The sequence below is a fragment of the Fictibacillus iocasae genome (genome assembly GCF_042665465.1).
Classification (GTDB): domain Bacteria; phylum Bacillota; class Bacilli; order Bacillales; family Fictibacillaceae; genus Fictibacillus; species Fictibacillus iocasae.
Map to the genome: position 1 here is coordinate 230,385 of NZ_JBHTCP010000013.1, position 94,563 is coordinate 324,947.

The following is a 94,563-nucleotide window of genomic DNA, read 5'->3' on the forward strand; positions in this document are numbered from 1 at the left end:
AAAAGTGCGCGGCTTCAAGCGGATCACAGGCGGGACGATCTTGATGTAAAGCCCGGGGTCCGGTACGCCCACCATGAAAGAGCCAGCATAGCAGGCTTCTAATGGAGGGAGTACCGGACCCCGGTTTTGCGATTTTGGTTTACGGCTTCAGCACGACCTTGATGCACTCGTCTTCGTGGTCGTTGAAGGTTTTGTACATATCCGCGGCCTGATCGAGCGGCACGCGGTGCGTGATGATCTCGGTAGGGTCGAACTCGCGGTTCATGATCTTATCAAACAGCATCGGCATGTAATGGATGACCGGCGCCTGCCCCATCTTCAGCGTCACGTTGCGCTCGAAGATATTGCCGAGCGGGAACATGTTGTACATCGACCCGTACACACCCGTCAGCTGCATCGTTCCAAACTTCCGGACTGCGTTCAGCCCGATCTGAATCGCACTGATCGTGCCACCCTGCAGCTTCAGTTTCTGCTCGACCTTCTCCATGACCGATTTCTTCCCGTCCATCCCGACACAGTCGATCACGACATCTACCCCGCCGCTCGTGATTTCTTTAATGTGCATGCCCATGTCATCGTATTCATCAAAGTTGTACACTTCTGCATTGTTTTTCGTTTTCGCATGGTTCAGGCGGTACGCGAGGTTATCGATCGCAATCACTCGTTTTGCGCCTCGCATCCATGCGAATTTCTGCGCCATCAGCCCGACCGGCCCGCAGCCGAGCACGGCCACCGTGTCGCCTTCCTTCATGCCGGAGTTCTCAACGCTCCAATAAGCGGTCGGCAGGACATCAGACATGAAAAGCAGCGCCTCATCCTCAAGGTCACATGATTCTGGAATCACGAACGGCATAAAATTTCCATACGGCACGCGCAAGTACTCCGCCTGCCCGCCAGGATAGTTGCCATAGCGCTCCGTAAAGCCAAAATAGCCGCCCGTGTCATACTCTGGGTTTCCATTTGAGTTATCACACTGGCTTTCCATCTCATGGCTGCAATAGTGGCAGTGGCCGCACGCGATGTTAAACGGCAGCACCACGCGGTCTCCTTTTTTCACTTTTGTCACGTCTGGTCCGACTTCCTCCACGATTCCCATCGGCTCATGCCCAATCACATAGCCTTTTGATGTCGGCAGTGCGCCCTGGTAGATGTGCAGATCTGATCCGCATATGGCTGTTGACGTGATTTTGACGATGATATCATCCTTTTTCTGAAGCTGGGGATCCTCCACCTGCTTGACCTGAATGTCCTTTGTGCCTTGAAAAGTGACAGCTTTCATAACGGCCTCCTTATACTGGAATAATGTTCTATTCCCCTTGACGATGGGATTACTCGTTAACTAGACACTTTTAAGAAAAAACATTCAAGAACCCTATGATCACTTACATGGAGGATGTACCGCTACCTATCTGAAATCAAACATTTGCCGGCTTATATCCTATAAAACAGATCTATCAATCCCCATCATCCGTGCCAGCTAAAACACGTAAGGCTGCCCCGAACATACGGGACAGCCTCATTTTTTAATTTGCGCTTTTCATGCGTTCTTCTAGAAATGTAAATTTTCCAGCTGAAGGTCTCTCCTCCAGCACGGTCTCGTCCGATTTTCCTCTCAGCTGTTTTGCCGTCTGATACGCTTTTTCAACCCCGGCCAATATGAAATTTCCTGAAATGATGGTAAGTGAAAAAAAGATCATAGGAATGAGCGGTACCCAAGGATGAGCCATGAACGACTGATAATACATACCAAGCAGTCCTGTCCATTCATGAGAAATGGAATCTACTTCTCCTCCAAAAAAGACGATTGTCCCACCAAAAAACAGCTGCAGCACCCCAAGATGCACGAGGATGATCAAGGTCTGGACGAACTGCTGCATGAACAAGATCATCAATACTGGAAACAGCTGCCGAAAGACATGTTTCTTCAAAATATGGAGACCAGTTCCGCCGAGAATGCGGGACACCGAGACATATTCATCCCTCAGCAGCTGCTTCGTTTCGTTCGCGATAAAAAAGGCTACCGTGGGGACAGCGAGCAGAAAAAGGATAAAGAGTTCAAATCCAACTCGCTGATAAAACGGAGGCGGGATGGTCCCGTTTTCAAATGTGAGAACAGAAGATAAAAGAAAGTAGGCAATCATAGTCATCGGAACAACGGTGAAACTGTCAAACCAAGACTCCAAGTATGCATACCTTTTTTTAATAAACGTTCCAATCGCTAAGCCATCATTAATTTCAGCATGCTGTTCAACAGTTTCAGCCTAAGGTGCATGTTCTATTTATCCTCCTATCAAGCCCGTTATTCATGTGAACGATCACCAATAAAATAGATCGTATATAAAAATTTCACATAAAGCAGTGTCGGTTACTTCACTCTTAATCTGTATTCTGGATGTATGTAAAGAACGTCTTAATCGGTAGAGGGATTCAGGGGAGTGAGAAAAGGCAGACTGTGTCCCGGGACGTATCGGTTCAACCTCGATCTTCTTAACGTCACCAAAACCCCTTATAAATATGGTAACATATGTTAATTTTTTTAAAAAGCAAATTAACTCAACGGAACTAAAAAAATCAGGAGGAACATTCAAGTCCTCCTGATTTTTAAGCTTTCTTAACATGCAAAAAAACCTTTCTAACTATCGCTTTAGAAAGGTTTTGAGAACTATTTTAAGAAGGTGGCTGCCACCCAGCCGTACAGCTGGAAGCCGAGGTAAATGCCGACGATTCCGATAATGCCCGGCAAAGCAGGCGGTGCGGGAATAGGAAGCTTAAAAAGGGCGAACACGAACCCGACGATCAGACCCGTCAGCAAAGACAGCACATATATTTTCATCGTTATCACTCCTGCTTTGAGCTTTTTCTTCATACTATATCTCACTGTTAGACGGAATATCCCTGTTACGGCAATTATCGTAGAGCAGGCGGTTTGCAGTTGTTTATTTTAATGGAAAGGTACGGAAAAATTTCTGCCGCTCCTCTTGATTCAGCACCGTTTCCTTCACAATTTCTTCCTCCCACAGCTTTTCGTGTTCTGCATAGTGCTGGAGTGGATAGTTAAAATAGCCGTCGAGTTCTTCTCGTGTGATATGGAATGTCTGAGGTGTCTCCCCTTCCATTTCAATAGCCACTTCATCAGCGTTTGGTACGAGTATGAGAATGGCCGTACTGTTATAGAGAAGATTCTTTTTTATCGTATCGTTATTCAACCAATAATCCGAGAACTCTTCTTCCGTATAGTTGGAGCCATCCTTCCTGCCATAAACAACGCTGACAGAAGAATCCCCCAGTTTGATTTCTTTATACGTTTCGCCTCCAGGCAGTTCACTTACCAAAGAAATGATTTTCGAATGATCACCGACTTTTGTATCGCTGAACTTTGCTAAGTTCTCTGATTTTGCGGTTTGAACCGAAGAAATGTCTTCCTTTTCATTGCTTTCCTGACACCCTGTCAGCAGAACGGCTGCTATTATGAAAATACTTGCTATTCCTCTCATGATTGACCCATCCCTCTACAGTTTTTCTACTAATGGGAATTAATGTAATGATATCATACCACACCCTTTTCCAATCGTTATGAGACAATGGTCATTCTTTTGCACGAGACATGTCTCTCCTGCTTTCGAGCATACAAAAAAAAACGAATTCCGATGTGTATGGAATCCGTTTTTGAATAGGACTATTACATTCTCTCAGGCGCTTCAACACCAACTATTTTCAACGCGTTGGCAATCGTGATCTGTGTGGCTTTCATCAAAGCGAAGCGTGCTGTTGATTTTTCTTTGTTTTCTGCGTCTAGTACGCGCTCTGCGTTATAGAAGCTGTGCAGTGCAGATGCGAGCTCGAACACATAATTCGTTACACGGTGTGTGAGCAGCTTTTCTGCCGCTTCGTTAATCACGGCTGGGTACTCACCAAGCTTTTTCAGCAGCTCATACTCTTTTTCTGAATCCATGAGGCTCAAATTAATATCACCTTCATAGGATAAGCCCATCTCTTCGCCTTGGCGGAGCATGCTGCAAACGCGCGCGTGTGCGTATTGCACGTAGAATACTGGGTTCTCGTTCGACTTGGAAACAGCCAGATCCATATCGAAGTCAAGATGCGTGTCGTTGGAACGCATCGCGAAGAAATAGCGAGTCGCGTCTGTGCCGACTTCCTCCATCAGGTCGCGCATCGTCACGGCTTTTCCTGTACGCTTGCTCATCTTCACCTTTTCGCCGTTCTGGAAAAGAGACACAAGTTGAATGATCATGACATCGAGCTGGTCCTTGCTGTACCCAAGCGCCTCGACAGCCGCTTTCATACGCGGAATATAGCCGTGGTGGTCGGCTCCCCAGATGTTGATCAGTCGGTCGAACCCGCGTTCGAACTTGTCTTTGTGATACGCAAGATCTGGCGTCAAGTACGTATATGATCCGTCGTTCTTGATCAAAACACGGTCCTTGTCGTCGCCAAGGTCTGTCGAACGGAACCATGTGGCGCCGTCTTCTTCGTACACGTATCCTTTTTCACGAAGCTTATCAAGTGCCGGTCCGATCTTTCCATTTTGATAAAGTGATGTTTCCGAGTACCACACATCAAACGGAACACGGAACGCCGCTAAGTCCGTTTTAATCTTCTCCATTTCGCGCTCGAGACCGTACTCACGGAAAAATGCGAGGCGTTCTTCCTCTGGCATCGCCGCGAACTTGTCGCCGTGCTCTTTTGCGAGCTCTTGACCGAATCCGATAATATCTGCGCCATGGTAGCCGTCTGCCGGCATATCCTTTTCCTGGCCCAGCGCCTGGAAATAGCGCGCTTCGATCGACGCTGCCAGGTTATTGATCTGGTTGCCGGCATCGTTAATGTAGTATTCACGGGAAACGTCGTAGCCTGCCGCGTCGAGGATGTTGCAGATCGAGTCGCCGACTGCCGCGCCGCGCGCGTGTCCGAGGTGAAGCGTTCCTGTCGGGTTCGCGGAAACGAACTCGACCTGCACACGGCTTCCCTTTCCAAGATCCGTACGGCCGTAATCTGCGCCTGCCTTCAAGATGGTCGGCACGAGCTCGGTTAAGTACGAGTTATCCATGTAAAAGTTAATGAAGCCCGGACCCGCAATCTCCACTTTACCGATGGAAGCCTTTGACTTGTCGAAGTTTGCGACAATTTCGTCTGCGATCGCGCGCGGCGCTTTTTTCGCAATACGCGCCAGCTGCATCGCCATGTTCGTCGCGAAGTCGCCGTTCGCTTTGTCTTTCGGCGTCTCCAAAACGACAACCGGAAGCTCTTCTTTAGCAGCGAGTCCTGTTTTGACTACCGCCGCTTCGATCTCTTCCTTCAGCTGAAGTTTCACCTGATCTACTACATTCATGCTTTCGCCCCCTGAAATGCAATTTTTATCGTATGCTTGCCTGTATCTTCACCCTGCAGAACCAGACCGTAAGAAAGCAGCAAATCGCCTTCTTTCTTTTGCTGGTTATACCGGAAGTTCATCTTATCTGTCGTCGTTTCCATCCAAAGCTGGCCATACGGGCTGTCGTACATCCCTTTCGTCGTCTGGCCGATCAAAAATTTCTGTTTCATCGACACACTGCCTGAACGGAGGATCAGAATGCCGTCATTTGTGATCTTGATGACATTATTGACCGAACCGGCGCCTTCTATCACTTCTTTATATTGAAGATAAGTAGCCGATCCCTTATGAATCAGCGTCCCGTCTGTGTGGGTGTGATGCCTTTCAGCGTCATCGCCCATTTGAATCTCAGATTCGACGGTGACGGAGACCGGTATATTCGTATCTTGTTCCATGGCTGTCGACACTTCCTTTAATTCTTGCTTTAACATGCTACTCTATAACCTACATATTATAAAAGAATTCCCCTCACGTTTACAACCTACCGGAGAGGAATTTTGCATCTTTATCATGATTACGAGCTTTTGAGCGTCTTTTTTTCATTCTGGTCCTGCAATAAAAGCTCAACGGTGCTCCTATCGCTGTCGGCTGGCATGAAAAACGGGGTCCGGTACGTTTCCGGCCCTTTGCCGGTAATGAAAATCCAGTCGCCTTCCTGAGCGATATCATAGGCATGCTTGATCGCCATCGTTCGGTCCGTGATCACAACGCCTTTTCCTTGACCGTGTTCTTCATTAAGCGCGCGCAGCTCCGCCTCCATCTCACCCGGTTCAATCCCGTTCAGATCATCAAACGTTAAAATAAATATGTCACTGTACTTTGCTGATGCTGCGACCATCATCTCACGCTTTCCTGTGTCCCGGTTGCCGCGGAACCCGAATACATGGACAATCCGCTTGGCACCAATCCTTTTTGCCGTATGCAAACAGTACTGTACCGCATCGGTCGTGTGCGCATAATCGATGATAAAGCGCGCGCCGCACGCATGCCGCAGCATCTCAAAGCGTCCTGGCACCCCTTTAAAATTCTCCAAGCCACTAGCGATTCTGCTCCCGTCGGAAATGAGCTCGCTTGCCGCAGCAAACGCAAGCGCCGCGTTGTACACGTTATGAAGGCCAGGGATCGGCAGGCTGATCGTATAGCTTTGATCAAGATGCTGCAGCGTGAACACCGGTTCTTCATCCGCTTGTATGCTGTTCAGCCAAAATTCATTATCCTGTACTTGTCCAGCCGTAATAACGGGTACATCCTTTTCTTCCAGATCCGTGACGAGCCGCCTGCCCCAGGGTGTATCGGTGAACACAACGGCTTTCCCTCCTATTTTCAGCTGATCGAACAGCTTTCGCTTCACACCGAAATATTCCTCCATCGTGCCATGGTAATCAAGGTGTTCTTTGCTGAGGTTCGTGAAGAGCGCCATGTCGAAGTTGATCCCTTCCACCCGGTACTGCTCAATCGCATGAGATGACACCTCTAAGATGATCACTTCGTCGTTGCTCTCCGCCATCATCCGGTTCAGCTGAAGGGCGTCAGGTGTCGTGTTCACTGTTTTTCTTTCTTCACCGTTCAAAAAGTTCGCGATCGTCCCGAAAAGAGAACAAGAAATCCCCGCCTGCTCCAACACATCACGCAATAAAAAAGAGGTGGTCGTCTTTCCGTTCGTTCCGGTAATGCCGATCACTGTCCGCTTGCGGTCAGGCTTTTCGTAAAATCGACTCGCCGCCAAAGCGATCGCCTCGCGGGCATTGGAAACCTGAACGTACGGGACATTTTCTGGAAGTCCAGCTATCGCATCCGCCTCCCGCTCCCCAATCACCGCAGCTGCACCTCTTTTCACGGCGTCCTCAATAAAATCGTGGCCATCATGCTTGTATCCTGGTATGGCCACAAATAAAAAGCCGGCTGCCACTTTTCCCGAATTGCTCTCTATTCCTTCTATCTTTATTTTATCTATATTGACCGGCTGCTGCAGTAAAGCCCCGCGCTCAGCCAGTACATGTATGACATTCTGTAATCTCATGGATGATTCTCCTCCGCCAAAGTTGCTATTACATATATCGTGCCCCAATTCTCCTCCTATGGGGTACGGTACGTCAGAAAGACATAATTTTTTTGTTTTTTTTTGACGGACTGATTGAACGAGCTTGGCTAAATCGATAAACAAGAGCAAAAAAAAGAAACCGCGGAGGATGCGGTTTCTTTTCTGTTACACGTTATTACGCTATTCGTTTTGTCCGTTGTTTTTCAATACCACTTTTAAACCGTTGCCCATATCGGACGCGAGCATGTAGTTTCGGTCGATGAAAACACCCCAGAAGTACGCGTTCTCTGGGCGGTAGTGACCCAGCTCGTATGGTGCAGAAGGGTTTGTAATATCGAGCGCCCTGATACCTGCAGCATAATGCGACAGGTACAGCGTATTGCCCCTCACCTTCGGATCATGCACCGTATAAGCGAAGGTCGGCTTGTCTCCAGGCGTCAGCGATTCTTCTGTTTTAAAATAGCTGAGCAGCTTCGGGTTCTTTTTGTCCTTAATATCATAAATTCTTGTGTACCCGTAGCCATACTCGAAGCCGTCACGCTTCGGGTTCGCTACCTCACGCGTTTCGATCAGCACATTACCGCCTTTCGCGAGTGCGGACGAGTGAGCCGCTCCTTGAACATTTTTATCAAACTCGGTGCGGCCGAGGAATTTCGTTGCTTCCGGCTTGCTTATGTCAAAAATCAGAGTTCCCATATCCCAGAAAGAAACATAGGCGGTTGATCCGTTTCCGTCCGTTTTCACGCTGTGCGCAAAGCCAACTCGGTGCTGTCCGTACTCGTCTTTGAAGTTATAGCCGTCATACTCTGGCTCCAGTTGAGCAGCATCGAACGAGTACACTGTTTTTGGAGCAGCTGGATTTGTTGCATCTATCACGTTAAAATCATGAGACGACTTATCGTAGAAATTAGAGTACGGGTTTGCCGTCAATACAAGCACACGGTTCCCCTGCTCTGTTAAATACAATTCATGCGTTCCGCGGACATTTTGCGGAGTCGCCCAGAACCCCAATTTTTTCGGCGCTTCAGGGTTCGTCACATCATAAAGCAGGAACCCGCCTTTCGTATTCGGATCTAAACGGTTCAGCTTCTGAACGCTCACTACCGCAAGATCACCCGTGAATTCTGGTGTGCTCACAGATTTCACGATCACCTTCTCCTGCCAGGTGCCAGGCAGGTCAGCGAACACGGCTACCTCTTTAGGATTAGACGGATCCTTCAAATCAAATACTCGAACACCGCCTCCTCCGCCGTTCGCCGTATGCGTTCCAAGATATGCATATCCTTTATGCGCGTAAACGTCCGCCGTATTGTTCTGCACACCGTTCTTTTTTTGGATCTGAACCGATGCCGCCTCTTTCCAGCCGAGAATATTCTTAGACGATTCCATCGTTGGTCCCATGAACTCATATTGACCAACGTCGTCTCCTTTTTCTATGTAATCCTTGCCTAATTCATCATGTGCCAATGCCGTTGGAGAGAAAACCGAAAATGCCATAACCCCTGCCAGTGCTGCAGAATAAAAGAAACGCTTTTTCATATCCCTAGCCTCCTGTATCATAACTTGTCCTAAACTTTACAGCATTTGTAAAAATACAGATATAGAACGAAATATGCATTTAACTGAAAATTCAGCTTTTTCATGTGTCAATGGTCATAGGTCCATAAGAGCGTTTTTCAGTTGCAGGCAAGGTTGAGTTTTCAAGGGCGGGGTCCGGTACTGCCACCTAACAACCCTTGATTGTAAAGCGGTTTTATAAGGCGGTACCGGACCCCAAACAACTAAAAACCAAAAACTGCACTTTAAAAAAGCGAAAAGGCAGCATATGCCTTTTCGCTTAGGAGCCGGAATGATGCCGGCTAGTTTGTATGCACAGGAAACGACAAGGTAATGATGGTGCCTTTTCCTAGTGTTGATTCAATAGAAATATCGCCGTTGTGCTCTTTCATGATTTTATAGCTGACCATCATGCCAAGCCCTGTTCCCTTTTCTTTTGTCGTGAAAAAAGGTTCCCCAAGCCTGTCGATGCGGTCTTTCGGTATGCCGCAGCCTTGATCGATCACTTGCACCTTAACCTGGTCATCCTCTTTAAATGCTTTGACCAGGACCACGCCGCCATCGCTCATGGCTTCAATTCCATTTTTAATGAGGTTGATCAAAACCTGCTTCAGTTCATTCTCTTCACCAAGCACAAACGGCAGGTCGTCTTCTACATCCGTGATAATGTGGATGTTCTGCACGAGAGCATGTCTCTCCAATAAAGTGGAAACAAACGATACTAAGCTTTTAACCTCCGTGCTTTTATATGACTTCACCTGAGGCTTAGCCAGCAACAGCAGCTCGCTCATGATGTGTTCAATCCGGCTCAGTTCATCATGCATGATTAAATAATAGCGGCCGGCATCTACATCACGATTTTCCAAGAACAGCTGAATGAATCCTTTTAGCGAAGTAAGCGGATTGCGAATTTCGTGGGCGATCGAGGCAGCAAGCTGTCCGACAATGGAGAGCTTGTCCGATTTTCGCAGCATCTCTTCCGTCTTCTTCAGCTCCGTTACATCTCGTGCCACACCATACACACCGATGATCTCTTGTTCGACGACAATTGGTATCCCTGTTACGCGGAGGTTACGGACATCACCGCTCTTGCAGGTAATGAATGTCTCGAACGTTCTTGGATTGCCTTGAAGCACTTCTCGAAAGTCCTCCTTCAGCCTGTCTGCTTCTCCTTCAGAAAGCAGACCTTCAATCGTCATCTGAAGCAGCTCGTTCATGCTGTAGCCGCTGATTTCCCTCGTTTTTCTGTTCACTCTTGTAAACTGTCCTTGCCTGTTCATAGAACAGACGATCGAGGGATTGTGGTCAAACAGTGACTTGTAACGCTGCTTGCTCTCTACCAGCAGCTTTTCCGTATTCTTCCTCTCCGATATATTACGGGTTACTCCTGTTATTTCAGTCACTTCCCCTGTAATCGGATCGATGACGCTTTTGAACGAGGCTTCGAGCCACACATATCCGTCGTCTTCTCGGTTGAGCAGCCTGAACTGGACAGTAAGCGCTCTCACTCCAGCGTTAATATCATCCAGTGCTTGCATCATTTTTTCTATGTCATCGGGATGCATGATCCCAAAGCCGGTTTTCCCTATTAAATCCTCTGGCTTAAGGCCTAAATTCTCTTCACATGAAGGCGATATGTATTTAAATGCTCCATCCGGTGTGTGAGTGGAAATGATGTCATGAACGTTTTCAGCTAAAAGGCGGTAGCGTGCCTCGCTTTCAATCTTCTCCGTCACTTCGCGTCCGAACACGAGCAGATTTTTGCGTGAGCCGTCTTCCTGGAAAACCGGAATTTTATACACATCAAAAACACGCTCACCACCCGTTAGCGAAGGAATGCGCTCTTCCACACGCATAATCCTTCCCTTTTGCCATACATATTCATCCGTTTCCACACAATAGTTGAACACGTCGCGGAACGGAGTGATCATTTCTGCCAGCTCTCGATCATGCTTTCCTGTAAAATCAAAATCCGGAACGCCAAACATCTCTCCGACAAACGCATTGGCAAAAACAAAGCGGCCCTCATCGTCCTTGATTCCTATAAAATCTGGGACGATATTCATGAGCGCCTTAAGCAGATCATCCTGCTTTTGCATACGGACGGGCTTAAGAATCAGATATCGAACCGTCGCACCGCCAAACGGTAGCTCCCCTTCCGAGCAGGTTGACAGAAATTCTCCATCCTTATTGCACACATAAACCTCTTCCGCCCCAGGATGATAGTTTTTTATAAATAGATTTACAGCTTGGCCTTCAAGCTGGCTCGATTGGCTTCCTATTAACAACTCAGCGGCTTCATTCACATTCAGAATTTTTTGGTCGCCGCCTAAAAGAATGACGGCATCAGAAAGGCTTTGAATGAACTGCTGAATGAAAGGAGCGGACATAATATTTGATTGATCCATATCCTTTCTCCCCCTTTCATTCTGATTTCAGAATATTCCCTACCCTTCACTATACCAAAGACCTACGCAAAAAATAACAAGAATCAACATAATTCGCAGAATACATTTCATAAATACCCTATGTAAAAGTTCTGTTTAAGTCATATTAACTGCTATCTTACGCAATATTTGTTGCATTTAGAATTCTAAGGAGATGTCGATCTCCTTTACAGGTGCACCGAAAAGCAGGGATGGCTCGTTCAGCCCCGACAAGCAAATGAGAAAGGGACCAGTAAGTCGCTCTTTGACTTATTGGGCACTTACTCATTTGACCTCGAGGGGCTAGCCATTTCTGCTGGACAAATCGAAAAGCATGGCTGGCTCGTTCAGCCCCGACAACCAAATGAGGGGTTAGCCCTATCTGCTGGAGTCGGCACCTTAGACGAAAATCAACTTAACATTGATGCATTCAAAGCAGCTTTTATGTAATAGCTTTTAATATTTAGCTTTTTTTTGCATGTTCAAGGCTTGAATTTATGCTGAAAAGATAGGAAGGGCTCGATCTGATACCGTGCGGGCGGATTCTTGACGATTGCGGCTGCGAATCAGTAAAGCGCGGACATAATTCCTTTTTTTCCACAACGAGGAGCCCCGTCATCGAGACGGGGCTCCTCACCTTATTGGTATTATTTTTTGTTCACCCAGCCAAGCAGGATTTCACGAAGGAACTTGCTCGCTGCGATCGGTGTCTGTTCAGATGGATCGTAGATTGGCGCGACTTCTACCAAGTCAGCTCCGATCACGTTTACATCGGATTGTGCGATCAGCTGGATCGCTTCTAGAAGCTCTTTAGACGTGATTCCGCCTGCTTCTGCTGTTCCTGTTCCTGGTGCTGCAGAAGGGTCTAGAACGTCGATGTCGATCGTCACGTACACGTTGCGGCCAGCCAATGTTGGCAGGACTTTCTTAAGTGGTTCTGCCACATCGAACTTGTACATGTGCATGCCGCTTTCTTTTGCGAACTGGAACTCCTCGCGCATGCCTGAACGGATACCGAACGAGTACACGTTTTCTGCGCCGATCAGGTTGCACACCTTGCGGATAGGTGTAGAGTGAGACAAAATCTCGCCTTCATATTGCTCGCGAAGGTCAGCGTGCGCATCAATATGGATGACGACGAAATCTTCGTATTTCTTGTGCAGCGCCTTGAACACCGGCCATGTTACCAAGTGCTCACCACCAAGGCCGAGGGGGAACTTGTTGTCATCCAACAGCTTTCCTAAATACTCTTCAATCATATCAAGCGAACGCTGAGGGTTTCCGAACGGAAGCGGAATGTCGCCCGCGTCGAAGTAGTTCACTTCCTCCAAATGCTTGTCCATGTATGGGCTGTACTCTTCTAGTCCAAGTGACGCCTCGCGGATTCTTGCCGGGCCAAAACGGGATCCCGGACGGAAGGAAACGGTCCAGTCCATTGGCATGCCGTAAATGACCGCATCGGCTGTTTGATAATCAGGCTTGCTTAAAATAAACACGTTGCCAGAATAAGCTTCATCAAAACGCATGAATAACACTCCTTTTCTTATGTAACGAGGGAGCTTACGATAAGCTCCCTCCATGTATTATTTCTTAATTAAGTCACCAACAAACTTCGGAAGCGCAAATGCAGCAGTGTGCAATTCAGGCGTCCAATATTTTGTTTCGATATCGTGGAAACGCTCAGCCGGGATTTCAAGCGGATCATGCTTTTTCGAACCGATCGTGAACGTCCAAAGGCCGCTCGGGTAAGTCGGGATGTTCGCTGTGTAAAGGCGCGTGATTGGGAAAATCTCGCTCACATCACGGAACACGTTTGTAATCAATTCAGGCGTGAACCATGGGTTGTCCGTTTGAGCAACAAAGATTCCGTCTTCTTTAAGCGCTTTTGAGATGCCTTCGTAAAAGCCTTTTTCGAAAAGCTTAGCTGCTGGTCCTACAGGCTCAGTCGAGTCAACCATGATGACGTCGTATACGTTTTCGCTTGTTGCGATGTGCATGAATCCGTCGTCAACCTTCACTTCAACGCGCTCGTTTTCAAGCTCGCCTGCGATTTCCGGAAGGTATTGCTTAGAGTACTCGATTACTTTTCCGTCGATTTCAACAAGTGTCGCTTTTTCAACAGACGGGTGCTTTAATACTTCACGGATAACACCGCCGTCTCCGCCGCCGACAACGAGTACGTTTTTCGGGTTAGGGTGTGTGAACAAAGGAACGTGCGCGACCATCTCGTGGTAAACGAACTCGTCCTTTTGTGTAGTCATGACCATGCCGTCAAGGATGAGCATGTTTCCGAACTCTTCTGTTTCTACCATATCAAGCTTTTGAAATTCCGTTTGCTCCGATACGTATGTTTTGTTGATTTTCATTGTGATTCCGAAGTTTTCTGTTTGTTTCTCAGTAAACCAGATTCCCATGATATACCACTCCTTCTATATTGAAATGCCAGGCATCGTTGTCATTGTTTTTTGCAAACATAACGATTATAGCATTTACACATCTGTTATTCCACACGCTTTTTAAGGAAAAACGTCTTTTTTAAAAGCTTCAATTCTTTTAGAATTCTTAGGAGATGTTGATCTCCGTTACAGGTGCACGCTTTCCGCGGGGTGAGCGAAAAGCAGAAAGGGCTAGTTCAGCCCCGACAAGCAAATGAGGAAGGGACCGGTAAGTCGCTTTTTGACTTATTGGGCACTTACTCATTTGACCTCGAGGGGCTAGCCCTTTCTGCTGGACAAAGTGAGCCCATTTGTCGCTGCGCGCCTTTAAATGGTCTCACCTGACCACTCGTCCCGCAGGATAAGGAAGGCGGCGCAGCAAGACATCAAACGCAAGAAAATGTGATTTTTCATTTTCGAGGAGTCGGCGCCCTACACTCCGATCAACTTTTATCAATGATGAATTCAAAGTAGAAAAGAATGTTTTGAAAAGATATCCATCAAGAATAAGGGGTTCAAAGCATCTTGATAAGTTGATTGGAGTGGAAGGGGCCGACTCCAGCGGGATGAGTGAGACAGGTGAGACCTTCCAATGGCGCTTGCGACGGTAGGGCTCACCGCTCACCCCGCGGAAAGCGTGCCCCTGTAACGGAAATCAACCGCTCCTTCGCCTCTATAATAATTTTCATCAATGATCCTTTTGCCTCAGCATAAAAACATACGTTCGTGATATAATGGTAAGTACAGCAGGCGGTTGCTTTTTTGAGACATGAGCGGTCGGCGCATTCCCTTTATGACTGAGGCTGGTCAAACCATTGTGCTTTTTACAGCTTACAGTGGAAGGGGGGTGGTGCCTCTGACAGTTTTCGAAGCGTTAATGTTCGCGGTTGCGTTCAGCTCGCTCGTTGTCACAATCATGTCTAAGCAAAAAAAATAGACCGCTCACCTCTGGCAGGAGTTTTCGCGGCCTATATGTTGCCCTATTGTATTCGCAGCTTATAGCCGGCGCCTGTTTTAGGCACCGTCTGCTAGTCCGTCCGTGTTCGCGCATGGGCGGATTTTTTTGTTCCTTTATACTATGCTCAAGTCTTCATTATTTTACCACGTTTTTCACAGCTTGTCCTATGATAATCTCTGCAAAAGGCCTTCAGCACGGCTTCTCGCGTCAAACTTCAGCTTTTCTTCATCGACCGTTAAAAGCTCGCGGCCGCGCATGACCATCTTGCCGTTGATGATGGACGTGTCGACGTCATGTCCGCTCGCCGCATACACAAGCAAACTCGCCTCTTCATAAGACGGTGTGAGATGCAGCTGGTTCATGTTCAGCAAAATGAGATCCGCCTTCATGCCGGGCTTCAGCTCTCCAGCCACACCACCAAGACCGAGCAGCTCCGCCCCGTTCACCGTCGCCATCGACAGCACCTCATGCGCCGACAGTACCCCTGCATCCTCGTACTTCAGCTTCTGCATCCAGCTTGCCGCCTTCATCTCCATAAACAGATCCAGCGTGCTCGCACTGCCCGCTCCGTCCGTCCCTAAACCGACCGTGATACCGAGCTCCATCAGCTTTTTCACATCGCTTATACCGCAGCCAAGCTTTGCGTTAGACACCGGATTATGGACGATGCCGCCTTTTATGTTCTTTAAGACGTTAAAATCATCCTCGTTAAAATGAACACCATGAGCGAGCAAGACAGGCTGTTCAAACACACCGTTTTCCTGCAAATACTGCACCGGACGCATGCCGTAACGCTCCTGAATCATTCGCTCTTCGTCCTTCGTTTCGGCTAAATGAATATGCAGCGGCACACCTTTTTCAGAAGCAAGTGAGACCGCGCCCTTTAACAGATCAGGCGGACACATATATGGCGAGTGCGGCGCGATCATCGTCGTAATCCGGCCGTCCGCCGCCCCATGATAGCGATCCACCACGTCTGCCGCTTCCTGCAGACGTCCTTCAAAATTGCTGTCCATCGCGATCAACCCGCGTGCGAGCGACGCCCGTATTCCTGAGTGCGTAACCGCATCTGCCACTTGATCCATGCCGATATACATGTCGGCATACGCCGTCGTGCCGCTTTTGATCATTTCCGCCATAGACAGCAGCGCCCCGATATAACGGTCATTCTCGTCCATCTTCATCTCAATCGGCAGCATTTTCTCATTCAGCCACGTCATAAGCGGCACATCATCACTATAGCACCGCAGCAGTGACATCGGCGTATGCTGATGACCGTTAATCAGCCCAGGTGCTGCAAGCATGCCTTTGCCATCGACCACTTCATGACCGGTAATCTCATGATCAAACGTCCCGATTTCCTTAATCTTATCTCCCTCAATAAGCACGTCGCTAGTCGCCGTACTCCATTTCCCATCACCATTCCGCGTCAGCAGCCGGACATTCTTCAGCAGCATCCCGATCACTCCTTTTCTCCCTGCCATTATATCACTCTCGCTTTAAACTCACTTTCAATCACACTCTAAAAGAATCTTTTGGATTAGTATTTTCATCTTCAGTTCAGACTTTAGAGCATTGCTTTATAAAATTTCTTAAAAATAATTGTTTTAGTGAGACATCTATGACCTTCAATGCAGTTGATTGAAGTGAATATGCCGACTTCTCGAAAAAGAAGATCACTTTTTCTTGCGTTTGATGTCTTGCTGCGCCGCCTTTCTTATCCAGCGGGACGAGTGGGAAAGTGAGACCCTTCAATGGCGCTTGGAGAGCGTTGGGGCTCACCTTGTCCAGCTACGGCGGCTAGTCCCTCGAGTCAGAAGGATGAATGGTCCAGTAAGGCAAAAAGCGCCTTCCTTGCCCCTTCACCTTCTGCTGGTCGGGACTGAAAGAGCCGCCTCCGCTTTTCGATTTGTCCAGCAGAAATGGCTAGCCCCTCGAGGTCAAATGAGCCAGTGCCCACTAAGTCACAAACCGACTTACCGGTCCCTTTCTCATTTGCTTGTCGGGGCTGAACGAGCCATTTCTGCTTTTCGATTTGTCCAGCAGAAATGGCTAGTCCCTCGAGGTCAAATGAGCCAGTGCCCACTAAGTCACAAATCGATTCTTTAGGTCCCTTTCTCATTTGCTTGCCCTAGGCTAAACGAGCCCACCCGTGCTTTTCCCCATACCCCCTCTGGATAAGCGTGCACCTGTATCGGAAATCAACAACTCCTGTGATTGCTTAACAGCGATTTAACAATACTACAGATGTTTAAGACCCCTCCAACTCTCCCATACTAACGATAACTACCTAAGCAACGTGCAGCAACGGCCATTATCCAGAACACAAGGGGTGCCATGATGGAAGCTTTGAAGCAATATTGGCTTAAAATAAAGAATTTGCCAAAGCGAGAAAAGCAGCGGCTGATAAAAAAATGGAGTCTGCTCGGGGTTGGCGCGATGTTTGTGAGTTTCGCCGGTTTGCTTTTGCTTGCCAAATTGATGGGTCCTCCCGCTCTTTTGGTGCCGCAAACTACTGTTCTTCACGCGCGAGATGGCTCTGTTATCGGAGAGATTCATAACTCTGGACAAAACCGGTACTGGGTGCCGCTTAAGAAGATTGATAAGGACATTATTAACGCCACGCTCTCTATTGAAGATAAGAGCTTTTACGACCATATTGGATTTGATTTCAAGCGCATTGCCGGGGCGGTCTTAGCCGATATTAAAGCGGGATCAAAGGTTCAAGGCGCCAGCACCATCAGCCAGCAGTACGCTCGGAATCTGTTTTTAACACATGACAAAACATGGCGCCGCAAGCTTCAGGAGGCGTTTTACACACTCCGGCTGGAGATGAATTATTCAAAAAAAGAGATTTTAGAAGGCTATTTGAATACCATTTATTACGGCCACGGTGCTTATGGCATTCAATCGGCCGCTCATTATTATTATGGAAAAAATGCCGAGAATCTGACGCTAGCGGAAGCCAGCATGCTCGCCGGCATACCGAAAGGCCCGTCGTATTACTCACCGGTCGCGCATTATCACCGCGCAAAGGACCGGCAAGCGGTTATTTTGACAGCTATGAAAGAGGACGGACATGTGAACGCAAAGGAAAAAACCATCGCCAAACGCACGCACCTTTCCTTTCAGCGAATAAAAGAAGAACAAAAGCCGAAAATTGCACCTTATTTTCAAGATGCCGTACTCGCTGTGCTGAAAAAAGAGATGAAGGTGAACCCGGAAACCCTCCGTTTCGGCGGACTGCACATTTACACGACGCTTGATGCCGGTATGCAGCAGATAGCTGAGGAAGCGATGAACGGCAAGATTCGAGGAAAAGAAGAGCTGCAGGCCGCGCTGGTCGCGATGGATCCGCGCAACGGAGATGTGCGCGCGATGATTGGGGGACGCGATTACAGCAAAAGTCCGTTCAACCGCGCCGTTCAGGCGAAGCGTGCGCCCGGCTCTACGTTTAAGCCATTTTTGTACTATGCCGCTTTAGAAAACGGCTATACACCTTCCACTTCGCTGAAGAGTGAACCGACCGCGTTCGCGATGGGCGACGGCAACAAGGATTATGAGCCGCAGAACTTCAAAGACAAGTACGCGAACGATTTTATTACGATGTCACAGGCGATCGCCATGTCTGACAACATTTACGCGGTGAAAACCAATTTGTTTCTAGGACCTGACAAGCTCGTTAAAAGTGCAAAGAAGTTCGGGATTCACTCTCCGCTCGATAAGATTCCTTCACTCGCTCTCGGCTCAAAGGGTGTGGGTGTGATGGAAATGACGAACGCGTATAACCTGTTCGCCAATGGCGGAGAACAAGTAAAGCCTGTTTTTATTACAAAAATCACAGACCGTGACGGCGCTGTGCTTTACGAGCATGAATATGAGAAAAAGCAGGTGCTCAACAAAGAGAACACGTTCGTGCTGACGGATATGCTGTCCGGCATGTTCGACGATCGTCTCGGAACGTATACGAACGTTACTGGTTCAAGCATTAATCAGCATATCACAAGGCCGATGGCGGGAAAATCGGGCTCAACACCTGCCGACAGCTGGATGATTGGCTTTACACCGCAGCTGACCACCTCCGTATGGGTCGGCTATGATAAAGGCGAAAAGCTCGGCAAAACCGATACCGGCTACTCGAAGCGTGTGTGGGTGGAGTTCATGGAGAATGCGCTGTACGGGGAGCCTGCCATGTCGTTCAAGCAGCCTGACGGCGTGAAGGCCGTCACCGTCAACCCGTCTAACGGAAAACTGGCGACCGACAGCTGTCCCGTCACGCGCGTATCGTACTATGTGAAAGACACTGAGCCGACCGAATACTGCGACGAACATGGAGAAGGGACGAACCAAGAACCTGAGAAAGAAAAAGAAGGCTGGTTTGACTGGTGGTAATGATGAAAAATCCATAGTCGGGGATAGTCGGGGTACGGTACTCGCATCTTAGATTACAAACAGAACGCGCGCCAACCTAGGTTACGTTCACGCCGCACGATATCCGCAACCGCCGAACACCAAAAAAAAAAAAAAATGCCCGGAGCCGCATGTGCGGTCCGGGCATTTTTTTGTCCTAGCAATGTGTGTACAATGCTAGGTTCAGTGTAATGGAAAGGCTTTCTTGTCACAAGACATTCTTAAAAAAGTTCAAAAAAGGTTCATAACTTTTCCAATATTATTCCACCATTTTCTTCACAGCATCAGAAGAACGCTCGAAAATGGCCTCGTCATGATCACGAAGGAAGTTGCCGAGCAATCGGCGTGATTTTTCGTCCATATCATCAATAATGATATGACCTTTCATTGATTTATCCATCCTGTTCACGTGCTCCGGCAAGCTTTTGTACCCGCGCCGCGCCTCAACGTCAATCTGCATCTCGCACGCGGCCACACCGTGATAATATGGCCCTTGCTCCGTCCGCCCCATCGTTACCCAGACGAGCCAGTACAGCCGTGGATTTGGCGTGTTGCTCCGGTCAGGTGTGAACTTGATCCGCTTCTCTACTTCGCTTCTCGCGTGAAGGGCGCCCATATCAACATATGCCACACTGTCTTCCGTGTCCACAATCACCGGTGTGACGTTATCCAGACTGAGTGCTCCGATTCCGAAGCCGCCGTGCCCGCCAGTCGAATCACCGCTCAAGATGGTGAAGCCCATGCCCTTTTTTGCTCCGTCATTTTTTTTCTCAAAAAAGTCCTTCATCTTAACAAACCCTCCGTCTCCAGCTTTTCTAGCGTTATTGTACCACATCGCGCACACTCTATTACAATGCTGTGATTATCAAAAACCATGTTCTTCTACGCCAATTCTGTCATTACGAATGGATGCCGCTATCACTTTCATTGCTCATCTTCATGAGATTTCTTCACTGCCAATAATGAGCATGGAAATGTTACTTGCGCAAAAGCTTCATCGCTACTTTTATCAAAGATTTACCTACTATAGAGACAACCGATTTAGCTGACACACTTGCACAGTCGCTAAATTCACCTTGAATTCATCTTGTTAGTTGATCGTAGTGAAAGGTGCCGACTCCTCGAAAATGAAAGGCACATTTTCTTGCGTTTGATGTCTTGCTGCGTCGCCTTCCTTATCCTGCGGGATGAGTGAGAAGGTGAGACCTTCCAAAGGCGCTTGCGACGGATAGCTCACTTGTCCAGCAGAAAGGGCTAGCCACTCGAGGTCAAAAGTTCAAAAGTCCAATAAGTCAAAGAGCGACTTACCGGCCTCTTGCCCTTTTGCTTGTCGTGGCTGGACGAGCCCTTTCTGCTTTTCGCTGCACCCCGCGGAAAGCGTGCGCCTGTAACGGAGATCAACCGCTCCTTAGAATTCATAATCAGCAGTAAAAAAGGTTGATATATCCCTTAAAAACGAATAATATATATTTTGTATGTAAATATTGTTCGTATTTTGGAGGTAACACAATATGCTATCATCCTTTTTTAAATTAAAAGAATTAGGCACGAATGTGAAAACAGAAATGCTTGCGGGAATAACAACATTTTTAACGATGGTGTACATTGTCATCGTTAACCCGATCATCCTTCATTCGGCAGGTGTCCCGTTTGATACGGTCTTTATGGCCACGATCATCTCGACTGTCGTCGGCACACTCTGGATGGCGCTTTTCGCCAACCTGCCGATCGCCATCGCGCCAGGAATGGGGCTTAACGCGTACTTTGCGTTCTCGGTTGTCGGAACCAACACCGACATTTCCTATCAAGTGGCGTTCGGCGCTGTTTTCGTCGCTGGTCTTATTTTTATATTATTATCGTTAACACCTTTCCGTTCAAAGCTGATTGAAGCGATTCCGGCGAACTTGAAGCACGGTATCACAGCTGGTATCGGATTATTCATCGCGTTCATCGGAATGCGTCTGACAGGCATCATCACGGCACATAAGGAAAACTTAGTCGCGCTCGGTGACCTTCATTCTCCAGGTGTCATGCTTGCGCTCGCTGGTCTTGCCATCACACTCGTACTCATCGCACTGAACGTGAACGGCGCACTCTTTTTCGGCATGATCGCGACAGGCATTATCGCTTATGCGACAGGACAGCTGAAATTCACAGATAAAATTGTTTCACTGCCAAACATGCCTGACTCATTGTTCATTTTCGGAAGCCCGCTTACGGCCTTTTCTGATGTGTTTCAATACGGTTTATATGCGGTCGTCTTCTCTTTCCTTCTTGTGACGATTTTCGATACGACCGGTACGATGGTCGGCGTTGCGGAACAAGCTGGACTGATGAAGGACAATAAAATGCCCCGTGCACGCGAAGCTCTTTTAGCAGATTCTGTTGCCACAACAGTCGGTGCTGCTCTTGGTACGAGCCCGACAAGCGCGTACATTGAATCGTCATCAGGTGTTGCTGCGGGAGGACGTTCTGGACTAACATCCGTCGTCGTTGCTGTATTGTTCATCGCCTCTGCTTTCTTCGCACCGCTTGTCGGCGCGATTTCAGGAATTGCAGCGATCACGGCACCTACACTCATCATTGTCGGAAGCTTTATGCTGAGCTCGCTCGGCAAGATCAAGTGGGACGAGTTTGACGAAGCGTTCCCGGCGTTCTTGATTATCTTGAGCATGCCGCTCACATCGAGCATCGCCACAGGTATCGCGCTTGGTTTCATCTCTTATCCGCTGTTAAAGGTGGTCCGCGGAAAATGGCGCGAGGTTCCTTTCCTCGTCTACCTGTTTGCCGTACTGTTCTTCTACCAGCTGGCATTCTTGCCGCATTAATACGAAAGCCAGGGTTTACGTGCGCCCTGGCTTTTTTCTATATGCTATTCTCTTAATAGCCAACCGTAATGAAAGGAGCTTGTAAATACGATGAACACGTCTTGTCGAATAGGGATGATTGACGTTTTTCTGCCAGATGCCTCTACTTCCTATTTCCGCATTGATGATGATCTTGCGGAATACTTTCATTTGGAAACGAACGATGAAGCAGTAAAATGGCTAAGGAAAACATTGAGAGAGAAAATTGAACCGAAGCTTTACAAGCGTATTCTTATTGATTATGAATCAAGCGCTGTAATGATCCGAACAACCTCTTCAGATTTGATATTGGAAACTGCGGTCATTATAAACGAAATGGCCCATTCAAACTTATCCGAAGAAGAAGCAGCCATTGCCCGAAAACAACTGCTTTCCCATAAACGGCCAAAGAAACAAAAATGGAAAGTGGGAGATATCTTCCAAGTCCCTCTAGAGAACGGTACGTATACCTTTGGACAGGTTGTATGGAAGAGCTATACACATCCTGTTTGCGGTTTACTTGATCTTCATTTAAGCGATGTCCCACCTCTTGAAGACTTTATACCGCCTTCTTTTATTGCGGTGCTTTCCATCACACCAAATTTCTTGGATAACCATCGCTGGAAGGTACTTGGAAACCTCGCTGTAGCCATTCAAGTGGAGGACGTCCCTGAAGAATTCAGAGGGACTGACGATGCTGGCGCGATGAGCTTCACAAGCGGAATTTTGGAAGACTTGGCGAACGCTTTTTTTGGCGTAACACCATGGAATGTTTCGGCTGATGAAGATTTTTTTGACGAGATTCTTTTGCCCTCAGTGAAACGCCGTTCGACTGCGATTGTTTTATCATCGACTAAAAGAACCCTTTATCGAAGGGAACAAAAATGGGAGTAGACTAACGAATCACTAGCGCTTGGGCAGCCCAAGCGCTAGTCGGCATTTATTCCTGTACCTTACTTTAACGAAAGCACCAGCTTTACCTTCTCCCCTTCTCCTAGGAAAACTTCCTTACTCACCTGATATTCTCCTTCATCCTTTTTCAGTTCGATTTCCTGATCAAACGACTTGCCTGGTTTAATGACGAAGGCCTTTTCCATGAACATCATGTCGCTGTTCACGTGCTCCCATCCTCCGTCTTTCTTCTTTTCAAGCTTGTAGTGCATACCTGCCGTCACCATTTTTTCCGTGTTATTGGTTATGACTAGCTTCGGTTTCCCGCCATCCTCAGCGATTTTCATTTCCACGCCCTGTTCCTCGACAACAGCTGGACTGCCTCCACCGCTATGGCTGCCGTCCTTTTTTTCAGGCGTCCCACATGCGGCTAGTCCAATCAGCATCGCCGCTAAAAATAATCCTGCTTTTTTCATCACAGACACTCCCTTCCATCAATTTATGCTTTTTATCATAGACGAGACGGATTGCAATACTGTTGCAGCAGCATTAAAACGGTTTAAAGATCAGGAGAGATGGAGAAAATGTGAACAAGGAGGGGTGCGCACATGAAGCTGTGGGTCGGCATTTTCATCACGAGCATGATGATGCTCGGTCTTGGAATCGGTTATATCGCGAATAAGTTATACGACCGCAGCGTACGGCTCGGCTTTATCACCACATTGCTGGCGCTCATTATTCCCGTTCTCCTTTTCATGATCATCATATATGTGTATGGCATCTACCAAGGCGGATACTCGATCCGATTTCGCTGGAATGAATAAAGGCTGTCCCATTTCTTTAAATGGAGACAGCCTTTATATTACTTTATTGTTTCATATCTGAAAGTGCTTGAATGTATTGGAACGCATCCTGTATCTCTTCGTCGCTGTATTTCAGCTTCGCCTTCACGATGTGCACTTTCTCGATGACCTGCTCCTTTGAGAGCTTGTCGAAGAACATAATCGTCGAAACGAGCTCCAGAAAACGGGACGGCTGCTCGTTCATGGAACGCACGCATTCGCCGAGGCCCGCAATCTCTTTACCGAACGAAGACGCGAGGCGGTCGCCTTCCTCGTTCAAACTATAACGGTATTGCGAATAGCCGCTCACTTTTTCCTTCTCTTCCTGCAGAAAACCGAGATTGCACAGCTCCTCAATGCGAAGGGTCAGCTCTTCTGAATACGGGCCGTAAAAGTGAAACTGATATTTCTCCTGAAACGGGAAGTTCAGCTTCTTGGCGATGAATACCATCTTTTGCAGCTTCTTGCGCCCGACAACTTCACCCGCTTCTTTCAGCATGGTCATGATCTTTAAATGATCATCAAACATGATCCTTTTCCCCCTAACAAAATGACTCTATTTATATAAAATGTGTTTGATTCGCTGCTTTACGTTCTCATCGCTCAGGCTATCGATCAGCTCAGCCGGAAAATACAGCTTATGATCGGTGCGGCGCTTGCCAGATATCGCTTCAACAACATCCGACTCGCGTGACAGCTCGCGAATTTCCCCGTTCGGCTTCAGCAAATTAATCGGCAGCCGCTCTTCTTTTTCTCCCGGACGGTAAAAGTCGTACGGCAGATCAGACGATGAATCGATGATCAAATAATACCTCGGGTTCAGCCCGGCTTCTTCAAACAGCTTGTAAAGCTCATGCATATCGCTGATCGATACCATGTCCGCATACTTGAACAGCTTGCGGTCCATAAAACGGCGGCACAGGTCGCTTAAGATCTCGTCCGGCTCGTCCTGCCAGAGAAGGAAATAGTACTGCATCACCCCTTCATCCAGGCGGATGTAATCCTCGAGCGAAATGCTGCCTTTAAAAAGAGATTCAAAGTGTGCCAGGCTGTTACGGAACACATACCCGCTCTCATACAGCTCTTTGGCACGGTGCAGGATGCGGCTTAAGATCACCTCTGCACTTCTTGTAACCGGATGAAAATACACTTGCCAATACATCTGATATCGGCTCATTATGTAATCTTCTACAGCGTGCATACCACTCGATTTGATGACGACGCCGTCTTCTGCCGGCCTCATGACGCGCAAGATCCGCTCAATGTCAAAGTTTCCGTAGCTGACCCCTGTAAAATACGCGTCGCGCAGCAAATAATCCATCCGGTCTGCGTCGATCTGGCTTGAAATTAAACTCACGACAAGCTTGTTATGATACGTTTTCGCGATTACATCGGCGACCTTGCCCGGAAAATCTTCTCCCATAAGCCGCAGCACGCTATTCACTTCTGTATCACCTGTAATGATGTCGCGGCTGAATTCCTCATGGTCCACTCCAAACACTTTTTCAAACGAATGCGAGAACGGACCGTGGCCGACGTCATGCAGCAGTGCAGCACTCAGCACGAGCAAACGCTCGCTGTCGTCCCACTGGTCGCGGCCGTGAAAGATTTCCATGATTCTTCTCGTAATCTCGTACACACCTAATGAATGGCTGAACCGGCTATGCTCGGCTCCGTGAAACGTGAGATACGTCGTTCCAAGCTGGCGCACACGGCGCAGCCGCTGAAACTCTCGCGTGCCGATCAGTTTCCAGATCAACTCGTCGCGGACATGAATATAGCGGTGAACCGGATCTTTAAATACCTTCTCTTCGTGTAACTGCCCTAATGGATTTGCCATTGGTTAAGAGATACTCCTTTTTTCATGGGTTAGTAGAAACGTATAGGAGGAAGTTGTGTACTGTTTTAAGGTTGAGTGTAGTAATTCGTCTAAAAAAAGAAAATCCCTTCTCGCCGGCTTGCTGCAGAAGGTCTCTCATCGGTGTTTTTTAGTTGCTTCTAACTGGAGTTATACCCTATTGTATCGCCGCCATAACACCCCGGCAACAACCTTTTTTCGCCAGATTTCCAACAATCCTTTCACAGTGCGGTTCTTCGAGATTGTAAATTTTTTCGGTGTGAAAAATGGTATCATATAGACTGATAACAATCTGTTAATACTGGTCAATAGATAGATACGCTGGAGGAATGAACATGGATACAGAACGCAGGGAGTCAAACGGACAAGCCTGGAACAAAAGCGCCTATAACGCATGGACGAACCGTTTCGGAACGCCTGAAAAAGCAGCGGCGAAAATCGCGGCTGATCCGCTGAAAAAGCTCGATCCGCTGCATCAATATATTGGTGATGTAAAAGGAAAAAAAGTCGTGAACCTGCTCGGCTCGCACGGCAGCAAAGCGGTTGCGCTCGCGCTGCTCGGCGCCGACACGACAGTTATCGATATTTCCGAATCAAACGCCGCCTACGCACGCGAGCTGGCAGCTGCCGCAGACGTGCCGCTGCGCTATGTGGTGGCGGATGTGCTCGCACTGCCTAACGAGGAGCTATGCGGCGATTACGACCTCGTCTTCACGGAACTTGGCATTCTGCACTATTTTACCGACCTGAACCCGTTCTTCGCTGTGGCATCACAGCTTTTGAAAAAAGGCGGCAAGCTTGTGCTGCAGGATTTTCATCCAGTCTCGACCAAGCTCATTTCGTCACAAGGCAAAAGCCAGGCGGTGAGGAAGCATAAGGTCGATGGCGATTATTTTGATGTAACGCTTGAAGTGACGGAGGTCGCGTATTCCAAGTTTCTGCCTGAGCTTCGCTATGCGAACGCGGAAGAGCGCGCACCGTTTCAAGTATCCCTGCGCAAATGGACGCTCGGAGAAATCGTCACGGCCATCGGCAGCCAGGGCCTTTGGATTCAGCAGCTGATCGAGGAGCCTCATGCCGAAGAATTCGACCGCGGCATTCCGAAAACCTTTATCATCACAGCGGAGAAGCTGTAATGAACGAGAGTTTGCTGCGCCAGAGGACATGGCGCTTGATCGACCAGTCGTTTCTCGGACCTGCGTTTGATGCGCGCCAAAGCTTCGCGACTGATGACACACTGTGCGCGTCCGTCGGAAAAGGCGAGTCCCCGTCCACCGCCCGTACGTGGGTGCATCACGATACGATCGTGCTCGGCATACAGGATGCACGGCTGCCGCATCTGCGTGATGGTATCGCGTTTTTGGAGAGTGAAGGCTATCGTGTGATCGTGCGGAATTCCGGCGGACTCGCTGTCGTGTTAGACGAAGGCGTGCTGAACATCTCGCTTATTTTTGCTGAAAAAGATCACAAGATTGATATTGATCTTGGCTACGACACGATGGTGGAGCTTGTGCGGATGATGCTCGAGCCGTACGGTTTGGTTTTTGAAGCGCGCGAGATTGAAGGCTCTTATTGCCCAGGAAGCTATGATTTGAGCATCGGTGGCCGCAAATTCGCCGGCATCTCGCAGCGCCGCATGCGCGGCGGCGTCGCCGTACAGATCTACCTTTGCGCAAGTGGCAGCGGGTCCGAGCGCGCAGCCGTGATTGGCGAGTTTTACAAGCGCGCTTTAAACGACGAGTCTACTAAATTTTCGTATCCGGTGATCCGGCCTGAAGTGATGGCGTCATTAAGTGAGCTTGCCGGGGTGGAGATCACGGTGATGGACATGCTGCAGCGTTTGCTCGTTGTGCTTGGTGAGGTTTCAGATGAATTTGTAAGCGAAGGTCTTTCCGTTGAAGAGTCTGGCATGATGACGGTGAATTTGGAGCGGATATGGGAGCGGAATGAGAAGGTGTTTGCAGGGTTGTAGAAGCCCGCTCTCGCTTTGGGCTAGACTGGGCTGGGCTGCAAATAAGATGGCATTTGTGCAAGTAACGGTGTCGAAAAACAAATAAAAAATGTGCCTGCAAACAAATTTTCGAGATCTGCAAACAAGTGGAGAAAATTTGCAAATAAAGTTCTCTAATTTGCAAATAAACTTCCCAAATTCGCAAATAAATCCGACAGACTTATTTAAAAGGGTGTCCCGCGTGACCGGGACACCCTTCTTTAAACGACTTCTTTCCTCACAATCAGGAATCTAGCCAAATATATGGCGAGTCCCAGCACAATAACCGCAACAACTATGCCTACATAAGGCGCAATAACCGGCATTCCGAAAAGACTCACCGACTTGAATTTCTCGAACAAGCCTTCCACTTTCATGATGTTGGTGAGGCTGTACGTTAACAGGTTGTTCACCCATTCTTGGTCCATTCCGAGCATACTCTCTATAAAGACAGGCAATCCGAACACGACTCCGGCTCCGAACAGGGCGATCATGGATGAGCGGGAAATCATCGAGACGATGACAATGACTCCAGCCAGCGCCAGTGCGCCAAGAACATGAATGCCCATCTGAATACCGTGGTATTCTGCAAGCGTCATGCTGTATGGAGAGAAATAATACTTGAAGGAATACTGCAATGGCAGATTCCAGCCATCAGCACCGTATAAATACGTCCACATACTCACGCTGTATAGTTCCCAAACCGCCACAACAGACAGAGCGTATAGGAAGGAAGCGTACATTTTCGCGCGCATTACCTTTTCTCTTCCATTTTTTGCGCTTAACATGTAATTCTCCACCCCTGAAGAGCGCTCGCTGGAATAAATGCCAGCCAGTCCGACAACCAGCAGTAGCCCAGAGAACACGAGACCGAACGTATTCACTGTATCGACGATTTCCTGCGGTCCGTCATGATAAGCGAACGTGTTCACTTGCACTTGGCTGTACATCTGTTTTTCGAGCTTCAGCTTATTAACGAGCGCATCATCGCCAGCTGATACTGCTTTTATTATGCGCTTTTCAATTTGAGCGATCTGAGCTTTTGCACTGTTCGTACTGTTCTTTCCATATGCAAGCATTTCGGACATGCTGTACTCCACACGTTCTCGGTCGCTTAGGTCTTCGAATCTTCCCTCTTCTACTTCTGGCATTGTTTTTGAAATATCATCGTAAAGCTTTTTCGCTTTATCCATTTTTTCCGTAGTAATCGGTCCTGCCCATTCTCTGTATACTTCGCGGCTCATCGTCCGGTCTTCTCTACCTAGCGCATTTGTTGTGAAAAAGGCAAGCATGACGACAGCGACGATATAGATCGTTTTTTGCTGAAAGATTTTCTTTAATTCCCAACGCAGCAGGTTCATGCGCTCACCTCTTCATCAAAATAGTACAAATACAGATCCTCTAAGTTAACGGGCACGTTGACGGCTTGCGGAGACGGCTTTTTCTCCGAAATAATACGCAGGTCGATGCCTTCCGCTTTTCTCGTAATATTGCCGACCTTATACGTGGCCTGGTAGGACGGTATTTCCGCGTCGCTCACATCGACACTCCACACGTTCGTCGCGATATGCTGCATCAGGTTTTGCGGCGTGTCTTTCTGAATCAGCTTGCCGTCCTTCATGATTAAAATTTCTTTCGCGATATATTCGATATCGGATACGATATGCGTCGATAGCAGCACGATACGGTCGCTCGCGATCTCGGCGAGCAGGTTGCGGAAGCGGATGCGTTCTTTCGGATCGAGTCCTGCTGTCGGTTCATCGACAATCAGCACTTTCGGGTCATTGAGCAGTGCCTGTGCGATGCCCACGCGCTGTTTCATTCCACCTGAGAGCTTGCCCATCTTCGTTTTTCGGCTGTCGGTCATGTTCACCATCAGCAGCAGCTCTTGAATCCGTTGCTTTGCTTCACCTTTTTCCAGCCCTTTTAAACTCGCGATATACATCAAAAATTTCTCGACTGTGAAATTTTTATAATAGCCGATATGCTGCGGCAAATAACCTAGTAAATCGCGGTATTGTGCGCCCATATCGCTTATGTCTTCACCGTTCAGCGTAATGACGCCAGATGTTGGCGTCGATACGGCAGCAAGCATTCTCATCAGCGTCGTCTTGCCCGATCCATTCGCGCCAAGAAACCCGTACACCCCGCTCGTCAGTTCGGTCGTGACACCATCGACCGCCTTTTTGTCACCGAAAACCTTTGAAACGTTCTCTAATTTAAGCTTCATATCCCGCACTCCTCACGTTCATTTTTTTCATGTTTCGTATTCCAATCACCCAAAGTAAGATGCCCGTTAGGAGACCAATCGCGGCTGGCGTACTGTCCATCTCAACCACCATGTTCTGAAATGTCTCAACCTGCAAAGCCCAGTAACAAAATGAAACCCACACCGCTGTGACGATTCCACTCGATATGCTGCTTTTCACGCTCATCGCAAACAAAAACGAGATGCTGGTTACGAGTACATACGGCACCGTCCAGCTAATCAATAGCTTTGAAAATAGCAGATCTGGATATACAATTGAAAACGATATCCACAGCACCGTGTTCATCATAAGGTTGAACACCCCTACCATTAACAGCCTCGACATCATAATCTGCTGGGTGCTGTATTTCAGTGACATTTCCAGCTCCATTAGACCTTCATCCCGACTTTTGAAAATTTCATAAAGTGCCGATATAAAGGGAAGCGGAGCGAGAATGAAAGCCATCATATACGGATCGATGGTCTGCTCGATCAGCGTGACCGCACCAAGTGTGAGGAAAATGGCGTTCAACACCCAGAACGCCGCATCAAAATGAAGAAGCTCGCGCATGCTGTTTTGCAGCAGTGACACCGCACCGTTTTGCACGATGCGCAGCCGGTTTTTCTTTTTTGGAGCATGTGCCATAATCATTGCAATCGAACTCTCCATCTCATCTTCATTAGGAAAATCGACAGAATATAGTTCTAAATAGCGCTGCACTTCTGCGTCAATTGGTTCGTTTTTCATCACATTCACCTCTGTTCAAATAAATTTTCAGCTTGCCGAGTCCTTGCTTCAGCCTCGATTTGACGGTCGGCACGCTCGTGTTCGTCATAGACGCGATGTCTGCTAGTTTCATATCGTTGTAATATTTGAGTAAAATGGCCTCACGCTGAAAGTCCGGCAAGTCGAGCAGTGCCTGCTGGATTTCTTTGCGCTTCTCATTTTTCTCAAAAATCGACGCGACGCTTTTCTCTTTTTTCATATCTGTATCAAGCAGCTCATATGTATGCTGATGCTCTTTATGATGCTTGCTTTTCAAGTGATCTCTCGCGGTATTGCCCGCAACCGTCAGCAGCCAGCTCTTAAATTCAGAGGACGGCTTGTACTTATCCAGCTGACGCAATGTCTTGATAAAGGTCTCTTGCGTCAGGTCCATGGCGAGCTCCTTCTCTCCCGTCATTCGGTAAAGAAAGGTGTACACGAGCTTATAATAGCGCCGCACCAGTATTTCCTGGCTCGCCGCACTGCCGCCCTTCGCCTCAGCAATCAGCTCCCAATCCGTCATAATCACACCTCCACTAAGCTAACGAGAAAATATGGAAAAAGATTTAAGGTTTTACTAAATTATACTAATTTCTTAAAAGAGGCATAAAGAAAACACTGCAAAACCGCAGTGTTTCATCGTTATCGTTTAAACGTTTCATCTATCTCTTTTCGATCGTAATCTAGAATCCACGCATTGTAATCGTGATACATGTGTTCAAGGGATTCTCTTGACGTGCCAAGAACGTCACAGCCTCTATCGTCATAGATGAAGAAAATGGTCCCTTTCGTCCGGTTAATAAAGTAGATTTCGTGTGGGATTGACGGCTTCATTCCCATATCGTGACGGCAAATCGCCTTAATCATAGGATGAAGACGCAAATCCTCCATCCGGCAAGTTAGAGTAAACACATGCGTGGCACATTCATCGTCTTCCTCATCCTCCGCATACATATACGGCAGAGTTTGGTGAGTTAATGTGCGCAGCATGGATCGTTCTTTTATATATTTTGAAAAAAAGTGTAAATGCCCAGGTTGCTTGATGCCATATCCATAATCACTTACGCTTGCAGCGACGATGAGCTGGTCTTCTTTTTCATGCAGCGAGTGGAACAGCGTTAACGCTTTTTTATACACATTTTCTAGGTACAGCTGATCATCATCACCGCTGAGTGACATGACACCAAGCTCAAATCGTATGGCATAGTCCCATTGATAAAACAGTGGCATCCTCAGCTCCAGGCCTGGAAAGATTGTCTTGATAAACTCATTTAGCCTGTTCTGATTTATTGTTTCCAATGGGTGTTTCCTTTCACGATTTCTGTTTTCTTACGGTATGTTTCCACATCCAGATCAGGATAGCGCGCTTCCACAAGGTCGTACACGTCTCGGATCAGATAGTCCATAATACTGACCGCCTCTGGTGCTTCTACTGTAAAGACGCGCTCGAACCTTTCAGCTGCTATTTCAGGCGCAATGGTCATCTGTCCTATCGTTCTGTGAAGCCATTTGAATCCTGGATGCTGCACGTACATCCCGTTTAGGGCATGCAGCATACCGAGCAGGTTGTGCTGAACGTGCGTGATGGTCGAGTAAAGCAGGACATAATCCTTGCGATGGACAAGCCCCGCCCGGTTCATCCAGCGTGCCCCCATCTCCAGGCGCTCTTGAATCATCGCTTTTGCCAGTTCATCCGGGTATACGGCAATCTTCTGTTTCATCGACTCAATATCATCGTGACCATATAGCGCTTCTCCCGCTTCGATCGCCGAGAGCAGCGCCTGTTCGTCGAGGGAGGTAGAGAAATCCTCTGTTACGTGCTCGATCACCTTTTCCACCGTTTCGATACGGAAACTGCTAATTTCAATTTTTATACCGTCGACGATGTAAGACTCTGACCATTCTTCCTCCTCATAGTCAAAGTAAGAAAGAATTTCACCATTCAGCTGCTGGATCGCCGATTTGCGGTCTTCATCACTCGGGTCCGCGCTCCAAAAAATATGGATCTCAATATCAGAGAACGCATCCTGCCAGCCGCGCGATACCGATCCTGCCAGCATGATCGCTTTCACTTTCGGATTTTGACTGTATATCGCTGCCGCTTCTTCGGCTCGTTTATAGAAATTAATCATTTCGCCTTGCTCCTTTTAACACTAATTTTCAGTTCTCTTTATTTTACTTGATATTTTCAAAATATTAAAACGCATTCTTACATTTTATGTTAACGTTAATAAACAAAAGACAAGGCGGGAATACGAATGGAGTTATATGAGATAAAGGTAAGAAAAAACGGGGATAACCTGGTGATTGCCTATCAATTGCTTAATCTTGAAATTCCGTTAACCGAGATCACGGACGTGGTGGAGGATGATACATATGGCGGGGAGGAAAAGGCAGCGATCCGAATCGGAAATCCATATGACAACACAGACCGAGTAGTAATCCAAACAACAAAAGAAACGTATATTTTGTTCACAAACATCGGCGGGATGAAGGAGAGGATTCTTTCTTTTCTTGCGGCATAGTGGGTGAACAGGATGAAACAATTGGAGGGGGACGGTTTGTCCAACCTGGAAAACGAAGAACGACTTGCAGGCGGAAATGTATCAAGCGTCTATCGTGTAGAAAATACCGTTCGCCGCGAGTTAAAACCTAACAGCAAGAATGTTCACACGCTATTGAACCATTTGGAAAACAACGGGTTTCACTATGCACCAAAATTTCTGGGCATAGATGAAAAAGGCAGAGAGATGTTGTCCTTTATAGAAGGTGAAGCCGGCACCTATCCTTTAAAAGAATATATGTGGTCAGATGATGTATTAAAAGACATAGCCGCCGTGCTTCGTCTATACCATGACACGGTAAGTGATTTTCCTTTGAATGAAACGTGGAAGCCGATTGATCACACACCCGAACCGTTTGAAGTACTGTGTCATAATGACTTTGCGATATACAACATGATCTTTAAACATAAAATGATGGCAGGCATCATTGATTTTGATGTGGCGGGTCCTGGACCCAGACTTTGGGACATCGCCTACGCGCTATACACATGCGTACCGTTAAGCAGATTTTATTATACTGAAACAGGCGACACCGTTTTTTATCAATCTTCGCAGCATGCTAATCGTATTAAAAGACGAGTGAAATTGTTTTTTGAATCGTACGGTGAGAAAAGAAATGAACGTTATCTAGAAATGGTGCTGCTGCGTTTAGAAGGGTTATGTAAAACAATTGAAAGAAAAGCAATGGAAGGCGATGCGGCGTTTCAACAAATGATAGCTGAAGGGCATCTTCAACATTATCAGAAAGATATATCATTCATTCTTAAACACGGAAAAGAATGGACGTAAAAAAAAAGCACTTCGACTCGCGCGCAGTGCTTTTTCCGTGTTATTTTATAGTGCCTGCATCGCTGTGATCAATGCGAGCTTGTATACGTCTTCTGCGTTACAGCCGCGTGACAGGTCGTTCACTGGCATGTTCAATCCTTGCAGAATCGGTCCGATCGCCTCATAACCGCCGAGGCGCTGTACCATTTTGTAGCCGATGTTGCCGGCTTCAAGACTTGGGAATAAGAACACGTTCGCTTCCCCTTTGATCGCGGATTGCGGCGCTTTTTTCTCGGCAACCGACGGCACGAATGCAGCATCGAACTGCAGCTCGCCGTCAAATGGGAAGTCCGGGTTCATCTCAGCGAGTAGTTTCGTTGCATCTACCACTTTTTCCGTTTCAGGAGAGTTCGCCGATCCCTTCGTTGAGAACGAAAGGAGCGCTACTTTCGGGTCGATGCCGAATACGCGTGCTGTGTGTGCGCTTACGACAGCGGACTCCGCAAGATCGCTTGCTGAAGGTGAAATGTTGATCGCACAGTCCGCGAACACGTACTTCTCCTCGCCTTTTACCATGATGAACGCGCCGGACGTTTTCTTGACGCCTTCTTTTGTCTTAATGATTTGAAGCGCCGGACGGACTGTGTCAGCCGTTGAATGCGCCGCACCGCTCACTAAACCGTGGGCTTTTCCTGTATATACAAGCATCGTGCCAAAATAGTTGCCGTCAAGCAGTGCTGTGCGCGCCTGCTCTTCGGTCGCCTTGCCTTTGCGGCGCTCGACGAATGCCGCGACAAGCTCGTCAAAGCCGTCGTATTCTCTCGGGTCGATAATTTGCACACCAGTCAAGTCATGACCAAGCGTGTTTGCGATACCTTCTACCTCTGATACGTTGCCGACCAAGATTGGCTGCAATACGTTTTCGCTCGCGAGACGGCTTGCTGCTTCTAAAATACGCTCATCCGTTCCTTCCGGAAACACGATGACCGGATTCGCTTGCTGCACTTTATTTTTCAAATCTACGAATAAATCACTCACAACAAAAACCTCCTATAGTAAGGAACAATGTATCTTCCCTTACAGCTTACTCCTTTTCATCACCTATTTAAACCTATCCCCATTTATGTAAGCGGTTGAAACAAGAAGTCTTTTTTTTCGGAAATTTCAGAGGAAACGGACTTCGTTTATTGAATCTTTTCGTTATAGACTCCGTATAAAGTGGAGAAAACATTTTGCAGGAGGTTATCATTATGTCATTTGTGAACCGCATGCTCGCGAGCGTTGGGATCGGCGCAGCGAAAGTGGATACTGTACTGGACAAAGATACTTACTCACCAGGTGAGAACGTGACCGGCACGGTGAAAATTTATGGAGGCAAGGTCGAGCAGGAGATCGACCATATCACTCTTTTTGTGATGACGGAATATTACCGGGAAGTTGACGATAACAAAGTCCGCGAAACAACGGCTCTCGCAAAGTACACGGCTGCTTCCAAAATAAAAGTAGCGGCTAATGAGAACAAAGACATTCCGTTCTCGTTTGCTCTTCCCGCTGAAACGCCGTATACGATCGGCCAGACGCCTGTCTGGATTAAAACAGGGCTCGATATCCAGATGGCGGTTGACCCGACAGACAACGATTTTATCAAAGTGCTGCCGGATGCGTCCGCTTCTGCCGTGTTCTCAGCTGTTGAACACATCGGGTTCAAGCTTCGCAAAGCGAATTGTGAGCTCGCACCGCGTTTCTTGCGGTCAAGCGTTCCTTTTATCCAAGAGTTCGAGTTCGTGCCGATGAGCGGCGCGTTCTACCGCAAGCTCGATGAGCTTGAAGTGATCATGCTTCGCCAAGGAACGGGCATTGAGCTGCTGCTAGAAATTGATAAAAAAGCAAAAGGCCTATTCGGGATGCTTGAATCTGCGATGGACATGGACGAACGCAAAGTGCGCGTGAGCCTGACTGGGGCGCAGCTGCAGAATCCGCAGGTGCTCGGCCGCGAACTGGAGCAGCTGATTCAGCGGTATATCTAACTGCTTTTTAAGAAGCTGCCTCAAATCCTGGGGCGGCTTTTTCTCATTGTGCGGGTAATGTGATAAAATCTGAAGTGGAACGAAAACTTGGAATCAAGGAGTGGATACATATGAGCGAAGCAGCAGTGACACTAGACGGCTGGTATTGTTTACATGATTTTAGAACGATGGATTGGGCCGCATGGAAGACGCTTACGAGCGACCAGCGCGAGCTTGCCATCCGTGAATTTATGACTTTCCTTGAAAAATGGGAAAATACAGAAGCTGAAAATGCAGGCAGCCACGCGCTGTACAGCATTGTTGGCCAAAAAGCGGATTTCATGATGATGCTACTTCGTCCGACGATGGAAGAGCTGAACGAAATTGAGAACGCGTTCAACAAAACAATGTTCGCGCAATACACGATCCCTGCACACTCGTACGTGTCGGTCGTCGAGCTGAGCACGTACAACCCGGTAAACGAAGCGGGCGAGATGGATCCGATGATCAAGGCGCGCTTGTTCCCTGAGCTGCCAAAATGGAACCACGTGTGCTTCTATCCGATGGACAAGCGCCGCGAAGGCAACGACAATTGGTACATGCTGCCGATGGAAGAGCGCAAGAAAATGATGTACTCGCACGGCATGATCGGCCGCAGCTATGCAGGCAAAGTGAAGCAGATCATTACCGGTTCTGTCGGGTTCGACGACTGGGAGTGGGGCGTCACACTGTTCGCGAACGACGTGCTACAGTTCAAGAAACTCGTGTACGAAATGCGCTTTGACGAAGTATCCGCACGCTACGGCGAGTTCGGCTCCTTCTATGTGGGGAACATCCTGACGAAAGAAAAAGTTCCGGCGTTTTTGAATGTGTAAATAACCATTAAGCCCATTTCCTTTGTTAGGAGTGGGCTTTTTTCTGAGGTGATTGCTATGAACGTTGAGCTTGTTAAGATGAATGAAGTAGATTTCGAGCATTTTCTGGATACCGCCGTCGTGAATTTTGCGGAAGATAAAGTGCGGAACGGGAGCTGGAAACGTGAAACCTCTTTAGAGCAATCGCAGGAAGCGTTCGGAAACCTGCTGCCTGATCGTGAGAAAACAGAGAACCATTACTTGAAGAATATTGTGGTGGAAGGCGAGACTATCGGGTATCTTTGGTATGCGGTACACAAAGAACAGCAGCCAAATTATGCATATTTGTATGAAATATTCGTTTCGGCTGAACATCGCGGGCGCGGTTTTGGTAAACAAGTGATGACCCTTTTCATGCAAGAAGTGAAAGCGCTGGGGATCGATGACGTCTGGCTCCACGTGTTCGGCCACAATAACGGCGCTCTTAAGCTATATCAGCAATTAGGCTTTGAGATCACGGACTATAATATGAGAGCGAGTACATCGCTGTTTTAAAGCTTTGAAGACCGGGGTCCGGTACGTTTCCATTTATACGCTGTTATAGCAGCGATGGGTGTAAACTGTACCGGACCCCTTTTTTGTGAAAGCCCGGACAATGATGATTTTTAACTAGTTTAAGAGCTTTATTGATCAAATGTTGTAACTTTGGGCTGAATTGATGTGAGTTTTTGAGTAGTTGTCGTGACTTTTCCGATAAATGTCACGACTTTTCCGGAAATTGTTGCAAGCGGCGTTTGAGCCAGTCAGCCAGTAAATTTATAAAAATATGGGGGTCCGGTACAACCCCACAAATTCGGCGTTATAGCGCCGTTTGTTGGAAAAAGTACCGGACCCCCTCATTTCTCCTCATTTTAACTTCCTACATCCACGAACATAAAAAATGATTTTAACTAGCTTAGTAAGTATTTCTTTAAAAACTAGCTAAAAAAACGCTCAATCTGATCGTTTCCAGACCAGTTCGGTGCATGATCTGTTTTAGCTTCCATTGGCTGTGGGGTCCGGTACCATTATCACAAAACGCCGATATGGCACTCTTCATCGTAAATGGTACCGGACCCCGACCTTCCCCCGACCTTCCAAGTATCACAACATTGACCCCGCCCATGAAATGGTTGGTCTACCTCCCCCCTGCTCGTCATACATATTAACGGTAAGACTGTCTTTATTTGTTCTTGTACAACCATGATTATGTATGCACCTGGGAGGGGACAACAATGGCGGTCATTAATTATACATCCAAAGATGTGGATCTTCTGGCGCGGCTGATTCGTGCGGAAGCAGAGGGTGAAGGTGATCTTGGCATGCTGCTCGTCGGCAACACTGGCGTTAACCGAATTCGTTCGAACTGCCTTGATTTCAAAAAAATCACGAACATGAGGCAGATGGTGTTTCAGCGCCCGGGCGGATTCGAGGCGACCATTAAGGGCTACTTTTACCAAGGGGCCCGTGCGAACGAGCGGCGGCTGGCGCAGCAGGTCATCAACGGCAGAAGATACCGTCCGGCGACAAACGCGCTTTGGTTTTTCGATCCGAAGGGCGCGTGTCCGCCGAAGTGGTATAACCAGCCACATTCCGGAAGCTACAAAGCTCACTGCTTTTACCAGCCTACACAAAGCGATTGTCCGAATGTCTTTAACACGTTCTAGGGAGGTTTATGAATGAACAACTGGTATTATCCGTATTATCAGCAAGGCTATTATTGGGACGGACGGCCTAACGGCCAGCAGGCAGGATACGGCGTCCCGCAGCAGATGGCTCAGTCACAGCAGGCGCCTGGTGCGGGCTATTCGCAGACACAGGATTTCGCCTCGCCGGGCCAGCTTCCGCTTGAGCAATCATACATCGAGAACATTCTGCGCATGAACAAAGGCCAAGTGGCCACGGTTTACATGACGTTTGAGAACAACGAAAAGTGGAACGCGAAAATTTTCAAAGGCATCATTGAAGCAGCCGGGCGTGATCATATCATTTTAAGCGACCCGCAGACCGGCAAGCGCTACCTGCTTCTCATGGTGTACGTCAACTACATTACGTTCGACAACGAAATCGAATACAGCTATCCATACGGCGGCCAGCAGCAGGGCCAGCAAATGACCACATACAGCCCGCGCTGATAGCCTCGACTCACGTGCCCGTGCGGCTGCAAAAAGAAGAAACGGAGAAAGGAAATCCCTTCTCCGTTTTTTGATGATTACAAATACCTCTCCACCATCGTTTTCCATCTCTCTTTATCATGCGCCAAATATTGCCCTGCTTTGTTGCGAATCGGATCGCCGGCATAATACCGTTCGTATAGTTCATGCCGCGAACCGAGCGGGCTGCTCGTTAAATCCCACGCAAGCTTGAACAGCTTTGTCCGTGTCACAGCATCCGTACCCGCTCCTTTAAAATACTTTTGCAGCAAGTGCGAAACATCTCCGTGCAAGTCACTCACACTGGACGGCGTCTGGATCAGTCCGCCCGCTCCGATCAGCTGAATCACTTCAAGCGCGTGCGGATAATAGACAGCGCCGAGGTTACGCGCCGTTTCAATATACGAAAAATCCGGGATATACGTGCCATATGCGTCAACCTGTCCGCCCGCTTCCGACGCAATCAGGAGGGCTTTAATCGTCTGGCACTGCATGAGCAGCTCGCCCATCTTTTCTTGGACGTGCAAATAGCCCGCAGCACCGATCGTTTCAGCGATTTCGTTCGCGACAGCGGCCGCAAATTCCAGCTTGATCTGCAGTCTCGTAATCGCTTGATGATACGCTAGCCCGCTTGAGACTTTATCATTTTTAATGCTCCACAACGCATCAGGGTTTTCATGCAGCAGCACCCGCTCCCACGGAACGAGCACATCATCAAAAATTAAGAGAGCATCCATCTCGTCAAACCGCGCGCTCAGCGGATGATCACCCGCTGCATTTGATGAAAACGGTTCACGGCAGATCATATGCAAGCCAGGTGAATCAGCCGCAACGAGCAGCATGGAGGACTGCTCCTTCTGCTCCTCTCCCCATTTTGCGAGCGGATAGACGATCAAGTCATTGCTGTACGGAGCAGACGTGCCGATCATTTTGGCTCCGCTCACACGTACGCCTTCACTCGTCTTTTTCGTGATCCGCAGCAAACCGAGTTCCTCTGCCGCAATGCTTCCATCCGCTGAACGGTTGATCTGCGGATCGCGCTGGACCACGGTTAAAAATCGCTGCTCTCTTTTCGCACCCTCATAAAAAGCTTGTATTTTATCAGGAAATTGGCCATCATACTGCCGATAATGTTCGCGGTTGGCGTACCAGCCTGTCAGACGTGACCTCGCGTAATCGGATAAGCGGCTCATCACACCGGACGTCGCCAAACTCCACGCTTCAAACGCGGCTCTTCTTTTTTCAAGGTCAGCAAGCGAGTTGGGCACAAGAAAGGCGGTCTGGACATCATCGTTCCTATCATAAAGAGCGCTGATGGTGGAGAGCGTACCGGTAAAATGCGGGTCATTCGTCACGTCCACCCTTTTTCCAAACAGCCAGACGTTTCGGTTGTCACGCAGACTTTGTATGAAGCGCTCCCCCTTATCACCCATGGGGCTTTACCTGTTGATCCTCTTTAGCAAAAAAAACCCTGCCGCGGCCGAGTGGCGGAGAGTACACATGCAGGGAAATGGCCGGTGTCAGGGCGGGATTGAGCATGGCGTGAGTCGTTTCACCGCTAACCGAAAAAGTCTCTTCTCTTTTGTACAGCTGGCTATCCACAAACAACAGCTCCTCTTCTCGTTCTTCATAGATCATGTTCAGCACGTTTCCTTCTACGATGTAAATCCAGCCGTTTGAATACCCGTGGTCATGCACGAGCGTTTTGGCAAGCGGGGGCAGATAGACGAGAATCACTTCGCTGTTATCATTTTTAAAAATCACGTTCCTCCCGTATTCCAGCCCTTTTGGTGCCAGCAAGTAACGGGAGACATCCTCTGCTGTTGGTTTTAATTCCTCAAATACACGATCGATGTGCGCTTCATCATAGTGCGTCAATTGTGTTAACGCCTGTTCCACCTTGTTCAAAAAATCCACTAACATTCACCCTTTTATGGTTGTTTGACGATAAAGTTGATGAACTTTGTCGCCTTTATGCTTTCACTTTATGACGAGGACCGTACAAGCGTGCCTGAGGCTGTTAAAAATAGACACGAAATACGTATAAATCAGCGCTTGTGCCATAAAGTGTACAAAGGGCATAAAGAAGGAGAAGCCTATGAAAATATCAAGCAAAGGGGAATACGCACTGCGGGCGCTTATTGTACTTGGGGGAAAATACGGATCCGATCTTGTCCAGACGAAAGACATCTCATCTGAAACGCTCGTTCCGCCGCCGTATCTCGAGCAAATCTTGTTAACACTAAAAAATCACGGCTACGTGAAAAGCAAGCGCGGAGCAAAAGGCGGATACTCGTTAAAGCGTCCGCCATCTGAGATCGTAATCGGAGATGTGGTGCGCGACCTCGAAGGACCGCTCGCACCGATGAGCTGCGTGAGCCTTACATCCTACGAGTACTGCCTGCTTGAGGATAGAGGGTGCCTGCTCAAGCCGCTCTGGAGCCTCGTCCGCGACGTCGTAGCCGAACTTCTCGACCATACTACTCTCGAAGACTTGCTCGCAGGAAATCTTCCAAAAAGATAGGGGTCCGGTACACATCCACATGATTTCCTGATGTAAAGAGGAATGTTGCGGATGCGTACCGGACCCTTTTTATCATAGCAGTATAATTTAAAGGATTTAGCGAAGCTCGAACGAATATATAATATCTCATCTTACTAATAGGTGTGTATCAATGAAATGGCAGTTATTCTTGTATCAGACAAAATGTTCATTACGTGTGCACCATAGACTGGAGGATCCGAGCATTGAACCATGAGCATGCACTAACCATTTTAAATAAATATTCTCCCATGCCTGATGATGATCAGCTGACACAAGAAATAGTCGATGAGTATCGAAGTGTCATTGAGTACATAGACGAACAGCCGTCGGACATTCTCTATTTAAAACCTTTGCTGCATTCGTTAGGAGCCTTTGACGGATGGGGAGTGTACGAGGTGACACGGACAATCCTTGTTGCATACGAAAGCTCACAAATCATCCCCTATCTTAAAGAAGGCCTTTTAAGCAGTTTAAACGGAAGAAAGTATTGGTGCACACTACTCGCCACCGATTTTCCCGATGAAAGCCTCATCCCTTTATTGGTACAAACATTACATGATCCCCTCGAGGAAATTAGGGTGCATTCTGCCATGGCTTTAGAATCAATCGGAAATCCCTGCGTAATCGATGAACTAAGAAAAAGGATGGCATTAGAAAGCGATGAGGACGTCATTGACGTGTTTCAAGAAGCTATTGATTCTTTAAAATAGGCGTTTTCGCAGAGATTGTTGCTATCAACTGTCAGAGCTGATCTTCTCTGAAAAAACCCAAGCACTTTTCCCTATCTCTTTACATCAATTAACGCAAAACGCTCACATACCACCATCATATCCTCTGAAAATGCAAGGCCCACTTTACTTAATTCTTCAGTGAACCATTTTTCGTGGGCCTCTTTCCAATATAGATACGTTCGATTTCCTTCGCCTTCTGCAATAGCAAATTCTTCTGGAACTTCATTCATGGGCATGATCTTAACATCTGTTGTTTTAATAATCGCCAAAGGTTCTTCCCTGCTATTTAAAATCACGCTATACTCTTCAACGGAAGGCAAGGGCTCGTTCTCTCTTTCATAAAATACCAGGCCAGAACAGGTGGCTGTCTTCACACCATCTATGACAAGCTGTGCTAAATGGTCTGGATTAGCTCCGAATTGCCATGCACTAACTGTTTTTGGTTTTTCTTGACTTTGAGACTTCCAAAATGCGTCCCAATACATTTGTGCGGCTTCATTCATATAATTTCTCTCCCTATTAAGTAAACTACCTTAAGTAAATACGCCCCTTTCAATAAAAAACCTTCTCAGTCATTCCGAGTCACTGAGCTAGAGTCCGTTTCTTTCCATCCGCAGACTTATGATAAGCACTTATCCCTGAACATTTACATATCTACCAAAATAAAGAGTCCAACTCTTTTACGAATTGGACTCTTGCCTTAATATTGTCATTTACAGTAATTAAGCCTTCACAACCGCCATCACAACAAGCACCCAGCCGATGATGAAGGCGAGTCCGCCGAATGGTGTGATGATGCCGAGCTTGGAGATGCCTGTGTTGCTGAGCACGTACAGACTGCCAGAGAACAGGATGATACCGGCGAACATTGCCCATCCAGCGCCCGTTAGCAGTCCTGAAGCTGGCCACTTTCCGATGAGTATTCCCACAGCCAGCAGTCCAATCGCATGATACATATGATATTGCACGCCTGTTTTAAACACATCGAGCATTTTGGCAGAAAGCTTTCCTTCCAATCCGTGTGCCCCGAACGCGCCGAGTATGACGGCTAGTCCAGCGTTGATCGCGCCTAAAATTAAAAACAATTTCACAATCGTTCCACTCCTATTTTTTCTTTATCATACCATGCTGTACCCCGTAACCGAACATACGCCTATAATTGTCACAAAATCTTGCAATTAGTGGCGGAACACTTGTCCCATGATAGAGAGAACTTGGCTGACGCCAAGCATTTTCGCGTCAGACTTAGTTGCACTTATACTATGGACTTTAACTTTTGGCCACGTCGAGTAATCATTCTTTGCCAAAAAGTTATACTTTCCTATAGTGTAAAAAAATTAATGTCTTCTTTCCAAGAAACCCATGTACTGGTCGATTCGTTTGACCATTTCTTCCTGATCATCGAGCTGTTCGTGCAGCTGCCTGATCGTTTCCTCAAGGCTTTGAATTCTTTTTTCGAACTGCAGCATCAGATAGCCGGCCATCACGATCGGAAATCCGACATTGCTCAATAGATTCAGCCATTCATTCGTACCGTTCATTTTTTCCACCCTCTCTTTTTAGGAACGCATGTTCGTATATTTATTATAAAACGCGAACATACTTTTGGCTATCATACCTTTTGAGGATATGGAAAACATGACCAATGTCCTAGCCGTAATTTTCGTACGATAGGTTTTGAATACTGGGATTCGGGTAAAAAAGAACTAACTAACTTACATAATGGGGGGCAGCAAAATGGAGAACATTCTTATTACAAGCTTTTATTATGTTATCGGGTTGATTGGTCTGGCACTCATCGGCATGGCGGCGGCTGTCTATTTTTCCGGGTTAAAGGTGACCTTGGTCGAGCAAGAAGCCTCTGCCGAAGAACGAATGAAGCAGAATGCCGGTGCGACAAGGCTTATATAAAGAAAGAGCGGTGCAGAAATGACTGCAGTCCGCTCTTTTTTGCGTTAAAAATCAAAAATCGAATCGCCGTTTCCTTCGTCATCCTCGTCTTGCCTCTTTTTCGGTGCAGCGGACGGCTGCGCGCCGAACTGGGGAGGCACCTGGACCGGGTGGGAAGGCACCCATGTTTTGACTTCTGGCTGTGCCGGCTGTTCACCTGAGTCAAGCATCAGATCACACAGCGCCTGGATGGCTGCCGCATGCTGTCGCACTTTTGGCGACGACTCACTATGGCGCTTCATTTCTTCCAAATGCTGTTCTATTTTTGAAGCAAATTGCTGTACTGATATATTCATCACGATCACCTATTGTTTTTTTCCTAGTGTACCATAAAGGCCCTTTATTCTCTAAAAGCACATAAAGAAAACTTGGCTGACGCCAAGCTTTTACGTCAGCCTTAGCTGCCCTTATACTTTGATCGTTAACTTCTTGACTGCGTCGACTTCCTTCTCTGTTAAAAAGTTATCTTTTAATAAAAGTGCAAAAAAGACAGCCTAAATAAAGCTGCCCGAAACGTGCCGCGCCAATTTCGTTTATTCGTAAAAGACCACGTCAAATGTACGGACAACTACCCGATGGCCCCATCCCCTTTCTTCTCATTTCCACAGCTACACGTATGCTGGATTTTTTTATGACGTGTCCAAAAGCCACACTTTACGAAAGACAGAATCAGAGACAATCTTGCGGATGACATATAATTCCACTGCACGCTCACGATCTGGTGCATTCTTATGAGCGACTGGCGATGTTCCCTGTGCGGCAACCACTGCTTGTCCGATCTGCGGGTTAACGTACATTCTCAGAGCTGCCATTGCCACCTGCCCTGCGGCTAGCACGATCCATACGATATACGTGTACATTTCCATCCTTTTCATCCTCCTTTTAAATGGTCGTTCATCTATATTTGATCATGAAAACGAAAAACTCGTGGCTCCCCCTTTCTTCCTGACAAGATGGTAAATCTATCAGTCTATGTGCTGTTACCTGTGATTATACGCACCTCATTCTCAAATGTTTGTCATAATGACGGAGGAGGAAGTGCCTTTTTATCTTCAAAAACTGATGAGAAGATACAAATTGTTATCGTTTTTTTGGCCATGTCATAAAAAGAGGTTGTAAACCCCCTTATTTTTTAGCGATTTACAGGCTAATATGAGGAGAGAAAGCAATCCTTTTTTTTTCTGCGCTTATTTTGATAGAATTTAGAGTATACACATTACAAACTAGGAGGAAATCATGTCCATTCTTACTGAAATTCTGCAGCATAACGAACAGTTTGTAGAAAATAAGGAATATGTGCCCTATCAGACCACGAAGTTTCCGGAAAAGAAGATGGTGATCGTCACGTGCATGGATACACGATTAACGGAATTGCTTCCTGCGGCGATGAATATTAAGAACGGCGACGTCAAAATTATCAAAACAGCCGGAGCCGTCATCTCTCACCCGTTCGGCTCAATTTTGCGAAGCATTCTTGTCGCGATCTATGAGCTGAAAGCGCAGGAAGTGTGCGTGATCGGCCACCATGATTGTGGAATGGCCGGCTTGAACGCGGATGCTTTTATTGAAAAAATGAAAGACAGAAGCATTCCGGAAGAAACGCTGAGCGCGTTAAAATATTCTGGCATTGATCTAAATCAATGGCTGAAAGGCTTCAGCCGAGTGGAAGATGCGGTCGCTAATAGTGTGGAGATGGTGAAGAATCACCCGCTTCTGCCAGAAGGGATCCTTGTTCACGGGCTTGTCATTGACCCGAAGACAGGAAAGCTTGATGTGGTGACACAAGCAGAAGCAGAGTAGAATTTATAGTACATTTTTATCACTTTTGGTTGGAATAAGCGGTTTTAGGTTTCATTCCTTTACAGACGGTGAATGGTATAACCAACTTCGTTTAAAGGGAGAGATGTGAAATGGTACGTCCAACAATTCATGAATTTTTCAGTGAACAGGAACTTATCCAGGCAGCGCACGAGTATAAAAACCGCGGTGTCAGTGACAGCGATCTATACGTCTTGACCCACGAAAAGGATGATACGAAACAGCTCGCTGATGTGTCGGACACGAACACGATCGGGCTGAAAGAGGAAGGTCTCGGAACAGCGCTTAAGAACGTCTTCAATTCGCGCGGTGACGAGCTTCGCAACAAATTGGAAGAAATCGGCCTTACGCAAACAGAAGCGCAGGAATACGAGCGCAAGCTGGACACCGGTGCGATGCTTCTTATCGTGAAAGACACGAGCATGAGCTTATAAACGAAAAGACAGCCGCCGAGCAGCTTCCTGCTCGGCGGTTTTTTTCATTCAAGCAGGGGGTCCGGTACCATTTCACAAATACTTGATTATTCACCCGCATTTGGGCTAATGGTACCGGACCCCGTTTTTGAAATTTCTTCTAGAAACCGCACATTGGCGGGCATCCTGCTGTTTCCTTGTGCTTCCCCGCGGGTACAGTTACCATCAGGAGGCGAATATGATGAGAGATGAACGTAACGGCGTGTACTGGCCGTCCACATATAATCATGAAATGGAATACCCTGCTTTAACGGAAAATGAATCGTGTGATGTGCTCATTGTTGGCGGCGGGATGACAGGAGCGTTATGCGCGCACACGCTCGCCAAGGATACGAATCTGGATGTCGTGTTGATTGACCGGAAAAAAACAGCGTATGGCAGCACCCCAGCCAATAACGGCATCTTGAAGTTTTCAAGTGATAAGATGCTCCATGAACTCATACGCGAGATCGGAACAGATGATGCGGTCTATTTTTATGAAATGTGCCAGGAATCATTGAAAAAGCTGAGCCGGCTGGCGCTCGACCTGAACATGGGCAGCGATTACCGAATCCGTAACAGCCTGTATTACGCGAGCACGGCTGAAGATGCGGTAAAAGTGGCAAAGGAATACGAGGCGCTCCACCATTATGGGTTCCCGGTTCATTTTGTGAAGGAAAAGGATATGTTAAAATACGTTCCCTTCCACAAGCCCGGTGCCATCCTGACAGAGGGTGATGCCGATATGAACCCTTTCCGCTTTGCTCAGGAAATCGTGAAATCAGCGGCTGGAATGGGCGTCCGTGTGTACGAAGAGACCCCTCTGCTTCATAAATCTAAGGGCAGCGATTATTTTATCATTGATACTGGCCGGGCCATCATCCGGGCCAAAACCCTGCTGTTTGCAACAGGCTACGATAACGATTTTCTCGCACAGCAGTTCGGAGCGAACCTGAACCGCTCCTATGCTGTCATTACGGAGCCAGTGCCAGCGATAAAAGGCTGGAACGATAAGTGTATGATATGGGAAACAAACCGTCCGTATTTGTATATGCGAACGACCGCAGACAACCGGATCATTGCTGGAGGGCTGGATGAGGATAAGCTGGAGGAGCCAATTGACGATCAGTTAATCGGACGAAAAGCCGATCGCCTGCTGAAGAAAATCAATGAAATGTTCCCAGATGTGAAGCCCGTCCTCGCACAGGCCTGGTACACGACGAGCGGCGAATCGCATGACGGACTGCCGTATATCGGTGAACACCCGAACAACGAAGGCGAGTACTATTGCCTCGGTTTTGGGGGCAACCGCACGCTGTACAGCATGATTGGCGCCGAGGTGATCAAAGAACTTCTCACAAAAGGCAGCCACACAGCAGAAAAACTCTTTTCTTTATCCCGTGTGCCTGTGCTTCAATAGAAAAAACCACCGATCACAAGCCTTATTTCTGCGGCTTTGATTGGTGGTTTTTCTTTTTATATGCAAGGGCAACCAAGATAAGGGAGGCCAGCACCATAGCATACACAGGCAAAAGCGAGATGGTATAAACGGAGTCCGTCCCGCCGGCTTGGAAGTTTGTATGGATGCGAATGGAAAAGAGGCTCAAAACGACAGGATTATCGGCTTCTACGGAAAATTTGGGCAGGTATAAACCCTTTTCCGTTACTCTCACTGCAAGATAAATGAAGCTGGCAAACATGAGAAGGAAGGCTAGCAGCATTTTCTTCATGCTTATTTACTCCTTTACACTAGGAATTTTCAACCCCTCTTTATTATAAAACATGGGTTCTACACTCCGTTCTTTTGCGGACGGTTTATAAAAAACCCACACTTTTTTCTTATGATTGGCGACGGAAGAAATGTGTGCGGTCCGTTCACCTATCGTTACCGTTTCCGTATCTGAAGGTGCTAGACCAAAAATTAATCTGTTTTTTCCGTCCTCTGATGATATAAATCCTTCCAATGAAGAAAGAACGGTTCTAGTTAATTCCTACCCGACAATGGTTTTTTCAAACTCAGCTAACACAATGGAATCATAAGGCCTTGGATCATCTGTTAAAAATAAAATATATCCATACTTCTCTTCTGCGAACATTTCTTTATGCAGTATCTTCTGAATGCTATACGTATTTTTGTCAGAGTGATATAACGCTTCCTCAATATCCGTGCCAAATGCCGCTTTTTTGTTATACTCGATAACTACTGTCATCACTGCAAAGAGGAAAAATAAACTCATCACAATCATTATCAGCTTTTTCATATCTCACCCCTTGGTAAATGATACCACGAGAATGAATAACAAAAAACAAGGACCTTTTGCATGACATCACATGCGTGGTCCTTGTTTGATTCTTTACACCGCTGCAGGTTTTGCACTTAACAGGTGTTTTTTGATGAAATCGATACTTGTTTCGTTGAACTGCTCTGGCTGGTCGACGTTGCACACATGGCCGCAATCAGAGAACGTAATGAGCTTAGAATGCTTTTTCTTGTCGATGAACGCCTGAATCGGCGGCAAAAACATGTAGTCTTCTTCTCCCATGATATAAAGCGTCGGAATCGAGATCTCCCGGTCGATCAGACCGCGAAGGAACGGGTTGATTTTCAGTGTCAGCTTGAACCAGCGCTTGAATTCATTCTGACAAAGCTTTTTCGCTTCTTTTATAAAAAGCGAACGAGATTCTACGTGGCGCTGGCGCGGCATAATCACCCACGCGAACAGCTTATACAGCCACATGTACGGAATGAATGATTTACACATGTTGCCTGCCGCAATCAGCAGCCGCGAGCGGAAATTAAGCTTCGTTACTGCACCGCCAAGAGTCATGGACGCCACACATTCAGGCTTCATTTCGGCAAGCGTCTGAATCACGATCGTTCCGAGTGAAATGCCGACGAAATGAGCTTTAGGAATGCGCAGGTATTCGAGCACCTCCAGCACATCGCGGCTCACTTCTTCAAACGAATATGTTTTCATTAAGATGCGGTCAGATTTTGATTTCCCATGACCTCTCAGATCGAGTAATAGTATATTAAAATGCTGCTTAAATTCACGGATTTGTTTGTACCAGATTGAAGAACTGCCGCCTGCCCCATGGACAAAAACGACCCAGTCCTCTGCTGACTCATGTTTGTATGTTTTGTAATGAAGCAAGACGAGACCCCCATCTATGGTGAAATTGCCATAAAAATTTAAATTAACAAAAATTTTGTCGAAGCAATCATCATTGTATCATAATTTTTGTCATTCGTAACCGTTTAGTGTGAGTTGGAATGTGACAAACTAGTAAGTATACGTTTGTTTTTATATAATAGTTTCATAATGTAGAGATTTTATTAGGAGGGATTGCTATGAGTAAAGAAGCATCGTTTGACATCGTATCAAAAGTGGACCTTTCAGAAGTGGATAACGCGATCAACATTGCCATGAAGGAAATCACGAACCGCTATGACTTTAAGGGAAGTAAAAGCGACATTAAATTGGATAAGTCGGCAGAGGAGTTGATTCTCGTTTCCGATGACGAGTACAAGCTCGAGCAGCTGAAGGATGTGATGATCACGAAGCTTATTAAACGCGATGTGCCAACGAAAAACTTGGATTACGGCAAGATCGAGCCGGCAACTGGCGGAACGGTCAGACAGCGCGCGAAGCTTGTTACAGGCATCGACAAAGATAACGCGAAAAAAATTAATTTGCTGATCAAGAACTCTGGATTGAAAGTAAAAAGCCAGGTTCAGGATGACCAGGTGCGTGTCACAGGCAAAAGCCGCGACGACCTGCAGGCAGTGATTGCAGCAGTACGCGAGGCGAACCTGCCGATCGACGTTCAGTTTATTAATTACCGATAATGATTGTAAAAACCGCTGCATAGGCATGGTCTTTGCAGCGGTTTTTCGGAGGCGGGTCTGGAAAATTACGTCAGGATGGCCGCGTGGGCTGTAATCTTAGCCGCAAAAGCCTTTAACTTGCCTGATGGTGATCGCATGTCGGCCGCACGTGCTAGAAATTCGCCCGCAGATTGTCGAATTCCGACCGCGCGTTGCTTTTTACAGAACAAGAACCGCAGCAAACCAGCTGCGGTTCTTGTTTTTTAACGGGAAGCAAGCCCAGACTGCACGACTTCCTGTGTTTTCGCCGCCAGTTCCTTCGCATCCATGCCCTCTGGCAGTATCGCCGGATGGACAATCAGTTCCACCTCAGCAGGTTTGATCCAGAACTTTTGCTGCTCCATGATTTTGTATGAGCCGTTGATTGTCACCGGCACGATCGGCACCCCGCTCTTGGTCGCCAGCTTGAAGCTGCCTCCCTTGAACTCGGCCATAGGACCGCCTTTGCTGCGCGTCCCTTCTGGAAAGATGACGAGCGACGTCCCGTTTTCCAAATAACGTGCGCCCTCTTGAATCGCTTTAAGCGACTGCCTGACATTGCTGCGATCCATGAACAAGCAGTTCATCTGCTCCATCCACGTACCGATCAGCGGCATTTTTTTTACTTCTATTTTAGAGATAAAGGCTTTCGGCTTCTGAATAAATCCAAGCATGAGCGGCACATCAAAGTTTCCTTGATGATTGGAAACGAACAGCACGGCCGTGTCTGCCGGAATATGCTCCTCGCCCGTCACCTTCACTTTAACGCCGGCAAGCTTCACAAGCGAACGTGCCCACCATTTTACCGTATGATCGACGACTTTCTCTTTTTCTTCACGGTGCCCTTTGCTGTCGAGTTTCTTCACCTTCAATAGCGATGGCACGGTAAACGGCAGCACAAGCCAAAAATAAATAAACCAAATAATCGTTCTCAAAACCAGCTTCTCTCCATTTCTTCTGTTAAAAAATTAATGTGATGTTTTCATTCAAAAAAGTTTCATTGCTAACAGCCGCAGGAAAGATGAACGTCCACGGCATGCTGTGATGCGCCAGTACAGCTACGGGCAGCGTGAATAACGCTTCCTCAGCTTGTCCGTTATCTGTTCTCATCGCCACGGTACGGTCATTGAACACCGCTTCTTCCTGACTTCGGTTATGCAGCAGAACCGTCAATAACCGCTCGCCTTTATGGTTTACCGCCTTCCGCAGCACAACAGCCGAAAGCGCTGATTCTGGTGCCGCATTCCTCGTCTCTTCAAACACGCTCACGATATGATCACGGTCACCGCCGGAAAGAGCGCGGTCCCACGCTTGTTCAAACAGGAGTTTCTGCATGAGCACTCTCCTCCTTTTCTCCCATATCATAGCATACCAAATTTTTATGAAAAGAGCGGCAACCTTTACAGTGACAGCACCTTATGAATAAATGCTGTTTTCGCCTGAGTATATTGTTCACGGTCATTTCTGAATTTTTGTGCTAATTGACACTTTATTGCCGCGTATTCTGCTGCAAGGTGTGCATTGGCTCTTAATGTATCTCTAAATGTAAGCTGATCACCCCATCGTTTTTCTCCTTCTAACATGAGATGCAAATGGGCTGCGCGCTTGTTGTGCTTCACTTTTACAAAAAATCGTCTATAGTACTGTTTATCCAATTCGGGCGGAATATAGTGCCAATCGTATAAAGACAGCTTTTCCGCTATGTTGTTGATCAGTTCAAACGAAGGTAATGTTGCCATGACGTCAATAATCGGTTTCGCCGGCAGGTTAGGAATAGCTGTACTGCCAACATGCTCAACTTGTTTAACACCAAACGATGTAAGTATGTGATAGAGTTCATCTCTCTCCTGAACACCTTTCTCTATCCACATCGGATCCGGCTTTTTCAGCTCAATCGTTTCATAGGCCCATATTGGGATGTTTTTCTCCATTCAAACGATCCCCTTTCATGTAACAATCTCTCTTCTAGTCGTTCGGCACGGAACTGGCTGCCTTCAACACATCTTTTTTCGCAGACTTCGGCAGGGTGCCGCTTGAAGCCGCGTATTCGAGCAAGTACTCGTATCCATCCTCTTGCCAGCCGACCGAAACATAGCTGTCATTGGAGGTCATATACGCCTCAGTCCCGTCCTCCAGCTCCGTTATGTCATCATACTGCTTGTCTTTTATGCTTTGCGAGACTTTGTTCGGATGGTTAAAGGTGTACATCGCCATATAATATGGCAGTTCTTCTTTCACGGGTAAAATGCCCGTCTCCACCGACAGCTTCTTCTTTTTTCCCCAGTCTGTAATCACAGACTGGGCGGCTTTTCCTTTAAACGGATAGGTTTTCGGCAATGAGACCGGAAAAGGCAGCGCTTTTTCGGCCACTTTTTTCTCCACTGCTGCATAATATTTCGGATAGCCATCCTTCTCTCGGCTTTGAAGCTCTAACAGCTTGTCCTTCAACGGCTTTAACTCCGGTTTATCCTCACTGCAGCCTGCCAACAAAAGCAACACGATCGAAAACAAACCCATCATCCGCTTCAACATTTATCCCCTCCGCCACATACTCTTGTTATGACTTTCGATGTCTGAGAGGAGAAGTCCTGTTTTCAGCATTGTAAAAGATGCGTACCGGACCCCATGAAAAGAGCCGCCTCAAGTTATTGAGACGGCTCTGCTCTAAAGCATTTAATCTTTGGCGGAGGGCTTCACATTCTTCCAGACGTTGACTGCGAAAAGGAGGACGCCTGCTGCCATCGTTGTCGCGCCAATGCCGATAAGCGGCTCTGCTTGTTCATACCCGTAAACGAATGCTGCAAGTGCCCCCATCATGACCGGAAGACCGATGTTATGAAGCCAAAAATGGATCTTCCCGAGCAAGCTGCTTTCTGCCGCAGGAAACAGGTAATACAAAATACCCGCGAGAGTCATCGCTGTCCAGCCGAGCAAGTTCACGTGTGCATGCACAGGCTTAAGGGCAAAATCATGTGAGATCGACATATACATCCCCACGCCAACACCAATCACAAAATAAAGCACAGACCATTTGATCAGTTTAATACCCATCCTCCCGCCTCCCTTCCTTCTAAGACCAGCATATGAACCCACCTCATTAAAAATGATGAGGTCATAAAAAAGAAAAAAATGAAACTCTTGCGCTCTCTAGACCGTCTAAATGAGAAAAGGGGGAATTTGGTAATGAATCTATTGTTGCGTGCTGGGCTTGTGTTTCTTCTGCTCATGTCCATTGCCCTGATCTATCAGACGAACACTGCATTAGCCTGCAGCTGCGTGCCAAACCCTGATCCAGAAGCTGCTCTGAAAAACGCAGATGCGGTTTTCTCAGGCAAGGTGACCGAGATTACACGCACTGGTTTTATCGAGAAATCACGGGCAGTGAAAATAGAGACGCAAACAATCTGGAAAGGAAGCAAAAATAAACACATGCTGATTTATACAGCAGAACAATCGGCCAGCTGCGGCTATGAATTCGCTGTTGGAAAAGAGTACATCATCTATGCCTATGATCACGATGGCGAGCTGCACACAGGGCTATGCTCGCGAACGGCCCTGCTGAAGGATGCAGGAGAAGATTTGCACGCATTAGGAAAAGGGTCTCCTCCTGATGATAATCAATCGTTGAACATGCCGCTCTCTTCCTCTGAACAATGGACATACAGCGGAATCGGCACCGTACTGCTCGCTGGGACGGTCTTGGCTGTTGTGAGAAGAAGAAAGCGATAAGCAGCAGTATCTAGAGAAGGAATGATACGAATCACAGAGAATAGAATAGTAGAATAATGATAAATGGAGGTCGCAAAATGATTGAAATGGTTTTCCTATTACTCTTTATCCTGTTGCCGATCGCTGCCATCATACTATCGAGCGCGGGTGCACTTTTGACAAAAAAAGTGCTTGCTACACCTGTCGCCATCACGGTCGTGCTTGTGATGCTACAGCTTCTCAACCTATTAGAGGTGGGCTACGTTCCCATTCTCATCTATTCGGCCCTTGCATTCGGCGCGTCCTATTTTACTTTATTGATAAAGAAACGAAAAAGCATGGTTCAAACGAAAACACTGTAAAAAAAGACCACGTGCCATTGAACTTGACCTCAATTGTTAAGCACCTTTACCAATTGAGTTGCTGTTCATGCATGTGGTCTTTTTTTCTTACTGTTTTATATGTTTTTCAGCTGCTTATACAACGCCTGTGTGCCGCTGTTTTCTTCGCCGTTCTCGGCAAGCTTTCCGTACAGCTCACGGGCGAGCTTCAAGCCCGGTGTGAGCATCCCCATTTCTTCTGCCGACTGCAGGGCGATGTTCATGTCTTTGATAAAATGCTTGATGTAAAAGCCTGGCGCAAAATCGCCTCGTATCATTCTAGGCGCGAGGTTGGAAAGAGACCAGCTGCCAGCTGCGCCTGATTCGATTGATTTTAGCACGCTTTCAGGATCGAGACCCGCTTTCTCCGCGTATAAAACCGCTTCGCAAACCCCAATCATGCCTGAGGCGATGGCAATCTGATTGCACATTTTCGTATGCTGACCAGAACCCGGACCTCCCTGATGAACGACGTTCGTACCCATCAGCTCGAAAATAGGCTGAGCGAGTGCGAACGCTTCGGCCGATCCTCCTGCCATAATGGACAGCCCTGCTTCTTTCGCGCCGATATCTCCGCCAGAAACCGGCGCGTCCACAGCAAACAGTCCTCTCGCCTCCGCCGCTTCAGCAATGCGCTGCGCCAGTGCGGGACTGGACGTTGTCATATCTGCAAGCAGTGTGCCAGGCTTTGCATTCTCGATGATCCCCTCACTACCGAAATACACTTCCTCAACGTCATACGGCATGCCGACCATCGTGATTACCACATCTGAAGCAGCTGCAGCTTCTTTCGGGCTGGACGCCCATTGTGCGCCTGCTGATACAAGCTCTTCTGCCTTCTCTTTCGTCCGAGTATACACAGTGAGCGGATGCCCTGCTTTCATGAGATGCTTGGCCATGCTTTTCCCCATCACACCGGTTCCGATAAAGCCTACTCTCTTTTTCACCAACATCGTTCCCTTCCACTTTGACCTTATCCTTAAGATAACGATTATTGTGGGATCGAGGCAACTGTGAACCCTTATCGCCTGAAGCGTTTTACTTTTGTGATCGACCGGTATTCCGAGAGCTGTTCAAGCTTCCGCTTCGCTTGTTTGTAATCCATCTTTAAAAGGGAGAGCATGCGAATCGTGTCATCAGGCGAATAATGGCGCATATAGTAGACGATGTTAGGCTTTTCTTCCCGCATGACAGACATGATCTCAAGCGTCGGCAGCGAAAATCCTTTCGTTCGGATTTGAAGCAGTGAACGGACGTAACTCGTAAAAATGGGGAGCGATTCCATGCTGTCATCATACAAAATCAAAATTCTTCGGAACCGTTGAAGCGATTCGGCGAGCTCGGCATTGCATTCCATTGGCATGGGCAGCCTCCTGACACATCTTTTTACCGATTGTACAAGCTAAATCATAATCGGCGCAAATCGCCAAATACGAAAAAAAGGAGCACCCAGCAGGCACTCCTCATGTGTCACACAGCGTCATTTCTCCAAATGCGACGCTTGTATTATTCGTTTTCGGCCATTTCTCTGTTTTTGTAAATTCCAAAATAATAGACCGCATAAGCCAGTACTAGCAGCAAGGTGAAGAACAAGAAGATGTTGCGGAAAACATCGGTCAGCTCCAGTGCTTTCTGCCAATCAACGAGCAAACCGGCCGCCGCTACACCAAACGCGCCGCCAAAGAACTGGACAAGCTGCATGAGCCCCATTCCGGTTCCGACCACATCCTTGTGTAGGATTCTTGATGCTTCATTCGCCAAGCTAGACGTAAGACTGGAGAACCCAACGCTCGTGAACATATAAAAGATGGCCGTCATGACCGGTGCTTTCGTTCCGAAAAGAGTGAAAAGCACAGCAGACAGAAACAGCGATGCCAAACCAAATCGCATGATCGGCAGATTTCCGAAGCGGTCTATGAATCGCCCGATATACGTAGCGGCAAGCGCAGAGAGCATCGCACCCGGGAATATGATGAAGCCGATGGAGGCTGGCGCCTGGCCGAACAGCTTCGCGAGCATCACAGGCATCACGAATAAAAAAGCAAAATGCGTCATGAACGCCATCAGCCCAACGAGCAAAATGGACCGGTACCGTCTATTGGCGAACAGCGAAATTTGGATGAACGGATCGTGTTTGCGTTTAGAGAAGACAACTAACGTGACGAGTGCAGCGGCACTTACCAAGAACAACATCACATTAAACGTCGATAAAAAGAGAAGCAGTGCTGAAACGCCGACTCCTGTGAGCAAGGCACCGATCAAGTCGAACTCCCCTTTTTTCGGCTGTTCAACAGGCAGGTACTTTTTAAATAACGGGATGAGCAGTAGCACAAGGGCGGTTACGAGAAACAGATCGTTCCAGCCCAAATATTGCGTGACCGCCCCTCCAATCACCGGGCCGAGCCCGAAACCGAGCGAAGCGGCTGACGATATGAGGCTCATCGCCTTCCCCCTGCGCTTCACGGGGATATATCGTGTAGCAAGAACCATGGCGAGCCCCGGGACAGCACCTGCGCCCATCGCCTGCAGCACGCGGCTCGCCAGCAAAAAGGCGAAGCTGTCAGAAAAGAATCCGACCGCTGACGACAGCCCCAATATCGCTACACCCGTGAGCAGCAGCCTTCCGATCGGAATGAAATCACTCAAACGGCTGAAGGTGATCGTCGAAAGCGCGAACACAATCGAGTAGCCTGACACGATCCACGATCCGGTCGCAGGTGTCAGCTCAAACTCCTTAATCACGCTTGGCAGCGCGACATTAAACATCGTCGTATTCATCACCACAAGCCAAACGGTCAAACTCCATAACGGAATAATGCGGTTTTCCTGGATAGCAGATCCTGCTCCTTTACTCTCCTCCATCACCCCTCACACCCTTTCCTTCAAATCAATATTCCCATACTACCACTTTGCTAGCCGGATATCTTGAATGTTGCTCACGCGGAAGGAATTAGCTGGTCTCTGTTGAATTATGGCAGTTGTGAAAAAAAGGAGGATACACCGTTGACGATTCATATCAGAAGGCCACAGACAGCCGATACCCCAGCACTTCACGACTTTTTCCGAACCGTATTGACCGATACATACCAAAAAGAAGGACTGGGCGATCGACACGACGATTTAGAGAACGAATTACAAGAAAAGGAACGATATTTGGCAGCAGATTTTGCATCGCTTGGCCGGGATCGCTATTTTTTAGCGGCTTTTTTGAACGGTAACGTGGTCGGCACGATTGAATACGGCCCGGCAAGCCATTTGATCACAAGCCATGCGGACGTATCGTATCGCGATATAAAGGAGATCGGAACGGTATACGTCCACCCCGATTTTCAGGGTCGAGGCATCGGCAGCCAGCTCGTCGAATCCATATCGGCCGCTCTTATAGAGATCGGTGAGGAGGTTTGCTGCCTCGACAGCGGATTTAAAGAAGCTCAGAAAATTTGGACACGAAAATTCGGTGAACCTGATTATTTGCTCCATGACTATTGGGGAAAAGGCGACGACCATATGATCTGGAAGATAGATATGAAGAATGAATAAGCTAGTTTAAAATATGCTTTTGGACTTATTTGCGGATTTTGAGCATTTATTTGCGAATCTGCGAGATTTATTTGCAAATCAGGATCGTTTATTTGCAGATCCAAAAATTTGTTTGCACGGCGAAATTTTATTTATTTTTCGACACGCTTATTTGCACCAAACTCTTTTTATTTGCACGCCCCACCACGAGCCACGACCCACCAGCACGAGTCCTAAACACAGAAAGAAGCTGTCCTTCTCAAAAGGGCAGCTTCTTCATTCACTATTTAACATCTACATCTTCTTTCGCAGACTGGCTGCTTTCTTCCTTCATCTCATCGATAATCGGCAAGAACAGGTCGACGACATCTTTATCGAACTGACTTCCTCTGCCGCGCAGCAGCTCTTGTACCGCCATTTCAATCGTGAGCGGCTTCTTGCGGTATGGACGCTGCGACACCATTGAATGGAACGCATCGGCGACGGCGATGATCCGTGCCCCGAGCGGGATGGCTTCTTCACGAAGCTGCTCTGGATACCCTTTTCCGTCTGGCCGTTCATGGTGATACAGCACGTATGACAGGATGTCTTGGAACTCCTCGACGCTCGATAAAATATTAAAGCCGAGGACGGGATGATCCTTCATGATCGCGTACTCTTCTTCCGTCAGCTTTCCTTCCTTGTTTAGGATGCTGTCCGGGATGCCGACCTTGCCTACATCGTGCAGCAGCCCGGCAACCGCTACCTTTTTCACTTCTTCGTCTGGCAGCCCCATCGTGCTCGCTATAGCTGAGGCGTACCGCGATACCATTTCCGAATGGCTGTGTGTATACGAGTCTTTCACCTCTACCGCGCGGGCTAATGATACGATCGTGTTCAAGTGCCAGTTCGAATTCGTCCGGCGCCTGTTGTATTCTTGTTCTTTATAGTGCGACAGCTCGCTCGCTGAAACGACCAGGTTCTTTCCGTTCGTTTTTGCAGCATACATCGCCCTGTCCGCCATATGAACGAGTGTCCCTTCATCAGCGTCCTTTGGAAAAGCTGCGAGTCCGATACTGATCGTGACCGGCGTCAAAAGGCTGTGGCTTCCGTATATCGCGACCATCTGGCGGATATCTTCGGCAATTTTCAAACCATCTGACTGTGAGCAGTCAGGCAGAATAATAACAAATTCTTCCCCGCCGTATCGGCAGACGACATCACTGCTCCGAACGTTGTTCCGTATCGTTTCTGCGATTGTCTTCAGCACTTGATCTCCGTAGACGTGACCTTCATTATCGTTGAGCATTTTAAAGTTATCTACATCACAAAACAGCAGCACCATCGACCCGCCCTGTTTTTTCGCTTTTGCCATCTCTTCGTTTAGGACACGCTTAAAATAGGCGCTGTTGTACACGCCCGTCAGTGGATCAGTGATGCTTTCGAGATAGCGCAGCTCGAGCTTGTTCACCATCTCGTTAAACGCTTTCCCGACTTGCACGATTTCCTGGCTTCCTTTTAAGGATGTCGGGATGTACGGCTTCCCTTCTTCAACCTGCTTAGCGGCCTGCTGCAGCTGCAGCAGCGGCTCGACAAGCAGCCGCCGGATGAACCACCATAATACGAAAATCAGAAGAAAGGCGGTCGTGATGCCGACGACGATAGATTTTTGCAGCTGCTTCTGCACGATGATCTGCTCTTCACTGGAGTCAAGCAGCAGCTCGATTGCGCCAATCGTCACTCCATCCTCCGTAAGCGGTGCAACGAGACGGACGAGCGGCCTGTCAGTGCTCGTGTTAAGGTAGGCAATCAGTGTTTTGCCATCCTTAAAAGAAGGCTGCAGCTCTTTCGGTGCTGCAGCGCCTACTTTTTCGCGGTTGGTAGAAGCTAATATGCTATAGTCCTTTTCTGAAGGGCCGTGAAGTGCGAGCATAAGCACTTTATCTTCTCGATGCTTAATATAATCGAACGTCTGCTGCACATCTTGTATGGAGTGGGACTCTTCATACCGGCCGTTGATGGTCGTGGTGATGCCTTCCAGCTGGCGGACGTATGTTTCTTTCACCGCTCGCTGCAAACTGTATGTATCGTATGCAATAACAGCAGCAATCGTAAGAAAAATGGCAGCAGAAAACATGAAGACGATTCTGTTGGGCAAACTCAATTGTTGAAGCATATTCTCCACCCTACTTACACAAGAATTTACTTTATGGTAAATGTCAGTTTCTCTGTTACATCAAACGGCGTATGATCATTGTTGTGAAGAGAGATTTTGACGACATGCTCGCCTGGTGAAAGGTTATTCAGCTCTACAGGTGTAGATGTGATGCCTTGCTTCTCACCGTTATCAACATACATGTGAATGTGCCCTTGTCCGTCTTTTTTCTCTCCGCCATATGATTTCTTGGAGATCTCCATATCTGTTTTAATCCTGATCAGCGCTTTAGAGCCTTTGACCTCGACACTCGCATCGAGTGTCGGTTTGTGATTATCATGCTGCTCATGTCCTGATTTGACTTCACTGAAGCCCTCGTCATCACTGCCGCAGCCTGCGATCATCATAGCCGACATCGTAATAAGTATATATTTCAACATCTTCATATTGAGCTCTCCTATGCTATATTTCATATTTTCTCTAGAAATACTGACAATCCTGCCGAAAATTGTTGGAATTTGAAAGAAATGCCGTTCTTATTCATGATAAGATAAATGGCACAACACGTACAACTTTTTTAAAGGAGCTGGACGATGAACTTATGTGTACTAGGAGCAACCGGCCGCACGGGATTGCATATCCTTAAACTAGCAGCAGCTGACGGCCATTCTGTTTCCGCACTTCTCCGCGATAGCAGCAAACTTCCTGTTGAGCTCGCCGGCCACATCCGAACGGTGATCGGTTCCGCTCGATCGAAAGGTGACCTTTTGAGCGCCATGGACGGATGTGATGCCGTAGTGAGCGCATTGTCGACAGATGGCGGCGATCTGTTATCAGAAGCGACGCCGCTCATAATCGAGGCGATGAAGGAAACGAACATCTCTCGCATCATCACGATCGGAACAGCCGGTATTCTAAATAGCCGGACTGAGCCTCATCTGCTGCGCTATGAGTCGTCAGAGAGCAGACGGAAGCTGACGAGAGCAGCGAGTGAGCACCGCACGGCTTATGAGATGCTGCAGCGTTCGGACCTCGATTGGACTATCGTCTGTCCGACCTACTTGCCGGATGGCCCTGTGACTGCAAACTATCGTGTAGAAGCGGATAGGCTGCCAGTCGATGGAACAAGCATCTCAACTGGTGACACGGCGCACTTCGCATACACCTGTCTGAAAGATGAGCTTTTTGTTGGCAGACGTGCTGGTGTCGCTTATTAATGGGAAAAGGTAAATGACGGAAAGTAAGCCGCATGATACTGGATTGCGACCGCTCGTGACTCTTCCTCGGCCGTGGTTAGCCAAAACTTGCCCGCGCTCTCCGTTAAGGCGACAGAGAATGTGTCGAATGCAGCCGCAGTCTCATCAAAAAATAAGAAAAGAGGCGTCATTGACTGAAATGGCAGTCAGCGGCGCCTCTTTTTTATCTAAATAGAACAGATTACGGTCTTATACCTCCAAGAAGGCCAGGTAGGCGAGAACCACGACACCCACTCCGCCAAGAAACAATAACACCTTCACCATCCAATACGGGATAAACTCAAACAAAAAATCGAAAAAGAGCCCGAGAAAAAATTCGACGATGGCTCCAGGTATACTGTCGGCAGTGCTTGACGATGTACCTCCGCCAAAAATGAGACTTTCATGAAGATCCCGGCTGTAGCGCCAGCTGTAAACGACAGCGGCAGCACCGAGCCCGAACAGCACTACACTAATGACGAGCATGAACCAATCCATGGGAGATACTCCTGATTTTTAATAGTAAGGCGAGATCATAAGGTAGACAAGAACACCCGTCAGACTGACATACAGCCAGAGCGGCATCGTCCAGCGCGCGATTTTGCGGTGCTTTTCCACCTGCATGTTAAATCCGCGCGTGACGGTAATGAGTGCGAGCGGCACGATCACAATCGCCAGCACGATATGAGTCAGCAAAATAAAGAAGTACACGTATTTCAGCGGACCGTCTCCACCGTATTTTGTGGATTCGGTTAAGTAATGATACGTCACATAAGACAGTAAGAAAAGTGTCGTTGACGAGAATGCCGCAAGAATAAAGCGTTTGTGCAGCGTGATGTTTTTTTGCTTGATAAAATATAAGGCAGCCAAGAGGAACACGAAGGTAAAGCTGTTGAATATGGCGTTCAAACGCGGCAGGAGTGTCACATCAAACGTAATTTCTCCTTCGTATTCCGGCAAAAAGAACAAAATCGCGACAAGCGCGTTTATGGCAATCGAAAGCCCGATAATGAGCGGTGTATAATTCCGCTGCTTCGTTTCATTCATTTTCATTCTCCTTTAAAACAAGTCTGTTTCTCCCCATTATTTTACCAAACAAGTATCATATTTAAAAATGAACAAACTAGGGCGATTATGTTTTAGAAAAGAACCATACCTTTAGAATTCGAGAAGAGGTTAATTAATCTAAAAGATTTTGTTAAAGCAGGATGTACTATACAGTTTAAAGACAGCTGTTCTTTATTTTTAAAAATCAGACTCCTTTTAAAGCAACAATCTCTAAAAAAAGCCTTCAAAATAAAAAGCTGCCACTAAGCCAGAAATAAGACTTCGAGGCAGCTTTTCAGCTTTTTATTTTACCGCAGGGCGTGCATGCCAAGAAAGCTTCTAACCTCTTGGACCACATCCTCCACACATCCGGCATGAAATGGTGATGTCAGACCTGCTTCTTTTACCAGTTCGGTGAAGGCGAGGCTTCCGCCGAGCTTGCAGAGGCGGTCATAATCTCTCCAAGCAGCTGCCTGGTCTTCTCTCGACCGCTTCCAGAACTGAAGTGCACATATCTGGGCCAGTGTGTAGTCGATGTAATAGAACGGCGATTTGTAAATATGACCTTGGCGGTGCCAAAACCCGCCGTTCTCGAGGTACTCAAGCCCTGCATAGTTACGGTGCGGCAAATAAATTTTCTCCAAACGGCTCCATTCCTGCCTGCGTTCTTGCGGCGTGGCGTCCGGATTTTCGTACACAAAATGCTGGAACTCGTCCACGGCGACGCCATATGGAATAAACTCCACTGCACCCGTCAGGTGGGAGTACAAATATTTCTCCGTGTCACCTTCAAAAAAGTCTTTCATGGAAGGATACGTTAAGAACTCCATGCTCATCGAGTGAATCTCGCATGCTTCAAGCGTAGGGAATTGATATTCTGGTACCTCATACCCGCGGCTAGCATGCATTTGGTACGCGTGTCCGATCTCATGCAGAAGAACACGAATATCGTTATCCGATCCGTTAAAATTGGTGAAGATGAACGGCGACTGGTACGTGCTAAAGTACGTGCAATAGCCACCTGCTGCCTTCCCTTTTTTGCTGTGCAGATCCATAAGTTCATTTTCCGTCATAAAGGCAAAGAAACGGCCCGTCTCATCTGACAGCTCTTGAAACACGCTCTGCGCCCTTTCCACGATCCAATCCACATCTCCCTGAGGCTTCGGGTTGCCGTCAGGAAACTCGAACGTTTCATCATAATAATAAAATTCGGGTGTGCCGATTCGTTCGTGCTGCTTGTTCTTCAATTCTGTGCAAAGCGGCACGATCACGTCCCTCACCTGATCGCGGAAAACCTTCACATCCGCCGCGTTATAATCCGTCCGGCTCATGCGGTCATAACCAAGCTGAACATAGCTCTTATACCCTAATTTATGTGCGATGTTCGTACGCAGCTTCACGAGCTTGTCGTAGATTTCGTCAAACCTCTCTTCATGGCTGCTGAAGAAGGCTCCGCCTGCGAGGTATGCCTGGTGGCGCGTTTCCCTCTTTTCAGACTGCATATATGGTGCAAACTGTGCCAGGGTCAGTTCACGGCCGTCAAATTCAATTTTGGCAGAAGCCACAAGGTTCACATATTCGCTCGTCAGCTTGTTTTCAAGCTTCAGATCCTCGAGCACCTCGTCGCTGTATGTTTTCACACGCAGCTCCGCAAGCTTCAACAGCTGTTTGCCGTGCGTTTCCTCGATCTCTCTTTGAAAAGCTGATGTGGTCAGCGCCTCATAAAAGGTCTTGATCAACCCTTGGTACACAGGAAGATTTTCGTCCATGAACGCCTGCTCTTTTTTATAAAACTCGTCAGCTGTGTTGATGGTATATCGTGTTCTGGCGATTTTCGCCATGCTTTCAAACTCACTGCGAATCATAGAAATGCTGCTCATCGCTACTTCCTGCTCTTCAAACGTTTTCGCTTCTTTAAATTGTACAAGGTGCTTGTTGAATGACACTTTCACTTCATTTAAGTTCGGTCGTTTGTATGCAAACTGACTAAATTTCATCGTCAATATCCTCCTTTTTCTTCCATTATTTCTTTCTCCAAACGCTCCCATATTCCTTTTTAAAATACATATTGTTATGATAACGATAGATAACAGCCCAAGGACGGGGATAACATGAAACAACTGGACTACTTTAAAGGGACTTTCGGAAGCTTAGAAAATTTAGCCGACCGCATCAGTGACGTACTCGGCTGTCCTGTTACGATCGAGGACCGCAACCACCGCCTTCTTGCGTACAGCACACACGAGGACAGCACGGATCCAGCGCGCATCGCGACTATTATCGGCAGACGCGTGCCTGAGAAGGTCATCAACAGCCTATGGAAGGACGGCGTGATTCCGACATTGCAGCAATCGGACGCCCCGCTGCGTATTAAGTCGATCAACCAAGTCGGACTCGGTGACCGTGTCGCCGTTTCCATTCGAAAAAATGAAGAAGTGCTCGGCTACATATGGGTGCTCGAAATCAATAAAAAATTGAGCGAAGAAGACATGGATGTGCTGAAGCAGGCGGCACAGGCCGCACGAAGCCAGCTGCTTCAGCATCAGATTGGTTCAAAGAAAAAGCAGGAAAACCAGCAGGAATTTTTATGGAAGCTATTAACCGGCAACCATCCGTCAGAAGAGCGAATCATTGAAAAGCTGCAGGAGTTCTCAATTTTGCCGGCTATCCCGGTTTCCGTGATGATTCTTCAGTTTAAAGAAGAAGTGAACGAAGCGCGCGAAAAGGATATTTTGTATCTTGCCGTCGTCCATCAGCGGATTCGCGTGCTGCTGGCGGCAGCAGACGGTCAGCAGATGATCCTCCTCGTCAGTCCGAATGATAAAGAAAACAACGATCAGACAATACAGGAATTTATCCAGACCTTTTTCACGCACATGGAAGAACGGTTCTCCATCACCGATGTGAAAGCCTCATATGGCAGCCTGATTAGCCGGTTCGATCAAATCGAAAAAAGCTATAAAGAAGCACTAAATGTGCTCGATATTCAGAACAAACTCGGCGGTGACACGCTGAACCTGCACAGCTATAACGATCTTGGCATTTATCAGTTTCTGGGCATCATCCGTGAAAAACAGGTGCAGGACGGCTACCAAAACGATGTCCTGACAAAGCTTCAGGAATACGACCGCATGCACCGCACAACACTATGCGAAACATTGGCCGCTTATCTGGAAAGCGACGAAAACCAGCACAAAGCCGCTGAAACCCTGCACATCCACATCAACACCCTAATGTACCGCCTAAAACGCATCACCGAAATCACCAACCTCAACCTCAAAAGCCCCGAACAAAAAACGATGCTCATCATCGACCTCAAAATCAGAAAACTCTTCTGATGTTGGGGTTTTTAATTTTTTCAGAATACAAGATGTGGTTGATCTCCGTTACAGGCGCACGCTTTCCGCAGGGTGAGCGGTGAGCCCTTCCCAAGCGCCTTTGGAAGGTCTCACCTGTCTCACTCATCCTGCTGGAGTCGGCACCTTTCACTCTGATTAACCTTGTCAATGAAGAATTCAAAAGATGTAATCAAAAAAACACAAGAGCTATCTTCAAGTCCTTTTTTTGCTTGACTTACAAGTAGCATTCAAATTCAAAATGCTAATTTACTAAAAAAGAAAGATATCATTATTGTCCTATTCTACAAGTGTATAAAGAAGGTATCATGACTATTGTGTACCTGCCTCGAGACAGGTATCGGTTACTTGTCCTAATTTTAGGAATGTGTTTTGTGAAATCCCACAAACAGCATCTCATTCTTTCTTTTTTTCAAACAAAGATTTTCTAATGATGAGCCTTTATACTGATTTCATAGTAATGAAAGCGCTTTTCAAATGCGCATTATTAGGAGGTTATACAAATGATTATCGGGATTCCTAAGGAAATTAAAAATAATGAAAACCGCGTGGCAATCACGCCGTCTGGTGTTGTAGCTCTTACTGCTGCTGGACACGAAGTATTGGTTGAAACGAACGCTGGTCTTGGCAGCGGATTTACAAACGAAGACTATGCAGCAGCTGGCGCGAAGCTGATTGACGCTGCAGCAGACGTTTGGGCAGCAGAAATGGTTATGAAGGTTAAAGAACCGTTGGCTTCTGAGTACACGTACTTCCGCCAAGGTCTTATCCTATTCACTTACCTGCACCTTGCAGCTGAGCCTGCACTAGCAAAAGCACTGACTGAGAACGGTGTAACAGCAATCGCATACGAAACTGTTGAACACAACCGCACACTTCCCCTTCTAACACCAATGAGTGAAGTGGCTGGACGCATGAGTGCTCAAATCGGTGCACAGTTCCTTGAAAAGCCAAAAGGCGGCATGGGCATCCTTCTTGGCGGAGTGCCTGGCGTGAAGCGCGGTAAGGTTACCGTTATCGGTGGCGGTGTGGTTGGAACGAACGCAGCGAAGGTTGCAGCAGGACTTGGGGCTGATGTCACGATCATCGATCTTAGCCCGGACCGTCTTCGCCAGTTAGACGATATTTTCGGAAACAGCATCCAGACATTGATGAGCTCGCCAATGAACATCGCTGAAGCAGTGGCTGAATCTGACCTTGTGATCGGGGCGGTTTTAATTCCAGGAGCAAAAGCGCCTAAGCTTGTAACAGAAGAAATGATCATGAGCATGAAGCCAGGATCTGTTGTGGTTGACGTTGCGATCGACCAAGGCGGAATTTTTGAAACGGTTGACCGCATCACGACTCACGATAATCCTACTTATGAAAAGCATGGCGTTGTTCACTATGCGGTTGCGAACATGCCTGGAGCGGTTCCGCGCACATCCACAATCGCGTTAACAAACGTAACGGTTCCATATGCGCTTCAAATCGCTAACAAAGGAGCAGTAAAAGCTATCGCAGAAAATCCAGCACTTAAGCTTGGACTAAATGTGGCAGGCGGAGCGGTCACATATGAGGCTGTTGCTCGCGACCTAGGCTATGAGTACCTTCCAGCTGAAGAAGCTCTAGCGAAAACATTACAAACCGTATAATACTTTTCCACAAAAAGGGTCTTCCGTTTCAAACGGGAGGCCTTTTGTCATATTCATTTACAGGTTCTTAATATACCGATAACCTCCCCTTAACACTATGCTGATATATTGTTACTCGTGAGACACAGCAACTATAACAAAATTCTTTGGGAGGTAATTTCTTTGCCTAAACATACATTATCTAAAAAGCTTTGGCCTGTAGCGCTAGCTTCTACATTAGCGATCAGCGGCCTCTCGATTAACTCTGGTTCACCTGCACAAGCAGCAGAAACACCAACGAATAAAAATGAAATCCGTAACGTTATTTTCTTAATCGGTGACGGAATGGGTCCAACGTACACGACAGCATACCGTTCTTTTAAAGACAATAAAGCAACACCAATGCAGGAAGACACGTCATTCGACAAAGACTTAGTCGGCATGCAGTCCACATACTCTTGGGACCCGAAAGAATCTGTAACAGACTCAGCTGCAGCAGCAACTTCCATGAGTGCCGGCATTAAAACATACAACGGTGCGATCGCAGTTGATATGGACAAAAAAGATGTAAAAACGGTTCTAGAGCAAGCAAAAGAAAATGGAAAATCAACAGGCCTTGTGGCAACATCACAAATCAACCACGCGACTCCAGCATCATTCGGTGCGCACGATCACTCTCGTGAAAACTATGACGCGATCGCGAACGACTATTATGATGATCTCATCAACGGACAGCACAAGGTTGACGTTCTTCTTGGCGGAGGAACAAAATACTTTGAGCGTGCAGACCGCAACATCGCTGAGCAGTTCAAGAAAGACGGCTACAGCTACGTTAAGACTCGTCAGGACATGCTGAACGACAAAAACAAGCAAGTTCTTGGACTTTTCGGTGAAAAAGAAATGGCAAAAGGAATCGACCGTCCTGAAACACAGCCGACTCTTAAAGAAATGACAAACTCTGCACTTGAGCGTTTGAACACGAACAAAAAAGGTTTCTTCCTTATGGTTGAAGGCTCACAGATCGACTGGGCTGGCCACGATAACGATGTGGTTGCGGCAATGAGCGACATGAAGAGCTTTGAAGAGTCTTACGAAGCAGCGATCGAGTTTGCTAAGAAAGACAAGCACACACTTGTTATCGCAACAGCTGACCATTCTACTGGCGGTATGACAATGGGCCGTGACGGTGAGTACAAATGGGATCCAGCACCATTAAAAGCAGCAAAGAAAACACCTGATTTTATGGCAAAAGAAATTGAAAAAGGTGCACCAGTTGAAGAAACATTAAAGAAGTATATCGACCTTGAACTAACGCCTGAAGAAATTCAGTCTGTACAAGCGGCAAAAGACAAGTCTGGCAAGGCGCTTGATATCGACAACGCCATCGAAAAAATCTTTGACATGCGCTCTGGTACTGGCTGGACAACAGACGGCCACACAGGTGAAGACGTAACGGTTTATGCTTACGGCCCTGGCATGGAGAAGTTTGCAGGCAAGATCGACAACACAGATACAGCAAAAGAAATTTTCGCAGTGCTTGAACAAAGCAAAGCAGCTTTTAATAAATAATTTCCTGAACTCTAGGGAATAGTAAGGTAAACAAAGAGCATCCCGTTGCCCGTATGCGGCGGGATGCTTCTCTTTTTGGAGGGAAAACAAATGAGACATCTGATCATTTTGCTGATGACATCCTTGCTTCTTTTCGGTTGTTCCAAGACAGAAGAACCGAAAAAGGAAGAGCAAACAAAGCAGGAAGCCGAGAAATCAGAAAGTAAGCCTGAAACCGAAAAAGAAGCGTTCGGTGACAGCCCGCAGGCTGCTGATGACAGCAGTTTAACAAAGCCCGGCACGTCACACGAAGACGATGACGGCATCGTCACGCTATTGAAGGAAGCGAAGCTAAACGAAACAAAAGACATCGGACCTGTCGAAATGAAAATTGAGAGTGTCCGTGTGATTGAATACAAGCCTTCTATGGATCTTATCGACTTTTTCCACGGCTATACGCACAAGGATGAAAAGAAGTTTCCATACGTGCGTGTGAATGTAACACTCGAGAACATGAGTGACAAGCCTGTGCAGTTCGCTCCTGTTTCAGAGATTCAAACCGATCAAGGACAGAAAGTAACGTGGGAAAATGACTTTTACATCGAGGAATTAAATGGTCAACTCAAGCCTGGTGAAAAGAAGATGGGAAGCCTCGGATTCATCATTGATGACACCGATCCAGCTAAAATGAAATCGTTAACCGTCAAAACGAGCGAAGTATTTGATAAAGACAAGAAAAAACTCGAAGATGCTGAGACGTTTGACGTTCAGTTCAAGTAACTTCTGCCTCATCCATTTTTTGTGGATGAGGCTTGTTATTTCCCGGTGAATATTTTGTCGACTGGTGTATAATGGTATGGATAACAGGGCTGCTTAAAATGCCCGCTGATGATGGAGGCACTATGTTTAACGTATACTTTGGAATCGGGTTCGCGCTCGTGAATTTTGTTCTTTTCTTATTATGCTACCGTTTTTTTGGGCGCACAGGGCTTTATGCATGGATTGGCGCTGCCACTATTCTCGCCAATATTCAGGTTGTGAAAACAATTGAAATGTTCGGCGTAATCATGACACTCGGTAATGTCATCTACGGCACCATTTATCTGGCAACCGATTTATTGAACGAAAAATATGGCGAAAAGGAAGCAAAAAAGGCCGTATGGTTTGGTTTCTTCACGTTAATCATGATGACGATGATCATGCAGCTCGTCCTCATTTTCGAACCAGCGAAAAGCGACTTCGCCCAGCCCCACATGGAAGCTCTATTCGGCTTACTATGGCGTCTCGCCCTCGGAAGCCTCGCTGCCTACTTGATCAGCCAGTTTGCAGATGTGAAGCTGTATTCCCTTATTCGCCGAAAATTCCCGAAGCCCGAACAGCTATGGATCCGCAATAACGGCAGCACGATGGCGAGTCAGCTGATTGACTCAGTCGTCTTCTGCACAATTGCCTTTGCTGGCGTCTATTCATGGGATGTCTGGTGGCAAATTTTGTTGACGACATATGTAATCAAGTTTATCGTTTCAGCCGCATCCACTCCGTTTATTTACATTGCACGAGGGTATGATTTCTCAGAACGGCAATAAGGAGGAAACACACCGTGAAAAAGATGGATATTCTGCTTCACCCTGTCAGGATGCGCATCATTCAAAGCTTAATGGGGAGCGTCCCTCGATCGCCTCAAGGCTTGTCCGAGCTTTTATCCGATATACCCCGGACGAGCATTTACCGTCACACGAAAATACTGGCTGAAGCTGGCGTGATTGAAGTGGCGAAGGAACAGCCTGTCCGCGGGTCTGTCGAAAAGTTCTACAGAATAGCGGCAGCAGGTGCAGAAGTTTCGCCGGAAGAACTGCAATCCATGAGCAAAGACGATCACCTTCGCTCGTTTTTCACCTTTCTCACAATGATTCATCAGCAGTTTGAGGACTACCTGGATCAAGGCAGCATCGACTTGGCGCGTGATGGCGCAGGTTACCGCCAGGCCGCCCTGCATCTAAATGAAAAAGAAATGATGGCCTTCGCGCAAGAATTAAACAGCGTCGTCTGCAAGTATATCGGCAACACTCCAGGCAGCGACCGGACGGAGCGTCTGTTTACGACGATCGTTGTACCGAAGAAAAAGCAATGAAGAAGAGCAGATAATCAAAACGCACTGTATTTCATAGCGAAATCTACAGTGCGTTTTTTATCATCTCTTTACCCGTTCCGCTCTTCATCCACGGCGATCATTTCCTCGTCTATCCGATCTACTAACTCTTGATGGCTATACATATAAAGAACAGCCTCCTTATTGCCATCTTCTATATGTATTTCAGTCTCTATTCTTATTTTGGATGGTGTTCCTTTGTAATTAACCTCAAAGGTTCCAATCTCTTTGATATCATTGTTTTTGTTCATAGAGATGATTTCAGATGTAATTGTGTGGATTTCATCTTTTGAAAGACTCGATTCCAGCACAGATATGGATAGACGCTGTAAAAAAGGTTCAACTTCCTCAATATCAAAGTTCATCCCCGCCGCAAATGGGGCTTCTGTTTCGTTGTTTTTCTTGTTAAACAAATACAGAGCTCCTCCAATTAAAAGCAAAGCAATACATCCAATCATAAACCCTTTAATAAAAATTCCCCCTTTTCGCTACATGTATTATAGAACAATGTTAACTCTGCACACATTGAACAAATTATTCCACATTAGCTTCTAAAGGGGATATAACGTCATCAATCCACTCGTATTTAACGTATCTATATCTGCTTCGTAAACAGCACATTCCGATCATTGTATTTTGTGATCACCTTAAGCAATCCGAGATTTCCGACCAGCAAAACGGCTCCGATCACGAACAAGGTAACTGGGCTGATGATGAGAAACCCTGTTGCCTGGCCGATGAACAGGGCGACAACCGGGAGGACGACGATTCCTCCGATCTGCTGCGCTTCTTGAAATCCTTTTGCCCGTGCCGACACGAGCAAATTAACGAGAATCGTAAAGATCGTGATGATCGGAATCAGCCAGAAAATGAGGACGAGCCAGTTGCTGTTTGGAAAAATGAGCTCGCCAAACATCGGATACGTCAGAAGACTTGCCACGATTCCGAACAAAACAAAGCTAAGCAGAGATATCCCCATGGCTGGGATAAAGGCAGCCAAAATTTTTCCGACAAATAATTCCTTGAGCGTAACGGGCGAGAAGAGCAGTGTTTCCAGCGTACCCCGCTCTTTTTCCCCTACAAAGCTGTTAAGGGAAATCATCATCGCGTTCAAGCACGGGATCATTAAGAAGATGGAGCCGAGTAAATAGTTAATGACTACGAAAATCATCTTATGCGTCATGCTCGGGAGACTGTTTAACTCCTGCTTCAGGCTTCCGTCGATACCGCCGATAATGGTGTTCACAAGCTTTTCAAGGTCAGGTGATAAAGCCGGCGCATACTTGATCGCTAAAATGAGCCCGAACGGAACGAGCACAGCAAAAAGTACAGGAAGCAGGATCATGCCGAGCCACACCTGACTGTTTTTCCTGATGGCTTTCAAATCCTTTTGCGCGATTACCCAAACCGTCTGCTTATGCATGCTTTCCACCTCTAATCTGAAAATAGATTGACTCAAGATCACGGTTTTGGATTTCCACATGATAGACGGGAAAAGCTGCCGCAATTCGCTGAACGAGCGGTGTAATTTGTTCACGATCAGGTAAAGTGAAAACGTACTCGTTCTCACCCATTGTTGCGGCAGGGTACCCAAACGAAGTTGCCTCCAATGGATGTGCCGTCTCCACTTTCAGTTTGATAGAACCGATCTGCCTTTCTTGCAGGTCTCTTAATGTTCCCGACTCCACGATTTCTCCATTTTGTAAAAATAAATACCGTGAACACACAGTCTCGAGCTGATGAAGGATATGCGAGCAAAGCAAGATTGTCGTACCTTCTTTTTCTTTGAGCATCTTGATATATTTGAGCACCATCTGAATGCCTTCTGGGTCCAGGCCGTTCGTCGGCTCATCCAGAAACAGAAGCTGCGGCTTATGAAGAATTGCTTTGATCATACCGAGCCTGCGCTTCATCCCTGTGCTGTATTTTCCGACTGGCTTATGCTGTGCCTCGAGCATGCCGAACTCTTCAAGCAGCTGCTGAATTCGCTTTGCATCATACGCACGATATAATTTCGCGAAGAACTCCAGATTCTCAAGGCCCGTCAGCTCCTGATAAAGCCCCGCACCGTCTGTTAGAATCCCGCTCATTGCTCGAATGTGATCCCCCTCTTTTACCGGATTGTATGGGCCTACCTTCATCTTTCCTGCTGAAGGGAGGATCACGCCGTTAAGCAGACGAATCATCGTCGTTTTCCCTGACCCATTCGGACCTAGAAGACCGACAACCTCCCCTTCATTGATAGAAAACGTCATGTTTCTTAAAACGTGCTGCCCGTTAAATTCTTTGCTCACTTGTTCACTTTTAATAAAGAGTCTGTTCATTGGCAAAACGCCCCCTATTTTGCACCATTCTGCTCACAGTGTACCACATTGATACCATTTTCGGAATCAATAGTTTTATCCTATTTACGCAATAAACACTCGCTCTTTACAAAGGACCGCCATACAAAAACGTCCCTGAAGATGCTGCTTCGGGGACGTTTTTTGAATGGTTGAGGGATTTGCGGGCAAGATTCTCAATTTGCGGCCGAGCCCGCCAAGCCTAACTCTTCAGCTTCACAATCATCGCATCCATTAGCTTCACTTTTTCCTTCATCTTCACGTTGATTTCCTGCTGAACCTGCAGCCAACTGGCCATCTTCTGCTTAGCCGCCGCATGATCCTGCTCTCTTAATGCGACCTTGAACTCTTTTCTCGTCTGCGCTGATTTCTTTTGCAAATCCATCAAATCCGTGCGCAGCTCCTTCAGCTGCTTACGTTCTTCAGTCAGAGCAGCCGCTTGCTTAGCTGCGGTTCTATGCGCTCTCAGCTGCAGCAGTTCATCCTTTTTTTGCAAAATATCCTGCTTGATTTCCTGACGCTCAAACCGTATCTTGTTCGCTGTATGCAGCTCTTCCTGAAACCAAGGCTGCTGAAGCCCCGCCTTTCCTTCTGCCATACTGAGTCCGGGCTGGCTGCATAGGACAACCGCTCCTACCACCAATGCGATACATTTTTTCAAAACAAACGCATCCTTTCGTCTAACGTACAGCATTAGTGTTAGACAAAAACGATGATCTCACTCATGAAAATTCTTTACCTGCTGAAGTGCGCGATTGACGGTCTCTCTTCTCAGCCCGATAAACTGTCCGATTTCTTCCTGCTTCAGTACATCCTGCACGCGGACACCGGGAAAGTACGTCTGAAACCACTGCTGCAGCTTCACGATCTTTTCGGACGGCGTGAGTGCTGTCAGCTGATCGATCCGCTGCTGCATCATCCTCAGCTTATCCTGCAGCAGTCTCGCCACTTCCTCATACCGCTGTGGTGACTGTTCAAGGTTTCTGTACCATTGATCTGCCTGAATAATTTCTACTTCTGATGCTAACAACGCTTGTGCTGTGCCGTTGTATTCTTTCGGGCTGATCAGCGAATGATGCGGAATGACCTCTCCCGGCAGTATTAAATTGAGCAATACTTGGCTGCCATCTTCATGCAGCTTCACGACCTTTAGGAGGCCGCTTTTCAGCTCATAAAGCGGACCGTGGTCTCCTTGACGAAACAAAATCTCTCCTTTAGCCAGAAACATAACGCCACCCCGCTCTTATTGTTCTGACTATAAGGTAACACAATTAGACTTCGGGGACCTAAACTTCGGGGTCCGGTACACACTCTTCAACAATGGGGGTTTTACTCCATTTGTGTGACGTGTGTACCGGACCCCGGTGTACGTTTAGTAATCCCTTCCTTTGCCGGAATCCGTGATCTCGAGCAGCTTTTCTGGATACGGAGCGAAGAACGTTTGTCGGAGCATGCGATCATCTTCAAAGCGAACCGCCCATGACTTCAGCAGTGTGACAATGCTCGAAAACGGCTCTTTTTTATCACTGTATTTGTCCGCGAGCTCATGAAAGAACGCCATTTCTCCATCACTCACCTTCCCATCAAACTGTGTCGCGATCGCCTGTGCGACGTTCAGGTTGGAATCATAACGCGCGGCCCGGTTGAACAGCTTTAGCAGCGCTTTTTCATACAGTGCCATCACCTCAACCTCTTCTCGTTCACCGCTCGACTTTAGTATCCGGTCGAGCACCTTTAGCGTTGGATTGCTGTATGCCATAAACAAATACAGGTTCCTCTCATGAAACTCATGCAGTTCATCTATTCCACCGCCACCTTCCTTTAACGCTCGGAATGAGGCTAACGTAAAGATCTTCGTATAAAATCGGTCGCGTATCGTGAAATTGTTCAGCCGGCCTTCTTCTTCGACCGCATACACGCCGAACCGCTCCATCACCTTCCCTCCAAAAAGTCCGCTCGCATGGCCGATCGCCGGCCCTTTCTCGACGCCGGCATACACTCGCACTTCTTTTAGTCCGCAAGAAGGCGACCGGCTTTTTAAAATGAAGCCGTCCGTCGCGCTTACACCATTTAAATATCGGTCCGAAAACTGACTCATCGCCTCTGTGACATCGTTCCCTGTAGCCGGCTGCAGCAGTTTATGAACACCATCGCGCCCGACGATCCGAATCGTCTCCCGCGGTGTTCCAAGCCCGATCTCCACCTCTGGACAGACCGGCACAAAATCCACAAAATCCATGAGCCTCTTCACAACAGCATTATGTATCATATCGCCGTTATACCGGCACGCATCAAACTCCAGGCACTGACTCACAACGAGCCTCGGACGGGCATATTCTCTCATCATTTCTCCTGCTCCTTCACAAATAAACGTCTTAAGAGCAGTCTAGCCATTTCAGATGGATATCAAAACAATGTTGTACCTTATCAAAATTCCGCGCCGTTTATGAGACTTTTTGATAAGATGCGCGCCTATTGAGGCAACATGCGAGCAGGTTTCTTTGGCATTCACGACGAGTGAAGTCCCAGATGAATGGCCAACTAGTCCGCGTTCTCCTTAAAACGGCTTGCGCGCCAATTTTTTGATTTGCGCGCCATACTTGAAATTGCGCGCGGTTCCAAAAATCCCCGCGCCGAACGAGGTTTTTTTCGCGCCGTTCAGCTGCTGCGCGCCGTTACAATCACTTTGCGAGCGGCTTTCTATTCCAATCCTAAGATTGCGTGCCACTCTTACCAGCTTGCGCGCCAGCTCAGTCCTGACGCACCATCCAAACATCACCATATAAAAAAACCTCAACAAACCGGGATCATCCCGCTCGTTAAGGCTTTCATGCTCAACCCATTATATCGGATACCCCGAAGTCACCAGCTCTTCAATAACTGGCGGCTCGTTAAGGTGCTCTGTCATCGCGAACACTGCTGCGGCAAATTCGTCATAGTCCACAATTTTAGCCGGGAAAGAAAAGAGCTCGCTGTTGTCCTTTCCTGTTACGACGATATGAACCGCACTCATGAACAGACTGCGCTTTCTCTCGGCTGTGATGCTGCGCACCTCGTGCAGCGGGACGATAAACTCTTTCTTTCCGTCCTGATAGACGAGTTTCGTGCCGATAATCGCCACGATTTTGCTTCCTTTTCCGTCCTCATAATGCACTTCTTTCTCGCTTTCGACTATTCCCTGCTCGCGGTCCTTAAAGAACCGGTCCACATGCTGAGGAATGGCGCGCTTATCGAAAAGCTCGAAATTACTGTATGTGCCTTCCCACATGTACACCGAATCATCGTCATTTTCTGTGCCGAACGCGCCGACCCATGCCGCATACTCGCCATGGTTTTCGCCTGTAAAGCCCATCAGATAATAGCGGACCGGCTGGCCGTAAAGGTTTGTTGTGTTCACTTCTTCCTTTACCGACATGCTGACGGGAAAGTCCTCGTATTCTTCTGTATTCATCAAATATTTAAACAAAGCTGTGCGGGCAAAATAGTGCTGTTTCTTTGTCTTGACCGGGAAAAGATGCTCTTTGCGCTGCTCCATCAGCTCTTCATACACGAGCACGCTCGTTTCGAGGTGCGTCGCACATTGCTCGAGTGCGGCCGGGTCATAGGCAAAGCCTTTTTGCATACAAATCGTAAGCGCGCGCCCTTGCAGAACAGGATCTTTAAACGAGCTTGCCTCGATTAAAAGCGGTTCATATTCGGGCTTGAAATAATAATCCATGAGCCCGAGATAGGTAATCATGTCCGATCTGAGATCTAAATAGTCTTCCTTCCAAAACCGATAAACAAACTTGGTAGTGTAGGATTCTTCATATTCCCTGTACTTTATCTTAGCATCTTCAAAATCCTGAGGCAGGTGTTCATGAACGAGGGCTGGAGACAACCGGTCTACCATATTATGATCGAGCAGGAAAAGCAGGCTGCTGTATATAAAATGCTTCCATTCCGGATGCTGTATCTTCTTGAGATGATTGGTTACGACCTTCTTTAAAAATTGCGGCTGGCCGAATAAGCTCCGCATCGGATAGATCGCGTTGTCACCTTGCAGCAGCTTCTCAAACCATTGATACAAAAACAGCTCAGCCCGCTCATCCGGTGAAGAAGCTGTATATTCGATCACCATTTCCTGCACCATCGGCGGGAATGCATGAAAATGCTCGTTGATCGCTTCGATTACAGGCGGTACATAAAACTGGCACACGAATTCCATCAAGTGCAGCTCAGGTTCATCCCATAGCTCCCCGCTTTTTGGAAACCCTTTTGCTGTTTCCTTGACCACCCATACGAGTTTATCGATGGATGCTTCAATGTTTGCCTCCTTCAGCTCATCTAGCAACACAATCGCATCATATCGTACGTCCACCTCATCCTGGCGGAGCTTTTTTACGATTTTTTCAAGCTTCGACTCTATGCTCATAACCGAATCCCCTTTTACTATATTAGGAAAATACCTTCTTTTTCTATCATACTGTTTTATCCAGCTGTTTTCTAGATGAGGTTTTTACAGCTCGTCTTTTCATCCTATGCATGCGAGCAAACGGTTCAGAACACGTATAGGCCGCTAGCCAAACTTATACTCAATATAATCGCAGACGGGCATGTATCCGATTTTCTGATAGATTTTGTTGGAGGTCGGGTTGGCGAGGTCGGTGAACAATGTGCAAAATTCGAACCCAGAATCGAGCAGATGCTGGCTTAGCGCTGCGACAAGAGCGCTCGCATATCCTTTGCCCCGGTGTTCTTTCGGTGTGTACACAAGGTTCACGGATGCTCCCTTCATGTTCGGCCGGGTTTTCGCTGCCATCGCTACCGGCACACCGCCGTTTTCCCATATGTAAAGCGAGCCTGACTTTATCCGTTCTTCGGCATAATTTTTCGCTTCTTTTCTGCTGATCAGCTGGTTCGTTTCTCCTGTCATGCCCAGAATCCAGTCGGGAAGGTAGGACATATCCTGATCGGCGGCTTTTCGCATCGCACCGGTCTTTCCTTCAGGATGAGCGACTTGCTTTAACGTATACAGCCTAAGGTCCATCGTTACGCGTTTCCTGCTTTTGTTTATGTGTGACCACTGATTCGCGAACGCCATACCCGCTGCTTTGCTCGCCATGATTTTCGGAACGCCATAGCCCAAGCCTTTCAAATAAGAAGCGAGCAGCTCGACAGCCGCACTTGCCTGAGCGCTGTCTTTTTCGAGCAGCAGCATTGAATATGGCGGAATCATCATCGCCAGCAGCAGCGTATCTTTGTCCTCTTTTACCGCTGCCAAAAAAGGCTTCTCCTCTCCCCATTCGGCCGCCGCAAAGCGCAGGCAATTGCCGAGAACGATGCACGCCCGGTCCTCATGCTCCATTAGAAACGCCTCATTATCACCGTAAAACTCCGGAATACTGTCATACACGCGCAGTTCCAAAGAAATAGCCCCCCAGACCTAAGAAATGGATGAATAGGTATTCAAGACTGCGGCCTGATAATCCTTTAAAAAAGTAACGTTACTGCGAGTTTATGCGACGAATAAGGAAAGGAGGGATGAATGAATGAAAATCCTGCTTACCATCCTCTTTGCCGGCGTCTGCCTGCTGCTCGCCTTTTTCGGCCTCGGTCCCGTTATCCTTGCTGATGGATCGTGGTCTGAACGGCTATGGACCCTGCTTGTGGTCATCGTCCTTTTTGCTGTAACAGCTTTTCTTTATTGGTATACACTTAGAAAGCTGCGCTGACATAAGAATTGTGGAGGGATAACGTTTCTCTAGCCCATTAAACTTGATAACAGCGTAATGAACAATGATGCTACTATTAGAATGAAATTGTAGCGTGATTAAAATATGTTCACGTTACAAGCAGCATTGTGAAAGATAGAATGAGAGTGTATGGTTATTCTCTTTAGAAAATCGTCATAAATAAAGGCTCTTTTGGTTAAGAATTTACTTTTGGTATAACAAGGATAAAATTACTTTTTGTGGTATTATGTAGCAGAGACTTATTCAGCAAAAGGGCAGTTTACTTGAATAAGGAATTGAAAGTTTTATAGAAGAACACACTCATTTATGAACGATAATGTATAATTTCAGATATCAAAATTGATGTAGTAATGGGAGTAGTGAAAATTTGAAACCATTAACAGGGAAGATTGCTGTTGTTACAGGTGCATCCCGTGGAGCTGGTAGGGGGATTGCTTTTGAACTAGGCAGTGCAGGTGCTACGGTGTATGTGACTGGTCGGAGTGTAAAGGGAGCAACAACCGATAATCGACCAGAAACCATTGAGGAAACTGCCGATGGTGTCACTTCAAGAGGAGGTAAAGGCCTCGCCATACGATGTGACCATACAAGCGACAACGACGTGAGGAACTTGTTTGAGCAAATTGAAAGGGAACACGGTCGGATTGATATTTTAGTTAATAGTGTATTTGGCGGTTCTGAGAGTTCGCTACCATCAGGAGATGGACGACATTTTTGGGAACGACCACTGGAGCATTGGGATGCTATGATGGTTGCTGGACCTCAAGCTTATTTGCTGACTACCCGTTACGCTGTGCCTCTGATGAAGCAACATCACAAAGGATTAATTGTAAATATCACATTTTTTATCAAGGACAAGATTTCAAGTAATCTATATTACGATTTAGCTATGAATGGTATCAATCGTATGACACTTGGAATGGCAAAGGAATTAAAGGACTCCAACGTTTCAGCCGTTGCTGTTTGCCCAGGTTGGATGAGGACAGAAAGAGTTAGAGATTCAGGTTTTGGACCAGAGGATGGAGCAACAGAAACAACAGCATATGTAGGTCGTGCGGTTGTGGCATTGGCAACAGACACCACGGTATCTAAGTTTTCTGGCGAGGTTAAAATGGTGGCTGAACTAGCAAGAGAATATGGCTTTACCGATGTGGATGGAACCCAACCTCAACCATTTGAAGGGTAGCTTCTTCAATAATAGGGGGCTTTAACGGAATTAGAGATACAGTCGTTCCATAAAGGAATGGCTGTTTTTTTTATCTCACGTAGAGAATTGACGGTAATACACTTTATATTTTGGCAAGCACTTCGTAGCATTTGGCTTATCTGTTCTTTTTCAGCCAGCTTCTTACTTTGCTGAAGGTAGCAGAACTAGTAATGGTAATTGTCCAAATACTTCGTAACCACACCCCAATTTAAAACGGGTATCTTTAATCATGGCCTCTTTGGCCTGCAGAATTTCAGGAGGTCTATTTATGAACCTTGAAAAATCACTCATAGAAACGTTTAAGGAAAACGGAGTCTTTTTAGGCGAATAGTTGTATGTCCAAATATTATACGCGTTTGATTTTATTCACACTTGCTCCGAGTCACAGCTAGCCATAGCTGGGGTAGAATTTTTTTATGTTAAAAATACAGACATTCACCCTCAGTTTCCCATTAAAAGCATAGATTGTTCTCCATTGATGAATAAAAAGAAACATTGGAAAGACATAGTGGAAGAATGCAATGAATTTACAAGGGAGATAATGGCTATTGAACTGACAACAGACGATAGCCAGTATTGCCATTTTACAGTGATTGCAGAGGATGAATAACGAAAGTACAACAAAACGACCAGACAAATCTGGTCGTTTTGTTGTAGTGCTTTATCGTTTTTTATCTCTTTTACTTAACAATCTGCAATTTCTTCGGGTATTTCGTCAACGTCTCATATCCATCGGCTGTTACGACAACATCATCCTCGATACGCACACCGCCGAGGCCGTCGATGTAGATGCCTGGCTCGATCGTGTATACCATTCCGGCTTTCAGGATGCCGTCATTGTTCTCGCTCATCGACGGAAACTCGTGTACATCAATTCCGAGGCCATGCCCGATGCGGTGCGGGAAATGGTCGCCATAGCCAGCGTCCGTGATCACCTGGCGCGCTGCCTTATCAAGGTCTCCGATACGCGTCCCTGGCTTAGACGCTTCTAGCGCCGCCAGCTGTGCCGCAAGCACCGTCTCGTAAATCTCTTTCTTCTTCTCATCAATCTCGCCAAACGCCACCGTACGTGTGATGTCTGAACAATAGCCGTCGAGCACCACACCAAGATCAAACAGCACAAGGTCGCCGTGCTGCAATTTGCGCAGACCTGGATTGCCGTGCGGCGCTCCTGATTTCTCGCCGAAAAGAACCATCGTCGAGAACGACATCGCGCTTACGCCTTTCAGTTTCAGCTCGTACTCGATTTTCGCGATTACGTCCATCTCTGTGACGCCTTCTTTCAGCGCAGAAACGCCGACTTCCACGCCATAATCAGCGAGTGCAGCAGCACGCTTCAAGATTTCAAGCTCGCTTTCTTCTTTTACGAGGCGAAGCTCATTTAAAGCTTCCTCTGCTGCAAAAAGCTTTGCACCAGGGTACATGCCAAGTAATTTTTCTCCGCGAGCAAAAGGAAGTGTCTCGATTTCTGCCGCGATTTTTTCAGCCGAAACCACACCTCGCTCCTGGAGCTTCGCGCTGATCATCGCCCACGGATCTTCTGAATCGCTGTAACCAATAATTTCATGCTTCCAGCCCGCATCACGCGCCTGAGAAATTTCCATGCCCGGACACACTAAAAAAGGATCGCCTTCAGGCAGCACAACTAATCCCAGCACACGCTCATGCGGATGGCAATCAAACCCGCTCAAATAAAGAACATTCGCCGACGTATGCACGTACGAAAACGCATAGCCCTCTTCCTTAACCCATTGTGTAAACTTCTGGAGTCTTTCACTCATTAGAATTCCCCCTCGTAAAATATGTAGAGAAACCTGGCATTTGCCAGGTCTCTTTTGTTTCAGTAATTTATTAGAATTCAGAGAAGGGTTGATTTCCGTTTCAGGCGCACGCTTTCCGCGGGGTGAGCGGTGAGCTATCCGCCGCAAGCGCCTTTGGAAGGTCTCACCTGTCTCACTCATCCCGCTGGAGTCGGCGCCTTACACTCCAATCAACCTATTCAAAGATGCATTCAAGATGTTCAAGTGGAAAAAGTGAGATAGGGCAATTAAGCCTTCCTGATATTCCAGTTCTTCCTCTTTTGACATCCGTCATAAGACAACTTTTATTAAAAGCTCATCTTCTCTTCCAAGAAGTTTTTCAATTCACTAATGCTCACACGTGTCTGCTCCATCGTATCACGGTCACGGACGGTTACCATGCCGTCTTCTTTGGAATCAAAGTCGTATGTGATACAGAACGGTGTACCGATTTCGTCCTGGCGGCGGTATCGCTTGCCGATTGAACCGCTCTCGTCATAGTCGACCATAAAGTCTTTCGCGAGCGTGCCGAACACTTCCTGCGCTTCTTCAGACAATTTCTTCGACAATGGCAGGATCGCCGCTTTGTATGGAGCAAGTGCCGGGTGAAGGTGCATCACCGTGCGGCTCGTGCCGTCCTCAAGCTGCTCTTCTTCATACGCATCGATCAAGAACGCGAGTGTCACACGGTCTGCGCCGAGTGAAGGCTCAATGCAATACGGGATATAGCGCTCGTTTGTTTCTGGATCAATGTAGTTGAAGTCTTCGTTCGAATATTCCATATGCTGCTTCAAATCATAATCCGTACGTGACGCGATGCCCCATAGCTCGCCCCAGCCGAACGGGAATTTGTACTCAAAGTCAGTCGTTGCGTTGGAGTAGTGAGAAAGCTCATCTTCGTTATGGTCACGCAGGCGAAGGTTTTCTTCCGCCATACCGAGTGACTTTAGCCATTTTTCCGCTGTCGCTTTCCAGTGGTCGAACCATGTAAGCTCTTCGCCCGGTTTGCAGAAGAACTCCAGCTCCATCTGCTCGAACTCACGCGTACGGAACGTGAAGTTACCTGGCGTGATTTCGTTACGGAAGCTTTTGCCGATCTGTGCGATACCGAATGGAAGCTTTTTGCGCATCGTGCGCTGAACGTTTTTAAAGTTCACGAAAATACCTTGCGCCGTTTCTGGGCGCATGTAGATTTCGTTCGAGCTCGACTGTGTTACGCCTTGGTGCGTTTTGAACATCAAGTTAAACTGGCGGATATTCGTAAAATCGTGGCTGCCGCACTCTGGGCACGCGATGTTGTATTCTTTCACGAGCTCTTCCATCTTCTCGAACGGAAGGCCGTCGACGATGATTTCTTTGCCTTCTTTATCCGCCGCATCTTCAATCAGCTTGTCGGCACGGTGACGCGCTTTACAGTTTTTGCAGTCCATCATCGGGTCGTTGAAGTTGCCGATATGGCCGGACGCTTCCCACGTACGCGGGTTCATCAGGATCGCTGCATCAAGACCCACGTTGTACGGAGATTCCTGTACGAATTTCTTCCACCATGCTTTTTTTACGTTGTTCTTCAGCTCAACACCAAGCGGGCCGTAATCCCACGTATTTGCAAGACCGCCGTAAATTTCAGAACCTGGGAACACGAAGCCTCTGTGCTTCGCGTGGTTCGTGATGGTTTCCATGTTTTTTGACATCACAATCACTCCTAAAATTTAGTTATAAAATATAAAAACTCCCGTCTCCGGGCTAGTTTTTAGCCCAGGGACGAGAGTTGTATGCTCCCGCGGTTCCACCCTAGTTGATGCACAAAACATACTGTGCATCCTCTTTTCCGTAAACAGGCAACTCCGGATCTCCGTTTCACTGCGCCTTTTCACCAGGCTTCCACCGCCCCCGGCTCGCTTTTGAAAAGTTTCGTCAGCTACTATTATCCTTCATAGTCGCGTATTCTGTTGTATTTAATATAGTAATATTACCAAAAAACAAAAGTGTTAGTCAAAGTATAATGGCATTTTATTGTTTTTACTTTGATGCAATTAGAATTCGAAGATGTGGTTGATCTCCGTTACAGGTGCACGCTTTCCGCGGGGCGGGAGGTAAGCCCTTTCACTCCGATCAACTTTTCCAAAGATGCATTCAACGTTGTTTAAGTTAAAAGAATTACTAGACGCACTTTTAATATTGCGCTTGTGTAATCAAGCAGTATCTTAAAAAGCCAAACCCAATACACAAGGAGGTACAATTATGGTCATGTTCAACCCGAAGAAGCTGAAAACGGTTTTTATGCCGCCTGCCACTGAGACGGAACCGGTTATCGGGCGCCGTTATACGCTGACGCATTCTGATGAGACTGGTGATTTATTTTTAGATATTGGCACTGAGTATGCGTGGAACCAAATCACCGCGATGCGTGATGAAGTGCTCGGCGAATGGAAAACGAACTTTGCTTATCCTGTTTTCGCCGGCCAGGTGCTTGTCGCAGACTCCACGATTTCAAAAGAAACGGCCAAAGTCCGCTTTGATATCTTCACGCGTGAGCTTCCGCTCGCACTGCGAGCCATCCGCTACGGCGACAAAAACTTTTTCCAAGCGCATTCTCAGCTCGATATGGCACCAATTTGGATGTTTTTCGAGTCGTATTATCCGGAATACAACGGTTTCCGCGACTTTGGCATTTTTAAGACTTATGCGTAACGCTCATCCTGCATCGGATACGCCCCAGCGCTTTTATTTAGGTCCCATTTGTTTAAATCGAACGACACATACCCTTTTGATGCAAAGCTGTAGCCTTTGTTTTCAGGATAAGGGAACTGACGCGCGCTGAACACTTCCTGTCCTTCGTTCACAAAAATTTCGAGCGAGGACGTATCCACAAATATACGAAGTGAATCCAGCTTCTCTAAATAACAGTGGCGTGCCTCGGTCTGGCCGTGCGCGAAGCTTGCCCGCTCGAGCGTAGCAAGCTTTTTTTCTTTGTTATAAATGAAACGTGCGTTGCCGCGCAGTGTGATTTCAAGCATCTCATACGTCCCGTGGATATGATCGAGGCTGATCTCCATCACGTCCCCGTCCAGTCCGGCAAAATGCTTTTCTTCATTCACGACTTCTGCCCCGCTATAGCGGACACCGTCGCCGCGAAGAATCTTCATCTCTTCAAGCGGCACTTGGTAAAGCTTGTTGCCGACAAGCTTCAGTTCACGCGGAAGGGTCAGGCTGTGAATCCATTTGAACGGAATGGTCGGATGCTTTTGTTCATACTGATCGGGCATGCCCATCCAAGCAATCATGATGCGGCGGCCTTTTTTATCGACCAACGTTTGCGGCGCGTAAAACTCGAACCCGCGGTCCATCTCGACAAACGCCTCGTGGCGGTATTTCACGTTTTCATAGTCCAAGTCCCCGACAAGGTACCCGCACTGGTGCTCGTTATGATACAGCATCCCGTCTGGCGCGACGCCCTGCGGCGACACGACCATCACCTCGCGCCCGTCCAGCTCAAACAAATCCGGACATTCCCACATATAGCCGAACTCTCCGATATGATCGGTGTTTGTTCCTGTCAGGTCGCCAAGGCGCGTCCAGTTTTTCAGATCATGTGACTGAAACAAAACAGCGCGCCCTTCCAGCTTTTTCGTCTGCGCCCCGATTACCATGTACCAGACATCATCCTTTTTCCACACTTTCGGATCGCGGAAATGCGCCGTATACTCCTCAGGCAGGTGAAGGACCGGACCATGCTTCTTGAACGTTTTGCCGTCTGCCGATTCGGCCAGACACTGATACGTCTCGCGCTCATCATCTTCTTTTACGTTACCGGTATATAATAGGAACAAGTTGCCGTCCTGCTCAACCGCACTGCCAGAATAACAGCCATCCTGCTCGTACCACTCGCTCGGCGCGAGCGCGATCGGCTCATGCTCCCAGTGCACAAGATCGGTTGAAGACACATGGCCCCAGAATTTCGTGCCATGCGCCGTCTTGAACGGCTGCCACTGGTAGAACAGATGGTATTTTCCGTTCCATTCGATAAAGCCGTTCGGGTCGTTGATCAGACCCGTCGGCGGCATAATATGATAGTGCAGGCGATACGGGTCATTTTCCACGATATCGCGGTTTTTCTCTATTTCAGCATATGCTTGTGCCAGCAATTCTCGTTCACGCTCTGTCACAAGGCAATCCCCCTTATTTCTCGAGTAAAACAAGTTCAGTCACTTGCTGTAATGTTGGCAGTGCGGTCATCGCACCCTTTACCGATGCGGCGAGCCCGCCCGATACGCTCGCGAAACGCGCCATCTCGGCCGCTGTTTCAAGCGATATATCGGCAAGTTCTCCCTCGTAGCGGTTCAGCTGATACAGCATGCCGGATACAAACGCGTCCCCAGCCCCTGTCGTATCGACCGCGTCGACCTTCATCGCGGGCACATGAACATGCCCGTTCTTCGTAATGCAATAGCTTCCATTCTCGCCAAACGTGACAAGAAGAAGCGGTATTTCGTATGCTTCCATCTTTTTTAACGCAGCTGGAAACTCTTCTTCTTCCGTTAAAAACGTCAGCTCCTCGTCCGAAATTTTGACGATGTCTGCGTTAGGCAGCATGTCGATGATCGCCTTTTTCGCTTTTTCCGGGCTCTCCCATAGCGACAATCTCAGGTTCGGATCATACGAGACGAGCATCCCGTTTTTCTTTGCGTACTGCACCGCGGTTTCTGTTGCACTTTTTGACGGTTCACTGATCAAGGAAATCGAGCCAAAATGCAGGATTTTGTGCTGCTGAAAAAGCGATTCGTCAATCTCACCCGCTTCTAAAAAGCGGTCCGCACTCGGATCGATGTAAAAGTCAAAGCTTCTCTCGCCGTTCGCCGCCAATGTCACAAAAACAGCGCCTGTCCGTGTTTCCTTCGTTTTATATATATGCGCCGTGTTGACGCCATAGGTATGAAGAGTTTCAATCAAAAAGTTTCCCAGAACATCATCGCCCACTTTGCCTAAAAAGACGGAGCGTAACCCAAGCCTCGCGAGGCCTACCGCTACATTTGCTGGAGCGCCGCCCGGGCTTTTCTGGTACGTAATGTTCTGTTCATCGAGCGGGATAAAATCAATCAGTGCTTCTCCGAGTGAGATCACACCATTTTTCATCTGCAGGCCTCCTATTTATGAAGTGCTGAAGCCGGACATCGTTTTATATCGATGCTCGCCTGCCAGCTAACTTCCTTATATATAGAAAATGAACAGGCAATCATTCGGCTGCCTGTTCATTTCACCTATATCATACTCTTTTCTGTTTGCAATGCAAGGGTATATGGCACTTTTAATTGTAAAGAATTTCAGCTACATACGTAGCTTTGGTTTCGCACCGAAAAATTAAGAAAGCCGTTGATTTCCGTTACAGGCGCACGCTTTCCGCGGGGTGAGCGGTGAGCCCTTCCGTCGCACGCGCCATTGGAAGGTCTCACCTGTCTCACTCATCCCGCTGGAGTCGGCGCCTTTCACTCCAATCAACCTATTCGAAGATGTTTGTATGCAGCTAAACACAATCGTAGTAAAATCTCTAATCAAGAGTTAACTAGATGTGCTTTCAACTTCATAAAAAGTACCTATCCCTGAAGCACTCTGTCACGTTCTTGTTTACGTAGTCTTCAGGCTTAGTGATAGTAGGGCGGTTTCGCCTTTTATGGCTTCGGTTGCGGCGCGTTTGTTTAGGGTTTCGATTTTGTCGCTGTTTGTGATGATGATTGGTGTGATGGTGCTGGCTGCTTTTTCTTTAATTAAGTCGAGGTCGAAGGAGAGCAGTTTGTCTCCAGCAGATACTTTGTCGCCCACTTCAACATGTCCTTCAAACCCTTCACCTTTCATGCCGACTGTTTCAAGGCCGACGTGGATGAGGATTTCCGTTCCCGCTTCTGATTTGATACCGATCGCGTGCTTTGTATGAAAGAACTGCACGATCTCGCCATTTACAGGAGATACGACAACGCCTTCTATCGGCTCGATCGCGATTCCGTCACCCATCATTTTTTGAGCGAAAGTGGGGTCCGGTACGTCTTCAAGTGCTACGACTTTTCCCGTTAAAGGCGCCACGAGCGTGTCCTCTGTCTGCTTTTCTTTAATTCCGAATAGTTTTTTAAACATGTTCATCTTCACCTTTCGTCTTTCAAATATGCTTCTTTAAGTTTTCACCGGCAGGCGCTTCTTAAAACCTTTCGCCTTGCCTGTTCGCTTTTACAGACTAAAGCACGTGTGGGAAAGGAGTCAAATGATTTACTTGTTGCTTTGATTTACGGGGAGGTGCAAATATATGGGGTTTGATGCAAATAAATGGGGTGCTGTGCAAACAAAAAAAGTGGCTTTTCTCGTGATGCAAATAAATTTTTATACCTGCAAATAAACTACTAAGATTCGCAAACAAACTTCCGAAATTCGCAAATAAACTTCCGAAACCTGCAAATAAATTGAAACGAGCGGATTTTCATCCAGCAGATTCTGCTTAACGTCATACGCTCTGCGCCTGCAATGATGCGTCCTAAAGCTAAATTCGAGGTAATGCGTCCACAATCCGCGCAAAATAACAACTAGGAAACCCATTTGACAAGGAAAACGACCAGACTATTCACCTGATCGTTGTCTTATGTTTGATAATTAAGAATAGCTTTCGTAAAATCTTTAAAGTCTATGAGGTGCTTTTCTATAATCTGCTGCAAGATATCCACATTGACGGCCTGATAGTCATGTACCGCGATGTTTCGAAAACCAACCATAGCCTTGAGCCTTTGAGATAATACTGTATCAATGATTCCCTTAGACTCCAGCAGATCAAACGCATCTCTGCTTGACTGAGGAAGGCCAAGTTTCTTTTCCGAAACAAGATGCATCGCTAAATCGATTGAGGCTTCACAAGCGCGCTGAATATTAAGTATCAATGAATCTTGCTTTGTATAATCTTTAAGGTTTAAAGGATTGTTATCATAAACCTCATTTATCCGGGAAAGGCAGCGTTCAATGATACTGATTTTGTTCATGATGACATCATTGTTCATACACAGACCCGCTTTCTTTAATTTTATCTAAAACAATGGCTCGATCTTCATTTAATCGCGCATACATGGAATACGCCGTCATCTGAAGCTGCATCCGTAATGTTTCATCAACACAATAAATCACTTCTCCCGTTGAGTAAATTCGTGCTTGAAACACTGTAGAGGCACTTCTTAAATCAACAAGGTCAACATCCTTCTTTAAAATGTCAGCTAACTGTTGAGCCAGCATGAAAATCTCATACGAGTCCATCGTTTTATCTTTATGATAAAAGGCAATATCAATATCACTGTCAGGACGATTGGTCCCATTAATGACGGATCCGAACACAATAATGAAAGAAGGATTCAATTTTGCAACGAGAAACTCTTTAATACGAAGACGAACTTCTTCCGTCATACAAATCCCTCCCTCTGTTTATTCTCATTATACCCAAATCCAGGTGCACTTGTACTATGTAAAAGCCCATCCCGCTCCTTATCATTCTTGAAACAAGCAAAAGAAAAACGACCAGGCTATTCATCTGATCGTTTTCCAAACATGTACTATTCAAACAACGTATTCGACATCAATCGGAACAGGTAATCCGTGTGGTCGCGGAATCCGGCTTCGAGCCCGATGAGTGTAACGTCGCCTTTTCCTTCTTTTACGATAACCGGCTGGCCGGCTGCGATGCTGTTGTTCTGCCAGTGTCCGGCGACGAAGAAATCTCCGCTTCCGAACGTTGCGAGTGATGTCGCGTCACCGAGGTCGGTGTACCAAACTGGGCGATAGACGAATCCAACATCGGTAGACTTGTAGCCTGACGTAATCTCGCTCGCGCCATAATTCACGTTCACGATGCCATTGCTGTCCGATCCGCCCGTGTTCACCTTCACATCGGTCACGCCGAGCTTAGCCGACGCTCTTGAACCTCCTGCACCGACTGCCAAGTACTTTCCGCCTTTATTGACGAAATCCTGCACGTTCGCCTTAAACTGGTTGTACTGTGCTTCGCTTTCTAAAATAAACTCTTTGTTACCCGCTCGTGTTGAGCTTGTAGCCACAGTGATCATCGTGTCAGTTCCGCTGAACACGAACGCGTCAAAGTCGGACAATCCTTTTGCCGCCACATCACGCGGTGTTACCTCGGTCACATCATAACCGAGACGCGCTAGTGCAAGCTTCGTTCCGGCATGTGACTGCGCTTTGCTGATCCCGCCATCTTTTAAAATCGCAACCTTCAAATCTTTCACGCTCTCTTTTTGCGCAGGAAGAGAAGCTGCCTTCAGCTGGATGCCTGCATCTTTCACAAGCTGTGACGACGCTCCGTTTTTAAACGACGTCACATAAAAGCTGCCGTCGCTGCCTTTATACACCGTTTCGCCGCTGTTTACCAAATCGTTTACCAGTTTTACAGCCGCAACCGATTTGTTCGGAATCACAAACGGTCCTTTTCCGCTTAACGCGCCGTTAAAGTCCGCGTTCTGGACTGGTGCTGATTTTACAGAAAAGTTCTCTGTTACTTCAACCGCATCAAAGCCCCACAGCTCAGGCAGGCTCCATGCCGAGATGTCGTACATGGCTGGTGTATCGTTCGTGATGTCCTCGCCGTTCCAAAGCATCGTGTTCGCGAGGCCTGCTTTCGCTTGGTCCATCGGAACGATAAACGTTCCAGCCGGATAGGTCTTACCGTTTGCACTGAACGCCTTTGTCGCCTTTTCCACCTTCAGATCGTTAAAAATCAAATGATTAACAGCCTTCTCCGTTACCGTCGGATCCTGCTCGTCCACCGGAAGCACGTACGCTTTCGGGAAGAAGCCTTCTTTATGGTAAGGGTGGTCAAAATTGATGCCGCGCTTAAAGATCTCAATCTGATCTCTCAGCATGCCCTGCTTGTTGGCTGTTGCATATTTAACCGCACCGAGTACTGCGTCTTTCGTCCACTGCACACCGTCGAGATCGTTTGTTGGTGCTTCAAGCGTGTAGCCGTAAGCACCGTGATACATCGCATACATTGGCGTGAAGATCGGCGGATAATCATCCCATCCAGACGAATCGTCGCGCTGCGGGATGTACGTGCTCGTCATGCCCTCATATTCCGGTCCCTTGTATGCCGCGCTGTTGCCTATGATCTGGCTTTCCATCGCCTCCGCCTGGTTCAGCGCCCATTTCGAGAACAAATCGTACTCATAGTTCGGGTTGTGCGGCGGTGTGCACGGCTCGATCAAACCGGTCTTGCCATCGCTGCCTTTTACATATCCGTGGAGATCCAGAAACACCATTGGATTCCATTCTTTGATCAACTCAACCGTCGCTTTCGTTTCTGGCTGTGATTGCGTGATAAAGTCACGATTTAGGTCGATGCCCTCGCCGTTAAATCGCGTTCCGTCCACACGGCCGTCCGGGTTCGCAACCACGTTAAAAATGAGGATGTTGCTGCCAAGAATGTCCATCGTCTCTTTGTCGTTTTCATAGGCAAAGCGCTCGATCATCTGCAGCACCGCATCACTGCCCACATATTCCGTACCGTGAATCGATCCGTTGATCATGACCGGCACTTTAAAATCAGGGTTTTGCGCGATCCAGTCCTGTGCTTTTTGCGGATTTTTGAACATTTGCTTGCGCAGCTTTTTATAATGGCCGAACTTCCCTTTATCAGCCGGATTAGATACGGTCACGACGTACATCGGGTACCCATCCGCTGACACGCCGTTCGTTTTCAGCGACACACGGTTGCTTTCCTTTGCATACTGCTGCAGCATAGCACCGATCTTTGAATATTTAACAAAATCATAATGCTCGCTATTAAAAAGACTGCCTTCCGCCTCTTCGTATTGGTTAACATTGCTCCATTTGACCGGTGCTTCTGCACTTGCTGCATAAGGCTGTACCGTTGCTGTCACTATACCCATACTCAATAAACCTGCAACCCACTTATTTTTCACGTTTTTATTCCCCTCTCCCTATAACACTACTGGATTATTATACTTTTATACGAATAATTATTCAATTATTTATCGCACTCAAATTATTCGGTTTAATTATCCAATTATAGAGCGGGTATTTTTACCTATTTTTGTAAATTAATAATTCTTCCACCGGTAAGCTCTGCTAGTTTTGTGAGGTTGATCGCAAGTACGGACTCTGGTATGCCCGCTGCCGTATAGACCGTGTCAAACCGTGACAGCGACTCGTCCAGATAGATTGGCAGCTTTGTTGCGAGTGCATACGGACAGACCGCTCCGGGCTCGAAGCCCGTTTTCTCCAGCACCTCTTCCGCCGATGCCATCTTCACCTTGCCTGCACCAAGCTGCTGTTTGACCTTTTTCTGATCCACGCGAACATCCCCTGCCGCGACGAATAAACCGAACTCGTCGTTGCATTTAAACAAAATGGACTTGGCAATTTGCGCCGTCTCCACACCGAGCAAGCGTGCCGCCGCTTCCGACGTATGCGCTTCTTCTTGTAGCACAATCGGCTCGAGATTTTCATCATATTTCTTCAAAAAAGCGCTCACTCTCTCCAATGACACCAGGACCACACTCCTTTTACGTAACACTTCTTCTTTTCTCACATCTTCCCTTCTAAAAGATGATAAGATGTAAAAATAAGGATGTGATCAACATGGACTATATCACCTATTTGCGCAGTATGGTCGGCCACTCGAAAGTCATCATGGCAGCATGCGGCGTACTCGTTTTTGACAACCAAAACCGTGTGTTGCTGCAGCTTCGTGCCGAGGAAAAAGCATGGGGACATCCCGGCGGCTTTATGGAGCTCGGGGAGACGGTGACCGAGACCGCTCGGCGTGAAGTTTTCGAGGAAACGGGATTGAAGCTGGGGAGACTTGATTTCTTTGGCATCTATTCGGGTGCACAGCACGACCGTAAACTGGCGAACGGAGATGAGGTCGCGCTCATCAAAATCATGTTCACGTGCCGAGATTATGTAGGAAGCCTTCAGGGCGATGAGAATGAAACGTTACAACTGCAGTTCTTTCCGCTCTCTGAACTGCCGCCGATCTGGAAACCGCAGCATCCGGTGTTTCGTGATTTGCTGAATGGCAGTGAGGGGCCTTTTTTTGAATAAACTTACACAGGAGGTAACATGGTCACATTAACCGAAATCAACGCAGACAACTGGTACGAATGCTGCCAATTGCAGCTAACTAAGGAACAAGAAGCGTACATGGAGCCGAACGCGGTTTCCATCGCGCAGTCAAAATTTCAGCCATCACTCAAAGCCTATGCCATTTATCACTATAAGCAGATGGCTGGGTTTCTTATGTTTAACTCGGAACCCGAAGAACTGGGTGGCCATTGGGTGTACCGCATTATGATTGATCAAGCGTTTCAGGGCAAAGGAATCGGCAAGCAGGCGACGTCATTAATGATCGCGGAAATGGAAAAGCTGCCTGGGGTGAAGAACATCGTGGTTGGCTATCATCCGGATAATATGGGGGCACACCGACTGTATAAAAGCCTTGGATTTGTTGATCATGGTGACCGGTTTGGCAAGGAGATGGCGGTTGTTAAACCATTAAAAACGTTACCTCGAGTTAAGTAATGAACACCTATTTAGAGGAATTTCCTAATTTAAAAACCGTTCTTCGCTCCTTCAGCGGACGTGAACAGCACTATAATTGGCTGCTCACTGACGCCGAATTTCATGATTTTGATCGCTGTCTGAAGTATTTTGAGAGTGAAGTAACCTTTGACGACGGCTCCATCGCTTATTGGATAACAGGAGAAAATTTATACAAGCTGGCGTTTGAGCAAGAACCTTATTTTGTTTGGGGAGTTTTCTCCGCGTTCGATAAAAATGAAAACATTGATTTGGAAACGTTGAAGCCCATTCCGTATGCAGATGGTCATTCATCTTACTGGAATGGGGACCCCAGAATTCAACATCCAAAAGCCATCGCTGAACTTGTTTTCTGGGACTCGGAATTCATTCTGCTGCTTAGCCGAAATCAAGAATGGTCAAAGTCGTTTAGAAACTCGTTTGGTGGTTGGAAGGATTTGAATGAACATGAACAGGAAGACATGTAAAAGAGCCCTACGTTGCTCTTTATTCTTTTGGTCCTCATGAATTGCGATCCGTCTAGATCGATAATCAGCCTATTGCGCGCCTTTCCAAACGAAATGCAAGCGCGTTATGCCAATTTTCGCGCCGAGCCGTCTTCACCTCAATCTTTTAACAAGTTAAATTCCCTCTTCTACTAGCTTCCGCGCCAACTTTTTGATTTGCGAGCCATATCTCCTTTTTCGTAAGCGTAAAATTAACCACACCTTATAATCACTAAAGCCCCATAGGATAATGAGCTTATCTTATCTAGAGAGGGGCTTTTTTATTTGGAAGAACAACAACAA

The 94,563-nt window shown here is 47.2% G+C and carries 102 protein-coding genes and 1 pseudogene (1 of these 103 cut by a window edge); 37 read left to right on the top strand and 66 right to left on the bottom strand.

All coding sequences use genetic code 11. The features are described 5' to 3' along the window. A protein-coding gene (gene uvsE, locus ACFQPF_RS07795) for a UV DNA damage repair endonuclease UvsE (RefSeq protein ID WP_379748269.1) crosses the window boundary here: on the top strand, window positions 1-49 show its final stretch. Its footprint begins 902 nt before the window's first position; the window shows 49 of its 951 coding nt (coding positions 903-951); its start codon lies beyond the left edge, outside the window; its stop codon occupies window positions 47-49. Window positions 50-139: 90 nt separating this feature from the next. On the opposite strand, the gene ACFQPF_RS07800 is transcribed toward uvsE, so the two are convergent. The 13 genes from ACFQPF_RS07800 to ACFQPF_RS07860 all read right to left on the bottom strand — a co-directional run bounded on the left by ACFQPF_RS07800 (window position 140) and on the right by ACFQPF_RS07860 (window position 16,931). Next, window positions 140-1,279, bottom strand: a complete 1,140-nt coding sequence (locus ACFQPF_RS07800) for a zinc-dependent alcohol dehydrogenase (protein WP_379748271.1) — start codon at window positions 1,277-1,279, stop codon at window positions 140-142. A gap of 244 nt (window positions 1,280-1,523) precedes the next feature. Next, a complete protein-coding gene (locus ACFQPF_RS07805; protein WP_379748273.1) occupies window positions 1,524-2,183 on the bottom strand; it encodes a hypothetical protein in 660 nt (219 codons plus the stop codon). Window positions 2,184-2,662: 479 nt separating this feature from the next. Next, a complete protein-coding gene (locus ACFQPF_RS07810) occupies window positions 2,663-2,833 on the bottom strand; it encodes a XapX domain-containing protein (RefSeq protein ID WP_379748275.1) in 171 nt (56 codons plus the stop codon). 103 nt (window positions 2,834-2,936) lie between these two features. Then, window positions 2,937-3,494, bottom strand: coding sequence for a DUF4825 domain-containing protein (locus ACFQPF_RS07815; RefSeq protein ID WP_379748277.1), 558 nt, complete (start codon window positions 3,492-3,494; stop codon window positions 2,937-2,939). A 185-nt stretch (window positions 3,495-3,679) separates the two neighbouring features. After that, on the bottom strand, window positions 3,680-5,350 hold the full coding sequence (gene argS / locus ACFQPF_RS07820; protein ID WP_379748279.1) for an arginine--tRNA ligase: 1,671 nt from the start codon (window positions 5,348-5,350) through the stop codon (window positions 3,680-3,682). Next, window positions 5,347-5,823: a YwiB family protein gene (locus tag ACFQPF_RS07825; protein WP_379748281.1), complete on the bottom strand. Its 477-nt coding sequence runs from the start codon at window positions 5,821-5,823 to the stop codon at window positions 5,347-5,349. Before ACFQPF_RS07825 ends, argS begins: the two co-directional genes overlap by 4 nt. 83 nt (window positions 5,824-5,906) lie before the next feature. Beyond that, window positions 5,907-7,412: a UDP-N-acetylmuramoyl-L-alanyl-D-glutamate--2,6-diaminopimelate ligase gene (locus ACFQPF_RS07830; RefSeq protein WP_379748284.1), complete on the bottom strand. Its 1,506-nt coding sequence runs from the start codon at window positions 7,410-7,412 to the stop codon at window positions 5,907-5,909. Window positions 7,413-7,613: 201 nt separating this feature from the next. Next, window positions 7,614-8,972 (bottom strand): LVIVD repeat-containing protein, encoded by a 1,359-nt coding sequence (locus ACFQPF_RS07835; RefSeq protein WP_379748286.1) that lies wholly within the window; start codon window positions 8,970-8,972, stop codon window positions 7,614-7,616. Window positions 8,973-9,292: 320 nt separating this feature from the next. After that, complete coding sequence (locus tag ACFQPF_RS07840; RefSeq protein ID WP_379748288.1) at window positions 9,293-11,398, bottom strand: PAS domain S-box protein; 2,106 nt, start codon at window positions 11,396-11,398, stop codon at window positions 9,293-9,295. Window positions 11,399-12,063: 665 nt separating this feature from the next. Further along, window positions 12,064-12,942, bottom strand: a complete 879-nt coding sequence (gene speB, locus ACFQPF_RS07845) for an agmatinase (RefSeq protein WP_379748290.1) — start codon at window positions 12,940-12,942, stop codon at window positions 12,064-12,066. A gap of 57 nt (window positions 12,943-12,999) precedes the next feature. Continuing rightward, on the bottom strand, window positions 13,000-13,830 hold the full coding sequence (speE, locus tag ACFQPF_RS07850; RefSeq protein WP_379748292.1) for a spermidine synthase: 831 nt from the start codon (window positions 13,828-13,830) through the stop codon (window positions 13,000-13,002). A gap of 1,143 nt (window positions 13,831-14,973) precedes the next feature. After that, window positions 14,974-16,293: an amidohydrolase gene (locus tag ACFQPF_RS07855; RefSeq protein WP_379748294.1), complete on the bottom strand. Its 1,320-nt coding sequence runs from the start codon at window positions 16,291-16,293 to the stop codon at window positions 14,974-14,976. Between the two features lie 329 nt (window positions 16,294-16,622). After that, the gene (locus tag ACFQPF_RS07860; RefSeq protein WP_379748296.1) at window positions 16,623-16,931 is read right to left on the bottom strand and encodes a hypothetical protein; all 309 of its coding nucleotides are present in this window, start codon (window positions 16,929-16,931) and stop codon (window positions 16,623-16,625) included. 218 nt (window positions 16,932-17,149) lie between these two features. On the opposite strand from ACFQPF_RS07860, the gene ACFQPF_RS07865 reads away from it, so the two are divergent. Further along, window positions 17,150-19,201, top strand: coding sequence for a transglycosylase domain-containing protein (locus ACFQPF_RS07865; RefSeq protein WP_379748483.1), 2,052 nt, complete (start codon window positions 17,150-17,152; stop codon window positions 19,199-19,201). 277 nt (window positions 19,202-19,478) lie between these two features. On the opposite strand, the gene ACFQPF_RS07870 is transcribed toward ACFQPF_RS07865, so the two are convergent. Continuing rightward, complete coding sequence (locus tag ACFQPF_RS07870) at window positions 19,479-20,006, bottom strand: YwhD family protein (RefSeq protein WP_379748485.1); 528 nt, start codon at window positions 20,004-20,006, stop codon at window positions 19,479-19,481. A gap of 724 nt (window positions 20,007-20,730) precedes the next feature. Here ACFQPF_RS07870 and ACFQPF_RS07875 point away from each other — a divergent pair. Together ACFQPF_RS07875 and ACFQPF_RS07880 are read left to right on the top strand one after the other, a co-directional pair. Beyond that, the gene (locus ACFQPF_RS07875; protein WP_379748298.1) at window positions 20,731-22,047 is read left to right on the top strand and encodes an NCS2 family permease; all 1,317 of its coding nucleotides are present in this window, start codon (window positions 20,731-20,733) and stop codon (window positions 22,045-22,047) included. 90 nt (window positions 22,048-22,137) lie between these two features. Beyond that, complete coding sequence (locus ACFQPF_RS07880; protein WP_379748300.1) at window positions 22,138-22,959, top strand: Imm26 family immunity protein; 822 nt, start codon at window positions 22,138-22,140, stop codon at window positions 22,957-22,959. 59 nt (window positions 22,960-23,018) lie between these two features. On the opposite strand, the gene ACFQPF_RS07885 is transcribed toward ACFQPF_RS07880, so the two are convergent. Then, entirely contained in the window at window positions 23,019-23,432 is a 414-nt protein-coding gene (locus tag ACFQPF_RS07885; protein WP_379748302.1) for an immunoglobulin-like domain-containing protein, read from the bottom strand. Window positions 23,433-23,564: 132 nt separating this feature from the next. On the opposite strand from ACFQPF_RS07885, the gene ACFQPF_RS07890 reads away from it, so the two are divergent. Continuing rightward, window positions 23,565-23,780 (top strand): hypothetical protein, encoded by a 216-nt coding sequence (locus ACFQPF_RS07890; protein WP_379748305.1) that lies wholly within the window; start codon window positions 23,565-23,567, stop codon window positions 23,778-23,780. Window positions 23,781-23,823: 43 nt separating this feature from the next. Here ACFQPF_RS07890 and ACFQPF_RS07895 read toward each other — a convergent pair whose 3' ends face one another. After that, window positions 23,824-24,327 carry a YwgA family protein gene (locus tag ACFQPF_RS07895; protein WP_379748307.1) on the bottom strand — a complete coding sequence of 168 codons (504 nt, stop codon included), beginning with the start codon at window positions 24,325-24,327 and terminating at the stop codon, window positions 23,824-23,826. A gap of 27 nt (window positions 24,328-24,354) precedes the next feature. Beyond that, a complete protein-coding gene (locus tag ACFQPF_RS07900) occupies window positions 24,355-25,638 on the bottom strand; it encodes an HD domain-containing protein (protein WP_379748309.1) in 1,284 nt (427 codons plus the stop codon). A gap of 353 nt (window positions 25,639-25,991) precedes the next feature. Here ACFQPF_RS07900 and ACFQPF_RS07905 point away from each other — a divergent pair, with 353 nt between their 5' ends. Together ACFQPF_RS07905 and lipL are read left to right on the top strand one after the other, a co-directional pair. Then, the gene (locus ACFQPF_RS07905; RefSeq protein ID WP_379748312.1) at window positions 25,992-26,792 is read left to right on the top strand and encodes a class I SAM-dependent methyltransferase; all 801 of its coding nucleotides are present in this window, start codon (window positions 25,992-25,994) and stop codon (window positions 26,790-26,792) included. Next, a complete protein-coding gene (lipL, locus tag ACFQPF_RS07910) occupies window positions 26,792-27,628 on the top strand; it encodes an octanoyl-[GcvH]:protein N-octanoyltransferase (protein WP_379748314.1) in 837 nt (278 codons plus the stop codon). Before ACFQPF_RS07905 ends, lipL begins: the two co-directional genes overlap by 1 nt. Before the next feature lie 239 nt (window positions 27,629-27,867). On the opposite strand, the gene ACFQPF_RS07915 is transcribed toward lipL, so the two are convergent. The 6 genes from ACFQPF_RS07915 to ACFQPF_RS07940 all read right to left on the bottom strand — a co-directional run bounded on the left by ACFQPF_RS07915 (window position 27,868) and on the right by ACFQPF_RS07940 (window position 32,792). Then, window positions 27,868-29,007 carry a hypothetical protein gene (locus ACFQPF_RS07915; RefSeq protein ID WP_379748316.1) on the bottom strand — a complete coding sequence of 380 codons (1,140 nt, stop codon included), beginning with the start codon at window positions 29,005-29,007 and terminating at the stop codon, window positions 27,868-27,870. Beyond that, window positions 29,004-29,876 carry an ABC transporter ATP-binding protein gene (locus tag ACFQPF_RS07920; protein WP_379748318.1) on the bottom strand — a complete coding sequence of 291 codons (873 nt, stop codon included), beginning with the start codon at window positions 29,874-29,876 and terminating at the stop codon, window positions 29,004-29,006. Before ACFQPF_RS07920 ends, ACFQPF_RS07915 begins: the two co-directional genes overlap by 4 nt. Continuing rightward, window positions 29,866-30,642, bottom strand: coding sequence for a hypothetical protein (locus ACFQPF_RS07925; RefSeq protein WP_379748320.1), 777 nt, complete (start codon window positions 30,640-30,642; stop codon window positions 29,866-29,868). The genes ACFQPF_RS07920 and ACFQPF_RS07925 overlap by 11 nt, the downstream gene beginning before the upstream one ends. Further along, entirely contained in the window at window positions 30,623-31,183 is a 561-nt protein-coding gene (locus ACFQPF_RS07930) for an RNA polymerase sigma factor (protein ID WP_379748322.1), read from the bottom strand. Before ACFQPF_RS07930 ends, ACFQPF_RS07925 begins: the two co-directional genes overlap by 20 nt. A 119-nt stretch (window positions 31,184-31,302) precedes the next feature. Continuing rightward, window positions 31,303-31,959, bottom strand: a complete 657-nt coding sequence (locus tag ACFQPF_RS07935; RefSeq protein ID WP_425589396.1) for a DUF3885 domain-containing protein — start codon at window positions 31,957-31,959, stop codon at window positions 31,303-31,305. Next, window positions 31,947-32,792 carry a DUF4037 domain-containing protein gene (locus ACFQPF_RS07940; protein WP_379748324.1) on the bottom strand — a complete coding sequence of 282 codons (846 nt, stop codon included), beginning with the start codon at window positions 32,790-32,792 and terminating at the stop codon, window positions 31,947-31,949. The genes ACFQPF_RS07935 and ACFQPF_RS07940 overlap by 13 nt, the downstream gene beginning before the upstream one ends. A 126-nt stretch (window positions 32,793-32,918) precedes the next feature. Here ACFQPF_RS07940 and ACFQPF_RS07945 point away from each other — a divergent pair, with 126 nt between their 5' ends. After that, window positions 32,919-33,185 carry a SunI/YnzG family protein gene (locus ACFQPF_RS07945; protein WP_379748326.1) on the top strand — a complete coding sequence of 89 codons (267 nt, stop codon included), beginning with the start codon at window positions 32,919-32,921 and terminating at the stop codon, window positions 33,183-33,185. Window positions 33,186-33,221: 36 nt separating this feature from the next. After that, on the top strand, window positions 33,222-34,013 hold the full coding sequence (locus ACFQPF_RS07950) for an aminoglycoside phosphotransferase family protein (RefSeq protein WP_379748489.1): 792 nt from the start codon (window positions 33,222-33,224) through the stop codon (window positions 34,011-34,013). A 45-nt stretch (window positions 34,014-34,058) separates the two neighbouring features. Here ACFQPF_RS07950 and pta read toward each other — a convergent pair whose 3' ends face one another. After that, window positions 34,059-35,030 carry a phosphate acetyltransferase gene (gene pta / locus ACFQPF_RS07955; RefSeq protein WP_379748328.1) on the bottom strand — a complete coding sequence of 324 codons (972 nt, stop codon included), beginning with the start codon at window positions 35,028-35,030 and terminating at the stop codon, window positions 34,059-34,061. A gap of 212 nt (window positions 35,031-35,242) precedes the next feature. Here pta and ACFQPF_RS07960 point away from each other — a divergent pair, with 212 nt between their 5' ends. The 5 genes from ACFQPF_RS07960 (at window position 35,243) to gerQ (ending at window position 39,026) form a co-directional block, all read left to right on the top strand. After that, window positions 35,243-36,019, top strand: a complete 777-nt coding sequence (locus ACFQPF_RS07960) for a sporulation protein (protein ID WP_379748330.1) — start codon at window positions 35,243-35,245, stop codon at window positions 36,017-36,019. Window positions 36,020-36,129: 110 nt separating this feature from the next. After that, window positions 36,130-36,873, top strand: coding sequence for a hydrogen peroxide-dependent heme synthase (gene hemQ, locus ACFQPF_RS07965; RefSeq protein ID WP_379748332.1), 744 nt, complete (start codon window positions 36,130-36,132; stop codon window positions 36,871-36,873). A 57-nt stretch (window positions 36,874-36,930) separates the two neighbouring features. Further along, a complete protein-coding gene (locus tag ACFQPF_RS07970) occupies window positions 36,931-37,407 on the top strand; it encodes a GNAT family N-acetyltransferase (protein WP_379748334.1) in 477 nt (158 codons plus the stop codon). A gap of 719 nt (window positions 37,408-38,126) precedes the next feature. Beyond that, window positions 38,127-38,558, top strand: coding sequence for a cell wall hydrolase (locus tag ACFQPF_RS07975; RefSeq protein WP_379748336.1), 432 nt, complete (start codon window positions 38,127-38,129; stop codon window positions 38,556-38,558). Window positions 38,559-38,570: 12 nt separating this feature from the next. Next, a complete protein-coding gene (gene gerQ / locus ACFQPF_RS07980; protein ID WP_379748338.1) occupies window positions 38,571-39,026 on the top strand; it encodes a spore coat protein GerQ in 456 nt (151 codons plus the stop codon). A gap of 77 nt (window positions 39,027-39,103) precedes the next feature. On the opposite strand, the gene ACFQPF_RS07985 is transcribed toward gerQ, so the two are convergent. Beyond that, the gene (locus tag ACFQPF_RS07985) at window positions 39,104-40,477 is read right to left on the bottom strand and encodes a 4-hydroxyphenylacetate 3-hydroxylase family protein (protein ID WP_379748340.1); all 1,374 of its coding nucleotides are present in this window, start codon (window positions 40,475-40,477) and stop codon (window positions 39,104-39,106) included. Further along, the gene (locus ACFQPF_RS07990) at window positions 40,470-40,961 is read right to left on the bottom strand and encodes a cysteine dioxygenase (protein ID WP_379748343.1); all 492 of its coding nucleotides are present in this window, start codon (window positions 40,959-40,961) and stop codon (window positions 40,470-40,472) included. The genes ACFQPF_RS07985 and ACFQPF_RS07990 overlap by 8 nt, the downstream gene beginning before the upstream one ends. A 181-nt stretch (window positions 40,962-41,142) precedes the next feature. On the opposite strand from ACFQPF_RS07990, the gene ACFQPF_RS07995 reads away from it, so the two are divergent. Together ACFQPF_RS07995 and ACFQPF_RS08000 are read left to right on the top strand one after the other, a co-directional pair. After that, entirely contained in the window at window positions 41,143-41,568 is a 426-nt protein-coding gene (locus ACFQPF_RS07995; RefSeq protein ID WP_379748345.1) for an RrF2 family transcriptional regulator, read from the top strand. A 224-nt stretch (window positions 41,569-41,792) separates the two neighbouring features. Continuing rightward, window positions 41,793-42,299, top strand: coding sequence for a HEAT repeat domain-containing protein (locus ACFQPF_RS08000; protein WP_379748347.1), 507 nt, complete (start codon window positions 41,793-41,795; stop codon window positions 42,297-42,299). Window positions 42,300-42,370: 71 nt separating this feature from the next. On the opposite strand, the gene ACFQPF_RS08005 is transcribed toward ACFQPF_RS08000, so the two are convergent. From ACFQPF_RS08005 to ACFQPF_RS08015, 3 genes are all read right to left on the bottom strand, one after another. Next, window positions 42,371-42,823: an ASCH domain-containing protein gene (locus ACFQPF_RS08005; RefSeq protein WP_379748349.1), complete on the bottom strand. Its 453-nt coding sequence runs from the start codon at window positions 42,821-42,823 to the stop codon at window positions 42,371-42,373. Window positions 42,824-43,042: 219 nt separating this feature from the next. Continuing rightward, a complete protein-coding gene (locus tag ACFQPF_RS08010; protein ID WP_379748351.1) occupies window positions 43,043-43,411 on the bottom strand; it encodes a DUF423 domain-containing protein in 369 nt (122 codons plus the stop codon). A 246-nt stretch (window positions 43,412-43,657) separates the two neighbouring features. Then, on the bottom strand, window positions 43,658-43,861 hold the full coding sequence (locus ACFQPF_RS08015; RefSeq protein WP_379748353.1) for a YvrJ family protein: 204 nt from the start codon (window positions 43,859-43,861) through the stop codon (window positions 43,658-43,660). A 196-nt stretch (window positions 43,862-44,057) separates the two neighbouring features. On the opposite strand from ACFQPF_RS08015, the gene ACFQPF_RS08020 reads away from it, so the two are divergent. Then, window positions 44,058-44,231 carry a hypothetical protein gene (locus tag ACFQPF_RS08020; RefSeq protein WP_379748355.1) on the top strand — a complete coding sequence of 58 codons (174 nt, stop codon included), beginning with the start codon at window positions 44,058-44,060 and terminating at the stop codon, window positions 44,229-44,231. Window positions 44,232-44,275: 44 nt separating this feature from the next. On the opposite strand, the gene ACFQPF_RS08025 is transcribed toward ACFQPF_RS08020, so the two are convergent. After that, window positions 44,276-44,566, bottom strand: a complete 291-nt coding sequence (locus ACFQPF_RS08025) for a YwdI family protein (protein WP_379748357.1) — start codon at window positions 44,564-44,566, stop codon at window positions 44,276-44,278. Between the two features lie 333 nt (window positions 44,567-44,899). Further along, window positions 44,900-45,136 carry a hypothetical protein gene (locus ACFQPF_RS08030; RefSeq protein ID WP_379748359.1) on the bottom strand — a complete coding sequence of 79 codons (237 nt, stop codon included), beginning with the start codon at window positions 45,134-45,136 and terminating at the stop codon, window positions 44,900-44,902. Window positions 45,137-45,506: 370 nt separating this feature from the next. On the opposite strand from ACFQPF_RS08030, the gene ACFQPF_RS08035 reads away from it, so the two are divergent. From ACFQPF_RS08035 to ACFQPF_RS08045, 3 genes are all read left to right on the top strand, one after another. Then, window positions 45,507-46,070: a beta-class carbonic anhydrase gene (locus ACFQPF_RS08035; protein WP_379748361.1), complete on the top strand. Its 564-nt coding sequence runs from the start codon at window positions 45,507-45,509 to the stop codon at window positions 46,068-46,070. Window positions 46,071-46,180: 110 nt separating this feature from the next. Beyond that, the gene (locus tag ACFQPF_RS08040; RefSeq protein ID WP_379748363.1) at window positions 46,181-46,522 is read left to right on the top strand and encodes a YflT domain-containing protein; all 342 of its coding nucleotides are present in this window, start codon (window positions 46,181-46,183) and stop codon (window positions 46,520-46,522) included. A gap of 217 nt (window positions 46,523-46,739) precedes the next feature. Beyond that, entirely contained in the window at window positions 46,740-47,960 is a 1,221-nt protein-coding gene (locus ACFQPF_RS08045; protein ID WP_379748365.1) for an NAD(P)/FAD-dependent oxidoreductase, read from the top strand. Window positions 47,961-47,982: 22 nt separating this feature from the next. Here the strand turns inward: ACFQPF_RS08045 and ACFQPF_RS08050 are convergent, their stop codons facing one another. The 3 genes from ACFQPF_RS08050 to ACFQPF_RS08060 all read right to left on the bottom strand — a co-directional run bounded on the left by ACFQPF_RS08050 (window position 47,983) and on the right by ACFQPF_RS08060 (window position 49,695). Further along, complete coding sequence (locus ACFQPF_RS08050) at window positions 47,983-48,270, bottom strand: hypothetical protein (protein WP_379748367.1); 288 nt, start codon at window positions 48,268-48,270, stop codon at window positions 47,983-47,985. Window positions 48,271-48,531: 261 nt separating this feature from the next. Then, on the bottom strand, window positions 48,532-48,801 hold the full coding sequence (locus tag ACFQPF_RS08055; protein WP_379748369.1) for a hypothetical protein: 270 nt from the start codon (window positions 48,799-48,801) through the stop codon (window positions 48,532-48,534). 93 nt (window positions 48,802-48,894) lie between these two features. After that, window positions 48,895-49,695, bottom strand: coding sequence for an alpha/beta fold hydrolase (locus ACFQPF_RS08060; protein WP_379748371.1), 801 nt, complete (start codon window positions 49,693-49,695; stop codon window positions 48,895-48,897). A gap of 197 nt (window positions 49,696-49,892) precedes the next feature. Here ACFQPF_RS08060 and ACFQPF_RS08065 point away from each other — a divergent pair, with 197 nt between their 5' ends. Further along, a complete protein-coding gene (locus ACFQPF_RS08065; RefSeq protein ID WP_379748374.1) occupies window positions 49,893-50,390 on the top strand; it encodes a YajQ family cyclic di-GMP-binding protein in 498 nt (165 codons plus the stop codon). A 242-nt stretch (window positions 50,391-50,632) separates the two neighbouring features. Here the strand turns inward: ACFQPF_RS08065 and ACFQPF_RS08070 are convergent, their stop codons facing one another. The 5 genes from ACFQPF_RS08070 to ACFQPF_RS08090 all read right to left on the bottom strand — a co-directional run bounded on the left by ACFQPF_RS08070 (window position 50,633) and on the right by ACFQPF_RS08090 (window position 53,459). After that, complete coding sequence (locus tag ACFQPF_RS08070; protein WP_379748376.1) at window positions 50,633-51,343, bottom strand: lysophospholipid acyltransferase family protein; 711 nt, start codon at window positions 51,341-51,343, stop codon at window positions 50,633-50,635. Between the two features lie 25 nt (window positions 51,344-51,368). Beyond that, window positions 51,369-51,743, bottom strand: coding sequence for an SLAP domain-containing protein (locus tag ACFQPF_RS08075; RefSeq protein WP_379748378.1), 375 nt, complete (start codon window positions 51,741-51,743; stop codon window positions 51,369-51,371). 65 nt (window positions 51,744-51,808) lie between these two features. Next, complete coding sequence (locus ACFQPF_RS08080) at window positions 51,809-52,339, bottom strand: GrpB family protein (RefSeq protein ID WP_379748380.1); 531 nt, start codon at window positions 52,337-52,339, stop codon at window positions 51,809-51,811. 34 nt (window positions 52,340-52,373) lie between these two features. After that, window positions 52,374-52,940 (bottom strand): hypothetical protein, encoded by a 567-nt coding sequence (locus tag ACFQPF_RS08085; RefSeq protein WP_379748382.1) that lies wholly within the window; start codon window positions 52,938-52,940, stop codon window positions 52,374-52,376. Between the two features lie 141 nt (window positions 52,941-53,081). Next, on the bottom strand, window positions 53,082-53,459 hold the full coding sequence (locus tag ACFQPF_RS08090) for a cytochrome-c oxidase (protein ID WP_379748384.1): 378 nt from the start codon (window positions 53,457-53,459) through the stop codon (window positions 53,082-53,084). Window positions 53,460-53,591: 132 nt separating this feature from the next. Here ACFQPF_RS08090 and ACFQPF_RS08095 point away from each other — a divergent pair, with 132 nt between their 5' ends. Beyond that, window positions 53,592-54,137 carry a hypothetical protein gene (locus tag ACFQPF_RS08095; protein WP_379748386.1) on the top strand — a complete coding sequence of 182 codons (546 nt, stop codon included), beginning with the start codon at window positions 53,592-53,594 and terminating at the stop codon, window positions 54,135-54,137. Between the two features lie 77 nt (window positions 54,138-54,214). Further along, entirely contained in the window at window positions 54,215-54,478 is a 264-nt protein-coding gene (locus ACFQPF_RS08100; protein ID WP_379748387.1) for a DUF2651 family protein, read from the top strand. A 95-nt stretch (window positions 54,479-54,573) separates the two neighbouring features. Here the strand turns inward: ACFQPF_RS08100 and ACFQPF_RS08105 are convergent, their stop codons facing one another. From ACFQPF_RS08105 to ACFQPF_RS08115, 3 genes are all read right to left on the bottom strand, one after another. Beyond that, a complete protein-coding gene (locus tag ACFQPF_RS08105; protein WP_379748491.1) occupies window positions 54,574-55,473 on the bottom strand; it encodes an NAD(P)-dependent oxidoreductase in 900 nt (299 codons plus the stop codon). Between the two features lie 44 nt (window positions 55,474-55,517). Beyond that, the gene (locus tag ACFQPF_RS08110) at window positions 55,518-55,859 is read right to left on the bottom strand and encodes a hypothetical protein (protein WP_379748389.1); all 342 of its coding nucleotides are present in this window, start codon (window positions 55,857-55,859) and stop codon (window positions 55,518-55,520) included. 143 nt (window positions 55,860-56,002) lie between these two features. Further along, a complete protein-coding gene (locus ACFQPF_RS08115) occupies window positions 56,003-57,358 on the bottom strand; it encodes an MFS transporter (protein ID WP_379748391.1) in 1,356 nt (451 codons plus the stop codon). Between the two features lie 141 nt (window positions 57,359-57,499). Here ACFQPF_RS08115 and ACFQPF_RS08120 point away from each other — a divergent pair, with 141 nt between their 5' ends. After that, on the top strand, window positions 57,500-58,036 hold the full coding sequence (locus ACFQPF_RS08120; protein ID WP_379748393.1) for a GNAT family N-acetyltransferase: 537 nt from the start codon (window positions 57,500-57,502) through the stop codon (window positions 58,034-58,036). A gap of 262 nt (window positions 58,037-58,298) precedes the next feature. On the opposite strand, the gene ACFQPF_RS08125 is transcribed toward ACFQPF_RS08120, so the two are convergent. Next, a complete protein-coding gene (locus ACFQPF_RS08125) occupies window positions 58,299-60,170 on the bottom strand; it encodes a diguanylate cyclase (protein ID WP_379748395.1) in 1,872 nt (623 codons plus the stop codon). A gap of 26 nt (window positions 60,171-60,196) precedes the next feature. Continuing rightward, window positions 60,197-60,595, bottom strand: a complete 399-nt coding sequence (locus tag ACFQPF_RS08130; RefSeq protein ID WP_379748397.1) for a hypothetical protein — start codon at window positions 60,593-60,595, stop codon at window positions 60,197-60,199. A gap of 147 nt (window positions 60,596-60,742) precedes the next feature. On the opposite strand from ACFQPF_RS08130, the gene ACFQPF_RS08135 reads away from it, so the two are divergent. Further along, window positions 60,743-61,366 (top strand): NAD(P)-dependent oxidoreductase, encoded by a 624-nt coding sequence (locus ACFQPF_RS08135; RefSeq protein WP_379748399.1) that lies wholly within the window; start codon window positions 60,743-60,745, stop codon window positions 61,364-61,366. A gap of 228 nt (window positions 61,367-61,594) precedes the next feature. Here the strand turns inward: ACFQPF_RS08135 and ACFQPF_RS08140 are convergent, their stop codons facing one another. From ACFQPF_RS08140 to ACFQPF_RS08150, 3 genes are all read right to left on the bottom strand, one after another. After that, a complete protein-coding gene (locus ACFQPF_RS08140) occupies window positions 61,595-61,882 on the bottom strand; it encodes a hypothetical protein (protein ID WP_379748401.1) in 288 nt (95 codons plus the stop codon). An 18-nt stretch (window positions 61,883-61,900) separates the two neighbouring features. Beyond that, the gene (locus tag ACFQPF_RS08145) at window positions 61,901-62,437 is read right to left on the bottom strand and encodes a DUF420 domain-containing protein (protein WP_379748404.1); all 537 of its coding nucleotides are present in this window, start codon (window positions 62,435-62,437) and stop codon (window positions 61,901-61,903) included. A gap of 302 nt (window positions 62,438-62,739) precedes the next feature. Further along, window positions 62,740-64,428: a M3 family oligoendopeptidase gene (locus ACFQPF_RS08150; RefSeq protein ID WP_379748406.1), complete on the bottom strand. Its 1,689-nt coding sequence runs from the start codon at window positions 64,426-64,428 to the stop codon at window positions 62,740-62,742. A 114-nt stretch (window positions 64,429-64,542) separates the two neighbouring features. On the opposite strand from ACFQPF_RS08150, the gene ACFQPF_RS08155 reads away from it, so the two are divergent. The 6 genes from ACFQPF_RS08155 (at window position 64,543) to ACFQPF_RS08180 (ending at window position 71,079) form a co-directional block, all read left to right on the top strand. Beyond that, window positions 64,543-65,769, top strand: a complete 1,227-nt coding sequence (locus tag ACFQPF_RS08155) for a PucR family transcriptional regulator (RefSeq protein ID WP_379748408.1) — start codon at window positions 64,543-64,545, stop codon at window positions 65,767-65,769. 521 nt (window positions 65,770-66,290) lie between these two features. Next, window positions 66,291-67,421: an alanine dehydrogenase gene (gene ald / locus ACFQPF_RS08160; protein ID WP_379748410.1), complete on the top strand. Its 1,131-nt coding sequence runs from the start codon at window positions 66,291-66,293 to the stop codon at window positions 67,419-67,421. Between the two features lie 162 nt (window positions 67,422-67,583). Continuing rightward, the gene (locus tag ACFQPF_RS08165; protein WP_379748412.1) at window positions 67,584-68,969 is read left to right on the top strand and encodes an alkaline phosphatase; all 1,386 of its coding nucleotides are present in this window, start codon (window positions 67,584-67,586) and stop codon (window positions 68,967-68,969) included. Between the two features lie 90 nt (window positions 68,970-69,059). Continuing rightward, window positions 69,060-69,728: a DUF4352 domain-containing protein gene (locus ACFQPF_RS08170; protein ID WP_379748415.1), complete on the top strand. Its 669-nt coding sequence runs from the start codon at window positions 69,060-69,062 to the stop codon at window positions 69,726-69,728. A 122-nt stretch (window positions 69,729-69,850) separates the two neighbouring features. Continuing rightward, the gene (locus ACFQPF_RS08175) at window positions 69,851-70,534 is read left to right on the top strand and encodes a queuosine precursor transporter (RefSeq protein WP_379748417.1); all 684 of its coding nucleotides are present in this window, start codon (window positions 69,851-69,853) and stop codon (window positions 70,532-70,534) included. 23 nt (window positions 70,535-70,557) lie between these two features. Beyond that, window positions 70,558-71,079, top strand: a complete 522-nt coding sequence (locus tag ACFQPF_RS08180) for a helix-turn-helix domain-containing protein (RefSeq protein ID WP_379748493.1) — start codon at window positions 70,558-70,560, stop codon at window positions 71,077-71,079. Between the two features lie 68 nt (window positions 71,080-71,147). Here the strand turns inward: ACFQPF_RS08180 and ACFQPF_RS08185 are convergent, their stop codons facing one another. From ACFQPF_RS08185 to ACFQPF_RS08225, 9 genes are all read right to left on the bottom strand, one after another. Continuing rightward, on the bottom strand, window positions 71,148-71,510 hold the full coding sequence (locus tag ACFQPF_RS08185) for a hypothetical protein (RefSeq protein WP_379748419.1): 363 nt from the start codon (window positions 71,508-71,510) through the stop codon (window positions 71,148-71,150). 182 nt (window positions 71,511-71,692) lie between these two features. Beyond that, complete coding sequence (locus ACFQPF_RS08190) at window positions 71,693-72,520, bottom strand: ABC transporter permease subunit (RefSeq protein WP_379748421.1); 828 nt, start codon at window positions 72,518-72,520, stop codon at window positions 71,693-71,695. Beyond that, window positions 72,513-73,421 (bottom strand): ABC transporter ATP-binding protein, encoded by a 909-nt coding sequence (locus tag ACFQPF_RS08195; protein ID WP_379748423.1) that lies wholly within the window; start codon window positions 73,419-73,421, stop codon window positions 72,513-72,515. Before ACFQPF_RS08195 ends, ACFQPF_RS08190 begins: the two co-directional genes overlap by 8 nt. Window positions 73,422-73,641: 220 nt before the next feature. Further along, on the bottom strand, window positions 73,642-74,100 hold the full coding sequence (locus ACFQPF_RS08200) for a hypothetical protein (RefSeq protein WP_379748425.1): 459 nt from the start codon (window positions 74,098-74,100) through the stop codon (window positions 73,642-73,644). A gap of 57 nt (window positions 74,101-74,157) precedes the next feature. Next, window positions 74,158-74,667 carry a Crp/Fnr family transcriptional regulator gene (locus tag ACFQPF_RS08205; protein ID WP_379748427.1) on the bottom strand — a complete coding sequence of 170 codons (510 nt, stop codon included), beginning with the start codon at window positions 74,665-74,667 and terminating at the stop codon, window positions 74,158-74,160. 144 nt (window positions 74,668-74,811) lie between these two features. Further along, window positions 74,812-75,783, bottom strand: coding sequence for a YbgA family protein (locus ACFQPF_RS08210; RefSeq protein ID WP_379748495.1), 972 nt, complete (start codon window positions 75,781-75,783; stop codon window positions 74,812-74,814). A gap of 213 nt (window positions 75,784-75,996) precedes the next feature. Further along, window positions 75,997-76,221: a hypothetical protein gene (locus ACFQPF_RS08215; protein WP_379748429.1), complete on the bottom strand. Its 225-nt coding sequence runs from the start codon at window positions 76,219-76,221 to the stop codon at window positions 75,997-75,999. A 60-nt stretch (window positions 76,222-76,281) separates the two neighbouring features. Next, window positions 76,282-77,853 carry a hypothetical protein gene (locus tag ACFQPF_RS08220; RefSeq protein WP_379748431.1) on the bottom strand — a complete coding sequence of 524 codons (1,572 nt, stop codon included), beginning with the start codon at window positions 77,851-77,853 and terminating at the stop codon, window positions 76,282-76,284. A gap of 144 nt (window positions 77,854-77,997) precedes the next feature. Next, window positions 77,998-78,846 carry a GNAT family N-acetyltransferase gene (locus tag ACFQPF_RS08225; RefSeq protein ID WP_379748433.1) on the bottom strand — a complete coding sequence of 283 codons (849 nt, stop codon included), beginning with the start codon at window positions 78,844-78,846 and terminating at the stop codon, window positions 77,998-78,000. A gap of 124 nt (window positions 78,847-78,970) precedes the next feature. Here ACFQPF_RS08225 and ACFQPF_RS08230 point away from each other — a divergent pair, with 124 nt between their 5' ends. Further along, complete coding sequence (locus tag ACFQPF_RS08230) at window positions 78,971-79,153, top strand: DUF6954 family protein (protein WP_379748435.1); 183 nt, start codon at window positions 78,971-78,973, stop codon at window positions 79,151-79,153. 388 nt (window positions 79,154-79,541) lie between these two features. Then, window positions 79,542-80,360, top strand: coding sequence for an SDR family NAD(P)-dependent oxidoreductase (locus ACFQPF_RS08235; protein ID WP_379748437.1), 819 nt, complete (start codon window positions 79,542-79,544; stop codon window positions 80,358-80,360). A 71-nt stretch (window positions 80,361-80,431) separates the two neighbouring features. On the opposite strand, the pseudogene ACFQPF_RS08240 reads toward ACFQPF_RS08235, so the two are convergent. From ACFQPF_RS08240 to ACFQPF_RS08250, 3 genes and pseudogenes are all read right to left on the bottom strand, one after another. Further along, window positions 80,432-80,584 (bottom strand): annotated as a pseudogene (locus tag ACFQPF_RS08240) (IS1595 family transposase); the annotation flags it as partial. Between the two features lie 477 nt (window positions 80,585-81,061). Next, on the bottom strand, window positions 81,062-82,162 hold the full coding sequence (locus ACFQPF_RS08245; RefSeq protein ID WP_379748439.1) for a M24 family metallopeptidase: 1,101 nt from the start codon (window positions 82,160-82,162) through the stop codon (window positions 81,062-81,064). Between the two features lie 326 nt (window positions 82,163-82,488). Further along, window positions 82,489-83,871, bottom strand: a complete 1,383-nt coding sequence (locus ACFQPF_RS08250) for a glycine--tRNA ligase (protein ID WP_379748441.1) — start codon at window positions 83,869-83,871, stop codon at window positions 82,489-82,491. A 550-nt stretch (window positions 83,872-84,421) separates the two neighbouring features. On the opposite strand from ACFQPF_RS08250, the gene ACFQPF_RS08255 reads away from it, so the two are divergent. Then, the gene (locus ACFQPF_RS08255; protein ID WP_379748443.1) at window positions 84,422-84,871 is read left to right on the top strand and encodes a staygreen family protein; all 450 of its coding nucleotides are present in this window, start codon (window positions 84,422-84,424) and stop codon (window positions 84,869-84,871) included. Here the strand turns inward: ACFQPF_RS08255 and ACFQPF_RS08260 are convergent. The 7 genes from ACFQPF_RS08260 to ACFQPF_RS08290 form a co-directional block, all read right to left on the bottom strand. Next, window positions 84,862-86,346: a glycoside hydrolase family 32 protein gene (locus tag ACFQPF_RS08260; protein ID WP_379748445.1), complete on the bottom strand. Its 1,485-nt coding sequence runs from the start codon at window positions 86,344-86,346 to the stop codon at window positions 84,862-84,864. The genes ACFQPF_RS08255 and ACFQPF_RS08260 overlap by 10 nt on opposite strands. Before the next feature lie 13 nt (window positions 86,347-86,359). Further along, on the bottom strand, window positions 86,360-87,313 hold the full coding sequence (locus ACFQPF_RS08265) for an aminoimidazole riboside kinase (RefSeq protein ID WP_379748447.1): 954 nt from the start codon (window positions 87,311-87,313) through the stop codon (window positions 86,360-86,362). A gap of 489 nt (window positions 87,314-87,802) precedes the next feature. Further along, complete coding sequence (locus tag ACFQPF_RS08270; RefSeq protein ID WP_379748449.1) at window positions 87,803-88,306, bottom strand: PTS sugar transporter subunit IIA; 504 nt, start codon at window positions 88,304-88,306, stop codon at window positions 87,803-87,805. A 494-nt stretch (window positions 88,307-88,800) separates the two neighbouring features. Next, window positions 88,801-89,211 (bottom strand): type VII toxin-antitoxin system HepT family RNase toxin, encoded by a 411-nt coding sequence (gene hepT / locus ACFQPF_RS08275; RefSeq protein WP_379748451.1) that lies wholly within the window; start codon window positions 89,209-89,211, stop codon window positions 88,801-88,803. Beyond that, window positions 89,201-89,608: a type VII toxin-antitoxin system MntA family adenylyltransferase antitoxin gene (gene mntA, locus ACFQPF_RS08280; RefSeq protein WP_379748453.1), complete on the bottom strand. Its 408-nt coding sequence runs from the start codon at window positions 89,606-89,608 to the stop codon at window positions 89,201-89,203. Before mntA ends, hepT begins: the two co-directional genes overlap by 11 nt. Before the next feature lie 146 nt (window positions 89,609-89,754). Beyond that, the gene (locus tag ACFQPF_RS08285; RefSeq protein ID WP_379748455.1) at window positions 89,755-92,136 is read right to left on the bottom strand and encodes a M14 family zinc carboxypeptidase; all 2,382 of its coding nucleotides are present in this window, start codon (window positions 92,134-92,136) and stop codon (window positions 89,755-89,757) included. Window positions 92,137-92,261: 125 nt separating this feature from the next. Further along, the gene (locus ACFQPF_RS08290) at window positions 92,262-92,723 is read right to left on the bottom strand and encodes a YbaK/EbsC family protein (RefSeq protein ID WP_379748457.1); all 462 of its coding nucleotides are present in this window, start codon (window positions 92,721-92,723) and stop codon (window positions 92,262-92,264) included. A 92-nt stretch (window positions 92,724-92,815) separates the two neighbouring features. On the opposite strand from ACFQPF_RS08290, the gene ACFQPF_RS08295 reads away from it, so the two are divergent. From ACFQPF_RS08295 to ACFQPF_RS08305, 3 genes are read left to right on the top strand one after another with little or no spacing between them, the layout of a single operon-like run. Then, on the top strand, window positions 92,816-93,280 hold the full coding sequence (locus ACFQPF_RS08295; protein ID WP_379748459.1) for an NUDIX hydrolase: 465 nt from the start codon (window positions 92,816-92,818) through the stop codon (window positions 93,278-93,280). An 18-nt stretch (window positions 93,281-93,298) separates the two neighbouring features. Then, complete coding sequence (locus ACFQPF_RS08300) at window positions 93,299-93,757, top strand: GNAT family N-acetyltransferase (RefSeq protein ID WP_379748461.1); 459 nt, start codon at window positions 93,299-93,301, stop codon at window positions 93,755-93,757. Then, window positions 93,757-94,242 carry a hypothetical protein gene (locus ACFQPF_RS08305; RefSeq protein ID WP_379748463.1) on the top strand — a complete coding sequence of 162 codons (486 nt, stop codon included), beginning with the start codon at window positions 93,757-93,759 and terminating at the stop codon, window positions 94,240-94,242. The genes ACFQPF_RS08300 and ACFQPF_RS08305 overlap by 1 nt, the downstream gene beginning before the upstream one ends. Window positions 94,243-94,563 lie beyond the last annotated feature (321 nt).

Coding starts and splice junctions, on each gene's coding strand:
- ACFQPF_RS07800 (WP_379748271.1), bottom strand. CDS start 1,279: ATGAAAGCTGTCACTTTTCAAGGCACAAAGGACATTCAGGTCAAGCAG.
- ACFQPF_RS07810 (WP_379748275.1), bottom strand. CDS start 2,833: ATGAAAATATATGTGCTGTCTTTGCTGACGGGTCTGATCGTCGGGTTC.
- ACFQPF_RS07815 (WP_379748277.1), bottom strand. CDS start 3,494: ATGAGAGGAATAGCAAGTATTTTCATAATAGCAGCCGTTCTGCTGACA.
- argS (WP_379748279.1), bottom strand. CDS start 5,350: ATGAATGTAGTAGATCAGGTGAAACTTCAGCTGAAGGAAGAGATCGAA.
- ACFQPF_RS07825 (WP_379748281.1), bottom strand. CDS start 5,823: ATGTTAAAGCAAGAATTAAAGGAAGTGTCGACAGCCATGGAACAAGAT.
- ACFQPF_RS07830 (WP_379748284.1), bottom strand. CDS start 7,412: ATGAGATTACAGAATGTCATACATGTACTGGCTGAGCGCGGGGCTTTA.
- ACFQPF_RS07835 (WP_379748286.1), bottom strand. CDS start 8,972: ATGAAAAAGCGTTTCTTTTATTCTGCAGCACTGGCAGGGGTTATGGCA.
- ACFQPF_RS07840 (WP_379748288.1), bottom strand. CDS start 11,398: ATGGATCAATCAAATATTATGTCCGCTCCTTTCATTCAGCAGTTCATT.
- speB (WP_379748290.1), bottom strand. CDS start 12,942: ATGCGTTTTGATGAAGCTTATTCTGGCAACGTGTTTATTTTAAGCAAG.
- speE (WP_379748292.1), bottom strand. CDS start 13,830: ATGGGAATCTGGTTTACTGAGAAACAAACAGAAAACTTCGGAATCACA.
- ACFQPF_RS07855 (WP_379748294.1), bottom strand. CDS start 16,293: ATGGCAGGGAGAAAAGGAGTGATCGGGATGCTGCTGAAGAATGTCCGG.
- ACFQPF_RS07860 (WP_379748296.1), bottom strand. CDS start 16,931: ATGAGAAAGGGACCTAAAGAATCGATTTGTGACTTAGTGGGCACTGGC.
- ACFQPF_RS07865 (WP_379748483.1), top strand. CDS start 17,150: ATGGAAGCTTTGAAGCAATATTGGCTTAAAATAAAGAATTTGCCAAAG.
- ACFQPF_RS07870 (WP_379748485.1), bottom strand. CDS start 20,006: ATGAAGGACTTTTTTGAGAAAAAAAATGACGGAGCAAAAAAGGGCATG.
- ACFQPF_RS07875 (WP_379748298.1), top strand. CDS start 20,731: ATGCTATCATCCTTTTTTAAATTAAAAGAATTAGGCACGAATGTGAAA.
- ACFQPF_RS07880 (WP_379748300.1), top strand. CDS start 22,138: ATGAACACGTCTTGTCGAATAGGGATGATTGACGTTTTTCTGCCAGAT.
- ACFQPF_RS07885 (WP_379748302.1), bottom strand. CDS start 23,432: ATGAAAAAAGCAGGATTATTTTTAGCGGCGATGCTGATTGGACTAGCC.
- ACFQPF_RS07890 (WP_379748305.1), top strand. CDS start 23,565: ATGAAGCTGTGGGTCGGCATTTTCATCACGAGCATGATGATGCTCGGT.
- ACFQPF_RS07895 (WP_379748307.1), bottom strand. CDS start 24,327: ATGTTTGATGATCATTTAAAGATCATGACCATGCTGAAAGAAGCGGGT.
- ACFQPF_RS07900 (WP_379748309.1), bottom strand. CDS start 25,638: ATGGCAAATCCATTAGGGCAGTTACACGAAGAGAAGGTATTTAAAGAT.
- ACFQPF_RS07905 (WP_379748312.1), top strand. CDS start 25,992: ATGGATACAGAACGCAGGGAGTCAAACGGACAAGCCTGGAACAAAAGC.
- lipL (WP_379748314.1), top strand. CDS start 26,792: ATGAACGAGAGTTTGCTGCGCCAGAGGACATGGCGCTTGATCGACCAG.
- ACFQPF_RS07915 (WP_379748316.1), bottom strand. CDS start 29,007: ATGAACCTGCTGCGTTGGGAATTAAAGAAAATCTTTCAGCAAAAAACG.
- ACFQPF_RS07920 (WP_379748318.1), bottom strand. CDS start 29,876: ATGAAGCTTAAATTAGAGAACGTTTCAAAGGTTTTCGGTGACAAAAAG.
- ACFQPF_RS07925 (WP_379748320.1), bottom strand. CDS start 30,642: ATGAAAAACGAACCAATTGACGCAGAAGTGCAGCGCTATTTAGAACTA.
- ACFQPF_RS07930 (WP_379748322.1), bottom strand. CDS start 31,183: ATGACGGATTGGGAGCTGATTGCTGAGGCGAAGGGCGGCAGTGCGGCG.
- ACFQPF_RS07940 (WP_379748324.1), bottom strand. CDS start 32,792: ATGATTAATTTCTATAAACGAGCCGAAGAAGCGGCAGCGATATACAGT.
- ACFQPF_RS07945 (WP_379748326.1), top strand. CDS start 32,919: ATGGAGTTATATGAGATAAAGGTAAGAAAAAACGGGGATAACCTGGTG.
- ACFQPF_RS07960 (WP_379748330.1), top strand. CDS start 35,243: ATGTCATTTGTGAACCGCATGCTCGCGAGCGTTGGGATCGGCGCAGCG.
- hemQ (WP_379748332.1), top strand. CDS start 36,130: ATGAGCGAAGCAGCAGTGACACTAGACGGCTGGTATTGTTTACATGAT.
- ACFQPF_RS07970 (WP_379748334.1), top strand. CDS start 36,931: ATGAACGTTGAGCTTGTTAAGATGAATGAAGTAGATTTCGAGCATTTT.
- ACFQPF_RS07975 (WP_379748336.1), top strand. CDS start 38,127: ATGGCGGTCATTAATTATACATCCAAAGATGTGGATCTTCTGGCGCGG.
- gerQ (WP_379748338.1), top strand. CDS start 38,571: ATGAACAACTGGTATTATCCGTATTATCAGCAAGGCTATTATTGGGAC.
- ACFQPF_RS07985 (WP_379748340.1), bottom strand. CDS start 40,477: ATGGGTGATAAGGGGGAGCGCTTCATACAAAGTCTGCGTGACAACCGA.
- ACFQPF_RS07995 (WP_379748345.1), top strand. CDS start 41,143: ATGAAAATATCAAGCAAAGGGGAATACGCACTGCGGGCGCTTATTGTA.
- ACFQPF_RS08005 (WP_379748349.1), bottom strand. CDS start 42,823: ATGAATGAAGCCGCACAAATGTATTGGGACGCATTTTGGAAGTCTCAA.
- ACFQPF_RS08015 (WP_379748353.1), bottom strand. CDS start 43,861: ATGAACGGTACGAATGAATGGCTGAATCTATTGAGCAATGTCGGATTT.
- ACFQPF_RS08020 (WP_379748355.1), top strand. CDS start 44,058: ATGGAGAACATTCTTATTACAAGCTTTTATTATGTTATCGGGTTGATT.
- ACFQPF_RS08025 (WP_379748357.1), bottom strand. CDS start 44,566: ATGAATATATCAGTACAGCAATTTGCTTCAAAAATAGAACAGCATTTG.
- ACFQPF_RS08030 (WP_379748359.1), bottom strand. CDS start 45,136: ATGGAAATGTACACGTATATCGTATGGATCGTGCTAGCCGCAGGGCAG.
- ACFQPF_RS08035 (WP_379748361.1), top strand. CDS start 45,507: ATGTCCATTCTTACTGAAATTCTGCAGCATAACGAACAGTTTGTAGAA.
- ACFQPF_RS08040 (WP_379748363.1), top strand. CDS start 46,181: ATGGTACGTCCAACAATTCATGAATTTTTCAGTGAACAGGAACTTATC.
- ACFQPF_RS08045 (WP_379748365.1), top strand. CDS start 46,740: ATGATGAGAGATGAACGTAACGGCGTGTACTGGCCGTCCACATATAAT.
- ACFQPF_RS08050 (WP_379748367.1), bottom strand. CDS start 48,270: ATGAAGAAAATGCTGCTAGCCTTCCTTCTCATGTTTGCCAGCTTCATT.
- ACFQPF_RS08055 (WP_379748369.1), bottom strand. CDS start 48,801: ATGAAAAAGCTGATAATGATTGTGATGAGTTTATTTTTCCTCTTTGCA.
- ACFQPF_RS08065 (WP_379748374.1), top strand. CDS start 49,893: ATGAGTAAAGAAGCATCGTTTGACATCGTATCAAAAGTGGACCTTTCA.
- ACFQPF_RS08075 (WP_379748378.1), bottom strand. CDS start 51,743: ATGCAGAAACTCCTGTTTGAACAAGCGTGGGACCGCGCTCTTTCCGGC.
- ACFQPF_RS08080 (WP_379748380.1), bottom strand. CDS start 52,339: ATGGAGAAAAACATCCCAATATGGGCCTATGAAACGATTGAGCTGAAA.
- ACFQPF_RS08085 (WP_379748382.1), bottom strand. CDS start 52,940: ATGTTGAAGCGGATGATGGGTTTGTTTTCGATCGTGTTGCTTTTGTTG.
- ACFQPF_RS08090 (WP_379748384.1), bottom strand. CDS start 53,459: ATGGGTATTAAACTGATCAAATGGTCTGTGCTTTATTTTGTGATTGGT.
- ACFQPF_RS08095 (WP_379748386.1), top strand. CDS start 53,592: ATGAATCTATTGTTGCGTGCTGGGCTTGTGTTTCTTCTGCTCATGTCC.
- ACFQPF_RS08100 (WP_379748387.1), top strand. CDS start 54,215: ATGATTGAAATGGTTTTCCTATTACTCTTTATCCTGTTGCCGATCGCT.
- ACFQPF_RS08110 (WP_379748389.1), bottom strand. CDS start 55,859: ATGCCAATGGAATGCAATGCCGAGCTCGCCGAATCGCTTCAACGGTTC.
- ACFQPF_RS08115 (WP_379748391.1), bottom strand. CDS start 57,358: ATGGAGGAGAGTAAAGGAGCAGGATCTGCTATCCAGGAAAACCGCATT.
- ACFQPF_RS08125 (WP_379748395.1), bottom strand. CDS start 60,170: ATGCTTCAACAATTGAGTTTGCCCAACAGAATCGTCTTCATGTTTTCT.
- ACFQPF_RS08130 (WP_379748397.1), bottom strand. CDS start 60,595: ATGAAGATGTTGAAATATATACTTATTACGATGTCGGCTATGATGATC.
- ACFQPF_RS08135 (WP_379748399.1), top strand. CDS start 60,743: ATGAACTTATGTGTACTAGGAGCAACCGGCCGCACGGGATTGCATATC.
- ACFQPF_RS08140 (WP_379748401.1), bottom strand. CDS start 61,882: ATGGATTGGTTCATGCTCGTCATTAGTGTAGTGCTGTTCGGGCTCGGT.
- ACFQPF_RS08145 (WP_379748404.1), bottom strand. CDS start 62,437: ATGAAAATGAATGAAACGAAGCAGCGGAATTATACACCGCTCATTATC.
- ACFQPF_RS08150 (WP_379748406.1), bottom strand. CDS start 64,428: ATGAAATTTAGTCAGTTTGCATACAAACGACCGAACTTAAATGAAGTG.
- ACFQPF_RS08155 (WP_379748408.1), top strand. CDS start 64,543: ATGAAACAACTGGACTACTTTAAAGGGACTTTCGGAAGCTTAGAAAAT.
- ald (WP_379748410.1), top strand. CDS start 66,291: ATGATTATCGGGATTCCTAAGGAAATTAAAAATAATGAAAACCGCGTG.
- ACFQPF_RS08170 (WP_379748415.1), top strand. CDS start 69,060: ATGAGACATCTGATCATTTTGCTGATGACATCCTTGCTTCTTTTCGGT.
- ACFQPF_RS08175 (WP_379748417.1), top strand. CDS start 69,851: ATGTTTAACGTATACTTTGGAATCGGGTTCGCGCTCGTGAATTTTGTT.
- ACFQPF_RS08180 (WP_379748493.1), top strand. CDS start 70,558: ATGGATATTCTGCTTCACCCTGTCAGGATGCGCATCATTCAAAGCTTA.
- ACFQPF_RS08190 (WP_379748421.1), bottom strand. CDS start 72,520: ATGCATAAGCAGACGGTTTGGGTAATCGCGCAAAAGGATTTGAAAGCC.
- ACFQPF_RS08195 (WP_379748423.1), bottom strand. CDS start 73,421: ATGAACAGACTCTTTATTAAAAGTGAACAAGTGAGCAAAGAATTTAAC.
- ACFQPF_RS08205 (WP_379748427.1), bottom strand. CDS start 74,667: ATGTTTCTGGCTAAAGGAGAGATTTTGTTTCGTCAAGGAGACCACGGT.
- ACFQPF_RS08210 (WP_379748495.1), bottom strand. CDS start 75,783: ATGAGAGAATATGCCCGTCCGAGGCTCGTTGTGAGTCAGTGCCTGGAG.
- ACFQPF_RS08215 (WP_379748429.1), bottom strand. CDS start 76,221: ATGGTGATGTTTGGATGGTGCGTCAGGACTGAGCTGGCGCGCAAGCTG.
- ACFQPF_RS08220 (WP_379748431.1), bottom strand. CDS start 77,853: ATGAGCATAGAGTCGAAGCTTGAAAAAATCGTAAAAAAGCTCCGCCAG.
- ACFQPF_RS08230 (WP_379748435.1), top strand. CDS start 78,971: ATGAAAATCCTGCTTACCATCCTCTTTGCCGGCGTCTGCCTGCTGCTC.
- ACFQPF_RS08245 (WP_379748439.1), bottom strand. CDS start 82,162: ATGAGTGAAAGACTCCAGAAGTTTACACAATGGGTTAAGGAAGAGGGC.
- ACFQPF_RS08250 (WP_379748441.1), bottom strand. CDS start 83,871: ATGTCAAAAAACATGGAAACCATCACGAACCACGCGAAGCACAGAGGC.
- ACFQPF_RS08255 (WP_379748443.1), top strand. CDS start 84,422: ATGGTCATGTTCAACCCGAAGAAGCTGAAAACGGTTTTTATGCCGCCT.
- ACFQPF_RS08265 (WP_379748447.1), bottom strand. CDS start 87,313: ATGAAAAATGGTGTGATCTCACTCGGAGAAGCACTGATTGATTTTATC.
- ACFQPF_RS08270 (WP_379748449.1), bottom strand. CDS start 88,306: ATGTTTAAAAAACTATTCGGAATTAAAGAAAAGCAGACAGAGGACACG.
- hepT (WP_379748451.1), bottom strand. CDS start 89,211: ATGAACAATGATGTCATCATGAACAAAATCAGTATCATTGAACGCTGC.
- mntA (WP_379748453.1), bottom strand. CDS start 89,608: ATGACGGAAGAAGTTCGTCTTCGTATTAAAGAGTTTCTCGTTGCAAAA.
- ACFQPF_RS08295 (WP_379748459.1), top strand. CDS start 92,816: ATGGACTATATCACCTATTTGCGCAGTATGGTCGGCCACTCGAAAGTC.
- ACFQPF_RS08300 (WP_379748461.1), top strand. CDS start 93,299: ATGGTCACATTAACCGAAATCAACGCAGACAACTGGTACGAATGCTGC.
- ACFQPF_RS08305 (WP_379748463.1), top strand. CDS start 93,757: ATGAACACCTATTTAGAGGAATTTCCTAATTTAAAAACCGTTCTTCGC.